The organism is Trinickia dabaoshanensis, assembly GCF_002879885.1.
In the GTDB taxonomy this organism is placed as follows: domain Bacteria; phylum Pseudomonadota; class Gammaproteobacteria; order Burkholderiales; family Burkholderiaceae; genus Trinickia; species Trinickia dabaoshanensis.
Map to the genome: position 1 here is coordinate 1 of NZ_PNYA01000029.1, position 102,054 is coordinate 102,054.

The 102,054-nt window shown below is 61.9% G+C and carries 94 protein-coding genes and 2 riboswitches; of the genes, 31 read left to right on the top strand and 63 right to left on the bottom strand.

The annotated features are described in order from the left end of the window. Positions 1-280: 280 nt before the first annotated feature. Both C0Z18_RS25835 and C0Z18_RS25840 read right to left on the bottom strand, forming a co-directional pair. The gene (locus C0Z18_RS25835) at positions 281-706 is read right to left on the bottom strand and encodes a lipocalin-like domain-containing protein (RefSeq protein ID WP_102648316.1); all 426 of its coding nucleotides are present in this window, start codon (positions 704-706) and stop codon (positions 281-283) included. A 3-nt stretch (positions 707-709) separates the two neighbouring features. Continuing rightward, positions 710-1,246: a DUF2867 domain-containing protein gene (locus tag C0Z18_RS25840; protein WP_102648317.1), complete on the bottom strand. Its 537-nt coding sequence runs from the start codon at positions 1,244-1,246 to the stop codon at positions 710-712. Between the two features lie 194 nt (positions 1,247-1,440). Between C0Z18_RS25840 and C0Z18_RS25845 the strand changes: the two genes are divergently transcribed. The 5 genes from C0Z18_RS25845 (at position 1,441) to C0Z18_RS25865 (ending at position 4,495) form a co-directional block, all read left to right on the top strand. After that, on the top strand, positions 1,441-1,746 hold the full coding sequence (locus C0Z18_RS25845) for a winged helix-turn-helix transcriptional regulator (protein WP_269845332.1): 306 nt from the start codon (positions 1,441-1,443) through the stop codon (positions 1,744-1,746). A gap of 125 nt (positions 1,747-1,871) precedes the next feature. After that, positions 1,872-2,324, top strand: a complete 453-nt coding sequence (locus C0Z18_RS25850) for a MarR family winged helix-turn-helix transcriptional regulator (protein ID WP_102648318.1) — start codon at positions 1,872-1,874, stop codon at positions 2,322-2,324. Positions 2,325-2,349: 25 nt separating this feature from the next. Next, on the top strand, positions 2,350-2,913 hold the full coding sequence (locus C0Z18_RS25855) for a cysteine hydrolase family protein (protein WP_102648319.1): 564 nt from the start codon (positions 2,350-2,352) through the stop codon (positions 2,911-2,913). A 2-nt stretch (positions 2,914-2,915) separates the two neighbouring features. Beyond that, complete coding sequence (locus C0Z18_RS25860) at positions 2,916-3,245, top strand: hypothetical protein (protein ID WP_102648320.1); 330 nt, start codon at positions 2,916-2,918, stop codon at positions 3,243-3,245. After that, positions 3,242-4,495, top strand: a complete 1,254-nt coding sequence (locus C0Z18_RS25865; protein WP_102648321.1) for an MFS transporter — start codon at positions 3,242-3,244, stop codon at positions 4,493-4,495. Before C0Z18_RS25860 ends, C0Z18_RS25865 begins: the two co-directional genes overlap by 4 nt. An 8-nt stretch (positions 4,496-4,503) precedes the next feature. Here C0Z18_RS25865 and C0Z18_RS25870 read toward each other — a convergent pair whose 3' ends face one another. Then, positions 4,504-4,887: an ATP-dependent protease gene (locus tag C0Z18_RS25870; RefSeq protein WP_102648322.1), complete on the bottom strand. Its 384-nt coding sequence runs from the start codon at positions 4,885-4,887 to the stop codon at positions 4,504-4,506. Positions 4,888-5,310: 423 nt separating this feature from the next. Between C0Z18_RS25870 and C0Z18_RS25875 the strand changes: the two genes are divergently transcribed. Continuing rightward, a complete protein-coding gene (locus C0Z18_RS25875; RefSeq protein ID WP_233217489.1) occupies positions 5,311-7,230 on the top strand; it encodes a putative bifunctional diguanylate cyclase/phosphodiesterase in 1,920 nt (639 codons plus the stop codon). A gap of 48 nt (positions 7,231-7,278) precedes the next feature. Here C0Z18_RS25875 and C0Z18_RS25880 read toward each other — a convergent pair whose 3' ends face one another. Beyond that, entirely contained in the window at positions 7,279-8,607 is a 1,329-nt protein-coding gene (locus tag C0Z18_RS25880; RefSeq protein ID WP_102648323.1) for a type II toxin-antitoxin system HipA family toxin, read from the bottom strand. 2 nt (positions 8,608-8,609) lie between these two features. After that, entirely contained in the window at positions 8,610-9,044 is a 435-nt protein-coding gene (locus C0Z18_RS25885) for a helix-turn-helix transcriptional regulator (RefSeq protein ID WP_102648324.1), read from the bottom strand. Positions 9,045-9,328: 284 nt separating this feature from the next. On the opposite strand from C0Z18_RS25885, the gene C0Z18_RS25890 reads away from it, so the two are divergent. Together C0Z18_RS25890 and C0Z18_RS25895 are read left to right on the top strand one after the other, a co-directional pair. Continuing rightward, the gene (locus C0Z18_RS25890) at positions 9,329-10,183 is read left to right on the top strand and encodes a DJ-1/PfpI family protein (RefSeq protein ID WP_102648325.1); all 855 of its coding nucleotides are present in this window, start codon (positions 9,329-9,331) and stop codon (positions 10,181-10,183) included. A 93-nt stretch (positions 10,184-10,276) separates the two neighbouring features. Next, positions 10,277-10,759, top strand: a complete 483-nt coding sequence (locus C0Z18_RS25895; protein ID WP_102648326.1) for a YybH family protein — start codon at positions 10,277-10,279, stop codon at positions 10,757-10,759. A 15-nt stretch (positions 10,760-10,774) separates the two neighbouring features. Here the strand turns inward: C0Z18_RS25895 and C0Z18_RS25900 are convergent, their stop codons facing one another. From C0Z18_RS25900 to C0Z18_RS25930, 7 genes are all read right to left on the bottom strand, one after another. After that, complete coding sequence (locus C0Z18_RS25900) at positions 10,775-11,722, bottom strand: GlxA family transcriptional regulator (protein ID WP_102648327.1); 948 nt, start codon at positions 11,720-11,722, stop codon at positions 10,775-10,777. Between the two features lie 69 nt (positions 11,723-11,791). Continuing rightward, positions 11,792-12,892 (bottom strand): alcohol dehydrogenase catalytic domain-containing protein, encoded by a 1,101-nt coding sequence (locus tag C0Z18_RS25905; protein ID WP_102648328.1) that lies wholly within the window; start codon positions 12,890-12,892, stop codon positions 11,792-11,794. A gap of 42 nt (positions 12,893-12,934) precedes the next feature. Next, positions 12,935-13,690 carry an SDR family oxidoreductase gene (locus C0Z18_RS25910; RefSeq protein ID WP_102648329.1) on the bottom strand — a complete coding sequence of 252 codons (756 nt, stop codon included), beginning with the start codon at positions 13,688-13,690 and terminating at the stop codon, positions 12,935-12,937. Between the two features lie 32 nt (positions 13,691-13,722). Beyond that, the gene (locus C0Z18_RS25915; RefSeq protein WP_102648330.1) at positions 13,723-14,703 is read right to left on the bottom strand and encodes a sugar-binding transcriptional regulator; all 981 of its coding nucleotides are present in this window, start codon (positions 14,701-14,703) and stop codon (positions 13,723-13,725) included. A 49-nt stretch (positions 14,704-14,752) separates the two neighbouring features. After that, on the bottom strand, positions 14,753-15,634 hold the full coding sequence (locus C0Z18_RS25920; RefSeq protein ID WP_102648331.1) for a carbohydrate ABC transporter permease: 882 nt from the start codon (positions 15,632-15,634) through the stop codon (positions 14,753-14,755). Continuing rightward, positions 15,631-16,569: a carbohydrate ABC transporter permease gene (locus C0Z18_RS25925; protein WP_233217490.1), complete on the bottom strand. Its 939-nt coding sequence runs from the start codon at positions 16,567-16,569 to the stop codon at positions 15,631-15,633. The genes C0Z18_RS25920 and C0Z18_RS25925 overlap by 4 nt, the downstream gene beginning before the upstream one ends. Positions 16,570-16,605: 36 nt before the next feature. Continuing rightward, positions 16,606-17,958 carry an ABC transporter substrate-binding protein gene (locus C0Z18_RS25930; RefSeq protein ID WP_102648333.1) on the bottom strand — a complete coding sequence of 451 codons (1,353 nt, stop codon included), beginning with the start codon at positions 17,956-17,958 and terminating at the stop codon, positions 16,606-16,608. 202 nt (positions 17,959-18,160) lie between these two features. Here C0Z18_RS25930 and C0Z18_RS25935 point away from each other — a divergent pair, with 202 nt between their 5' ends. Further along, positions 18,161-19,282 (top strand): ABC transporter ATP-binding protein, encoded by a 1,122-nt coding sequence (locus C0Z18_RS25935; RefSeq protein WP_102648392.1) that lies wholly within the window; start codon positions 18,161-18,163, stop codon positions 19,280-19,282. A 36-nt stretch (positions 19,283-19,318) separates the two neighbouring features. Here the strand turns inward: C0Z18_RS25935 and C0Z18_RS25940 are convergent, their stop codons facing one another. From C0Z18_RS25940 to C0Z18_RS25965, 6 genes are read right to left on the bottom strand one after another with little or no spacing between them, the layout of a single operon-like run. Further along, positions 19,319-20,233 (bottom strand): ABC transporter ATP-binding protein, encoded by a 915-nt coding sequence (locus C0Z18_RS25940; RefSeq protein WP_102648393.1) that lies wholly within the window; start codon positions 20,231-20,233, stop codon positions 19,319-19,321. A 45-nt stretch (positions 20,234-20,278) separates the two neighbouring features. Then, on the bottom strand, positions 20,279-21,253 hold the full coding sequence (locus C0Z18_RS25945) for an ABC transporter permease (protein WP_102648334.1): 975 nt from the start codon (positions 21,251-21,253) through the stop codon (positions 20,279-20,281). Continuing rightward, positions 21,253-23,130 (bottom strand): allophanate hydrolase, encoded by a 1,878-nt coding sequence (atzF, locus tag C0Z18_RS25950; protein ID WP_102648335.1) that lies wholly within the window; start codon positions 23,128-23,130, stop codon positions 21,253-21,255. Before atzF ends, C0Z18_RS25945 begins: the two co-directional genes overlap by 1 nt. Next, entirely contained in the window at positions 23,127-26,741 is a 3,615-nt protein-coding gene (uca, locus tag C0Z18_RS25955; RefSeq protein ID WP_102648336.1) for an urea carboxylase, read from the bottom strand. The genes atzF and uca overlap by 4 nt, the downstream gene beginning before the upstream one ends. Next, positions 26,738-27,394, bottom strand: coding sequence for an urea amidolyase associated protein UAAP2 (locus C0Z18_RS25960; protein WP_102648337.1), 657 nt, complete (start codon positions 27,392-27,394; stop codon positions 26,738-26,740). The genes uca and C0Z18_RS25960 overlap by 4 nt, the downstream gene beginning before the upstream one ends. 10 nt (positions 27,395-27,404) lie before the next feature. Beyond that, a complete protein-coding gene (locus C0Z18_RS25965) occupies positions 27,405-28,172 on the bottom strand; it encodes an urea amidolyase associated protein UAAP1 (protein ID WP_102648338.1) in 768 nt (255 codons plus the stop codon). Positions 28,173-28,229: 57 nt separating this feature from the next. Further along, positions 28,230-28,367, bottom strand: a riboswitch (guanidine-I (ykkC/yxkD leader). 363 nt (positions 28,368-28,730) lie between these two features. Continuing rightward, positions 28,731-28,853, top strand: a riboswitch (guanidine-I (ykkC/yxkD leader). Between the two features lie 134 nt (positions 28,854-28,987). Here C0Z18_RS25965 and C0Z18_RS25970 point away from each other — a divergent pair. Then, positions 28,988-30,010 carry an ABC transporter substrate-binding protein gene (locus C0Z18_RS25970; protein WP_102648339.1) on the top strand — a complete coding sequence of 341 codons (1,023 nt, stop codon included), beginning with the start codon at positions 28,988-28,990 and terminating at the stop codon, positions 30,008-30,010. Positions 30,011-30,092: 82 nt separating this feature from the next. Here the strand turns inward: C0Z18_RS25970 and C0Z18_RS25975 are convergent, their stop codons facing one another. Further along, on the bottom strand, positions 30,093-30,962 hold the full coding sequence (locus tag C0Z18_RS25975; RefSeq protein ID WP_102648340.1) for a LysR family transcriptional regulator: 870 nt from the start codon (positions 30,960-30,962) through the stop codon (positions 30,093-30,095). A 90-nt stretch (positions 30,963-31,052) separates the two neighbouring features. Between C0Z18_RS25975 and C0Z18_RS25980 the strand changes: the two genes are divergently transcribed. Continuing rightward, positions 31,053-32,039, top strand: coding sequence for a zinc-dependent alcohol dehydrogenase family protein (locus C0Z18_RS25980; RefSeq protein WP_102648341.1), 987 nt, complete (start codon positions 31,053-31,055; stop codon positions 32,037-32,039). Positions 32,040-32,338: 299 nt separating this feature from the next. Beyond that, a complete protein-coding gene (locus C0Z18_RS25985) occupies positions 32,339-33,487 on the top strand; it encodes a porin (protein ID WP_102648342.1) in 1,149 nt (382 codons plus the stop codon). A gap of 70 nt (positions 33,488-33,557) precedes the next feature. On the opposite strand, the gene C0Z18_RS25990 is transcribed toward C0Z18_RS25985, so the two are convergent. Continuing rightward, positions 33,558-33,872 (bottom strand): DUF4148 domain-containing protein, encoded by a 315-nt coding sequence (locus tag C0Z18_RS25990; RefSeq protein ID WP_102648343.1) that lies wholly within the window; start codon positions 33,870-33,872, stop codon positions 33,558-33,560. Positions 33,873-34,039: 167 nt separating this feature from the next. Between C0Z18_RS25990 and C0Z18_RS25995 the strand changes: the two genes are divergently transcribed. Then, a complete protein-coding gene (locus tag C0Z18_RS25995; protein ID WP_102648394.1) occupies positions 34,040-34,558 on the top strand; it encodes a DUF2867 domain-containing protein in 519 nt (172 codons plus the stop codon). 110 nt (positions 34,559-34,668) lie between these two features. Here C0Z18_RS25995 and gyrB read toward each other — a convergent pair whose 3' ends face one another. The 9 genes from gyrB to C0Z18_RS26040 form a co-directional block, all read right to left on the bottom strand. Further along, entirely contained in the window at positions 34,669-37,146 is a 2,478-nt protein-coding gene (gene gyrB, locus C0Z18_RS26000; protein WP_102648344.1) for a DNA topoisomerase (ATP-hydrolyzing) subunit B, read from the bottom strand. Positions 37,147-37,153: 7 nt separating this feature from the next. Continuing rightward, positions 37,154-38,644, bottom strand: coding sequence for a SulP family inorganic anion transporter (locus C0Z18_RS26005; protein WP_102648345.1), 1,491 nt, complete (start codon positions 38,642-38,644; stop codon positions 37,154-37,156). Between the two features lie 82 nt (positions 38,645-38,726). Beyond that, positions 38,727-39,707, bottom strand: a complete 981-nt coding sequence (locus tag C0Z18_RS26010; protein ID WP_199189553.1) for a formylglycine-generating enzyme family protein — start codon at positions 39,705-39,707, stop codon at positions 38,727-38,729. Positions 39,708-39,723: 16 nt separating this feature from the next. After that, positions 39,724-41,091, bottom strand: a complete 1,368-nt coding sequence (locus tag C0Z18_RS26015; protein WP_102648346.1) for an arylsulfatase — start codon at positions 41,089-41,091, stop codon at positions 39,724-39,726. 131 nt (positions 41,092-41,222) lie between these two features. Then, positions 41,223-42,083 carry an ABC transporter ATP-binding protein gene (locus C0Z18_RS26020; protein WP_102648347.1) on the bottom strand — a complete coding sequence of 287 codons (861 nt, stop codon included), beginning with the start codon at positions 42,081-42,083 and terminating at the stop codon, positions 41,223-41,225. Then, the gene (locus C0Z18_RS26025) at positions 42,080-42,982 is read right to left on the bottom strand and encodes an ABC transporter permease (protein WP_102648348.1); all 903 of its coding nucleotides are present in this window, start codon (positions 42,980-42,982) and stop codon (positions 42,080-42,082) included. Before C0Z18_RS26025 ends, C0Z18_RS26020 begins: the two co-directional genes overlap by 4 nt. Position 42,983: 1 nt before the next feature. Then, positions 42,984-44,426, bottom strand: coding sequence for an ABC transporter substrate-binding protein (locus tag C0Z18_RS26030; RefSeq protein WP_102648349.1), 1,443 nt, complete (start codon positions 44,424-44,426; stop codon positions 42,984-42,986). A 108-nt stretch (positions 44,427-44,534) separates the two neighbouring features. Continuing rightward, positions 44,535-45,332, bottom strand: a complete 798-nt coding sequence (locus tag C0Z18_RS26035; protein ID WP_102648350.1) for a GntR family transcriptional regulator — start codon at positions 45,330-45,332, stop codon at positions 44,535-44,537. A 182-nt stretch (positions 45,333-45,514) separates the two neighbouring features. Beyond that, a complete protein-coding gene (locus tag C0Z18_RS26040; RefSeq protein ID WP_102648351.1) occupies positions 45,515-46,135 on the bottom strand; it encodes a hypothetical protein in 621 nt (206 codons plus the stop codon). 392 nt (positions 46,136-46,527) lie between these two features. Here C0Z18_RS26040 and C0Z18_RS26045 point away from each other — a divergent pair, with 392 nt between their 5' ends. Then, positions 46,528-47,301 (top strand): GntR family transcriptional regulator, encoded by a 774-nt coding sequence (locus C0Z18_RS26045; protein ID WP_102648352.1) that lies wholly within the window; start codon positions 46,528-46,530, stop codon positions 47,299-47,301. Positions 47,302-47,412: 111 nt separating this feature from the next. On the opposite strand, the gene C0Z18_RS26050 is transcribed toward C0Z18_RS26045, so the two are convergent. From C0Z18_RS26050 to C0Z18_RS26085, 8 genes are all read right to left on the bottom strand, one after another. After that, on the bottom strand, positions 47,413-48,231 hold the full coding sequence (locus C0Z18_RS26050; RefSeq protein ID WP_102648353.1) for a M55 family metallopeptidase: 819 nt from the start codon (positions 48,229-48,231) through the stop codon (positions 47,413-47,415). After that, the gene (locus C0Z18_RS26055; protein ID WP_102648354.1) at positions 48,228-49,367 is read right to left on the bottom strand and encodes a DmpA family aminopeptidase; all 1,140 of its coding nucleotides are present in this window, start codon (positions 49,365-49,367) and stop codon (positions 48,228-48,230) included. Before C0Z18_RS26055 ends, C0Z18_RS26050 begins: the two co-directional genes overlap by 4 nt. A gap of 56 nt (positions 49,368-49,423) precedes the next feature. Continuing rightward, entirely contained in the window at positions 49,424-50,323 is a 900-nt protein-coding gene (gene gsiD, locus C0Z18_RS26060) for a glutathione ABC transporter permease GsiD (protein WP_102648355.1), read from the bottom strand. A gap of 17 nt (positions 50,324-50,340) precedes the next feature. After that, positions 50,341-51,261, bottom strand: a complete 921-nt coding sequence (gene gsiC / locus C0Z18_RS26065) for a glutathione ABC transporter permease GsiC (RefSeq protein WP_102648356.1) — start codon at positions 51,259-51,261, stop codon at positions 50,341-50,343. A 69-nt stretch (positions 51,262-51,330) separates the two neighbouring features. Next, entirely contained in the window at positions 51,331-52,878 is a 1,548-nt protein-coding gene (gene gsiB / locus C0Z18_RS26070; protein ID WP_102648357.1) for a glutathione ABC transporter substrate-binding protein GsiB, read from the bottom strand. A gap of 29 nt (positions 52,879-52,907) precedes the next feature. Next, positions 52,908-54,800: a dipeptide ABC transporter ATP-binding protein gene (locus tag C0Z18_RS26075; protein ID WP_233217496.1), complete on the bottom strand. Its 1,893-nt coding sequence runs from the start codon at positions 54,798-54,800 to the stop codon at positions 52,908-52,910. 57 nt (positions 54,801-54,857) lie between these two features. Next, positions 54,858-55,853: an isoaspartyl peptidase/L-asparaginase family protein gene (locus C0Z18_RS26080; RefSeq protein ID WP_102648358.1), complete on the bottom strand. Its 996-nt coding sequence runs from the start codon at positions 55,851-55,853 to the stop codon at positions 54,858-54,860. Then, on the bottom strand, positions 55,846-56,724 hold the full coding sequence (locus tag C0Z18_RS26085) for a MurR/RpiR family transcriptional regulator (protein WP_102648359.1): 879 nt from the start codon (positions 56,722-56,724) through the stop codon (positions 55,846-55,848). The genes C0Z18_RS26080 and C0Z18_RS26085 overlap by 8 nt, the downstream gene beginning before the upstream one ends. Positions 56,725-56,844: 120 nt before the next feature. On the opposite strand from C0Z18_RS26085, the gene C0Z18_RS26090 reads away from it, so the two are divergent. Continuing rightward, positions 56,845-57,654 (top strand): aspartate/glutamate racemase family protein, encoded by an 810-nt coding sequence (locus C0Z18_RS26090; RefSeq protein ID WP_102648360.1) that lies wholly within the window; start codon positions 56,845-56,847, stop codon positions 57,652-57,654. Between the two features lie 80 nt (positions 57,655-57,734). On the opposite strand, the gene C0Z18_RS26095 is transcribed toward C0Z18_RS26090, so the two are convergent. The 3 genes from C0Z18_RS26095 to C0Z18_RS26105 form a co-directional block, all read right to left on the bottom strand. Further along, positions 57,735-57,953 (bottom strand): pentapeptide MXKDX repeat protein, encoded by a 219-nt coding sequence (locus C0Z18_RS26095; RefSeq protein ID WP_102648361.1) that lies wholly within the window; start codon positions 57,951-57,953, stop codon positions 57,735-57,737. Between the two features lie 124 nt (positions 57,954-58,077). Further along, positions 58,078-58,866, bottom strand: coding sequence for a molybdopterin-dependent oxidoreductase (locus tag C0Z18_RS26100; protein ID WP_102648362.1), 789 nt, complete (start codon positions 58,864-58,866; stop codon positions 58,078-58,080). A gap of 36 nt (positions 58,867-58,902) precedes the next feature. Continuing rightward, positions 58,903-59,541 carry a cytochrome b/b6 domain-containing protein gene (locus C0Z18_RS26105; RefSeq protein WP_102648363.1) on the bottom strand — a complete coding sequence of 213 codons (639 nt, stop codon included), beginning with the start codon at positions 59,539-59,541 and terminating at the stop codon, positions 58,903-58,905. A 516-nt stretch (positions 59,542-60,057) separates the two neighbouring features. Between C0Z18_RS26105 and C0Z18_RS26110 the strand changes: the two genes are divergently transcribed. Next, positions 60,058-61,359, top strand: coding sequence for an NRAMP family divalent metal transporter (locus tag C0Z18_RS26110; RefSeq protein ID WP_102648364.1), 1,302 nt, complete (start codon positions 60,058-60,060; stop codon positions 61,357-61,359). Positions 61,360-61,431: 72 nt separating this feature from the next. On the opposite strand, the gene C0Z18_RS26115 is transcribed toward C0Z18_RS26110, so the two are convergent. The 9 genes from C0Z18_RS26115 to C0Z18_RS26155 form a co-directional block, all read right to left on the bottom strand. After that, positions 61,432-64,059: a hypothetical protein gene (locus C0Z18_RS26115; protein ID WP_158244293.1), complete on the bottom strand. Its 2,628-nt coding sequence runs from the start codon at positions 64,057-64,059 to the stop codon at positions 61,432-61,434. 636 nt (positions 64,060-64,695) lie between these two features. Continuing rightward, on the bottom strand, positions 64,696-65,037 hold the full coding sequence (locus C0Z18_RS26120) for an L-rhamnose mutarotase (protein WP_102648366.1): 342 nt from the start codon (positions 65,035-65,037) through the stop codon (positions 64,696-64,698). Positions 65,038-65,066: 29 nt separating this feature from the next. Next, positions 65,067-66,200: a mannitol dehydrogenase family protein gene (locus C0Z18_RS26125; protein WP_102648367.1), complete on the bottom strand. Its 1,134-nt coding sequence runs from the start codon at positions 66,198-66,200 to the stop codon at positions 65,067-65,069. 31 nt (positions 66,201-66,231) lie between these two features. Continuing rightward, positions 66,232-67,242, bottom strand: coding sequence for a zinc-binding alcohol dehydrogenase family protein (locus C0Z18_RS26130; protein ID WP_102648368.1), 1,011 nt, complete (start codon positions 67,240-67,242; stop codon positions 66,232-66,234). A 21-nt stretch (positions 67,243-67,263) separates the two neighbouring features. Further along, entirely contained in the window at positions 67,264-68,139 is an 876-nt protein-coding gene (locus tag C0Z18_RS26135) for an amidohydrolase family protein (protein WP_102648369.1), read from the bottom strand. Next, positions 68,136-69,152 carry an aldo/keto reductase gene (locus tag C0Z18_RS26140; protein ID WP_102648397.1) on the bottom strand — a complete coding sequence of 339 codons (1,017 nt, stop codon included), beginning with the start codon at positions 69,150-69,152 and terminating at the stop codon, positions 68,136-68,138. Before C0Z18_RS26140 ends, C0Z18_RS26135 begins: the two co-directional genes overlap by 4 nt. Before the next feature lie 98 nt (positions 69,153-69,250). Further along, the gene (locus C0Z18_RS26145) at positions 69,251-70,198 is read right to left on the bottom strand and encodes an ABC transporter substrate-binding protein (protein WP_102648370.1); all 948 of its coding nucleotides are present in this window, start codon (positions 70,196-70,198) and stop codon (positions 69,251-69,253) included. 38 nt (positions 70,199-70,236) lie between these two features. Continuing rightward, the gene (locus C0Z18_RS26150; RefSeq protein ID WP_102648371.1) at positions 70,237-71,268 is read right to left on the bottom strand and encodes an ABC transporter permease; all 1,032 of its coding nucleotides are present in this window, start codon (positions 71,266-71,268) and stop codon (positions 70,237-70,239) included. After that, positions 71,261-72,811 (bottom strand): sugar ABC transporter ATP-binding protein, encoded by a 1,551-nt coding sequence (locus tag C0Z18_RS26155; protein WP_102648398.1) that lies wholly within the window; start codon positions 72,809-72,811, stop codon positions 71,261-71,263. The genes C0Z18_RS26150 and C0Z18_RS26155 overlap by 8 nt, the downstream gene beginning before the upstream one ends. 232 nt (positions 72,812-73,043) lie before the next feature. On the opposite strand from C0Z18_RS26155, the gene C0Z18_RS26160 reads away from it, so the two are divergent. Then, complete coding sequence (locus C0Z18_RS26160) at positions 73,044-73,736, top strand: FadR/GntR family transcriptional regulator (protein ID WP_102648399.1); 693 nt, start codon at positions 73,044-73,046, stop codon at positions 73,734-73,736. Between the two features lie 278 nt (positions 73,737-74,014). After that, positions 74,015-74,890, top strand: coding sequence for a lipid A biosynthesis lauroyl acyltransferase (locus tag C0Z18_RS26165; RefSeq protein ID WP_102648372.1), 876 nt, complete (start codon positions 74,015-74,017; stop codon positions 74,888-74,890). Between the two features lie 210 nt (positions 74,891-75,100). Here C0Z18_RS26165 and treF read toward each other — a convergent pair whose 3' ends face one another. The 4 genes from treF to C0Z18_RS26185 all read right to left on the bottom strand — a co-directional run bounded on the left by treF (position 75,101) and on the right by C0Z18_RS26185 (position 79,667). After that, entirely contained in the window at positions 75,101-76,708 is a 1,608-nt protein-coding gene (gene treF / locus C0Z18_RS26170; protein ID WP_408647126.1) for an alpha,alpha-trehalase TreF, read from the bottom strand. A gap of 2 nt (positions 76,709-76,710) precedes the next feature. After that, positions 76,711-77,490, bottom strand: coding sequence for an SDR family NAD(P)-dependent oxidoreductase (locus C0Z18_RS26175; protein ID WP_233217491.1), 780 nt, complete (start codon positions 77,488-77,490; stop codon positions 76,711-76,713). A 76-nt stretch (positions 77,491-77,566) separates the two neighbouring features. Next, a complete protein-coding gene (locus tag C0Z18_RS26180; RefSeq protein WP_199189557.1) occupies positions 77,567-78,919 on the bottom strand; it encodes a DEAD/DEAH box helicase in 1,353 nt (450 codons plus the stop codon). A 124-nt stretch (positions 78,920-79,043) separates the two neighbouring features. Further along, the gene (locus C0Z18_RS26185) at positions 79,044-79,667 is read right to left on the bottom strand and encodes a glutathione S-transferase family protein (protein ID WP_102648374.1); all 624 of its coding nucleotides are present in this window, start codon (positions 79,665-79,667) and stop codon (positions 79,044-79,046) included. 237 nt (positions 79,668-79,904) lie between these two features. Here C0Z18_RS26185 and C0Z18_RS26190 point away from each other — a divergent pair, with 237 nt between their 5' ends. From C0Z18_RS26190 to C0Z18_RS26200, 3 genes are all read left to right on the top strand, one after another. Further along, the gene (locus C0Z18_RS26190) at positions 79,905-80,705 is read left to right on the top strand and encodes a PhzF family phenazine biosynthesis protein (protein WP_102648375.1); all 801 of its coding nucleotides are present in this window, start codon (positions 79,905-79,907) and stop codon (positions 80,703-80,705) included. A gap of 95 nt (positions 80,706-80,800) precedes the next feature. Further along, positions 80,801-81,331 carry a signal peptidase II gene (lspA, locus tag C0Z18_RS26195; protein WP_233217492.1) on the top strand — a complete coding sequence of 177 codons (531 nt, stop codon included), beginning with the start codon at positions 80,801-80,803 and terminating at the stop codon, positions 81,329-81,331. A 94-nt stretch (positions 81,332-81,425) separates the two neighbouring features. Continuing rightward, the gene (locus tag C0Z18_RS26200) at positions 81,426-81,962 is read left to right on the top strand and encodes a GNAT family N-acetyltransferase (RefSeq protein ID WP_102648376.1); all 537 of its coding nucleotides are present in this window, start codon (positions 81,426-81,428) and stop codon (positions 81,960-81,962) included. Between the two features lie 118 nt (positions 81,963-82,080). On the opposite strand, the gene C0Z18_RS26205 is transcribed toward C0Z18_RS26200, so the two are convergent. Then, the gene (locus C0Z18_RS26205) at positions 82,081-82,680 is read right to left on the bottom strand and encodes a TetR family transcriptional regulator (RefSeq protein WP_233217493.1); all 600 of its coding nucleotides are present in this window, start codon (positions 82,678-82,680) and stop codon (positions 82,081-82,083) included. Between the two features lie 168 nt (positions 82,681-82,848). Here C0Z18_RS26205 and C0Z18_RS26210 point away from each other — a divergent pair, with 168 nt between their 5' ends. Both C0Z18_RS26210 and C0Z18_RS26215 read left to right on the top strand, forming a co-directional pair. Then, on the top strand, positions 82,849-83,736 hold the full coding sequence (locus tag C0Z18_RS26210; RefSeq protein ID WP_199189558.1) for an NADP-dependent oxidoreductase: 888 nt from the start codon (positions 82,849-82,851) through the stop codon (positions 83,734-83,736). 128 nt (positions 83,737-83,864) lie between these two features. After that, positions 83,865-85,067 (top strand): MFS transporter, encoded by a 1,203-nt coding sequence (locus C0Z18_RS26215; protein ID WP_158244294.1) that lies wholly within the window; start codon positions 83,865-83,867, stop codon positions 85,065-85,067. Positions 85,068-85,115: 48 nt separating this feature from the next. On the opposite strand, the gene C0Z18_RS26220 is transcribed toward C0Z18_RS26215, so the two are convergent. From C0Z18_RS26220 to C0Z18_RS26250, 7 genes are all read right to left on the bottom strand, one after another. Further along, positions 85,116-86,768, bottom strand: a complete 1,653-nt coding sequence (locus C0Z18_RS26220) for a long-chain fatty acid--CoA ligase (RefSeq protein ID WP_102648378.1) — start codon at positions 86,766-86,768, stop codon at positions 85,116-85,118. Positions 86,769-86,770: 2 nt separating this feature from the next. After that, positions 86,771-87,349 carry a PaaI family thioesterase gene (locus C0Z18_RS26225; protein ID WP_102648379.1) on the bottom strand — a complete coding sequence of 193 codons (579 nt, stop codon included), beginning with the start codon at positions 87,347-87,349 and terminating at the stop codon, positions 86,771-86,773. Then, complete coding sequence (locus C0Z18_RS26230; RefSeq protein WP_146014100.1) at positions 87,346-88,497, bottom strand: radical SAM protein; 1,152 nt, start codon at positions 88,495-88,497, stop codon at positions 87,346-87,348. The genes C0Z18_RS26225 and C0Z18_RS26230 overlap by 4 nt, the downstream gene beginning before the upstream one ends. Position 88,498: 1 nt before the next feature. Further along, positions 88,499-89,260, bottom strand: coding sequence for a Phenylacetic acid catabolic protein (locus C0Z18_RS26235; RefSeq protein WP_233217494.1), 762 nt, complete (start codon positions 89,258-89,260; stop codon positions 88,499-88,501). Positions 89,261-89,542: 282 nt separating this feature from the next. After that, positions 89,543-90,469, bottom strand: a complete 927-nt coding sequence (locus C0Z18_RS26240) for an AraC family transcriptional regulator (RefSeq protein WP_102648380.1) — start codon at positions 90,467-90,469, stop codon at positions 89,543-89,545. 281 nt (positions 90,470-90,750) lie between these two features. Beyond that, a complete protein-coding gene (locus tag C0Z18_RS26245) occupies positions 90,751-91,779 on the bottom strand; it encodes an alpha/beta hydrolase (protein ID WP_102648381.1) in 1,029 nt (342 codons plus the stop codon). 63 nt (positions 91,780-91,842) lie between these two features. Next, the gene (locus C0Z18_RS26250) at positions 91,843-92,763 is read right to left on the bottom strand and encodes a DMT family transporter (protein WP_158244295.1); all 921 of its coding nucleotides are present in this window, start codon (positions 92,761-92,763) and stop codon (positions 91,843-91,845) included. 154 nt (positions 92,764-92,917) lie between these two features. Here C0Z18_RS26250 and C0Z18_RS26255 point away from each other — a divergent pair, with 154 nt between their 5' ends. Then, positions 92,918-93,880 (top strand): LysR family transcriptional regulator, encoded by a 963-nt coding sequence (locus C0Z18_RS26255; RefSeq protein WP_102648406.1) that lies wholly within the window; start codon positions 92,918-92,920, stop codon positions 93,878-93,880. A 75-nt stretch (positions 93,881-93,955) separates the two neighbouring features. Continuing rightward, positions 93,956-94,801, top strand: a complete 846-nt coding sequence (locus C0Z18_RS26260; protein ID WP_102648383.1) for a GNAT family N-acetyltransferase — start codon at positions 93,956-93,958, stop codon at positions 94,799-94,801. A gap of 401 nt (positions 94,802-95,202) precedes the next feature. Here the strand turns inward: C0Z18_RS26260 and C0Z18_RS26270 are convergent, their stop codons facing one another. Continuing rightward, complete coding sequence (locus C0Z18_RS26270; RefSeq protein ID WP_102648407.1) at positions 95,203-95,775, bottom strand: TetR family transcriptional regulator; 573 nt, start codon at positions 95,773-95,775, stop codon at positions 95,203-95,205. A gap of 132 nt (positions 95,776-95,907) precedes the next feature. Between C0Z18_RS26270 and C0Z18_RS26275 the strand changes: the two genes are divergently transcribed. The 4 genes from C0Z18_RS26275 to C0Z18_RS26290 all read left to right on the top strand — a co-directional run bounded on the left by C0Z18_RS26275 (position 95,908) and on the right by C0Z18_RS26290 (position 99,967). Further along, positions 95,908-96,990 carry an alkene reductase gene (locus C0Z18_RS26275; protein WP_102648384.1) on the top strand — a complete coding sequence of 361 codons (1,083 nt, stop codon included), beginning with the start codon at positions 95,908-95,910 and terminating at the stop codon, positions 96,988-96,990. Between the two features lie 49 nt (positions 96,991-97,039). Beyond that, the gene (locus C0Z18_RS26280; RefSeq protein ID WP_102648385.1) at positions 97,040-97,828 is read left to right on the top strand and encodes an SDR family NAD(P)-dependent oxidoreductase; all 789 of its coding nucleotides are present in this window, start codon (positions 97,040-97,042) and stop codon (positions 97,826-97,828) included. 226 nt (positions 97,829-98,054) lie between these two features. Beyond that, positions 98,055-98,918 (top strand): alpha/beta fold hydrolase, encoded by an 864-nt coding sequence (locus C0Z18_RS26285; protein ID WP_102648408.1) that lies wholly within the window; start codon positions 98,055-98,057, stop codon positions 98,916-98,918. A 47-nt stretch (positions 98,919-98,965) separates the two neighbouring features. Next, positions 98,966-99,967 (top strand): NADP-dependent oxidoreductase, encoded by a 1,002-nt coding sequence (locus C0Z18_RS26290; RefSeq protein WP_102648386.1) that lies wholly within the window; start codon positions 98,966-98,968, stop codon positions 99,965-99,967. A gap of 181 nt (positions 99,968-100,148) precedes the next feature. Here the strand turns inward: C0Z18_RS26290 and C0Z18_RS26295 are convergent, their stop codons facing one another. Continuing rightward, the gene (locus tag C0Z18_RS26295) at positions 100,149-100,775 is read right to left on the bottom strand and encodes a tyrosine-type recombinase/integrase (protein ID WP_102648387.1); all 627 of its coding nucleotides are present in this window, start codon (positions 100,773-100,775) and stop codon (positions 100,149-100,151) included. Positions 100,776-101,003: 228 nt separating this feature from the next. On the opposite strand from C0Z18_RS26295, the gene C0Z18_RS26300 reads away from it, so the two are divergent. Next, positions 101,004-101,282: a type II toxin-antitoxin system RelE/ParE family toxin gene (locus C0Z18_RS26300; protein WP_102648388.1), complete on the top strand. Its 279-nt coding sequence runs from the start codon at positions 101,004-101,006 to the stop codon at positions 101,280-101,282. A 10-nt stretch (positions 101,283-101,292) separates the two neighbouring features. Further along, complete coding sequence (locus C0Z18_RS26305; RefSeq protein ID WP_102648389.1) at positions 101,293-101,580, top strand: HigA family addiction module antitoxin; 288 nt, start codon at positions 101,293-101,295, stop codon at positions 101,578-101,580. The last annotated feature ends 474 nt before the right edge of the window (positions 101,581-102,054 follow it).

Sequence of the window (102,054 nt, forward strand, 5' to 3'; positions counted from 1 at the left end):
ATCGAGGCATTCGGGCAGAAGTGAAACCTGCTTGCGGTCATCGCCTTCAACGAATCGCTTCATGAGTCACCCGGCGGTCGATGCGTTGATTCAGTTTAGGCGATGACTACGTTTTCACACAGCCTCGACCCAAAGGAGCCGGTGGAGGTGGCGAACCGCGGGCCCACAAGCAGACCGAGAAGCAGCCAAATCGGAGCACCCAAAGGTGGTTGCGTGGCCGCCGGACTCATCGTCAAATTGGTAACGTGGAACTAACATTGCGAACCCGGCGTCGCGAAAATTACTCACGCTTAAAGCTGAGAATAGCCCGTCCGATTGAATTCCCGGACACTAACGGATTCGGCATCCAGGCCGTGCTGACCTCAAGCGTGTCTCCATCAAGCTTATAGAAGCGTTCCTGCTCACTGCCGTTCCAGGCTTCATTCCAAGACGAGTCAATCTTTGTAATGAACCTGTCCTCATCTATCCGATACCGTCCTGTATAGGCCATCACGGTACGGAAGAGTGCCACCATCTTTTCATCTGTGTTTCCTGGCTCCCGCGTCTTTGAGGTAACCAATACCATCATTCGCCCATCAGAGCTGAAGATGAGGTACCCGTTCGGGTTTGCGCCCCAAGGTTGCGTGCGCTCGTTTGAATCCTGAAGCTCGGCATAGAAAGAGATCAGCCGCCAGCAGCCGTGGAGTTCCGTATCGTGCTCAGTCATGTTTCAGCCCGTCCTATCGCCAACGCATACACAAGTCCTCATTTCCCTTACTGCTCGTTCCAAATTCGCCCGCACAATAACGCGATGAAACGGCGCAATGGTCGCAAGATAGACACGTCCCAGTCTGTTATGGCAATGCACCACTGTGCCCGCAAGCAGCTCGCGCCTATTTTCCGCATCGGCGAGAAGTTGGATGGTGACGCGAAAGTCCAGATGCCGGTCATCCGCGCCAACGACCAACTCCGTCGCACTCTGTGACAGCATCGGTAAGTAGCCGATAACCGGTCCACGCGCCGCCCCGGCAAGACCGACGGCGCGAGACGATTTGACGCCGACTGTCGCCATCACCACATCCCGGACATATGTGAGCGCACGAATCCATCCCGCCTGCCGCTCGAACGCGGTACGTGCCAGCACCTCGAGATCGTCGCTAGCTTCGGCCGGCAATTGAATTGCGAAGGCGTCCAGCAGGTCCGCACCCGCGTAGAGCGGCACAAGCACACTGTCGCTAGGCATGGGCACGGCGCGCGCTTTGGTCATGAGTTTAGCTACCGGATGCTAGGGAGGGGAGTAGCAACTACCTCGACATGTGCTACGCTTTTAATAGCAAGGAGAATGTAGCTAATTTTCCTGACATGCGCTACTGTTTTGATAGCATCTTTGGAGCAAAAGACTTGGCCGACACACCTCTCCCGGGCAATCCGGTTCGTGGCTCCCGTACAGGCCGGCCCGTTATGGCTCTGTTCGATCTTCTCGGGCGCAACTGGACCATGAGAATATTGTGGGAGTTGTGCCATGACGGACCATGCACGTTTCGAGAATTGCAGGGTCAGTGTGAGTCCGTTTCCCCTGGTGTCCTCAACTCGCGTCTCAAGGAACTCCGCGAGTCGCAACTCGTCGAGCTGGGTGCCGAGGGCTACCAGCCGACGCCCATGGGAAGGAGCTTGTTTGAAGTACTCCTTCCGTTGGATCGGTGGTCGAAACGCTGGGCTACTTCATTGGCGCGCGATCGTTGCGATGAACCTAGAAACCGCAGTTGACCGCTTACCTTCGCGAGAGAAGCCTCGCCCTGATGTTCTTGAGATCGCAACTGTTGCTCAGTCCTGGTCGAAAAAATATACAGCCATTCTGTACAGATAAACTGTATACCTGCTATCATCGTTTCATGATGAAGCAATCAAATACCTCCGACAGTCCCGAATTGGCCGCTCTGGCGGGGGAACTGCGCATTTCTCTGGGCAAGCTGATTCGACGGTTGCGGGAGCAGGCGCATTCGGGCGACTTCACGTCCGCCCAGAAGTCGGTTCTTCTTCGTCTGGATCGCGACGGGCCCACGACCGTCTCCGCCCTCGCCCGCGCGGAAAGCGTGCGTCCGCAGTCCATGCGAATCACGGTAGCCGGTCTGGAGGCGATGGGGGCCATCAGCGGTGAGCCCGACCCGGCCGATGGCCGGCAAACACTGATAAACCTGACGCCCCGTTTCCGGAAACAGCTCAAGGCGAGCCGGGCTGCCAAAGAAGACTGGCTCGTCCGCGCCCTCCAGGCGCAACTTTCTCCCGAGGAACAAGGCGAACTCATGGCCGCGGTCAAACTGCTAGAGCGCGTCGCCGCCTTCTGAGCCATTCCCAGCGGTTGGAACTAACATGCCCCTCACCACACTCGATCCGATGACCGCCCTCGTCGTCGTTGACCTGCAAAATGGCATCGTCGGCTCTTCCTTCGTCCATCCCATCGAGGGGATCGTGAGTCGTTCGCGCGCGCTGCTCGACGCGTTTCGCGAACGCGGCCTGCCGGTCGTCCTCGTCAACGTTGCCGGGGTAGCGCCCGGCCGTACGGAGCGGCAGCGCCGCAGCGAACCGTATCCGGACGGGTGGACCGAGTTCATCCCCGAACTCGATCAGCAACCCGGCGACATCGTTGTAACGAAGCGAACCTGGGGCGCGTTCGCCAGCACCGACCTCGAAGACCGGCTGAAGTCGATGGGCGTCACCCAGGTCGTCATCGCCGGAGTCGCCACCGGAACCGGCGTCGAGTCGACGGCACGCCAGGCGTACGAGCACGGCTTCAACGTCACGCTGGCCCTAGACGCCATGACCGACGCGCGTCCCGAGGCCCACGACTACAGCATCAAGAACGTCTTCCCGAAGCTAGGCGAAACAGGCACGGCTCAGGACATCATCGATCTGCTGGCCACAAGGAGTGCCTGAGAATGGAATGGCTTTATCTCGTGTCGTGGTTCTTTGCGGGTGCCTTTCTCACGAATGCCGTGCCGCACTACGTCAGCGGCGTGATGGGAAAACCGTTCCAAAGTCCATTCGCGAAGCCGCCGGGGCAAGGGCTGTCTTCGTCGACCGTGAACGTGCTCTGGGGTTTCCTCAATCTGGTCATCGGCTACCTGCTCCTTTGCCGTGTCGGGAATTTCAATCCGAGGGATACGAGTGACGCCATCGCGCTCGGGCTCGGGGCCCTGGCACTCGGCCTACCCTCGGCACGACATTTCGGCCGCTTCCACGGCGGCAATACACCGGGGCATCCGTGAGCGAACCGGCAACCGGCGTCTTCCGTTCGCTGAGAAACGTCAACTACCGCATATGGGCGGTAGGCGCGCTGGTCTCCAACGTGGGCACGTGGATGCAACGCACGGCTCAGGACTGGCTGGTACTGACCCAACTCACGCATCACAATGCGGCGGCCGTGGGCACTGTGATGGCCCTCCAGTTCGGGCCACAGCTTCTGCTGTTGCCCTGGACAGGATTCGCCGCCGATCACTACAACCAGCGCAAACTGTTGATGGCAACCCAGGCCGCGTTGGGCGTTCTAGCCTTGGTGCTCGGTTTTCTCACGGTTACCCGCATCGTCCAACTTTGGCACGTCTACGTATTCGCCTTTCTGTCAGGCTGCGCCGCGGCGTTCGATGCGCCCGTGCGTCAAACATTCGTGGCCGAACTTGTCGGCGATGCGGATCTCCCGAACGCGGTCGCGCTCAACTCGACTTCATTCAACGCGGCGCGGATGATCGGGCCGGCGGTGGCCGGTCTGGTCATCGCTTCGATCGGCACAGGCTGGGCATTCGTGGTCAACGGCGCCAGCTTCGTAGCGGTGCTGGTCTCCCTGTTTCTGCTGCGTGTCTCCGCTCTGAAAGCAAACCCACGAGCCCGCCGGACCAAGGGTAGTCTTACGGAGGGATTGCGCTATGTGTGGGCCCGACCGGACCTCAAGGCGATCCTCGTCATGCTGTTCCTGATCGGCACGTTCGGACTGAATTTCCCGATCTTCATCTCGACCATGGCCGTCAGTGTCTTTCACACGGATGCACGTGGCTACGGGCTGCTGTCGTCGATCATGGCCGTCGGCACCATGTCAGGGGCACTGCTTGCAGCCCGCCGCGATCGGCCACGGTTCATGTCCCTGTTGATCGGCGCCGCGATTTTTGGAATCGGCTGCGCGCTGGCCGCCATCGCCCCGGGGTACCGGCTATTCGCCGGCGCGTTAGTCGTCATCGGTGTGGCCGCCTTGACCTTCACCACCGCGACCAACAGCCTGATGCAACTCACCACCGAGCCTGCCATGCGGGGACGCGTGATGGCTCTGCGCGTGGCCATTGCGCTCGGCTGCACGCCGCTCGGAGCGCCGGTCGTGGGTTGGGTGGCCGATCATCTGGGGCCACGCTGGGCGCTCGGCGTCGGCGCGGCGTCGGGCTTTGCCGCGGCGATGGTAGCCATCCACGCCATGACGCAACAGGTTCATCGGCCACGCGCAGGCCGATTCGAACAGCACGACTTGCAGTGATGCGGCGATCAGAGATCGCCGCGCACCTCGCCGGTTCCAAGCGCATTTCGCTGTCTGTTGACCTCGGCCCAAAGCTCGTCGCTATCGTCGTTACGTAGCTGGATCACCCACTCCAATTGATCGCCCGCCACGCCGAAGTAGTCGAGGATTTCCTTCCGAACCGCGCTCATGAACTGCGCGTATTCCGGCGTTTCTTGGGCCTGCGCGTGCAAGGCGTCGTATTCCACATCGTCCACGCCGCCGCCCTGCTCGTCGATATAGCGCGAGATCCATTGGTCCCGTTCGTAGTCGTAGTCAGCTTCGGCGCGCATCGCCTGTGCAGCCGTGTCGAAATCCAGTCGAGCGAACGCGGCGATCGCCGCCGTTGTCGCCTCGTCGAATGTAGTCGTCATCGCATACCTCAAGTTATCCGTGGAACATCATCGCGCCGGCACGTTTCATGCGCGTCACGCGGGTCATGTATGGCTCGGAACGGCCGCAGCGCCGTTGCGAAGTCAATAGGGGCGATATTGTCGGCCAACCCAAGCCAAACCGCCACATGTGGACGTTCTCGATCGATTCGGCCGATCCGCCGATATTTGCTGAAGTTTTCGGGTGGAGAACCGATATACCACTAGGGAGACACGTCGGCTTGCCGATGAGGGTCCCGGCCCTAATCTCCGTGCACGTGGGTAGTGCTGGGCCGGCCTGCGGCTGCGCGCCTCCTCGTTGCCATGCCGCCTTCGATGAACTCTGCTTTGTATTCAAATAATCCGCGATCCGGACAGCGTTGGTGGCAGCCCCGCGCGCCGCGGGGCGCCAGTTTGCCCGCGACGATGGGGCTCGTTCTGCTCGGGCTGGCGCTGTTTGCTGGCGGCCTTGGCTACATCGTGGCATCCCGCGAAGAGGTTACCGCTCGGCGCGTCCACGCGCTCCATGCGCGAAACGACATCGACCTGTTGCAAGAGCTGTATCTGCGTACGAACGCGGACTTCCTTCAAGGCTTCGGGACCACGCGCGTCGCATCTTTCGCGTGGCCCGTGCCGCGAGTGGGCGCGGCGCTCGCCAGCTTTCGGCGGCTCGAGACGAGCTATGCCGGGGCCCCCGGCGCCGCAACGATACAGGTGCTCCGGCAGGAGACCGCACGCTGGGCATGGCTGCTCGCCGACATCACAGTGTCGGCGCAGGTTGCAAATGGCCGCGCATCGGTCGATACGGCCAAATTGCTCGAGGCAAACCGATTGCTCGCCCGAATGGAGGGGCAATTGACGAGTTTGCGAGATGGGCAAACGCACATATTGCGATCGATGGCCGATACGGCCAGTAAACACGAGGCTATCGAAGGCGCGGTGCTAGCCCTTTCCGGGCTGCTCGCGTGTGCGCTCCTCAGCTATGCACTCATCGGGCGCTATCGGGCCCGATTGGAACGTCATAAAGTGCACCTTGCCGCGGCCCGCCGCGACGCCCTCACGGATCTGCCTAACCGCGTCACCCTGCGCGAACTCATGGATCAAGCAGTCTCCCGGAAGGAAGCATTCGCGCTGCTGTTCATCGACCTCGACCGGTTCAAAGACATCAACGACAGTCTCGGCCATGGCGCGGGAGACCGCCTGTTGCGCGAAGTCGCGCAACGCCTCGCACGTTGCGTGGGCGAGCACGGCCTAGTGACGCGATACGGAGGAGACGAGTTCGTGGCGATGCTCCACGGCCCGCATGAGGACGGACGGCTCACCGAACTGCTCTGCCGCATCGCGCGCGCGTTCGAAATGCCGGTGCAAATCGACGACGTGCAGTTGCGCGTTCAGTCGAGCATCGGCGTTGCGTGCTATCCCGATGACGCCTCCGATGCGGAAAGCCTTCTCAAGCATGCAGACCTCGCGATGTATCGGGCCAAGGCGCGGGGACGCGATGCGGTCGAACGGTTCAATCCGTCGTTCGCGCACGCGGCTGACCGGCGTATCAAGCTGTCGCAACGGTTACGAGCGGCACTGGAGTCCAACGCCTTCGAGATTGCCTACCAACCGCAAATCGATGTGCATACCTATGAGGTGACAGGCGTGGAGGCCCTGCTGCGTTGGAATGACTCGGAGATGGGCATCGTCAGTCCGGCCACGTTCATACCGATTGCCGAGGACATCGGCCTGATCGGGCAGTTGGGTGAGTGGGTTCTGCATACCGCGTGCAAACAGGCGAAATACTGGTCGAAGTCCCATCCCGCCTTAAGCGTGTCCGTGAACGTTTCACCGCGTCAGCTCGGTCGCGGCGATTTCTGCGAAGTCGTTCGGCGAGCGCTAGTTGCATCCGGTCTCGCCGCCGACCGGCTCGAACTCGAAATCACCGAAGGCGCGATGCTCGCGCCCGGAGCGGTATCGACCCTACAGGCACTCAAGGAGCTAGGGGTGGCGATCGCCATCGACGATTTCGGAACCGGGTATTCGAGCCTCTCATACTTGCGCACGTTTCACGCGGACCGCTTGAAGATCGATATGTCCTTTATCCGCGGCATTGGGTCGAACCATGCGGACGAAGCGATTATCCGGGCAATTCTGGCGCTTGCGCGCCGCCTGGACTTCGAAGTCGTCGCGGAAGGCGTGGAGCGGCCGGACCAGTTGGCTTTCGTTGCCGCGGACGGTTGCCGCTTCGTCCAGGGCTACCACTTTTGTGCTCCGCTCCCGGCCGACGACATTCCCGGGTATATCGGAAAATTCAAGAGCGGGCAACGCACGCACGCGTCTTTGCATCCGTCCGCGAAGTGACCCTTACCCGCGCGAACGTGTGTTGAGAGCACACCATCGAAAGAGAGACTACTGCGCAGCGAGCTTCCGGCTCTGCCTTCGCATACCGTCGAATATCTTGTCCGAGACGTCCAAGGGGAAACCTCTCGGCAATTGCGCCGCTACGTGCCCGATCACGGCCTCGGTTTTGCCCGTTAGCGTGTCGATCATCTCGTCCACCTCATCCGTCGCCAGCGCAACGCGCTGCCCTTGTGCAACCCAATGACGCCGACGGATCTCGCTAACCAAGTAATGCGCATTTTTGCCGCGCACCGCCATGGCGAGCCTGGCTCGGCGGGAGGATATCTGATTCCGTCCGTTTCCGATGATCGGGTGAGCGGACAGCACGTCATAGAACGGCGTCGCCACGTAGCGGCTCGACCGGAGATGAGCGATGCTGAAATTCTTTGCATGCCCATCGGTCGCCGCGAGAATCCAAAAAACGATCTGCGCCTTGAAGAAGTTGGACCGGTCGGCCCTCGCCTCTTCCGAGCCCGAGAGGATCCCCATGATCTTGTCGATGCCGGGACCACCATCGGATTCGTATTTGCTGTTTGGAGCCATTCCAGTGGCCTGGCACATATCTTCCTGAGGAAGACGCAGGATCCAAGAACCGTCGCTCGCCAATTTGCGGTCGAACCTCGCCACCACGAGCGCTTTTTGATCCTCGAACGCGCCGATTTCGCAGTGAGCGATCGGCAGTCCGTAGGCGGACACGATTTTCGAGCACAGCCATTCGTTCTCGATAGATGAGCGCATATCCGCACGCATGTTTCCGACCAGCCCAAGAGGGAGTTTCAGGATGTGCGTGGTGGGCGTGCTGCCCTCGGGTCGTAACCATTGGTTGCCGTGCCATAAAAGCGCGCTTTTCTCCTGCGCGCCCGCGATCGAGAGCCGGAGATCGCCGAAGGTGTCGTGCTGTCCCAGTGGCGCAGCGGTGACATCGCGCAGCAAGCGAGCCACGTCGGCCTCGCCCATGGGCGTGCCGCGAATCTGCTGAAGGTCGGCTGGCCGCTCGCCGGGCGGGAGCATCTGGATCGCGCCGGCGCAGTCTCGCCCCACCGCGGACAATAGCTCGAACGCAGACGTGCCCCCCGTTTTGTGGCGTACGGCAATACGCTCGCGGATCGCCCTGCTGTCGGGAAGTAGATTGTCGAAATAGTCCGACACGATCTGCCCCCGGTACGGCTGGTTACCGGGAGTGAACGGCATCGAGAGCGAGAGGGGGCGCCCTTGCTCGTCCTCGACCCAGGACTCGAAATAAGTGAGCTTCTCACCGTCGCGCGTGGTCTCCCATGTGCCAACGGGAATACCGTTCATCCACAGATCCAGGCTTTTTGTACGCGCGCTTCTCCTCATCGTTACCAATTCTCCCGCCTTTTGATGACCGGCTCGATAGCGACGGGCTCGCGGTCGCGGGCTTTTGGCGGAGCGTTGACGCGACCGGCCGCTCGTTTAGCACCGCTCCGTGGCGTGCCGGCTTCGACGCCGCGCTTCGTCGCAGCCGGCGGCTTTTCCGGAGCGGCTCCCTTAGCACTTTTGACACGCGTCGCGACATCGCCTTCGACTGTCGTAGACCCTGGCACCTGGGCCAAGACGAGGTTGACGTCGAGCAGCTTCAGAACGGGATAAAGACGATCGAAACTGGCCGACTCGGGTTTAGCTTCCAGTTGCGCGTACGTTTGCTGGGTGACGCCCAAGCGCGCCGCCAGTTGCGCCTGCGTCAAGCCGGCCGCCTTGCGAAAGCCCACTAGGAGCGGGCGGAGCTGCTGAAGTGTCTTGACGGGGTAATCCACGATGAGTATCGCTTTAACAGGCTAACTTCTGTAAGTGGCAAATACAGTATAGCAGCTGTAATGCGGCCGCGTACAGGCTAAAATCTGTAAATGTCAAATACAGATGATTGACTGTTTTTGCGCAACGATTGCCGCCCCCGACGGCGATCGGGTTTTACTTATTCCCCACGGCGATGGCAGTGGTTCTATCGGATGGCGTTTTTTGAGGTTTATACGACCTTTGCGCCATTCACCGCTCGTTTCATACTTCGCGTCGAAGATCCAGCTCTGAAGGAGTATCCATCTTGACCGACAGTAACGAAAACAATGCGGCCGGAAAGCAACTCACGCGAGCGGGCCGTTCGCGCCGCGATGTGCTCAAGCTTGGGAGCGCCGCCACGCTCGGCGCCCTCCTGGGTGGCGGCGCCTTGCTAGGACGTGTCGCGCCTGCGCTAGCGCAGGCAGGCAGCGAGGCGGCACTCGCCCCGAATGATCCCCTCGATATCTTGATCGTCAATTACGACGGAGGAACGCTTCTCGACTTCGCGGGGCCGAGCGAGATTTTTCACCGGCTACCGAATACGAACGTTCGCTACGCGAGCCTCAACGGCGGCAACGTCACCCTCGAATTCGGAGTTGTCTATGGCAAGACCGAACGACTCGCCGATATCGAGAAGACCGACTTGATATTGGTCCCCGGCGGATCGAATTTGGCGGTCCCGATGGGCCCGGCATATCAAGCGCAGATTCGCCGTCTAGCCGAAAGCGCGAAATACGTCACATCCGTCTGCAACGGATCGCTCGTCCTCGCCGCAACCGGCATTCTCAATGGCAAGCGAAGCGCCTGTCACTGGGCCTTCCTCAACAAGCTTTCCGAATACGGCGCGATTCCCGTTTCCGACCGCTTCGTCGAAGACGACCACGGCCGGTTCATGAGCGGCGGCGGCGTAACGGCGGGCATCGACTTCGCGCTTCGCGTCGCGGCGAAGCTGCGCGGTAAGCAGGCCGCCGAATTCACGCAACTGGTGATCGAATACGATCCCGCTCCGCCGTTCCATTCCGGTCACCCTCGGGACGCGCGACCGGAGATTCTCGCGATGGTCGACAAAGAACTACCCGGCGCGTCGAAGGGGCTCGCACGCGTCCCCGGTGTTCGCTAACTTCGTCGCGGGCAATGGGGCCTAGCCATGCTTGCTTCAGCCGCCTAATTTGCGCGGCACTCTCGAACTCAATCCACTAGCGGAATCCATTCAATGCAACAAATCCGTGTTTATACCGCTGCGCTTGCCGCTTGCGTGTCGCTTTTCGCATTCGCGGGGCCGGCCACCGCCGGCGGTTCACAACGTTTGCCGGAAGCAGCCATCAAAGCCGAAAACGCACGATGGGCGGATGCCTTTCGGCGAGGGGACTATGCGGCAATCGGCCGCCTCTATACGGACGACGGCACACTGTTGCCACCCGGGGGCGACAAGGTAACGGGAGGCGGCGCGATTAGCGCATATTTCGCCGAGCGGTACGCGGGATCGAAGCCCGACACCGTGTCGTTCGATCACTACGAGTTCTACGGTAACGATCGGAACGTGACGGAGGTCTCGGATGCCGAAATCCACGATCCCAGTGGGAAGCTCAAATTTCGCGGCAAGCAGATTCTCGTCTTCCTGAAACAGGGCGGCGCCTGGAAACTGCATCGCGATATGTGGAACGCCTACCCTTCTTCGACACCTGACGGCAATTGAGCAGCAGGCGCTCGATCAGCGCGCTCTGTTCAATCTACTCTCGCGCCGGATCGCTTGCGGCGGGTGCCCATGCAGTTTGATGAAGGCTCGCCGCATCCGCTCCGGATCGATGAATCCCACTGCCAGTGCGATCTGCTCGATGGGTTCGCCGCCATCTTGCAGGCGCAGCTTCGCAGCTTCGACTCGCAAGCGCTCGACCGCCTTGGCCGGTGTCTCGCCGGTCTCTCGCCGAAATGCTCGCCCGAACTGCCGCACGCTTAAACTGGCGGCCTCGGCCAGTCGCTCGACCGGCAAGGCTTCGGCCAGGTGTTCCCGGGCGAAATTCAGGGCGATACGGATACGATCCGAGTCCGGCTCCATTTGCGACATGGCCGAAAATTGGGACTGCCCCCCTGGCCGGCGATACGGCACGACCAACAGCCTGGAAACCGCGCGCGCAATCTCCGCGCCCACATCCCTTTCGATCATGCCCAGCGCCAGGTCCACTCCGGACGCGATGCCCGCCGACGTCCAAACACGCCCATCGACGATATAGATGCTATCGCCCTCGACCCGGGTGCCGGGGAAACGCGACTGCAACAGCGCCGCATATCGCCAGTGCGTCGTGGCTCTGAGGCCGTCCAGCAAGCCGGTTTCCGCGAGTAGAAACGCCCCCGTGCATACGCTTGCCACTCGGCCTGCGCGTGCGCCCAACTTCTTCGCGGCCGCGATGTTCTCGGGGGTACGCATCGGATCGATGTCGCCGCCCACGAAAACGACGGTATCGAACGTCCGCCTCGCACTCGCCTTCGTCTCGATGGAAAGGCCCGCATTGCCGGTAACCGCCCCTCCGGACGCCGAAATCACATGGAGCTCGTAGGGCGTACGGCCCGCGGCTGCGGCTACTTGATTAAAGGCCGACAGCGGTCCGCCAAGATCGAGCGCATCGTGGCCACGGCAGACGAAGAATCCAATTCGATGCATGAGGAAGTCGTTATCCGATATCTCCGGGAAGATGCATTGTATGGAGATCTCGAACGGGTCGCACGGGCATTACGTCCTCGCGCGATCGCCCGGCCGCATCAGCACCTTGATCGAATCGAGCGAATTCGCGACTTTGATGGCCTCCTCCCACTCTTCGAGCGGGAAGCCATGCGTGACGATGCCCTTCGACGTGACGAGCCCGCGCGCAAGCAGGTCGATGGCGATGGGGTAGCAATAGGGCCCGAGGTGGGCGCCGCGCACGTCGAGTTCCTTTCTGTCGCCGATGATCGACCAGTCGACAGACGTCTCCGCGCCGAACACCGAAAATTCCACGAACCGCCCAAGCTTGCGAATGAGGTCCAACCCTTGCGGTACACCCGCCGGTACGCCAGTCGTTTCGATGTAGACATCGCAGCCATATTGGTCGGTGAGTGAGCGAACGATTGCGAGCGCGTCGTCCGTCTTCGGATTGATCGTGACGTCGGCACCGTACTCGCGCGCTAGCGCCAGACGCTCGTCCACGAGATCGATGACGACGAGCTTTTTCGGCGTCTTCAAGTGCGCCACCTGCGTCATCATGAGCCCGAGCGGCCCGGCGCCGGCGATCACCACCACGTCGTCGAGTTGAATGTCGCCGCGATTGACGGTGTGAATCGCACAAGAGAGCGGCTCGATGATGGCGGCATCCTCGATCGAAATACCGTCCGGTATCTTGTGCACGATCGCCGTCGGCGGAAAACGCATGTATTCGGCCATGCCGCCGTCTGCCACTTCGCGCTGAAAGCCGAAGATGTTGTGGACTTCGCACATCCAATATTGGCCCGACTTGCAATAGCGGCACTTCCCGCACGGCACGATCTGCTCGGCGATCACGCGTTCGCCCACCTTCACGCCGAAGTGCTCGGCCGCGCCTTCGCCCAGTGCGTCCACGTACCCGAAGAACTCGTGTCCGGGTATCACGGGGGCCTTGACCCAAGGGTTGGGTCCACCCCAAAACATCTTCGCGCCCGAATAACACTTGCAGTCGCTCGCGCAAATTCCGCAGGCCGCGATCCGAATGACGAGCTCGTTCGGACCGGGACTTGGCCGCGCAACGCGCTCGACGCGGTAATCCTTCGGGGCATGGCAGACGACGGCCGTCATTTGCGCCGTCTCGTTCGGTTCACTCATAGTCGACTCGCTTGCAATGAGAGAGGAATTGACGCACGGCGTTCACCGCGCGAGGAAACCGCCATCCACGGCCAGACTCACGCCGTTGATCATGTGCGATTCGGCGCCGAGCAGGTACGCGATCGTCTGCGCCACCTCACCGGGCTCGACGAACCGGTTCAAAGGAATACGCGAAAGCATCTGCGCCGCCTTGCCGGGGTCGCCCCAAGCTTTCTGCGCCATCGGCGTCAACGTCACGGTCGGGTTCACCGTATTGACGCGGATACCGTGCTCCCCCAATTCGACGGCCATCACGCGAGTCAGCGCGTCCAATGCGGCCTTCGACGCGCAATAGGCCGCATGCAGCGGGAAGCCGATCTGGGCGGAAATGCTCGACACGTTGACGATCGCCCCACCCGTGCCGCGCTCGATCATGCTGCGCGCACAGATCTGCCCCACGACCATCGCGGCCCGCACGTTCACTGCCATCGTCTCGTCGAACGCCTCGACGTCGAGGTCGAGGAACGGCTGCAAACGCGCGATGCCCGCGTTGTTCACGAGAAGATCGATCGGCTGCGCGGCGAGTGCCGCGGCGCGCGCGGCCGCCACGTCGGCAAGCTCTACCGCATGCGTCTCGCAGCCGATCTCGCGCTCCAGCGAGCGCAGGTCGTCAGGCGAGCGGCTCAATGCAACGACGCTCGCGCCCCGGGCCGCGAGCAGCAACGCCGTAGCGCGGCCGATACCCTTGCCGGCGCCCGTCACCAGTACGCGCTTGCCGGAGAATTCCTTGCTGCGATCCACCACGCTCGCCGGGATCATATTGAGCTGTCCTTACGTTATGCCTTTGCGACTCACGGCTCCTCGCAAAGCCGCCGGGCGGTGTCCTCATCGGTCACGAGCACCGATACGTAGCCTCCCCGCAGCACGGCGCGCGTCACGAAGAACTTCTTGGCGCCCCCGCTCGCGAGCACCACTTGCTTGATGTCGCGCAAATCGTCGAGTGCGACCGCGACGGTGCGGCGATTCAAAGGGTGATTGATGAGCTTGCCGTTCTCGTCGACGAAATGGCCGAGTACGTCACCCACGGCGCCCGCCTTGCGCAGCGTGCGCAGGTCCTCGGGATCTTTGACGCCGTACGTAATCACGAGCGATTCCGTGAGGTCCCCCGCCGTTACCAAGGCGAGGTCGGCACCGCGTGCGCGATCGTAGGTTTCGCGCACGGCGTCCTCTTGCAAAATGACATCGCGCACCTTCTGGCTGCTCACGTAAATCGGCGCGGCGAATAGATAGCCGTCCGCGTGACACAGATCCGCGAAATCGGACACGATGTCGAACGTATTGATGCTCGGGCAATGCGCGAGCCCGCCCTGCATCGAGACGGCCGAGATCGGTCCATAGGAACGCTGCGGCAACGCGCGCAGTACGGCGCGAATCGTCCGGCCCCAGCCCAGCCCGATCGTATGGCCCGCCGCGATATGCTGCGTCAGATAATTCGCGGTGCCGATACCGAGCGCGGCCATGGTCGCTTCATAGGTCGCCCCGCTCGGCACGACGACGGCCGCTTGCAAGGAAAAACGCTCGACGAGTTGCTCCTCGAGCGCCACGCACGGCGCAATGCGGCTATCGATCGTGATCCGCACGCGCCCCGATTCGCGGCTAGCGGCGAGCAGACGGTTGACGCGCACGCGATTGGTGCCCAGCAGTTGAGCGATCTCCTGCTGCGTCATGTTGCCCACGTAGTAATGCCAGGCGACACGCGTTTGCAGTTCTTCCTCGCGGTCGACGCCCTCTTCGGGCTCGACGCTCTGAATGGATTGGGTGGTCTTACCCATGATGTCAAAAATGTCTCGCGGAGAAAAACCGACAGTTATAGCAAATGACTCATTTGACGGCGCCCATCGTGAGACCTTGCACGAGCCGGCCCGATACGAGCAACGCGAAGATCACCATCGGCAACACGATCAGCGTGCCCGTGGCCATGATCTCGCCCCACGGCAGCTCGTAGCCGCTCATGTAGTTCGTTGCGGCCACGGGCGAGGTAGCGGCGTTGTCGCGCGTCAGCACGAGCGCATAGAGCAAGTCGTTCCACGAAAAGATGAAGGCGAAAATGGCGGACACGACGATGCCCGGCATCGCGAGCGGCAAGTTGATGCGCCAAAACACGCGCCACGGCGAAGCGCCGTCGAGCCGAGCGGCCTCGTCGAGCTCGATCGGCACGTTGCGGAATTGGTCGGTACAGATCCAAACCACGATCGGCAAAGAGAACGTGAGGTAGAGCAGAATCAGCACGATGTGCGTATCGATCAGGTCGAGCTTCGTCGCGATCAGGAAGAACGGCACCGCCAACACGACGGGACTGACCATGCGGTTGGAGATGAACCAGAACCACAGGTCGCGCTTGCCGCGAAACTCGAAACGCGCGAGCGCATAAGCGGCCGGGGTACCGAGCAAGATCGCGAGTACCGTCGTGCTGCCGGCGACGATCAGCGAGTTGACGAGGCTTGCACCCACGTCGTGCCGGAACAGTGCATCGCCGTAGTGCTGCAATGTCGGCGAGAAACGCCATAGCGGCGGATAGGCGAGCGCGTCGGCCTGTGTCTTCAGGCTCGTCGTCACCATCCAATAGAACGGAAACACCGACGACAGGAACACGACGAGCAGCGCTAGACCATGCCAAACGGTTGCCCGCCGCCGTCCGGCGCGCGCGCGATGCGAGCGCGGCGTGGCGCCGATCGCCAACAGACCGAAAATGGATACGCTCATGCGAGCTCCCGGTAGATGTAGCGAATGTATAGGCGCGAGAGGACGATGGTCAGCACCAGCAGCAGCATCGCTTGCGCGGAGGCCAAGCCTTGATCGAACAAGCGAAACCCGATCCGCTCGATATAGACGCTGATGAATTCGGTGGCCGCGCCGGGGCCGCCGCGCGTCATCGTGTAGACGGCATCGAACATCTTGAGCATGTCCGCCGAGCGCAGAATCAAAATCGCCGTCAGTCCCGGCAGCAGATAGGGCCGCTCGATATGCCAGAGGATCGTCAAGCGCTTGCGCGTCTCGAGCCGCGCCGCTTCCTCGGCTTCCTTCGGCACCATCGTCAGCCCGGCAAGCAGGATGAGCGCGCAAAACGGCGTCCATTGCCATACGTCCATGACCATCACCGAGACGTAGGCGAGCGTTGGATCGCCTAGCCAGTCGAGCGGTTGAACGCCGAAGAAGCCGAGCAAATAGTTGGCAACGCCGAACTGCCGATTGAAGATGAGCCGGCCGATGAGCCCGACCACGGCGTAGGTCGTCGCCATCGGCACCACGAGGCCCACGCGTGCGGCGGCCCGCAGCCAAGCGAGGCCGGGCCGGTGCAGCATCAGCGCCGCGAACAGACCGAGCGCGATTTCGATCGGCAGCGCCAAACACAGAAACAACATCGTGCGCCCGAGCGCCTGCCAAAACGTCGAATCGGTCAACGTCGCCACGTAATTGTCGAGCCCGACGAACGGCGTACCCGACTCGAGATCGGCGAGCCGGTACTGATGCACGGAGTTGTAGAGCGCGACCAACAGCGGATAGATCCCGATCACGGCTAACGCGAACACGGCCGGAAACAGAAACCAAAACGCGGGCGAACGCGGCCACAGCCGCCGCCGCATACGCTTGCGTGCGGCTGGCTCTCGTACCGCGTGCGACACGCTACCGTTCAGCATAGAGATCTCCGGTTCACGCTAGCCGAGGCCCATGGCCTACTTGAGCAGCGGCTTCTTGCCGTCGTAGTAGCCGGCCTTTTGCAGGATGCCCTCCATCTTCGAGCCGATCGTCTGCGCTCCGTCCTTGACCGATACCTCGCCGAGCATCATCTTCGTCCCCCACTCGCCGATGATTTCGGAGATCGCGGGCCACTCGGGGAAGCGCGGGCGATAGTCGGGCACGCCGCCTTGCCACGATTCCACCATCGGCTTCACGAACGGATACTTCTGCTCGACGGCCGGGTCCTTGTACACCGCCATCCGAGCGGGCACGCCACCGGCCTCGAGGTAAGGCTTGGCCATCTGTTCGGACGTGATCCACTGAATGAAAAGCCAGGCCGCGGCTTGCTTCTTCGCGCTCGCCTTCGCGTTGACGGCCAACGAGAAACCGCCCAATGCGGGTTTGAGGCCAGCCGGGCCGCGCGGCTCGGTTGCAATACCAAGGCAATTGCCGAGCTTTGACTTCGAGGGATCGGTCAGGGTGGGATAGAACGCCGACCATTCGGTAATCATCGCCACTTGCCCTTGAGCTAGCGCGTTGACGGCCTCCGCATGGTCGTAATCGACGATACCGGGCGGCATGTACTTCATGAGCTTTTGCCGGTACTCGAGCCCCGCCTGCGATTGCGGCGACATCAGGTTCGACTTGAATTTGGCGTCGAGCAACGAACCGCCGTTCGGCCAAAGCATGCGCATGAAGCTATCGGCCGATTGCGTCTCGCCACGCCGCGATTGCAACGCGAACGCATACTGATTCTTGCTCGCGTTCGTGAGTTTGGGTGCGTAGACGTTCAGAAGATCGTCCCAAGTCTTGGGCGGCTCATCGAATCCCGCCTGCTTGAGCGTGCACTTGTTGTAAAACATGAGCCCCGAGTAGTTGTCGAACGGTAGCCCGTACGTGACCTTGTCCCATGTGCCGAACGAATCGAGCAAGATCGGGAAGAAGCCCTTGAGGTTCAGGTTTGGATCGGCAAGCTTCGGATCGTCGGTGAACTTCTTGATCGGCACGAGCCACTTGTTACTCGCGAATTCGCCGATCCACACGACGTCGACGAGAACGATATCCTGCGCGCCGCCGCTGACGAAATTGAGCACCTCCTTTTGTCGCGTGCTCTCGTAGGGCACGACGTCCCACTTGATCGTGATGCCCGTTTCCTTCTCGAATTGCGGGATCAGTTTCTCCGCGGCCGCATAGCCGGGCCGATCGAGGAAGATCGCATGGATGGTCGTGCCCGAGTAGGGCGCGGCTGCCTCCTTCAACGTCCATGCCGAAGCTTGGGCCGCCACCAAAAACGATGCGGCGGCCAACGACGCCATCGCAGTGTTGCGCTGCAAGAACCGTTTGTTCATCGATTGTCTCCTTGTCCAGCGGTACGTGCACGCAACCGGCGGCCTTCCGGGGGTGTGCGTTTCACTTGTAATTTCGTTTTTTCAAATGTATATTTTGGCGCACGATGGTTGTCAAGAAGAAAATGATTAGGAGTCCTTGCGGCACTGCATGATGAAACGGCAGTGCGAAGCACGAAGTGCGACGTTCGTAGGAGACACGAAAGTGAGCGCAGTTCAGTTGCAGCAAATCCGCAAAACGTTCGCCGGCGCCGACGTGCTCAAGGGCGTCGATATCGAAGTGGACGAGCACGAGTTCCTCGTCTTCGTCGGGCCGTCGGGATGCGGCAAGTCCACGCTGCTCCGCACCATTGCCGGTTTGGAGCGCGTCGATTCGGGGCGTGTTTTGATCGGCGGCGAGGACGTCACCGAGGTCGAACCGTCCGAGCGCGGCGTAGCGATGGTTTTTCAGTCGTATGCGCTCTACCCGCATATGTCCGTCTACGAGAACATCGCATTCGGATTGCGCATGCTGAAGCTGCCGCAAAGCGAGATCGACCGGCGCGTGAACGGCGCCGCGCAGATTCTTCAAATCGGCCAGTTGCTCGAGCGTCGTCCGCGTGCGTTGTCAGGCGGCCAACGGCAGCGCGTGGCGATCGGGCGCGCGATCGTGCGCGAGCCCAAGGTGTTCCTCTTCGACGAGCCGCTGTCGAACCTCGATGCCGCGCTGCGCGTGCAGATGCGGCTCGAACTCATCAAACTGCACAAGCAGTTGAACGCGACGATGATCTACGTGACGCACGACCAGACGGAAGCGATGACGATGGCCGATCGCATCGTCGTGCTCAATCACGGCTCGGTCGAGCAGATCGGCTCGCCGCTCGAACTGTATCGCCGCCCACGCAACCGGTTCGTGGCCGGCTTCATCGGCTCGCCGAAGATGAACTTCATCGACGTTGAAGTCAGTACCGCCGATCGCGCCGGTGTGACGATCGCCCTACCTGGTGGCGCGCCGCTCTCGGTCCGGTGCGAGGCCGACGGTGTTCGCGCGGGGGATAAGCTCACGCTCGGCATACGCCCCGAGCATTTCGCGGAGAACGGCGCGGCGGGCTGCGACGCGCGCTTGGCGGGCGAAGTGATCGTGGTCGAGCATCTGGGCGGCGAGACATTGCTGCACGTGGGACTCGCGGGCGGCGCCACGATTCAAGTGAAGGGCTCGGGCGATTCGGCCGCGACGGACGGGCAGCGGATCGAAGTCGGTTTCTCCGCGCGGCATGCACACCTGTTCGGGAGCGATGGTCTTGCGCTCGGCGCGGTACGCGAGGCTGCGCAGGCGAGCACCGCGTAATGCGCCAATACCGCTATGAAGTTAGCCGCCCCGGCTTTACTCCACGTTATCCGTCACGTCGGTCATTCGAATCATATGCGGACGGCCCACGTCGTCGCCGCCGTCGCCCCCGATCGGCTTCGGATGAATGAGCGCTTCAAGCCTCGCCTTCGTCGCCGTGAACTCGCGCGTCGTCAACTGCGCGGCCTCGCGCGGGCGCGGCACCGGCACCTCGATCAATTCCTGCACTTCGCCGGGATTGGCTTTCAACACGAGGATCCGGTCGGCCAGCATGATCGCCTCGTCGAGATCGTGTGTGATGAACAGGATCGTCACGTCGATGTTGCGCCAGATGTCGATCAGATGCGCTTGCATCTTCGCGCGCGTCTGCGCATCGAGTGCGCCGAACGGCTCGTCCATCAGCAAAATGCGAGGGCGATTCGCTAGCGAACGCGCTATCGCCACGCGTTGCTTCATGCCACCCGACAACTGATGCGGATAGACATCGGCGAACGGTGTGAGCCCCACGAGATCCAGCCACTGAAGGGCCTCGCGCTCCGCTTCCCCCGCACTGCTGCCGTTCATCTTCAGGCCGAACATGACATTCTTTTTCACGGTCAGCCACGGAAACAACGTATAGCCCTGGAAGACCATGCCGCGGTCGGCACCGGGGCCACGCACGGGCTTTCCGTCGAGTAGCACTTCGCCGCTCGTATGAGATTCAAGGCCGGCCAGGATGCGGATGAGCGTGGACTTGCCGCAGCCGGACGGCCCGATCACGCAGACGAATTCTCGCCGGTGCGTGCGGAAGCTGACGTCGCTGAGCGCCACCACCTCGCCGCGCGCCGAACGGTAGCGCTTGCCGACATGCCGTACGTCGAGCACCACCTCACGGGCCTTCAGGCGCGCGAAGCGCTCGCGCACCGCCTCCGACTGAATCAAGTATTCGGGAACAGGTTCAGGGTTGCGCATGATCGCCTCTTCGGTACCGATTGGAAAATTCACTGACGTATATCGTCACGCCTTCAGCGTGCGGTCCCATGGAAAGAGTTTGCGGGCGAGCAGTGCGAGCACGATGTCGGTGCCTAGACCGATGATGCCGATCATCAAAATAGCCGCGTAGACGTTATCGAAGTGCTCGTATCGCGCTTGCTGAACGATGTACCACGTGATACCCGAACTGGTCCCGACGAGTTCGGCCACGATCAGGTAAGTCCATGCCCACCCGAGCAAAATGCGCTGGTCGCGGTAGAGGTCCGGCAGCACGCCCGGAATCACGACGTGCGCAATCAATTTGAGCTTCTTCGTGCCTAAGGTCATGGCCGCCTCGAACAAGCCGTATTCGAGCTTGCGCGTGGTGTTGGCGATGATCAACACCTGCTGGAAAACGGTGCCGATGACGATGATCGCGATCTTCGGCGCATCGTAGATGCCGAGGATCGCCACCATGAGCGCGCCGAACGCCGGCGCCGGCAGATAGCGGAAAAATTCGAAGAACGGTTCCTGCAGCCGCGCGATCGCACTGAAGGTCCCCCCGACGATCCCAAGCGGCACGCCGATCGCCGATGAGATCAAAAAGCCCCAAAAGATGATGCGGATGCTGTGCCAAAGGCTTTCATGCAACCAAACGCCGTCCCGAGACGCGGGCGGCGTCGTGAACGCCGTGTAGAACGCGCGCGCCACCTGATGCGGCGCCGGCAGATACACAGGATTCGCGGGCACGCCCTGGGGCAATGCCGCATGCGTCTCACGGGCATGCGCCCATTCGTCGGCGAACACAGCCTTATCTACCTGCATGCCCAACTGAAAATAGTCGACGCCGCCGGGGTTCGTAATCTTCATCTGCGGATGCCAAATGAACGGCACGTAGCTGATCATCGCCCAGAGCACGATCGGGAGCAGGAAGGACGCCGTCCCGAGCATCCATCTCGCACGCGTCGACAATTCACGCCGCACGGCAAACCATTCGGTGATGTTCGCAGTCGTTGACATCAAGACTCTCCGTTATCGCGCACTGAATACCCCATGCCGCTCGCGCGGTAGGCTCGCCAACCGCCGAAGCGCGTGATGTCTCGCGCCTCGGCGAGCGCGGCGTGTTCGCACAAGAATCCCTGTACGCGACTGCCATCGGCAATCGTCACCGTTCCGATCCCGAGCGGTGCATCGATGCCCGCGACGAAACCGCCGTACGCCGCGACAGGGATTTCCCACACTTCGATATCGATCGGCTCGCCGTGCTCGCGCACGCGCACGAGGCCGGGCTTCTCGATGCCGCCCGTTGCCCCAGGATCAAGTGCGTACAGCCGGTAAGCAGGCGCCGTCGTCGTCGTCGCCACCCTTCGCGCGCCTCGCTGCGTCAACTGCCAATTCAAAGGCTCTCCGGTCAGATGCGCGCCGACCACGGCCACACGCACACCGCCGAAAGCGGGCACTACCGGTCGCGCCTCGAACGCGGACGGCGCTGCGTGGCTTTCTCCGGCCCACGCTTGCGCCAGTCCGAGCAATTTGGCGTCGTCGTGCGCGCGGCCGATGAACGTGATGCCGAACGGCAACCCCGCATGACGACCCGGCCCACACACGCCGGCAGGTACCGCGATCGCGGACAGATCGAGCAGATTGACGAAGTTCGTGTAGTACCCGAAACGCGCATTGACGCCTATCGGATCGGCGTTGAGCTCGTCGATGGTCGCGGTCGTTGCCGAGGTAGGCGTCACGAGGGCGTCGACGCTGTCCCAGACACGCTCGGCCTCGACGCGCAACGATGCGAGACGATCGAAGGCGGCGAACGTGTCGGCCGCGCTGAACCGCGCCCCGCCGCCGACGATCTCGCGCACCGTGGGATGCACGGCGCCGGGGTTCCGATCGAAAAAGTCACGTAGCGCCGCGAGCCGCTCGGCCACCCATGGACCCTCGTAAAGCAATCGCGCCGCAGCGAAGTGAGCGGAGAAGTCCAATTCGACGACATGGGCACCGGCCCGGCGCAAGCACTCCAATGCCGCCTCGTAGGCACTTCGATACGACTCGTCTCCGAAAAATTCGAGTTGGCCCGCTCGCGGCGTACCGAACCGAACGCCATCGAGCGCAACGAGCTCCGCCGTGCGCCCGCTCGTGCCTGAGTTCAACAACGGCTGCCATTCCCGGGCATAGGGATCGCCTGTCGTCACGCCGCGCGCGGCATCGAAGACGATCCGCGCGTCGGCCGGCGAATGGGCAAAGATCGAAACACAATCGAGCGATCGACAGGCCGGCACGACGCCGAGCGTACTCAACACGCCCTTCGTCGGCTTCAATCCGACGAGCCCGTGGAACGCGGCCGGAACGCGCCCCGAACCCGCCGTGTCGGTCCCGAGCGAAAATGCCGCGACACCGAGCGCGACCGCGACGGCCGAGCCCGAACTCGAGCCGCCCGACGCATAGCGCGAATCGTACGCGTTGCGGCATGCTCCGTACGGCGAGCGTTGGCCCGACAGCCCCGTCGCGAACTGATCGAGGTTCGTTTTGCCGATCGGGATGGCGCCCGCTGCGATCAATCGTTCCACCACGGGCGCGCTGCGCGACGGGGTATAGGCATACTCCGGACAGCCCGCCGTCGTCGGCACACCGGCCAGATCGACGTTGTCCTTGATCGCGAACGGCACACCGAAGAGCGGCAGCGCGGCCATGTCGCGTCCGGCCAGCGCATCGGCATAGCGGATCATTTCGTCGCGCGTCGATGGACGAATCCACGCGTGCTGCGGATCTCCGGCATCGAAGTACGCGGCGATCTCATCGACGAGCGCCCGCGGTGTCAATTCGCCGGACGCATATCGCGCCCGCAGCCCCGCGATCGAACGGTAATCGGGCATCGTGCCGGGAGTCGGTGCGTTCATGCGGCCTCCTCGGCGGCACCCGCGGTCATGACCATCAAGCGCTGACCGGCCGAAACGGCCGCTCCGGGCGCGCAGTCGATCGATTCGATCACGCCGTCCTCCGTTGCCACGACAGACACCTCCATCTTCATCGATTCGAGGATTGCCAACGCTTGCCCCTCCTTGACACGCTCGCCTGCTTCGACGAGCACCTTCCATACGCTGCCCGATACCTCGGCGGCGATGCCGCGCTGCTCGCTGCCGAGCGCCTGCTCCGCGAGCGCCGCATTCGCGTCGGCGGCCACGGCCTCACCGGCATACTCGGCGTGACCCGCCAGGCGCCAGCGCTCCCGCTCGGCATCGAAGGCGGCTTGCTGCGTGGACTTGAATGCCGCGATCGACTTAGCTTCATCGCGCAAGAAGCGGTTGTATTCGCCGAGATCGAAAACCGATTCCTCGATCCGCAAAGAGGCACGGCCCGCAACGAAGTCGCGGCGCAGCGCGTGCAATTCGCTCTCGTCCACCTCGTAGAAGCGAATTACATCGAAAAACCGCAATAGCCAAGGCTTGCCGGCTTCGAACTCCCGTGTGGTTCGATAGCGATTCCACATCTGAACCGTGCGGCCGACGAACTGATAGCCGCCCGGGCCTTCCATACCGTAGACGCACAGGTACGCGCCGCCGATACCCACCGCGTTTTCCGGCGTCCACGTCCGCGCGGGGTTGTACTTCGTCGTGACCAAACGATGACGCGGGTCGATCGGCGTGGCGACCGGTGCGCCGAGATAGACGTCTCCGAGCCCCATCACGAGGTATTGCGCGCCGTACACGATGCGTTTGACATCGTCGATGGATTCGAGGCCGTTGATGCGCCGAATGAACTCGATATTGCTCGGGCACCACGGCGCATCCGGCCGCACCGACTGCATGTAGCGCTCGATGGCCACGCGCGTCGACGGGTCGTCCCATGACAACGGCAAATGAACGATACGATTGGGGACCCTCATGTCGGCCACGTCGGGCAATTCACGCTCGGCCGCTTGGAGGTGGTGGAGCAGCGCGGCGAGCGGCAGCATCGGTGAGTCGAACTGCACCTGCAGCGAACGAATCCCAGGCGTGAGATCGAACATGCCGGGCAATGGATGCGCCTGCAGCCAGCACATCAACGCATGCACGCGTAGCCGTAGATTCAGATCGAGTACGAGCGGGCCATATTCGACCAAGACGTTGCGATCGCCGGACCGGCGATAGACCACGCCGATTCCGTTGCCGGCCGATGGGTCGCGATACAGCACGCAGTCGTCATCGACCGCGCCGCAGTGGCTCCCCGCTACCGACGAGCCGGCAAGACTTCTTTCATCGACGCCGCGATGCGCAGGCAATGCGCCGGCACGCACGAATTGCACGGTGTCGCCCGGACGTAGTTGACCGAGCTTCCACAGCTCGTCGCGTACCACTGTCACCGGACAGACGAACCCGCCGAGGCTCGGCCCGTCGGGACCGAGAATGACCGGCATATCGCCCGTGAAATCGACGGCGCCGATGGCGTAAGCGTTGTCGTGAATATTCGACGGATGCAGGCCCGCCTCACCACCGTCGGCGCGCGCCCATTGCGGCTTTGGCCCGATCAAGCGCACACCTGTGCGGCTCGAGTTGTAGTGCACCGTCCAGTGCGTGTCATACAGCATCGCGATGTCGTCGCGCGTGAAGAAGTCCGGAGCCCCGTGCGGTCCGTCGAACACGCCGAGCGTCCAAGCGTGCGTCAACGATGGGCACTCGGCCTCGTTCAATCGTGACCCGGCATGGCCGCGGCCCGCGCCCTCGCTCAAATGGAGCACATCCCCCTTGCGCAGCGCCCGCCCCGCGTGACCGCCGAACTGGCCCAGCGTAAACGTCGCCTTACTGCCGAGGTAGTCGGGAACCTGCAGGCCGCCCCGCACGGCCAAATAGGCCCGAACACCGGGGCCCGTCACGCCGCCCAGCTTCAGCACCGCACCGGGTGCCGCACGCAGCACTTGCCAATAGGCAACGGGCTCGCCGTTCAACGTGGCCGCAAACGCGGCACCACCGAGAACGAACAACGTTTCGACGTTGAACCGCAGCGTGGGGCCGACCATCGTGCACTCGAGCCCGGCAGCATCGCCCGGATTGCCCAGCAGCTCGTTCGCGAGCGCGAGCGAGCGTTCGTCCATCGGGCCGGACGGTGGCACGCCGATATCCCAGTAGCCGATGCGCCCCGGCGCCTGCTGCACCGTCGTCTGTACGCCGCCATCGATGACGTCGATCGTATGCGGGGCAAAGGCGAAGCGCGAAAGCAACGCGGTGGTTTGCTCGCCGCGCATGAAGCTGTCGCATCCTGCAATCGCACGAAGATAGTCGAGATTCGTCTCGATGCCGTACAACTGCGTATCGGCCAGCGCGGCCCGCAATGCGGCGAGCGCTTGCACGCGCGTCTCGCCGCTCACGATCAGCTTTGCGAGCAACGGGTCGTAATAGGCGCTGACTTCCGTACCGGCCTCGACCCAACTTTCCACTCGCGCCGACTGCGGGAACGCCACGTGCGTCAACACGCCGGCGCTGGGTTGAAACTCCTTGTTGGGGTCTTCCGCGTAAAGCCGAACCTGAATGCTCGCGCCGCGAGGCTCAACCGCTAGCGAGGCAAGCGGCGGCAAGTCGCCTTCGGCTTGCGCAATCATCCATTCGACGAGATCCAAGCCGGTCACTTCCTCGGTCACGCAGTGCTCCACTTGCAGCCGCGTATTGACTTCGAGGAAATAGAACGCGCGCGTCCTCACGTCGAAGACGAATTCGACCGTGCCCGCCGACGCGTAATCCACCGCGCGCGCGAGGCGAACCGCGCTTTCTTGCATCGCTGCTCGCTCGGCATCGGTCAAATTCGGCGCGGGCGTTTCTTCGATCACTTTTTGATTGCGGCGTTGGACCGAGCAGTCGCGTTCGCCCAACGCGATGACTTCTCCGCGCCCGTCGCCGAAGATCTGCACTTCGATGTGCCGCGCATGCTCGACGAATTTCTCGAGGTAGACGCCGGCGTGAGCGAAGTTCGCGCTGCCTAGGCGAACGACTTGATCGAACGCTGCCGCGAGCTGTCGCGCATCCCTGCACAGCGACATCCCGATCCCGCCGCCGCCGGCCGTGCTCTTGAGCATCACCGGGTAGCCGATCGCCTGGGCTTGCACGAGCGCGGTTTCGGCGTCCGCCAGCAAGTCCGTGCCCGGCAGGAGCGCGACGCCGTGCCGGCTCGCCAATTCGCGGGCCGTGTGCTTGAGGCCGAAGGCGCGCATGTGCGCGCCCTTGGGACCGATGAAGCGCAATCCGGCCGCTTCGCAGGCTTCGGCGAAATCGGGGTTCTCCGACAAAAATCCATACCCGGGATGCACGGCCTGCGCACCGGTGGACCGCGCGGCATCGAGAATGGCGGCCACGTTCAGGTAGCTTTGAAGCGCGGGGGCGGCGCCCACGCACACTGCTTCGTCCGCCAACATTACGTGCCGAGCATCGCGATCGGCGTCCGAGTAGATCGCCACCGAAGCAATGCCAAGCCGCTTCAACGTCCGAATGACTCGGCAAGCGATCTCCCCGCGGTTCGCTACCAACACCTTCGAAAATCTCATTGCGCCTCCCAAATCGCCAATCGAACGGGCGTCGGGTTATAGCCGTTGCAAGGGTTGTTCAGTTGTGGGCAATTGGAGATCAATACGGTGACGTCCATTTCCGCACGCATCTCGACATACTTGCCCGGCGCGGAGATGCCGTCCTCGAATGTGAGGCGGCCGAGCGGCGTGACCGGAACGTTCATGAAGAAGTTGACGTTGCTGACAATATCGCGCTTCGACATCAGGGTGCCCGTACCGCACTTGCAATGCGAGATCGCATTCAAGAAGCTATCGCGGCAGTTGTGCATGTAGCGCTTCTCGAGCGCATAGCGCACCATGTTGCTCTCAGCAGCGCATGCGCCCCCGAGCGTGTCGTGACGGCCGCACGTGTCTGCGACGATCGTCATCATCGGATTGCCGAAGTTCGACATCAGTACGCTGCCCGCCGTCAAATACACGTTGCGCTGCTCGCGTATGGTGTCTTGAGCGCTATAGCGCTCGGCCGGATCGCCCGTGCGATAAACGAGCGTATCGACTGCTTGGTTGCCTTCGAGATCGAGAATCCGAAAAATCTGCCCTTGCTTCACTTCGTGCAGCCACGGTTCGCCCGCGCGCAGCGTGAAGTCATAGATGGCTCGTTGCATGTCGAGCGCGCTTTCGATGATCGGCATGGTGCGCTCCTTAGGCGAACAAGCGGTCGGTATTGACGAAGCCGCGTTCGTTTTCCGGGCAAGCGCGGCGGCACGGATCGTCGGCCGGTACCGTGCCGCCGGCAGCGTAGGCCCGGTAGGCAATCAGCTTCACGGGCTTCGGCGCATACACCGGGTGCGGATCGAGCGGGTGCGGCGCCGTGGAGAACGCCGCCAGCGTATTCATCTCGAAGCGCAGATCGAATGCGCTACCGGGGCGCGAATGCCCCGTTATGAATTCGAGCGATCCATCATCGCCGAGCGCGACCTTGCTGAAGAAATTGACGTTTGCCGTCAAGTCGCGCGCCGACAGGCCGTACTTCGCAAGTTCGAGCGCGAGGCTGTCGCGGCCGTTGCGGATCATGGCGTTGCGGTCGGCTTGATACGACGACTTTCCGTACTTGTCCGCGAACAGTCGCGCATCGCCCACGCCGCCCAGCGCATCGTGCCAGCCGAGCGTATCGCTCGTAATCGAGGCAATCACGCGCCCCATGTCGGTGTAAAGCACGTGCCCGCGCGTCAGATGCGCCGTGTGCTGCGCTTTGAGCGTATCGGCCATGTTGTAACGCTCGAGCGGATCTTCTTGACGATGGAACACGGCGGACAAGTTCGCACCGCCCTCTAGGTCGACGATACGAAGTGCCAGCCCCCGGCGCACGATGCCCGACCAATGCGTGCCGGCGGGAATGACGGCTTCCCATGCGACCGGTGGTAGCGGACTGAGCGGCGGGTTGGATTCGGCTTGCAGGCTTGGCGACATGAGGGCTCCTCGGATCGGTTGATAAAAGGCGTGAGAGGGCGATCGAACGACATCGCGACCTCCCGGGCTTTTATCCCTCCGTGGAGCCTTGCCGTTTCCTCGACGAGAAGGATGAACGGCCAGACCGGATTGCTCTCGGACCAGCCATCGCGCGACCTGACCCGCCGTGCGACCGGAACCCTAGCGATCCTGAAGATGATGCAAATTGCTTCGCACCTCTCGCCAGGCGTTAAAGCGAGGACTGTGCCAGTCGATCGCAAGAGGCGGTACGCCACGGATCGCAATGGTTCACGAGACGTGGGCGTGCTCCGAGCGGGATCCGTTGCCCAACACTCGGGCGGCCGACGCACCACGCGCGGACTCAACGCACCACCGGGGGGCGAGACGGCACGGCCGGCACGCGGCGCTCGTCGAACCGTGCTTCGCTATCACCTACCGGTCATCGACAAGCACGCGTATTGGCTGCGCGCTACATCGCGCCATGCGTTGCAGCGGTTGAAAAGCGGCGTTGGCATACTTCTCGCTCGGCTGGCCGACGAGGGGTGCGGAGCAGCCGCATCTTAGGGGTGCTAGGGTTCCGGTTCGCGAGAACGACTGGTCCGAGAGCAGCCCGGCACCGTCCGGCGCGGTCTCAAGACGCGCTGCAATGGTGCTACACGGCGGGACAAAAGCCCGGGAGATCGGCGATGGCGGCGGCCATCGTGCCTCTCCTTGACCGGCTTTCGTCATCGATTCGCCGGAGCCGGTCATGCCACTGAATCGCGCGCCGCGCGATTCATTCGACAAGCGCATCACCCGGTCTCCTGGAGAAAACGATGACCCGTATCGCGTCCCTGCTCAACCGCCTCTTCTCTCGCGCTTCGTTGCACCGTCCGCTCTGCGCAATGGCGCTCGCCGGTGCCCTTACCGCCGCTCAGGCCGTACAGGCCGCCGCTCCGCTTAAAATCGGCTATAGCGACTGGCCCGGCTGGGTGGCGTTCCAAGTCGCGCTCGACAAAGGTTGGTTCAAAGAAGCAGGCGTTGACGTCGACTTCGAATGGTTCGATTACTCGGCTTCGCTCGACGCTTTCTCGGCGGGCAAGCTCGACGCAGTCGCCGCGACGAACGGCGACGCCCTCGTCACCGGCGCGTCGGGTGCCAAAAACGTCATGATTCTCTTGACCGACTATTCGGCCGGCAACGACATGATCATCGCGAAGCCGCCGCTGCGCACGGTCGAAGCATTGAAGGGCAAGAAGGTGGGCGTCGAGATGGGTCTGGTCGATCATCTCTTGCTGGAAACCGCGCTGCAAAAGCACGGCATGAAGGCTTCCGACATCACGCTCGTGAACGCGAAGACGAACGAATTGCCGCAGGTGCTCGGCTCTTCGAGCGACATCGCGGCCGTGGCCGCTTGGCAACCGAACGCCGGCGAGGCGCTGAAGCGCGCGCCCGGTTCGCGTGCGATTTTCACATCGGCCGATGCGCCGGGGCTGATTTACGACGCGATCACGGTTTCGCCCGCGAGCCTTTCCTCGCGCAAGGCGGACTGGGCGAAGGTGGTCAAGGTTTGGTATCGCTGCGTGGCGTATATCAACGACCCGAAGACGCAAGCCGACGCGGTCAAGATCATGTCGGCGCGCGTGGGCCTTTCGCCGCAACAATACTTACCTTTGCTGAAAGGCACGCACCTGCTCGATGCTCCGGCCGAGAAACAAGCGTTCCGCAAGGGCGACGGGCTGGACTCGATCTACGGGTCCACTCGCAATGCCGATGCGTTCAATGTGCGCAACGCGGTGTATAAGCAGTCGCAACCCGTAGATTCGTATATCGACCCGAGCTTGGTCGACATTCGCTGACGGGGTGGTCTCGGCCGCTCTCAGCGGGTGGTCTTGCGCTCGGCGCGGTACGCGAGGCTGCGCAGGTTAGCCCCGCGTAGACTCAAACATTCGCCAGCGCATCGATCGTTGCATCCAAAAGTGCACGCAACCGAGCGACGCGACGTAAATCGCGGTGATACCCGAGCCAGACACTCCTACCTGGGGGCGCCTCGCCTAAATCGACGCGCCGGATACCTGGCGTCGCATCGCCAAGCGGACACGGCAGCACGGCGAATCCGGACCCTTCCGCACACATCCGTGCCTGCACGCCACGATTATTACTGCCGAATACGATGCTAGCCCGGGGCAGGATGCGCTTGACCCACTCGACATCTGGCAGCGAGCCGAACTCGCTGTTCATGCTGATCAGCGTGTACCCATCGCCGTCGCCGCTCGACGGCGGAACGAGGTCAACGGGCCCATATAACGCATAGTCGATGTGCATGAGTTTGCGCTGGATGACGTCGGGTTCGTCAAACGGCGTGATGCGAAAGAGCAGGTCCGCCTCCCGCCGCGCGAGGTTATAAAGACGCGAATCCGTCATGAGCTCCAACGACACGCCCGGGTGTTGCGCCATGAAGCGAGCGAACACAGGAGTGAGAATGTGTATCCCGAACCAGTCCGACGATGAAACGCGCAGCAGGCCCGTCAATTGAGTCTCTTTGCCGGTGAGCGCACGCATGAAACCATGCGCCTCCTCCTCCATTCGCTCGGCATAGGCGAGCACCGCGGTGCCTTCATCCGTTAAAACGAAGCCATCGCTCGTGCGCTGAAACAAGGTGTGTCCCAGCGCATCTTCTAGTGCCCGCAGCCTGCGCCCCATGGTGGGCTGAGTCTGCCCCACCCGCTTCGCCGCCGCTCCCAACGTGCCGCAACGGGCAATGGCCAAAAAGATCCGGACGTCGCTCCAATCCAGTTTCGATTCATTCATTTTTGCATGGCCTTCGTGCTGAAACGTTGATTTACATGCGTTTTAGCATAACCCATGATGGACACATTCACCCGTCCACAGGAAACCATCATGACCATGCAGGCGCTCGTCCTCAATCGCTACAACGGCCCTCTCGAATTGACCGATATGTCGATTCCCGAGCCCGCATACGGCCAGGTGCGTGTACGAATTGCAGCAAGCGGCCTCAATCCGCTCGACACCAAGATCCGCGCCGGTAGCGCAGCGCACGCGAAGCATCCACTGCCGCTCGTGCTCGGCATCGATATGGCGGGTGTGGTGGACGCGATCGGGCCTGGCGTAACCGGTTTCAAGGTCGGCGACGAGGTTTACGGCATGACCGGCGGGGTTGGTGGTATCCAAGGCTCGCTCGCCCAGTATGCGGCGGTCGATGCCGACCTGCTCGCGATCAAGCCGGCCAATTTATCGATGCGCGAAGCCGCGGCGCTACCTCTCGCATTCATCACCTCTTATTCCGGCATCGTCGACCGGGCCCATCTCCAAGCGGGACAAACTGTGCTGGTGCAAGGCGGCGCAGGCGGCGTCGGCCATGTTTCGGTGCAACTGGCGCGGGCACTCGGCGCAGAGGTGTTCGCCACAGCGAGTTCACGCGACCACGATCTCGTTGTGCGCCTGGGTGCTACGCCTATCGACTACCGGTTGCAATCGGTCGAGCAGTATGTCGCATCGTCGACGCAGGGCATCGGCTTCGATCTCGTGGTCGATACCGTCGGCGGCCCGTCCCTCGACGCCTCGTTCGCGGCAGTCAAGCATTTCGGCCATGTCGTGAGTGCGCTGGGCTGGGGTACGCATGCGCTGGCTCCGCTGTCGTTTCGAGAAGCAACTTACTCCGGCGTCTTTACCCTCTATCCGTTGCTCACGGGTATACATCGCGCGCATCACGGAGCAATCCTGCGCGAAGCCACGCGATTGATCGAGGCCGGCAAGCTCGTGCCGAATCTCGATCCTCGCCAGTTCGACCTGAGCTCAGCGGAACTTGCCTACGACGCGCTAGTAAATGCCACCGCGCGCGGCAAGATCGTCGTCAACGTCGCATGAGTTCGAACGTGCCGGCTACGCCGAACCGATTCGCGACCGTCCCGCGTATCAAGGTCATGCGACAAATGAAATATATCCCTCGCCCAATTCCCACCGGATTCGAAACACACTCTTTCCGGCTACCGTATTGATATCGACTAAGCCGCGACGGGAAGCCCGGGGCGGGGAGTGGACATTGAACAACAGCATCGGCCGAGTCTAGGAATCGAATTTATTGACGGCTATGCTCCGGCCCGATGCTCCTTACTTGAAAGGCAAAGAGCACGCCTCTCGTTCATTCCACATGAGATTTTGATCAAATGAAAGAAGTCGCAATGTCCATCGCCGCGGGTGCGCTTTGCACCGTCGCCGCATCGCCTGCTTTTGCCCAAAGCTCGGTCACGCTCTATGGTCTCATCGATACGGCCATTCGATACCAGACGAATGCCGCTCCGGACGGCAAGGACCTCATCGGGATGACGGTAGGACCGGAAACGCACAGCCGATGGGGCTTGCGAGGAAGCGAAGACTTGGGCGGGGGCGTGTCCGCCATCTTCCGTCTCGAGAACGGTTTCGAAGTGAATACGGGGCAACTTCATCAGGCGAACACGCTGTTCAGCCGGCAAGCGTATGTCGGGCTATCGAGCGATAAGTGGGGGGCACTCACGTTCGGCAACCAATACGCGCCGATGTACGACACGATGGGCGACATATTCGATCCGATGACGGTCGGCGACTATTGGCAAGACAGTTGGGCTTGGAATGGAATCGGCAACTTCCTGACCATTCCGAATGCGGTCAAGTACAAAGGGAGCTACAGGGGCTTGAGTGTCGATGCTGCTTATGGCTTCAGCAACAAGCCCGGTTCGGTCGGCAATGGCAGCACGTATGCCGTGGAATTGACTTATGCGCAAGGTCCCGCGATGCTCGGCGCCGGCTTCCAGCAAACGTCGGTATTGTCCTCGCAGGGCGCCTTGGTCAACGGCGCGAAAATCAACATGCTGCACGTCAGCGCCGCCTACCAGATCACGCCCACGGTACGCTTGCTCGCCGGTTGGCTACATCAGCAAGACCGCAGCGGCACACTCGACAGCGGCATGCAGCAAGCAGGCGCACCCGCGCTTCCCGGCGCCAGCCCGAACCGGATCGACGACACGTACTACCTGGGCGCCAACTGGCAAGCAACGAATCCGCTGCTCTTGACGTTTGCCGCTTACTACGGTCACGCGCGTAACGCCGAAAGGCTCGACGGCTCGCTCGGTTCGGGCATCAACTACTCGGCTACCGTGCTCGCCGAATACTCGCTCACGAAGCGCACGGAGATTTATGGCACAGCGGACTTCGCACGCGGCAACGGTGCATTTTCCGCGGACTACCCGGGTGTGACGAACCGCGCGACCGGGGCAGTGGATTCGGTGGGCCGTACGAACAACGTCGGCGCAGCCATCGGGATGCGGACCACGTTCTGATCATTCGGTTGTCCAAGTAGAAAAGCCGCGCGAAAGCGCGGCTCGATAGGTACCCTAGACGCTAAGCGGGTCAGTGATGGGCGTATACGTCACGATCGTTCGCCGGTAGGAGCGGACGCCCCGCGCCCGACGACGCGCCGGGGACACCGCCTACATCCGTCGCCGCGTTTCGCCCGGCTTTTTGCGCAGCAACCCGAGCTTCAGCCGCCTGAATATCGGCAGGATAGGAGGGATCTTCACCGCCCGGGTGGTAGCCAGCCTGCTCGAGTTCCACCAGCTCGGCGCGTACCTGCGCACGCGTAACCGGTTGGCTCGCTTGCGCAAACACAGCCACCGGTGCGGCAAAAACAGCGGCAACAGCAACAGCTTTAAGCAAAGATTTCATGACGCTTTCCTCTAGACTCCGCTTTGGTCTTGCTGCGAACAGCCCTGTTCGCAAACGACGGCATGAGTCTAGACAGGCAAGCGTCTGCAATTAAGACGATAATCGGGAAAGCATTCTTATCGAATATCGAGTGAGCAGTCCTTCGGAGCACCGCAATGGTGATGAACATGCGCACATTTTCAAGTATCGAGCAGGTCGGTTTGCCGTCCGAGTCCCGGTTGGCCAAGTTGTATGGCCAAGCCGATTTTGCCGACGCGTTTTCGGTGGACTTGCCCGCGGACGACACCCACGACGCAGCGTCGCTTGCCGAGGACCTCTTCGCGCAACAACCGAAGTGGATTGCAAGGCTCCTTCAAGTGCGGGACACACTCGTGCAACCGTTCGGTCTCAAGAGAGCCGCCGATCTGCGATCCATGAGCGCAGATCGGCTCAACATTTTCCGCGTATACGAACGGCACGATGACGAAATCATTCTCGGCGAGGATGACGCGCATCTAGATTTCCGCTTATCGGTTCTCGTGGGGCCCGCGTCGGATGACCATCCGCGCCGGCTGATCGTCACCACGCTCGTTTTCTACAATCGTCTCCTGGGCCGCGCCTACATCGCCCTCATCGCGCCTTTTCATCGAATGGTCGTACGCGCCTCGTTGCGACACCTCACGATCCATCGAGTCCGAGCGCACTAATCGTTGAAATGGGACCGGTAGGAACGAGCATATTCTCGGTGCAGCCCAAAGAACGATAAGCCTCTTGCAGCGATGAGGCGACAGCCACGACGACGCGGCTGTTATCGACGTCAAACATCGAGTTCGAAAACCTCGCTGCCGTAGCGCTCGATATATTCCCGACGCGGCCCAACTTCGTCGCCCATCAGAATCGAAAACAGGCGGTCGGCCGCAATCGCATCTTCCACTTTCACTTGCAGCAAGCTACGCGCGCCGGGGTCCATCGTGGTTTCCCATAGCTGCTGAGGATTCATTTCTCCGAGTCCCTTATAGCGTTGGCGCGCTACCGTCCGGCTTGCGTCCTCGAGCAACCATTCCAGCGCCGCCGGAAAACCGCTCACGGCCCGCTCGCGCCGTCGCTCCCCCTCGCCGCGCGCGACGATGATCGGCCCCGGCAACCGAGCGGCCAACATCGCGCCAACGCCGGCGAGCACTTGAAAATCCGCCCCGAGAACGATGTCCGGATCGATCGTGCAGCGCTTCTCGTTACCCAAATACCGGCGCGTCACATGCAATAAAACGTGATCCGTATCGGGCGCGCGCTCCGCGCGTGCCTGCACATCGCGCGAACGCATCATCAGCAACCGCGCGGTTTCGTCCGCCGCCTGAAGCGAATCGAGCCGAACCGGAATCCCTTGCAGCACCGCATCTAGCACGACCCGATCGACCTTCGCCGTCAAGCGTTGCATGGCGGCCTGCGCGCGCTGGCATTCGCGTGCCAGCGCCGCCAGCGCGTCGCCCACGATTGGCTCGCCATCGTTGCTTGCACGTACGCTCGCCTCGTGCAGCGCGATACCGAGCAACCATGCGGCAAACGCCGCATCGTCCTTCACATAGCGCTCCGTCTTTCCGTGCCGTACCTTATACAGCGGCGGCTGCGCAATGTATACATGGCCCCGCTCGATGAGCTCACGCATCTGCCGATAGAAGAACGTCAACAACAGCGTACGGATATGCGCACCATCCACGTCCGCATCCGTCATCAGGATGATGCGGTGATAACGCAGTTTGTCCGCCCTGAAATCGCTTGGGCCGATACCGCAGCCGAGTGCGGTCACGAGCGTCATGATCTCGCCCGAGGAAAGGACCTTGTCGTAGCGAGCGCGCTCTACGTTGAGGATCTTGCCGCGCAACGGTAAGATCGCCTGAAACGCGCGATCTCGCCCCTGCTTCGCGCTTCCACCGGCCGAATCGCCCTCCACGAGATAGATCTCGGAACGAGCCGGATCACGCGCTTGGCAATCCGCGAGCTTGCCGGGCAGCCCCGCTCCCGTGAACACCGATTTGCGGCGCGTCATTTCACGGGCACGGCGCGCCGCCTCGCGCGAGCGCGCCGCCCCCACGATCTTCTCGCAGATCGCACGCGCTGCGTCCGGTTGCTCCTGCAACCATTGCGCGAGCGCGGTACCGACGACGTCCTCCACCGCACCGCGCGCTTCCACGCTGACGAGTTTGTCCTTGGTCTGATTGCCGAACTTCGGATCGGGCAGTTTGACGTTGATCACGCAAACGAGCCCCTCGCGGAAATCCTCGCCCGTGAAGCTCACCCCGCCCTTTTTCAGCAAGTCGAGCTCTTGCGCGTATTTACCGAGTACGCGGGTGGTAGCCGCGCGCAATCCCGTCAAATGCGTTCCGCCATCGCGCTGCGCGATGTTGTTCGTGAAGCACAAGCTCGTTTCGGCGTAAGCATCGTTCCACTGCATCGCCGCTTCGACGCTCACGTCGACTCCGCCGCTGTTGCGTACACCGCTCGCGTAGAAGACGCACTCGTGGACCGCGCGCTTGCCGTAGTTGGCGTACGCGACGAACCCTTTGACGCCGCCCGCGCAGGCGAAGTCTTCCTGTTTTCCGCTGCGTTCGTCCACCAACCGGATGATCAGACCGTCATTCAGGAAGCTCAGTTCGCGCAGGCGTGCGGCAAGCACATCGAAGCTGAACTGTCCGTGGTGAAACACCTCGGCATCAGGCATAAAATGCACGCGTGTGCCGCGCCGATCCGCCTTGCCCGTCACGCGCGCGGGGCTGACGGCGATGCCGGCCTCCGTGACCGCGATGATCCTGTCCTGCAACATCCCTTGCTCGAACGCGAGCTCGTGCGCGTGGCCACCGCGCCAGACCGTCAGACGCAGCCATGCGCTCAACGCATTCACGCAACTCACACCCACGCCGTGCAGGCCGCCCGATACCTTGTAGCTGTTTTGGTCGAACTTCCCGCCCGCATGCAATTCGGTCAACGCGATCTCGGCTGCTGACCGCTTCGGCTCGTGCCGGTCGTCCAATTTGATGTCGACCGGAATGCCGCGCCCGTTATCTTCCACCGACAGCGAACCGTCGGCATGCACGGTGACGAGCGCGAAATCGCAATGGCCGGCCATGGCTTCATCGACGGCGTTATCGACGACTTCGAATGCCAATTGATGCAGCCCGGACCCGTCCGCCGTATCGCCGATGTACATGCCGGGGCGTTTGCGCACCGCCTCGAGCCCCTCGAGAATCTGGATCTGCGCCGCGCCGTAATCGCCGGCGCCCACGATATCGCTCTCGGCCATAGCCGCTTCATCCGACGTTGAGATTGCCGGTCAGCCGCGCATGAAACGCACGGCTGCGCTCGTCGAGACCCGTGTAATGAACGACTGTATGGCGCTGTCGGTACTTCGACTCGATCGAATCGAGCGCGGCCACGGTCGAGGCGTCCCATATCTGCGAATTCGAGAAGTCGATCGTCACCGCTTGCGGATCGCTCGCATACTCGAAACGCTCGACCAAGTCGTTACTGCTGCCGAAAAACAGCGGACCATGCACCTCGTAGCGCACGCTTTGCCCATCGGCGGACAGGGTGCGCGTCGTGTCGATGACGTGTGCCACGCGCCGCGCGAACAGCAGCGTCGCCAGCAGCACGCCCGCCACTACGCCCACCGCTAGGTTTCCCGTGTACACCGTGAGCGCGATAGACAAGAGCATGACCGACGTTTCCATCCACGGCATACGCTTGAGCGTATCGGGACGCAAGCTGTGCCAGTCGACCGTCTTGAAAGAGACGACTATCATGACCGCGGCGAGCGCCGCCATCGGAATGCGCGCCATGACCGAACTCAAGCCGGTCATCAACAGCAAGAGCGTGACCGCGGCCGCCACTGTCGATAGGCGTGTGCGTGCGCCGCCGATGCCGACGTTCACCACGGTTTGGCCGATCATCGCGCAACCGGCGATGCCGCCGAACATACCGGCGCACAGATTGGCAAGCCCCAGTGCCCACGATTCCCGCGTCTTGTGCGAACGCGTCTGTGTGATTTCGTCCACGAGCTTGGCCGTCAACAAAGTTTCGAGCAAGCCGACGAACGCGATGCTGACGGCCGTCTGCCACACGATCCGAAGCGTGTCGAGACGGAACGGCACCGTCCACGCAGTGATGCCGGGCAAACCCGCTTGCGCCAACTGCTCGGCACCGACGGTCGGGACGTTCCAGTGCAGCGCAAGCGCAAGACCGGTTGCCACGACGATCGCAATGAGCGGCGACGGCACGGCGCGCACGAAGCGCGGACCGGCGACGACGACCGCAAGCGCGATTGCGAAGAGCACGTAGACCTGCGGGGGCTTGCCTATGAGATGCGGCAGTTGCGCGCTAAAGATCAAGATCCCGAGCGCATTCACGAAGCCGAGCATCACCGACCGCGGAATGAATCGCACGACGCGCGCGAGTCCCAGCACGCCGAACGCAATCTGAATCAGTCCAGCCAGCAACACGGCCGGCAGGATGTACCCCGCCCCATGGGCATGCACCATCGGCCCCACGACGAGCGCGACCGATCCGGCCGCCGCCGTCACCATCGCCGGCCGGCCGCCGCACAACGATGTGACCACGAGCAGCACCACCGACGCGAACAGCGCCGAACGCGGATCGACGCCGGAAATAAAGGAAAAGGAGATGACCTCGGGAATCAGCGCAAGGCTCGTGACCACCCCGGCGAGGATTTCGCGCGTCGAATCGGAGCGCGAGAACGCCGACGCCCTAGGCGACGCCTCGATCTTGCTTTCTGCATTTGTCATAACGGTACTCGTATCGTTCCAAAACAAAAACTCAAAGGGCGGCAATGATGGCCGAGCTCCATTGCAAAGGCGCTGTTTCGCCTCACTCGCGCGCGACGCACCGGAAGCCGATATGACTCGTCGACGTATCGAGCGTCTGCCCCTGCCGCGCCGCGGGCCGATAGCGCAGGCAATAGCTCGGGGCGCAAAGATGCGAGCCGCCCTTCACGACATGGCGGACGTTCAAGCTGTCGGCGCCGCCGGACGGGATGCAGCACGACTTCGGCGGCTCGCTTCCAGCCGCACCCTCGCGTGCGCCGCCATAACGCGTGGCGGTCCATTCCCAAACGTTGCCTGCCACGTCGTAGAGTCCATACCCGTTGGGGGGGAACGACTTTACCGGCGATGTGCGCTCGTAACCGTCGAGCGCCGTGTTCTGCCACGGAAACTCGCCTTGCCACGTATTCGCCATCTGAAGGCCGCCGGGGGCGAATTCGTCGCCCCACGAATAGATCGCGCCGTCGAGCCCCCCGCGGGCCGCGAATTCCCATTCGATTTCCGTCGGCAGCGCCTTGCCCGCCCACTCTGCATAGGCGCTTGCGTCGGCGAACGACACATGCACGACCGGATGATCGCCGAGGCCCGTGAGGTCGCTCCCGGGCCCTTGTGGATGCCGCCAGTTCGCTCCGGGCACGTAGGCCCACCACTGGCGATAGTCCCCGAGCGCGACCCGCGACGGCGGCTGCGTGAACACGAGCGATCCCGGGCATAGCAGCGCCGGGGCGGCATCCGGATAGAGCTCGGGGTCGGGCTGCCGCTCGGCCAGCGTGAGAAACCCAGTGGCTTCGACGAACGCGGCAAATTGCGCGTTCGTGACCGGATGCACATCGATCCAAAAGTTCGGTGCCGTGGCGCGCCGCGCCGGACGTTCCTCGCGATAAAAGTCGTTCGAACCCATCGTGAATTCGCCGCCCGCAATGCGTACCATGTCGCCGGTACGCGCGGAGGGCATCAAGGGGGCTTGTGCCGCCGTCTTCGTGGAAGAACAGCAGCATGCACGCTTCGCGGGCTGTGCGTCCGTCATCGGCGCGTCCATGGCGTTACGCGTTGAAGACCGACTTCGGCACGAACTCCAACGCGGAGCCCGGCGGAATCAACTCTTCCTGCTTCACGCTATCTTCGAACTCCCGCACGACGCGGTGCGCGTGTTGCATGACCCACCAGCGCACATAGCGCTGATTGACCGCCTCGCGCTCTTTCGGGTCCTCCTGCAGGTGCGTAATGCGCGCAAAGCCCAGCGGCAGTTCGGGATCGTGGAAATGCTGCTGACGTTTGAAGTTGATCTTGAAATCCTTCCACTTCACGGCGTGCAGTTCGTCCTTGAGCCACACCATGCACGATTCGCGGTTCGACGTCGGCTGTTCGCCGAGGAAGAACCCGGTCTGGTCCTTGCCGTCGATCAAGCGGTCCTTCGGCGTGTCGCTGCCGGCGAACTTGAGCAGCGTCGTGAACAAATCGGTGACGTGCACCATCTCGTTGCTCTCCACGCCGGCAGGAATGCGTCCCGGCCAACGCGCGAGCAGCGGCGTACGGATCCCGCCCTCCGCCGAGCTGAAGTACGAACCATCGAAGAAGCCACCCGTACCCCGTCCGGCCAGATGGTCTTCGGCCCCGTTGTCGCCGCACAGAATGACGATGGTGTCTTGCGCTACGCCCAGTCGGTCGAGTTCGTCGAGCAATACGCCGAAGTCATGGTCGAGCATCAAAAGACAATCGCCCCACTCGCCGTTCGTGCTCTTGCCGACGAATTCGTCGCGCGGCGACATCGGAAAGTGCATCAACGAGTGATTGAAGTACAGAAAGAACGGCTCGTCGTTCTTGACGCAGCGCTGCATGAAGTCGATGCCGCGCTTCTGGTACTCCAGATCGCAGGTTTTCTTCGTCTCCATCGTCAGTTGCTCGTCGAGCAGCGGCCTCGCACCTTTGCCTTTGAATCCCTCGTGCATATGCGAGTAACCGTCGCGCTCGGGAACGTAATGCGGGTCTTCAAGCCACATGCATTCGTCATAAGTGCGCAACGGGCCGTACCATTCGTCGAAGCCGTGATCGGTCGGAAAGCGCCCGTCCTCCGCGCCGATGTGCCATTTGCCGAGACAAGAGGATTTGTAGCCGCCTTGCGCCAGCAATTCCGCAATGGTGATCTCCCATGTCACGAGACCGCCGCCGTTGCCGCCGAGCGCGATCGTATGATTGCCGGAACGAATCGGGTAACGGCCCGTCATCAAAGCGGAGCGCGTGGGCGTGCATTGCGGCTCGACCACGTAGTGCGTGAGCTTGGTGCCTTCCTTGCAGAACGCGTCGATGCGCTTGGTATCGGCGCCGCGCAGCTTGCCGCCGCCGTAGCAGCCGAGTTCGCCCATGCCCAAGTTGTCGACGTGGAAGAACAGGATGTTCGGTTTCTTGCTCATTGCAAAACTCCATCGGATCGAGAACGTTATCCCCCGCTCTCGGTTAGGGACGCGCAGGCGCGTTATGTCGTGGTGTTTCTTTGCTGATTGCTGATTGCCGATTGCCGATTACCGCTTGGCTTTTGGTGGACTCATAGCAACTCCTCCACGCCGTTCGGGCCCATTTCCATGCTGAAGCCCTCCGTGCCTCCCGAACCGAGTTCGGATCCCATCGCTGCGAGCGATTCCTCGCGGATGAGCCCTTTGAGGCGATGGACCAGATCGGCGAACTCGGGCGATTCGAACATTGCCGCCGTTCTCGGCCGAGGCAGAGGGACGCGTATCTCCGCTTTGATGCGCCCGGGCCGCGCCGTCATGACGTAAATGCGGTCGGAAAGAAAGACGGCTTCCTCGATGTCGTGCGTAATGAACAGCACCGAAAGGCGAAACCGCTGCCACATGTTCGTCAGAATTTCCTGCATGACGGCGCGCGTTTGCGTATCGAGCGCGCCGAACGGCTCGTCCATCAGCAACACCTGCGGATTGGCCGCCAGCGCCCGCACGATGCCGATGCGCTGCTTCATCCCGCCCGACAACTGGTCCGGGTAGTGGTTCTCGAAGGCCAGCAGGCCCGCCAGGCCGAGCAGCGTCCGCGCATTGCCCTCACGCTTCGCACGCGAAACGCCGGCCATCTTCAAACCGAACTCGACGTTCTCGCGCACCCGCAGCCACGGAAAGAGCGAATACTGCTGAAACACGACGCCGCGTTCGGCACCGGGTTTTTTGATCGGTACGCCGTCCAGCGTGCTTATGCCGCGCGTCGGCTTCGTAAAGCCGGCGACGATGCTCAGCAAGGAAGACTTGCCGCACCCCGAAGGGCCGATCAGCGATACGAATTCGTTCGGCTCGACCGTCAGCGAGACATCGTTCACCGCCTCCGTGCGGGCATCGCCCGCGCCGAATACGACGCCGATGTTGCGGCAATCGATTCGCCCTTTGTTGGTATGGGTCATTTGCGCGCTCCGTTGACGTAGGCGAGCCATGGCATCGACAACCGGCCCGCCACCCGAATCGCGCCGCTGCACAGCAGACCCAGCGCACCGATGGTGATCATGCCGAGCACGATGGCCGGGTAGTTCACGAGCGAATACGCTTCCCACGTGTAATAGCCCACGCCGTACTGCCCCGAGATCATTTCCGCCGCGATGAGCGACACCCAGGCAACGCCCATCCCCACCGCCAGGCCGGTGAAGATGTTAGGCAACACGCCGGGCAAGATCACATGCCAAAACAGCTGCGCCTCACTGGCCCCGAGGCAGCGTCCCGCGCGCAGCAGCACGCCGTCGAGCGATTGAACGCCGTCCACCGTGTTGAGCAAGATCGGGTAGAACGCGCCGATGAAGGTGATGAACACGATGGACGACTCCGTCGTCGGCCATAGCATGATCGACAGCGGTACCCAGGCAATGGCCGGAATGGGCCGCAAGACCTCGATGGCCGGCATCAAGAGTTGATTGACGATGCGGTAACGCCCTATCACGAGCCCCATCGCGACGCCGGATGCGAGCGCAACCAGGAACCCGAGAAAGATGCGTCGCAAACTATTGACGATGTTCGCGGCGAACGCGTCCGAGCCGGCGACTTGCACCGCCGTATGAAACACCTCCATCGGTGTGGGCACGCTCTGGAATCGGATATAGAACTGCACCCGGTAGCGCGTACCCAAGTACCACAGCAGCAACGGCACACCGATCGACACCACCGTGAAGGCCAATCGGATGCCGAGGCGCCGCACGCCGTCGAGCGGCACCACTGCCGGCTGGCGGCGCTTACGTGGCGCACGAGCGCTCTCGCTCTGACCGGACGGCGCCGGCGTGCCGCGCTTGATTTCCATTTCGAGGGAGCGCTCCATGTCACTTCCCTCCCTTGCCGACGGCGCTCAACGCCTGCGTATAGGTCACCACTTTCCCGCCGGACGCCTTCGCGACCGCGTCCGCGTCGCGTTTCAGTAGGAACGGCTCCAAATCGACCTTGTTGCCCGCGCCATCGGCTACCGTGAAGAACGCGTCGTTCGCGAAAACCTTGATGCCGAGCTTCTTGTCCATCAGATAAACCGCGTCGAGCTTCTTGCCCTCGGCGCGGTACTGATTGACGCCTTCGAGGGTGCATGCGGCCGAACTGAACGAGACGACGCTGCCGCCGTCGACCCAAATCTGGCCCGCACGGGACGGATCGTCGATGGGGGCGTTGCACAGGGTGTCCTCGCCCTCGATTCGGTAGTTGGAAAAGCTTGCGAGTTGAGCGTCGTAGTCTCGGCCCGACTGTTTGAACGCCGCCCGGACGAACGAATCGTTGACCCACTTGTCGACGTCGAGGTCTTTGATCATGTTCAGCTTCTTGAGCACGCCGTAGTCGGTTTTCAAGGCGGCGATCCAGCGCGGCTTGATCGTCGGATCGAGCGTGTCGATGCCGTCCGGGCCTAGAAAAATGTAGGCCACTTCCTTATCGATCTTCGTCCATTCTTGGATTTTCTCCGCGGCCCGCACCGGGTCTTGCCGCACCCAGTCATTGGCGGCCATCAAAGCCTCGATATAGGCAGTCACGATCTCGGGATACTTTTCTCCGAAATCCTTTCGGACCACCACCCCATGGAATGTCGGCACATTCGTTTGCGCACCGTCGAAGATCTTCCGCGCATAGCCCCTGAAAGGCAGCAACTCGGCGAACGGTACGAAATCCGCGTGGGCATCGATCCGCTTTTCTTCAATGCTCGTACTCCCGACCTCGGGCGATTGATTCGTCAAGGAGAAGTAGTCGCTCGGCAAATGACGGCTTTGCAGCGCGGCGAGCAACATGCCATGCGCCGCGGACCCGAACGGCACCGATACGCGCTGGCCCTTCAGATCCTTTAGATCGTAGTAAGGCGAGTCCTTCGGCACGACGATGCCGTTTCCACTTCCGTGCGCGTTATAGGCGATCACTGCGACGAGTTCGCTGTCGTTGTTCGTCGCATGTCCCGTCGCGCCGTTCACGAGCAGCGGGTAATCGCCCATCATGCCGATCTGCAGCTTTCCCGCGATCATGCCGTTGGTGATCGGCGGCCCGGACGTCGCGTTTTGCCAAGTCACGTGATAGGTGACGTCTTTATATTTGCCCGTATGCGGCAGAAATTTGTCGAGCAGGTTCAGCTTCTTGATGACGATCCCGCCCGTTACGGTATTCGTCGTCGTGTCTTGCGTGCCGATGCCGATGTCGATGGTTTCCGCGTGGGCCGTATTCCCGATCGTCTGCAAGCAGCCGAGGGCGACGAATGATGCACCCAACAACGCGTGGCCTACCAAAGCTCTGATTCGCATGATGTAACCCTAAGATGAGTGGCATGAAACGGTTCGCTGATCCGCCCATGTCAGACCATGACAATCTGGACGCCGAACCGGCACCCGCGTTTGCTCCAGAAGGGACCGTCAACGCTTGGCAGCAACCGCCTGCCTCGCGACACGGACCTTGAACTGGAAAGCGTCTCCTCGGTAATACAGCTCTTCGTATTCGATAGGCGCACCGGCGCTCGTATGGATCACCCGCTCGATAAACAGCACGGGGGAGCCCTCGTCCACCGCGAGCGCGTCGCGCAATTCTTCTGTCGCGGGTGTCGCACACATGCGCAAGTCGGCGTGACCCAGCGCAATCTGCAAGTCGTTTTCGAGCACGGCGAACACGTCGCGATTGGCGAGATCGGCTCTCGCGACACGCACGCCGATCGCCGAAGGCAGGTACGAGACGTCGAGCGATATCGGCGCCCGATTCAAGAACCGCAAACGCTTGAGTTCGGTAACGCGATCGCCGCTCTCGATCCGATCCCGCACGTGCTTGGGCGGGGCAATCGTTCGCACCGAAAGCACTTTCGAATGGGCCTCGTAGCCCATTTCCCGCATCGCGCTGCCGAAACCCTGCAAACTGCCGAGGTCCTGAAACGCACGGGGACGAGACACGAAAGTCCCCTTGCCGTGAATGCGGAAGATCAGCCCTTCGCTTTGCAGATTTCCCAATGCCTGCCGCACCGTGATGCGGCTCACGTCGAACGCGCTCATCAGTTCGCTCTCGGAAGGCATCTGCTGATTCGGGCGGTAGACGTGCTGCAAGATGCGTCCACGCAAAATCTCGGCGATCTGCGAATAGAGCGGACTCGGTCCACCGAGCGCAGTTGGCGTCGCACACTCGGGGGCCTCGTTGGCCGCAGGTAAGGAGAGATCGGCTAGATGCATGGCAGTAGATATAACTCGTCATTACAAGTTGTGCTCTTTAAGGCAAGAGGTGTGCCATGCGTTTTTTGGTCTAAACCGTCGTTTTTTCGCTGTTTTTTACGTTCCGTTCGCCTCATCGCCGCACTTGGCTGCGGCGCATGGTGCAAAATCGGTTACGCGTGGTGCATGCGATCGCTCTGTTGTCAGAGCGAGCACAACCAGGGCAACGTATCGAATCGGATCAGCACCGACAGGCCGATTGCCGTCGTCATCAACGGCGAGGTCCGCGCCGCGATGGTTCGCAGCCGGATGAACGCGCCGCTCGAACGCGCCGTCGCATAGGCGGTGAGGCACAACCCCGCGGTCAATACGGCGAATACGCACCCCGTGAAGATCGCGTCGAACAGCGTGCGGCCCATCAGTACGCTCGCGTAGACGAAAATGTTGTCCACCGCACCCGACGTGGCGACGGCGCATACCGTCGCCGCACGCCCGAACCTGCGATGTGCCGATCGCGGCGGCGGCGCCAAGACCGCATCCGTTGCGCCGGCCTCTTTGCGCCATTGCGCGATACGCACGAGGCCCGCGGCGAGAGGCACGATGCCGACGAGACCGATGAGCGGCCCAGCCGTTAGCCGGCCCGATTGCGCGATCGCGATCGAGATCGCCAACTGTACGGTCACGCTCGCGAACTGGCCCGCGACGACTTCTGCCGGTCGGTATCTCGGGTGGCTAACGAAGCCGAGCAGCAGTACGTAGCCGTCGACGTTGGTCGATGCGTACGCCAGCACGGCGGGAACGATCAAAGCGGGGAATGCGTCCAACTAGGCCTCCGTCTCGTTGCATGGCACGCGCTTGTCAATCCCTGCGTGCAGCATATCGCCAACTCGTCATGACAAGATATAACGTGTTTTGCTATGCAAAGAAGATGCCATCTGGAAAGAAGCGCACCGGTGGGAATATGAGCGGGATGCGGGGAGACAAGCCGGTGCGACGCGGCCACAACCTGGTGCGCTTCGTATCCTTGGCGGTGCACTGCGACCTGCATCCGGGCTGGGTCCAAGGCGCAATTCGGCGGACGATCAACATGCCATCTCATGTTATGACGAGATCAAACTCTCTCCGCTTCGCACGCGGGCCGGCGGTATAATCGTTCGCCACATCACGCTGCACGATCGCGTCTTCCGTGCCCGCTCGCCAAGTGAACATGCCGACCATGCAGACTCGCCAGACCACCTTCGAACCCGACGCTCACGTCCCGTTATATCGGCAAATCAAAGAGGCACTGCGCAGCGGCATTCTCGACGGCAGGTATCCGCCGCACAGCCGTATGCCTTCCGAGAGCGAGCTTCAGGGCATGTTCGAGGTGAGTCGAATTACCATTCGGCAGGCGCTTGGCGATCTACAAAAGGAAGGGTTGATCTTCAAGGTGCATGGGAAGGGTTCTTTCGTTTCCCAGCCGAAGGCCGTGCAGAACATCACGTCTTTACAGGGTTTCGCCGAGGCGATGAGCGGCGAAGGGCACGAGGTCGTGAATCGCGTGGTCTCATTCAACTTCGTGCCGGCCGACGCCGAGGTCGCTGCGCGACTCAAGCTGGACGAGGGCACGACGGTGGCAGAGATTCAGCGCGTGCGCCTGCTCAACCGCGAACCGACATCTTATGAAGTCACCTTCCTTCCCGAGGCGCTGGGCAGGAAGCTCGTGCGTGCCGATTTGGCCGCGCGCGACATTTTCCTCATTCTCGAAAACGACTGCGGCATCGCCCTCGGTAGCGCCGATCTGGGCATCGCGGCGGTCCCCGCACGGGCGCCGGTCACGCGTGCGCTCGAGATCAAGCGCGATGCCCCCGTCCTACGTGTCGAACGGTTGACACATGACAGCGACAACCGCCCGGTCGATTTCGAATATTTGTACTTCAAGGGCGATACGTTCCAATACCGGCTGCGCGTGGAGCGCAAGCGGCCTGCCAAGAGCCGCGGCAAAGGTTAGCGGGCGCGCGTCGCGCAAGGCTAATTGAAGGCGAATCGTAGCACCCGAGGAGGCGCAATTCGATTACACCGGCGACATAGACTTCCCCCGGCCGCTCGGAACCCGGCAATCTCAGCGCAGCATGAACGACATGGCGGATAAACAGTTGAGCATCCGCACGAGCGACTGCATACTCTCGGCGCCAAAGCGCAGTGTGCTGCCGTCGACGCGCCGCATATCCGGCCACTGGCAGAATAAATCGGCTTGTCCCGGCGTCTGCGTGGCCAACTCGCATTCCAACGGCCCGTCGACCCTGAACGGCGGCAAGTCCTTCGCCTTGGACACCGCGCGTCGGGCCGCCTCTTCGATCAGGGCGCACGCGCGCGACGGCGCGAGACTCGTGCACACCGCGTTGCCGTATGCACGCTTCGTTTCCACGCCGATCGCCCCCGGAAATATCGGTGCCGTTTCGGCCAGAAAGACATCGTCGCCGGAGAACAGCGCAACCGGCACGCCAAACTCCCCGGCCAACGCACCGTATAGACCGGCCTCGCCCAGTTCGGCACCGTTCACGCGCACGCTTCTGAACGCGAAGCTATTGATCGTATGCGCAAGCACGCCCGTGGTTTGCGACCGTGCGTGATATCCGACCATAAAAACGGCATCGCATCCCTGCTCGACGCCCGCCATCATCCCGAGATAACGCGGTTTGCCGGTAATGGTTTGCGCGCGCGCATCGAGCCGGTCCAGCAGCAGGTTGCGAAAGCCGCCATGCGAATCGTTGACTAGGACCTCGGTCGCGCCGCCCGCGAACGCGCCGCGGATCGCCGCGTTCGCCTCGTCGGTCATCCAAGCTCTCGCCCGCTCGTATTCGGCGTTGCCGCTGCGCGTTTGTTCGACGTGGGTGACACCGGCCACGCCTTCGATGTCGGTGGAAATCAAAATCTTCACGATGATTGCTCGCTTGAATGCGGGTTCGCGAGTAGCGCCCGCCAGTTCGGTACCGCGTCCGCGAAAGCCTCCCGCCGATGTCCCTCTCGCCCTGCCACGGTCGTGGCACGCCACAGCGCATGCACGATCGCCTGCTCGACCGCTTCCGCGCATGCGTCGAAGAGCGGATCGAGCATCGATTCGTGCACCATCCGCACGGCCGGCATCGGCTCGCTCGCAAGATGCGGAACCTGCCACGCCGAACTGAACGCGAGCGCGATATCGCCGCTGCCATGGCCATACACCGAGCCCGTGCGAGCGAGCCCAGCCGCCGAACGCTTCGCCACGCGCTCCAGTTGCCGGACGTCGAGCGGCGCATCGGTTGCGATGATCATGATGATGGAGCCTTTCTCCGGCGCGGCTCGTTCGTCCTCCTCGTTCGGCTCGTTCGGCTCGTTGGACTCCTGTGCCACGATGCGGCGCCCGAGCGGCTGTCCGGACACCGTGAGATTTTCCATACGCCCGAAGTTGGCCAATACCAGGGCGCCCAACACGTATCGTTGGCCGTCCGTCGAAGTGGCGATGCGCGAGGCCGAGCCAATACCGCCCTTGAAGCCGAACATCGACATCCCGCGCCCCGCTCCGACGGAGCCTTGAGCGAACTCGACCGCCGCCTCCCGGCAAGCCTGCGCATAGTGTTCGGCCGACACCGCCATCGCCTGGATGTCGTTCAGGTAGCCGTCGTTACACTCGAACACGAGCGGATTGACGGTAGACCATTGCCGGCCGATCTCCGGGTGGCAACTCACGGCCGCGCGTATCTGCGACGCCGCGATCGCTCCGACGGAAAACGTATTCGTGAGCGCGAGCGGCGTTTCGAGCACGCCGAGCTCCTGCAGTTGCACGAGCCCGATGCTCTTGCCGAAGCCGTTGATGACCGCTGCCGCGGCCGGCACCTTTCGCAGAAACATGTCGCCGTCATGGGGCATGACGACGGTCACGCCGGTTTGGATATCGCCGTCGTCGAGCGTCGCATGGCCCACCGTCACGCCGGGCACGTCGCTAATGAGATCGCGCGGCCCAGACGGTAGAACACCGATCCGTGGAACGCCTTCGGCAGCGACTGCGCCGGGCATACCGGGTTGCTGTACTAGCATTCGATCCCTTGCGTTCAATAGCGATTAACGAGTAGCGGATAGCGTACCGGTTCGCGTCACCGGTCGAGTTTGGGGTCGAGCGCGTCGCGCAGACCATCGCCCAGCAGGTTGAAGGCCAACACCGTCAGAAAGATCGCCACCGCGGGAAAAATCGCCACGTGCGGCGCGAGCATCATGTCCGAGCGCGCATCGTTGAGCATCGCGCCCCACTCCGGCGTCGGCGGCTGCGCGCCCATGCCGAGGAACGACAAGCTCGCCGCCGTGATGATCGATGTGCCGATGCGCATCGTGCCGTACACCACGATCGGCGAGATCGTGCCGGGCAGGATATGCCGGAACAAAATCACGAAGTCCGATGCGCCGATGCTGCGCATCGCCTCGATGTAAAGCATGTGCTTGATCGACAGCGTGCTCGCGCGCACGAGCCGCGCGAACGCCGGCACACTGAATACCGCGACCGCGATGATGACGTTGACCATGCTCGAGCCCAGCACCGCAACCACGCCGATCGCGAGCAGAATGCCGGGAAAGGCGAGCAGCACGTCCGATATCCGCATGGCGATGCGATCCCACCATCCTTCGTAGTACCCCGCCAGCAAGCCCATGACCGTGCCGACGACCGCGCCCAGCGCCACGGAGACGAAGCCCGCGGCCAGCGAAATGCGCGAGCCCATCACGATACGGCTGAATTCGTCGCGTCCGAGCGCATCCACGCCCATCCAATGCAGCCACGACGGACCGGCGTTCAGCGCGTCGTAGTCGAAATAGCTTTCGGGATCGAACGGCACGATCCACGGCGCGGCGATCGCGACGAGTACGAGCAACAGCACGAACACGCCGGCCCACATCGCCAGCTTCTGCTTGCGAAACTTGCGCCAGAACTCGCGGGCCGGCGTACGGACACGGCCCGCCGGCGCCATATTGACGCGCAACGCCGGAGCTTCGATTCGATTCATGGCGGCTGCCCTCGCTCTTACTGATAGTGGATGGTCGGATTGATCAATCCGTACAGCACGTCCACCACGATATTGATCACGATGAACTCGACGGAGAATAGGAGGATCAGCCCCTGGATCACCGGGTAGTCGCGCATGTTCACCGAATCGACGAGCAGGCTGCCCATCCCCGGCCACGCGAACACGGCTTCCACGACGATCGAGCCGCCGAGCAAAAAGCCGAACTGCAGACCCATCATCGTCACGACCGGAATCAACGCGTTGCGGAAGGTGTGCTTGACGACGACGAACCACTCCGACAATCCCTTGGCCCGCGCCGTCCGCACATAGTCTTCCTGCATGACTTCGACGAACGCGGCACGCGTGAAGCGCGCCATGACCGCCGCGACACCGGCGCCGAGCGTAATCGACGGCAGGATGTAGTGCCGCCATGATCCGGCGCCGATCGAAGGCAGCCAGCCGAGCTGAACCGAAAAGATCTGCATCAGCACCATGCCGAGCGCAAACGCCGGGAACGAGATGCCGGAAACCGCTAGCGTCATGCCGACCGCGTCCGGGGCGCGGTTGCGCCAGACCGCCGACACGACGCCCACCACGAGCCCGAATATGACCGACCACACCATGCTGGTGAGCGTCAGGATGAACGTCGGCGTGAAGCGGTCGGCGATCTCGCGCGAGACCGCACGCTTCGTCCGCAGCGACTGGCCCAGATCGCCGTGCAATGCGTGATCGAAGTAACGTACGAACTGTTCCGGCATCGGCAAATCGAGACCGAGCTGGTGGCGCACGAGGGTGACGGTCGCTTCGTCCGCCTCGGGCCCCGCCGCGAGGCGAGCCGGGTCGCCGGGCAACACGTGCACGAACAGAAACACGGCGACCGCGACGAACACGAGAGTCGGGACGGCGCCGAGGAGCCGCTTGGCGATATAGACAAACATGGCAAGTCCGCGTTGACGAGCGCGAGCGGGCGGTCCCTCCCGCGCTCCGATACCGGGTGCGCGATCCGCTTATTGCGTCAGATCGACGTCGCTGAAGTTGAACGAACCGTCAGGCATCACGTAGAAACCGGTCAGGCTCTTGTTCTCGACCGACAAGTTGCGATCCGTGGTGAGGAACGCCCACGGCGCATCCTTCCAGACACGCTGCTGCGCGTCGGCGTACAGCTGCTGCCGCTTCGTCGCATCGGTGATCAGCAACGCGTCGGACACATCCTTGTCGACGTCCTTGTTCGAGTAGTACGCCGTGTTGTAGAACACGGGCGGCCAGGCGTTGGTGGTCAGCAATGGACGCAGCGCCCAGTCGGCCTCTCCCGTCGAAGCCGACCAGCCGCCGTAGTACATGCGTACGGCGGCGGTTTTCGGATCCTTCACCGTCTGGACTCGCTGCACGCGTTGACCGGATTCGAGCATTTCGATCGACGTCTTGATGCCGACCTGCCCGAGTTGCTGCTGCAGAAACTGCACGACCTTCGCCGATGTGCCGTCGTTATAGCCCGACCACAGCGACGTGGAGAAACCCGTCGGGTAGCCCGCCTCCTTCAGGAGTTCGCGCGCCTTGGCGGGATCGTACGGCCACGGCGACATCTTCTCGGCAAACGCCACGCCTTGCGGCACCACACCCTGCGCCGGGAACGCATAGCCGGCGAATGCGACCTTTGCAAGCGCGTCCTTGTTGATCGCATAGTTGACGGCCTCGCGCACCCGCACATCGTCGAACGGCTTTTGCAGCGTGTTCATCGACACATAGCGCGTCGTAATCGACGGCGTCGCGACCAACTCCAGCTTCGGGTTCGCCTTCAGGATGCTCGCTTGCTCGTACGGCACCGGATAAGCGAATTGCGCCTCGCCCGTCTGTACGACCGCCGCGCGGGTGTTGTTGTCGGTCACCGTGCGGAAGGTCAGCGAGTCGATCTTCGGATAGCCTTTACGCCAATAGCCGTCGAACTTCTTCACCTTCAAGTACTCGGCCGGCTTCCATTCGACGAACTCGAACGGACCCGTGCCGACCGGATGCAGCGCAATGTCTTTGCCCCACTTCTTGAGTGCGGTCGGCGAAATCATCATGGCGGACGGATGCGCCAGCGCGTTGATGAGGGCCGAGAACGGCTCGTTCAGTTCGATCTTGACCGTATACGGATCCACCACGGTCACGGACTTGATGCGATTGAACTGGTTGTAGCGCGCGAGCCCGTTGCTCTTGTCGAGCACGCGGTCGAGGTTGACCTTAACCGCTTCGGCGTTGAAGTCCGTCCCATCCTGGAACTTCACGCCGTGACGTAGCTTGAAGGTGTAGCTGAGGCCGTCCGGGCTTGCCGTGTAGCTTTCCGCAAGCAGCGGCTGGACCTTCAGGTTCTTATCGAAGCCGAACAGCCCCTCGTAATACGATTTGCCGACCGCCTGTGCGAGCGTCGAATTCGTGTTGTACGGGTCCAGCGAATCGAGCGAGATCGGCACCGCGACGGTCACGTCCTTCGCGGCCATCGCCAGCGGTGCGGTGAAAACCCCAAAGGCCAGCGCGATGGCCCCAATCCATTGTGTGGCGCGAAACGTTCGCATGGTTCTACTCCTCGTTGCGGGTGGGTACATCAAAACTGCGCGGCAATGGCGTGCTGCGCGACATAGTGGTCTCGGTCGATTTGCTCGAGCGGTGCGACGACAGGCTCGTCACCGACGTCGCGGATCGGGCTCGGAATCTCGCCCGACGACAGCTTGCGGTCGAGGTGGCGCCGCTGCGGGTCCGCTACCGGCACCGCGGCCATCAATCGCTTCGTATAGGGGTGCTGGGGATTCTCGAAGATGTCGCGGCGCGAGCCGATTTCGACGATTTGGCCGAGATACATGACGGCCACGCGGTGGCTGATTCGCTCCACGACGGCCATGTCGTGCGAAATGAACAACAGCGCCATCCCCATCTCGCGCTGAAGATCGATCAGCAGGTTCACGATCTGGGCTTGAATGGATACATCCAATGCGGACACCGATTCGTCGGCGATCACGACCTTCGGGTTCGTGGCTAGCGCCCGCGCGATGCAGATCCGCTGACGCTGGCCGCCCGAGAACTCGTGCGGATAGCGCTGCGCGGCATCGGCGGGCAAGCCGACTCGCTCGAGCAGATAGCGCATGCGCGCTTCCGCCTCGCCCGCCGGGTAAAGCCGATGAATACGCATCGGCTCCATGATTGAGTAGCCGACCGTCAGCCTCGGGTCGAGCGAGGCCAACGGGTCCTGGAACACGAATTGGATATGACGGCGCAGATCGCGCAGCGCATCGCCCCGCAACCGGCTGATGTCCTGGCCGTCGAACAGGATGCGGCCGCTCTGGCTCTTGACGAGTTGCAGTAGCGAGCGGCCCGTCGTCGATTTGCCGCAGCCCGATTCGCCCACGAGCGACAGTGTCTCGCCTCGATGCAGATCGAAGCTGATTTTTTCCACCGCATGGACGCGGCGCGTGACGCGGCTCAGAAGCCCGGTACGGATATCGAAGCGCGTGGTCAGTTCGCGCACGCTCAGGATCGGTTCGCGCTCCTGCGTCTCCGTATCGAGGGCACTCCGAGCGCTCGGCGCGGCCGCCTGAATCGGCGCCACATCCATGCCGGCGAGCAGCGGAAAGCGGGCCGGCAAGTCCGTCCCGCGCATCGATCCGAGCCGCGGCACCGCTGCGAGCAACGCGCGCGTATAGACATGAGACGGCGTATCGAAGATTTGCTGCGACGCGCCCGCCTCGACTGCCTCGCCGCGCAACATCACGAGCACGCGATCGGCGACCTCGGCCACCACGCCCATATCGTGCGTGATGAACATGACGCCCATCTGCATCTCGCGCTGCAGTTCGCGGATCAATTGAAGGATCTGCGCCTGCACCGTCACGTCCAGCGCCGTGGTGGGCTCGTCCGCGATCAGAAGCGCCGGCTTGCAGGCGAGCGCCATCGCGATCATCACGCGCTGACGCATGCCCCCCGAAAGTTGATGCGGATAGCGTCCGAGCACGTTTCGCGCGTCGGGGATGCGCACTTGATCGAGCATGCGCAGCGCTTGCGCGCGTGCCTCGGCTGTGCCGAGCCCTTGGTGCAGGCGGATCGATTCGGCGATTTGCTCGCCCACCGGAAAAACCGGATTGAGCGACGTCATCGGCTCCTGAAAGATCATCGCCAGATCGGCGCCGCGCATCGCGCGCATCTGCTGCCCCGAGCACTGCGCGATGTCGACCGTCTGCCCGCCCCGTCGGCGAAACCCCAGACGGCCGCCGGTAATACGGCCGCCGCCGTACTCGACGAGCCGCATCAGCGCGAGCGACGTAACCGACTTGCCCGAGCCCGATTCGCCGACGATCGCGAGTGTCTCGCCGCGATCGACATGAAACGAAAGATGCTTGACCGCCTCGACCGTGCGCTCCGATCCTCTGAACTCGACGCTCAGATCTTCAACCTGAACGACCCGCTCGGGCGCCATGTCCGCGAAGGCCGCAACTTTCTCGCTCATCATCTTTCTTCCGTCGAAAAGAGCCGGGCCTTCGCACCGCGAACGCCCTTGGCCGACCTACTTGTAAATGGCGACGACCGGGGGTTGTCCCGCACGAATGAAGCCTCGGTACATCCCTTCCGTGTTGAACGGCATGCTCACGTTCCCGTGTGCGTCGACCGCCACTAGACCGCCGCGTCCGTCGATGCGCGGCAATTGCTCGTGGACCACGTGCTGCGCGGCTTCGTCCAGCGACGCGCCCGCGTATCGCATGCGCGCCGCGATGTCGTGCGCCACCACCATGCGGATGAACATCTCGCCGCTGCCGGTGGTCGAGATCGCGCAGGTGCCGTTGTCGGCATAGCATCCCGCGCCGATGATCGGTGCATCGCCGACGCGGCCCGGCTGCTTGTTGGTCATGCCGCCCGTGGACGTAGCAGCGGCCAGGTTGCCGTGCGCGTCGAGCGCCACCGCGCCGACCGTGCCGAGCTTGCGGTCTTCGTCGAGCGGCGCCGCTCCTTGCGTTGTACGGGGAAACGACAGCGGCACCGCGCCGGACGAAGCGGCGTCGTGATCGAGCGTCGTCTGCTGCGCGTCGGTCCGCTGCACGCGTTCGAGCTGTTCGCGGCGCAACGGCGTCGAGAAGAACGACGGATCGACGCATTCGAGCCCTTGCTGCCGGGCGAATGCTTCCGCGCCTTCGCCGACGAACATCACGTGCTGGCTTCGCTCCATGACCGCGCGCGCCGCGAGCACCGGATTGCGCACCGTCCGCAGGTTGGCGACCGCGCCGGCCTGCAGCGTGCTGCCGTCCATGATCGACGCGTCGAGTTCATGCGTGGCGGCGCTCGTGAACACCGCGCCGTGTCCCGCATTGAACAGGGGGCATTCCTCCAGCAAGCGCACGGCTTCGGTCACCGCGTCGAGCGCACTGCCGCCCTGCTCGAGCAGACGTCCGGCGTCTTGCAAGATGCGCGCGAGCGCGCTTTCGTACGCCTCGCGCATTTCGGCGGAGGCTTCCGCACGCGCCATCGCGCCCGCACCGCCGTGAATCGCCAATACAGCGTCAGTCATGGTTGTCATCCTGGTTGCTCAGCCACGGCATCACCGCTTCGGTCAGTTGCGCCACGTCGTCGAGCGAGTTCTCGGAGCGATGCGCCACCGCCGCCGAGAGCGCCTCGATCATGCCGAGCGCCGCTGTTTCCGAGTTCGATAGGTACTGGCGTTCGCTCGATGCATAGAGGCAGACGTCGGCATGCTTGGCGATCGGCGACGTCGGCTTGTCGGTGATGGCGAGCACGTTGGCGCCGGCCTCCCGGGCCGACTTCGTCAGCGTGACGGTGTCGGCGAGATAGCGCGGGAAGCAAATCGAGATCAGCAGATCGCCCTTGCGGATACGCGAGATCTGGCGTGCCGCTTCCGACACGCCACCGAGCGTCGCCAGGCTTTTAACGACGTCGCAGTGGACCGTGAGATTGCGTTGTAGGAATCCCGCGAGGAACCCGCTCGACCCGAAGCCGACGATGAAAATTCGGCGCGCTCCGAGCACGGCCCGCACGGCTTTCTCGCACTCGTCGGTGCTCAGCGACATGCGCGTCAGTTCGAAATTGCGTTGGTCCTCGTACAAGGACGCGGAAAAGATGTCCGCCGCCGATGCCGCTCGCGTGCGTTCGAGGCGCAGGCGCTCGACGGGCGCGAGGGCTTGCTCGAAGCCTTGTGCAAGCAAAGCCCGGAATTGCGGATAACCCGGCAAGCCCAGCTTGCGCACGAAGCGGTTGGCCGTCGCGTTGGACACCTCGCAGGCACTTGCGAATTCGTCGATCGTCATGACCGCGACCTTGAACGGCTTCCCTAGTACGTAATCGGCAAGGCGCCGATGCGCGTCGCTCAGCGACGGCAGCACCTGCGCGATACGGTCGACGACGGACGACTCTGACTTGCTCATTGCGCTCCGGATACGGTTAAGAACTTGGACATGAAAATAATTTTTCGCCACAATAGCCTCGACGAAAATACATTTTCATTAGGGACAACCCTAATCCACCCTCACCGATTCGGCATCTCGATGAACACTGACCCGCTCCAGCCACCCGGCGCGCGCATCGTGTCCGGCCTTTCATCCGCTGAGCCGCGGGAGCGGCTACGGGCCCGCCATCCCGTCGGCATCCTCGGCGGCATGGGACCTGCCGCGGGCGTCGATTTCGTGCGCTTGTTCCTCTCCGCATGCGAGCGCTGTTTGCGCGAGCACGGCACGCCGATCGTCGATCAGGCGTTCCCCGAGCACTGGCTCGCACAGATTCCGGTGGTGGACCGCAGCCGGGCCTTGCTCGATCCGAATGCGCCGCAGCCGCTGGAAGGCATGTCGGTGGCAATCGGGCGGCTCGTTGGCTTAGGCGCACGCACCGTGGCAGTCGCATGCAATACCGCGCATGCGTGGCAGGCGGCGTTGCAGCGCGAACAGCCAGACGTCGAACTGCTGCATATCGCGAGGGAAACGGCCGCGCATCTGCGCGCGTCCGGCGTTATGTCGGCGATGCTGCTGGCGACGGAGGGCACGTATCGGATGGCGCTCTATCAGGATGCGTTCGATGCGTGCGGGATTCGCTGCGTACTGCCCGCGACTCGGGAGCGCGGCGCGCTGATGGAAGGGATTTACGACGGCGTGAAGGCAGGCAGGCTCGATCTCGCGCGCGCGCGATTCGCGGCTGTTGGGCGCGTGTTGTATGAACAGCACGGCGACTTGCCGATGGTGATGGCGTGCACGGAGATTCCGCTCGCGATGCCCTTCATCGACGAAGCACGGGATTGGAGGCTGGTGGACCCGGCTGAGGTGCTGGCGCTGGCATTGGCACGCCGGGCCTATGGGTTGGTTTGATCCCGATCGTTTGAGTTCTGAGGGACGGGCGAGACTCTCGGCGCCGCGGCGAGCACCGCGCCGAGAGCCGTGACCGAGGCTCAGTTGCCCATCGCGCCCGACGCTTCGTGCTTCATGCCCATCGCGTCACTCTTCTTGTGGGGCATGCGCTTCATCTTCTTTTTGCCCATCGGTTGCTGGGACATCGTCCCGCTCGCCATTTCCGTATTGGACATCGCGCCGCTCGCCGCCTGCGCGAATACACCCGATGCGCTAAGCCCAAGCACGGCGGCAAGCATCGCTACGATCGTCTTTTTCATGAAATTCCTCCTTGGTGTTGTGACAGCCGGATAGAGGGTGATGCCGGAATGACGTCACGCAGGCGGCACACTCGTTGTGCCTCCACGCTCGACCTCCGTCGGCGCGCCTTGGGACCGCGTGGCCTCAAGAGCCGCCGAACCAGTTGTACCCCTGATCGCTCCAATAGCCGCCGGGGTACGTATTCGTCACGAATATCTCCATGATGTGCTTCGGATTCTTATAGCCCAGCTTGGTGGGAATCCGCAGCTTCATCGGGAAGCCGTATTTCGGGGGCAACGTCTGGCCGTCGTATTGAAACGTGAGCAACGTCTGCGGGTGCAGCGCGCTGGCCATGTCGATACTCTCGTAGTAATCGTCGGCGCATTTGAAGCCGACGTACTTTGCGCTCGTGTCCGCTCCCACGCGACGAAGAAAATCCGAGAACGGCGTGCCGCCCCAATGTCCGATCGCGCTCCAGCCTTCGACGCAAATATGCCGCGTGATCTGTTCGGCGTGAGGTAGCGCATAGAGCTCCGGCAGCGTCCAGCTACGTTTGCCTTTGATCAGGCCGCTCAATTGCAACATGAAACCGTCCGCGTCCACGTCGGGTACTTCGTCGATGGTGTAGTAGGCGTTGAACGGGAACGGCCGCGTAAGCTGCGCCTCGTCGTAGGTGGGCGCCAGCCGCGTGGGATCGAACAGCCATGCCTGGATGCGATCGTTCATGCGCGACACGCTCAGCAAAAATGCGTTGACGGACTTTTCGTCGGTCAGCGAGCAGCCCGTCAGCATCAACAGGCCGCCCAGCGTCAACACGCGCTTGCCGAACGCGCGACGCGACGGCAATGCCAATTCGCGCTGCGCGTCGGCCAGGATCGTCTGCGTGTCCAGCGAGGGCTTGCGCGCGACAGTACGGTCGTTGGGTTGCGTCATGGCCGGCTCCTTTTCCACGAATCTCGAGACATAGGCCTATCGGCCTCGCAGCATGGCGATCAGCGAGCGCGGCACGAGCACGACCATCACGACGTGGACGACCAAGAACGCTGCCAGGAATGTCATTGCACAAAAATGCACGATCCGCGCCGAGTCGTAGCCGCCCATCAAGGCACGCAGCAATGGAAACTGCACGGACTTCCAAATCGCCAGCCCGGAAAGCACGAGCACGACGAGATCGACGATGACCGCCACGTAGGCCAGCTTTTGCACGGCGTTGTAATGGGACAGGTCGGCATGGGAGAGCTTGCCCGTCAATGCGCGCCATAGATCGAGCCCGACGGCACTCGGCGAAAGCGGGAAAAAACGCGAGAACAAACGCCCGCTCAGGACGCTGAGCACGAGGTACACGATGCCGTTGGCCATCAGCAGCCACATCGCGGCGAAATGCCACTGCAGCGCGCCGGCCAGCCAACCGCCCAGCGTGATCGACATCGGGAACATGAAGCGCGGGAAGATCGGCGAGGCGTCGTAGATCTGCCACCCCGAAAGCATCATGACGATCGCCGCGAGCGCATTGAGCCAGTGCGTCGCGCGTACCCAGCCGGGTTGAATGAGCTCACTCCGGCGCGCCGGAGCGGGGGTTTCGTGCGCGCTCAAGTGTGGAGCAGCCATGGCATACCCTCCCGTCAGTCAGTGTCCGCCGGCAGAGTCGCGCGAGGGCATACCATGTCCTCCCGCCGCCAGCCGCCCGGTGCGAGATCGACGGCCCCAAACACTTCGCCCGAGGTGCCGTCTTCCCCGGACGCCGCCGCACCGAACCGGTCGACCGCGGATGCCGAAGCGGGGGACTTTCGGTGTGTAGATAGTAGGCGATGAACCGCGCGCCGCAAGCTCGCGCCGCGCGATCCGACTCGATCGCACCGGGTTGTCTCCGATATACGCCGAGGAGAGGGAAATGGATGCAGACGCCCACGAGCGCGTCACGCCTCGATGCCTGGGCGGGCTAGACGCGCCCGCATCGCGAATAGGGGGTGCCTATACGGATTTCTTTTTTTGATCTGACGATACCCTGACACGCTACCGCTGCCCTTCGCGCGAGCACTTGATCCGCATCAACGCGCGCACACGGAATGGCGGCTTTAATCGACCGGAGGTGCGCTTATCTCCCATTTCCGTGAGGCCAAGTGAATGGACGTCGACCGAGCGTCGCGCAGCGGCGCGTTTCGGGTGCTCTGGGAGCGCCTGAAAGAGCACCCTCTGTCGCGGCTCGGGCCGGGGCTGATCACCGGCGTGGCCGACGACGATCCAAGCGGCATCGCCACGTATTCGCAGGCAGGCGCTCAATTCGGCTTGAACATGCTTTGGACGATGCCGATCGCCTTCCCGTTGATGGCCGCGATCCAGTCGATGTGCGCGAACCTTGGCCGCGTAACCGGCAAGGGACTTGCCGCGAATATCAAGGCCACTTTCCCGCCCTTCGTACTACGCGGTGTCGTGCTGCTACTGCTCGTCGCGAATACCCTTAACATTGCCGCCGATGTCGCGGCCATGGGGGAGGTCGCGGAACTGGTGAGCGGCATCGATCGACACCTGATGACGTCGATCTTCGTATTCGGCACGCTCTTGCTGCAAATGTTCATCCCGTATCACCGCTACGTCTTCTTTTTGAAGTGGCTGACGGTCTCTCTACTGGCTTACGCGGCGGTGCTATTCACGGTCCACGTTCCGTGGGGCCAGGTGGTATTGCGCACGGTATCGCCCAAGTTCACGCTCGACGCCAGCGCCGCCGCCGTCGTGGTCGCTGTCTTCGGTACGACTATCAGCCCATACCTCTTTTTCTGGCAGGCATCCGAAGAGGTCGAGGACATGGAGCGACACCACGGCACTGTGCCGCTCGTACGGGATGCGCGTGCCGCCGCCGTGGAATTGAGGCGAATTCGGTGGGATACATGGAGCGGGATGCTCTACTCCGACCTCACCGCCTATTTCATCATGCTGGCAACCGCCGTCACGCTTCACGTGGCGGGTATAACGGACGTCGACACCGCGGCGCAGGCCGCCAGCGCCTTGCGGCCGCTCGCCGGCGATCTCGCTTACGTCGTCTTCGCGCTCGGGATTCTCGGTGTGGGCCTGATTGGCGTGCCGGTACTGGCCGGATCCGGGGCCTACGCGCTGTCCGAGGCGATGGGGTGGAAGGAGGGGCTCGAGCGAAAGGTGACCGATGCGCGCGGTTTCTACGGCATCATCGCCGTCAGCGTACTTGCCGCGCTCGCTATCCAATATTCGCCGATCAGCCCGATGAAAGCGCTGTTCTGGAGTGCCGTCATCAACGGCGTCGTCGCCGTGCCGCTGATGGCGGTCATCATCGTGCTCGTTTCAAAGAAGTCAGTAATGGGCGCTTTCGTTGCAAGTCGTCCGCTGATCGTACTCGGATGGATTGCGACGGCTGTCATGGGCGCGGCTGCCATCGCAATGCTGCTACCCGGGTAGCGAGCACCGCGATTGCCGTTGGGGTCGTTGCGACCGTATGGCGGCAATCGCGGCTCAAGTGGGCAGCGCGGGCTAAGGCAGCTCGTTCAAGTATTTGTTGGCCTCATCGGGCGACGAAAACACGCCCGCTTTCGCGGCCGCCTGAATTGCGCTCTTGGCCGCTTCCGGCAATCCGTTGTCGTCCTGGCTGATGGAGCGAACCCAGCGATCGAGATCTTGACTCTGCTGTAGGCGGCTGATGAATTCGGCTTGATAGGCGGCGTCGCTATTGTGCTTCAGCAAACCGCCGATCTGTTGGTCCGAGAACGGCCCCTGAGCTTCCAACTGAGCCTCGAAATCCGCATCCGCTTTGCGCCTCGCATCAGCCTCGGGGCTGACGAGATCCGGATCGATGACTTGCAAGTAAGCTTTGGTGTTCGGGTAGTTCTGACTGATCAGATGAAGAAACTGATTCTTATCGTCGCTCGTCAGCGGAGCCCCACTGGGCCGATCGGCCAAAATGCCGGCGATCCTGGGATTGTCCTTTTCATAGGCGTCCGCGAGACCCGTGACTTCGGCGCCTTGTGTCCCACCGATCTTAGCGAGGTCGACCAAGAAGTCCGACTTCGATGAAGTCTGCAACAGTTCGGGATGCGCCTCGCCCAGCGTTTGGATCTCCGAGGGGCTCATGTTCAACGACTCGAGCGCCTTGATCTGGTCGGGATCGCTGTTGACCAGTGCATCGATGGTTTTGTCATCGAGTCCATCGGTCTGATCCGGCATCCGCGTGCGGTCCAGTCTTCCTTGGTTCTTTCGCTCATCGGCGACAGTCATGTCGTCCGCCTGCAGTAAATATTTCTTCGTCTCGGCCTTCAGCGCGGATTCTTTTTTAGAACTGTCGATTGCGCCACCTATCCACTCGAGCGGCGCGGAAATGACAGCCCCTAGACCGGTCAACGCCTGGCCCAAAACCTCCGTGGGGAGAAACGCGGAGAGCCCGCTTCCAACTAGTGCAATGACGTCGCCGACGACCGCTCCGGCGTAAAGCGGATCGGATACCGCCTTATTGGCGTCGCCCCAAGCCGCACGCGCGTTCATGATCACACCCACACCGGGCATGAACTTGCTCACGCTTGATCCAACCGCCGAGTTCCGGATGTAACTCCCGAAGGTGGCCGCATCGGCCGAAAATCTTAAAGCGCCCGCACTGAGTTCGTCCGTTGCCACGCCCGCGTTGCCCAAGGCTCCTTCCATGCTTTTGATACCGTCCGCGCTGGCGCCGCTGACCGATCTGCCCAAGATCGAAGCAATAGCGAAGCCGCGCCTTCCATTTCCCATCTGCTTAATCCCGTCGGACAACTTTTCGACGTCGGAAGCATTCGCGTCGCCTTTGATCTCGCTTGCTGCTTTGAAACTCTTCTTCAGGTTGTTCCAGCCTCTGGCTTCCTTAAAAATCGGTTCGGCCAATTGCAGCAGTGCGTCGGCTGCCGATGCGGAATCACCGTTTTTCTCCACCAAAAGCTCGCCTTCTGCCGAAGCGATCGTGTCGTCCAGGAAGTTACCGGTATAGCCGGGGAGAGCGCCGAGCGCCTTGCTCGCGGCGGGGTCGTTATTGATCGATCCGATGAAACTCAGCGCGGTCGTACCTTGGCCCGTGTACGTCAAATCCTTCAGGCACTCGTAGAGTTGCTTGGCCGAATCCTGCGTCTGCCCCGCCGCGTAAATCAAATTGTCGCGGTTCGCGTTCATGTAGTCGGCAAGATTCTTCGCGGCTTGGGCTTCGTTTTTGTACACGTCGGCATTGGCGGGTGCCGACATGTAGGCCTTGATGAAGTTCTGTTGCTGTTCCGGGGTGAGCGCGCCGGCTTGCTTAAGTAAGTCGCGCAAGTGAGCGGTGGTTTCCGCCGCTTTTTCCTGTGCGCGGTTATACGCGCCCAAAGGACTCTTGCCGCTTGCCAGGTAATTTTGCAGACCATCGGCGGCAGCATTGCGGATGGGCTGAGCCATGTCGCGCAGCTTGTTGCTGCTCGAACCGTCCAATTGGTCCGCCAAGGAGCGGGCAAATCTCATATCGATCTTTCCACCGTTCCCGTTCGCCGCGTCCACGATCGACTGGGCCAACACCCCTTGGGAACCGTCATGGCCGGCCAAGACGTTAACGGCGCCGTAGTCCTTCGTGTAGTAGCCCGCCACCTCATCGATTATCGATTGGGCTTGGGGGCCGTCTCCGATCGAACTCAAAACGTCCTGCAGTGTCTCGAACGCGGCCTCGCCGGCCGGTAGTTTCACCTTTGCAATATCTTCGATCGTCGGCAAGCTAGCTTGCGTGACGGCGGCCGCCAACTCGGGCGGCAGGCCCGCGATCGACGCTTGTAGCCTTTGGGCCGCATCCCGCGCCCGCTCCGGTTCCTCTGCGATCGACGCCGCGTCGGCTCCTTGGTAGGGTTTGGCGACGTTTTGTGCCGCTTGATTGATCCAGTTCTTGACGCTCGGGTCGGCCAGCAGGGCACGGATGATCGCGGGACGCGCCACAGGATCAGTCGAATAGCGCTGCAAGATGTCTTGGCCCGGTAGGGCATTCCCACTACTTTTGGCGGCTGGGTCACTCAGTTCACTTTCGATGGCTTTATCCAACGCAGCCTCGGCTTCGTCTCCATGCCAAGCAAGAAGGTCCTGCCGAAGTGCTGCATTGCGCGGCGCATTGCGCATGGTGTCGTCCACTCCACTGACGGCCGCGTCATAGGCGGCGATCGCGGCGTCCGTCGCGGTTTGTATTCCCGACCCTGTATCGTTCGGGCTCACCGGTATCGTGCGAGCCGGCATCACAGGTGGATGGAAATCGTAGTCGATGAAACCGCCCGAGGTATCGATGCGTGGCATTTAGTTCTCCAAAACGATTCGCCCCGTCGCGGGCGAACAGGGTCCCCCGCACCGGTGAGCTGGAATGAGCAAGCACTATGGAATTAGCCTTTAATTAGCAGTGGATGACCCACGCCAACGGCCGTTGTTCGCAAACTTATTTATTGATTTGATATCGCCACTCGTTTTGACGATCATTCTCGCCCTAATAAGTGGAAACGTTTACGACTATAGTTTTGGCTATAAACTAATTTGATGCCGCCTCGAATTTCCGTAGTCTCGGCGTAATATCCGGAGGGGCAGGTGTAATGTCTACGGGCGTCGCGGGCCGGGCCTGCTAAAAGTGGTAGCCGCAGGCCCGGATCGACAATGAGGGAGAGAGTGGATGACCCGCAGCACGCGCTTTCTTCTCCACCGTTGATAAGCGCCCGATTATGCTAAATGCGTGAAGCTTGCCATCGCCCAACCAGCGCGACGTTGCAACGCCTCGCGCGAACCCTATCGCTGCTGCTGCAAATCGAATATTCGATCCATCGTCACCCACTTTTGTCCCGTGGGCGTCCAAGGGGTGGGGGCTTGAAACTCCCACATCAACGTTTCCCATTGTCGAACCACGGGATTGCTCGACGCCGCTTGGGCCATTCGATCGGCGTCGTAGACGGCATCGTCCGTCTCCATGATCATAAACAGCCGGGTGCCCAAGCGATAGATTTCCATACTCGAGACGCCGTGCTCTCGTATATGGCCGACGACCTCGGGCCAAACGTCCCGATGAAACACCTCGTAGCGGGAGATGAGTTCGGGATCGTCTTTCAAGTCCAACGCAAGGCAGTAGCGCATGGTCCTCTTCTCGTCCTAATCTTCGATTGTTAGATGAGTTCACGCTTGCCGAGCAAGCCGCGCAAGCGCGGTTGAGCGTTCGTCATCGAGAGTGAGTTCGCGAGTTCGATCAGCGGCAACACTCGCCGTTTGACCTTCGCTATATGGTTTTGCGCGATGTCCGAGATGCGGTGCTCCAGGTAAGGATTGCTAAACCGCTCGCGAACGCTCGATACGTACTCTTCGGCCTGAACACGCATGCCGATCGCCTCGAATACGGGCAGGACTTCTTCTTGCCATACAGCCTCGATATCGGCGCGCATACGCGCATCGTGCATCGCCTCGAGCACCGTTTCCGACATCGACCGCTGCTCGGTAAGCCACTGCTCCGCCAGCCAACTATGGCCGAGGTTCAGGAAAAAGAGTTTCAACCGTTCGTGGCTCCGCAAGTCGTCCGTCAGAACGATGCTCTCGTGCGTGCAGGGCAATTCCATTCCCGTCCGTCGCTCGATGGCCCACAGGGCATAGGGCTCGGCAACCGCGCCGACGGGGTCGATAGGCGCCGACACGATCCGATCCACGAGTGAGTTCACCCAAACACATCGGTGCCGGGCGTATTCGATGAACGAATCGGGCAGCGACCATTGCTTCGCGAGGCCAAGCACGATCTCGCGCAACGTGTCGCCGTTGTTCTCCACTAACTCGCAAGGGAAAATCGATACACCGTCGGCGGGACGTTCTTGCCAGCGCGAATGAAGCAACGCGAGAAGCTTCGCCGGATAGCTGCGCGGCGCGGCGCTATCCTTTGATAGCACATCGATCGAATCCCGCTCGTCGAGGCGGTAGCCGGTGTCGCCGGTGTTCGACACGATCACGCGCACGTCTTCGATCGCCGACCGGCGTATCGTCGCCCAGTCGCGATCGGCAATCCACGCCGAGCGAATGGCATCGCAGACGACCACCCTATCGACGACGGCACCGTGCTCATTCCCGCGGATACGCACCGGATAGCTCGCTTGCCGCGCCAACGCCGCGACGCGCGCATGACTGGCGGCATTGCCGGTGGTCTGCACGACGCTGATGCCGCCGATGGCATCGCCCCGCTCCAGCGCTTGCGAAACGAACAGCGCGACGTGCGCCAGCAGAAACCGGCTCGTGCCGAACTGAAGTATGGGTTCACTCATGGCCGCTTTCCCGTACGTCCCATGACATGGCTCAGCACTCCACCAACGCCTTGACCACCGTTTGCCCAGTCTCCAGCAAACGCGGAAACGCTTCCGGAACATCGGCAAGCCGCATTCGATGCGTGTTCAACGCTTGATCCGGAATACGGCCCGCACGCATCGCTTCGAGCACGGTCTCGAAATCGGCGGTGGTCGCGTTCCGGCTCGCAAGCAAAGTCGTCTCGCGCTTATGAAACTCCGGATCGGAGAACGTCACCTGCCCGGGCACGATAGAGATCAACGTATATTTTCCGCCGTGCGCCACGAAGGCGAACCCGCGGTTCATTGCGTCGATATTGCCCGTCGCGTCGAAAACGGCATCGAAAAACTCATTGTTCGTGAGCGATGCGAGCTGCTCGGCGTCGTTGGGACCGACACTGACGGCCGCATCGACGTTCAATTGCGATGTGCAAAATTCGAGGCGATCGGCGCGCGTATCGAGACACGTCACATTGGCGCCCCGAAGCTTCGCAAAGATCATGGCGGCCATGCCGATCGGACCGGCCCCGACTACCAACACGCGTTGACCGGCCGACACCTCCGCGCGCCGTACCGCGTGCGCCCCGATCGCCAAAAACTCCAGCATCGCCGCTTGATCGAGCGTGACGCCTTCAGCCTTGTGAACGAACTGCGCGGGTACGCTGAGGTACTCGGCGAGCGCGCCGTCACGATGCACGCCCAGCACCTTGATCTCGACGCAGCAGTTGGTCTTACCTTGTCTGCATGCGACGCAACGTCCGCATGACAAATACGGCATCACATAGACACCGTCGCCCGGAGCGAATCCCGAGTTCTGTTCCGCCTCGACGACCAGGCCCGAAAACTCATGCCCCATCACACGAGGGTACTGAAGATAGGGTTGGTTGCCCGTAAAGATGTGCAAGTCGGTACCGCAAATTCCAACTCGCGATACCCGCAGCAATACTTCGCCTTCACCTCGAACAGGCATATCGGACTGCTGCGCACGCAACACTCCGGGTGATTCGCAAATCACGCTAAGCATAGGGATTTCCTCTTGATCAAATCATGCGTGGCGAAGGGTGTCGCCGACGCGATAAAACGTGTATGCGTTGCCGCCGAAAACGTCGGAGACGGCGTCCGCGCCCAAAAACCGCGTGCAATCGTCCTCGCATGCGGCCAGCCATGCGCCATAACCGTCGGAGCCAGGGGCGAGACGCAACACGGGCCAGTCGCTGCCCCACATCAATCGCCGCGCGCCGAATAGCTCAGTCACCGCTCGGACATAGGGCCGAACACGGCTTCTGAGCGCGTCGTCATCGGCCGCGTCGCCGGCCTCGGTCCAAAGCCCGGAGAGCTTGCAATGCACGTTGGGCAGGAGCGCGAGCCTAGTCATCGCGGACAGCCACGGCTCGACCTGCTTTGTCGCTATGTGCGGCTTCGCGCCGTGATCGACGACGATCCGCAGGTCCGGATAGCGCCGGGCAAATTCGTATAGCGCATCGAGATGGCGCGGCATCACCAGTGCATCGAAGCGCAAATCATGGTCGATCATGGCCGCCACGGCGCCATCCAAAATCGGATCGTCGATCCACGCGTCGTCCGGTAGGTCTTGAAGCATCGGCCGTAGCCCACGCGCCTTCGGTTGCGCGGCGAATGCCGCGATTTTGGTTGCCGCATCCGCAGCCTTCATATCGACCCACCCGACGACAGCGCACACGGTCGGCGTTCGCTCCGCGAGTTCGAGCAAAAAGCGCGTGTCATTCTCGGTAGGTAGCGACTGCACGAGAACCGTTCCGCTGATTCGGGCCGCGTCCAACTCGGGCGCAATATCCGCCGGACCGAAATCGCGATGGATCGCATTCAACTCGGGAGGCGGCCAGTAGCCGGCACGATCGCCGATTTGCCAGTAGTGCTGGTGCGCATCGATACGCGGCGTCATGCTTGCCCCTCCGGAACCGGTACATTGGCGGCGATCAATCCCTCATCGCGCAACGCCTGCCAATACTGCGGGGGTATCGGCCGCTCGAGCCATGCGATGTTCTGCTCCAATTGCGCGGCCGTGCGCGCGCCGACGACGCATGAAACGACAGCCCGATGGGCAAAGGGGAATTGCAGCGCAGCCGCCGGAAGCGGTACGTCGAAGCGCGCGCTGACATCGGCTAGGCGCCGCACCTTTTCAACGACCGAGGCTGGCGCATCCGCATAATTGAACTTGCCGTTACCGGCGAGTACGCCTGAATTGAATACGCCTGCGGCAACGACAGCCGTTTCAGCACGGATGCACGCGTCGAGCAGCGGCTCGAGCGCGGTCTGTTCAAGTAGCGTGTACCGTCCGGCGAGCATGACCACATCGAGCGGCACTTCGTTCATCGCATCGACGACGACCTCCCACTCGTTGACACCGAGGCCGATCGCCCGCACCGCGCCGCTCTCGCGCAACTGCGTCAAGGCGCGGAAACCGCCGCCTTCCGTAAGCTGAGCCCAGTAGTGCGCGTGGCGATCGGCATGCGTCACCGTTCCGATATCGTGCACGTAGAGGATGTCGATGCGTGTCATCCCAAGCCGCTGCAAGCTATCCTCGTACGAGCGCATGATGCCGCCGTAGGTATAGTCGAAGATCGGCCGAAAAGGCAGCGGCTCGGCCCAGCCGTCTTCGCCGGGCTGCACGCCGGCATCGGGACACATCAAGCGGCCCACCTTCGTGCTCAGTGAAAAGGTTTCCCTCGCGCGGTTCGAAAGCGCCTGCCCAATGCGTCGCTCGGAAAGCGTAAAGCCGTAGTACGGTGCCGTATCGAAGTAGCGTAGGCCGGCCGACCACGCGGCCTCGACGAGCGCCTGCGCATCGGCCGACGACATCGGACGATAGAGGCCGCCGAGTTGAGAGCACCCGAACCCCAGGGCAGTCAGTTCGAGTCCACTGCGCGGCAAGGTATGTATTTCGCGAGCGTTGATCATCGAGGGACGCAATCGAGAAAGGGTCAATCGTTATGGATACCGAACGAGGCACTGCGCCGATCAGGCACCGGCATCGGCGCAGGCCATCCGCACGGTTAGTAAAGAACGTTCTTCGCCGCAGGCGAGTCGAGGTTTTTTTTGTCGACCATCACGACGCCCGTATCGATATCCTTCGCGACAGGCTTGTGTTCGATCACGTTGACGACCGTCTGAATGCCCTTGTATCCCATCTGATAGGAGCCTTGAACGGCAATGCCTTGGATCGTCCCGTCGCGTACGAAATTTTGCAGATCCTGATTGCCGTCGAACCCGATCGCCACGACTTTGCCGGCCTTGCCCGACTGCTTGAGCGCCCGGCCGACTCCGATCGCGGTCGGCTCGTTCGCACCGAAAATCCCTTTCAGGTCAGGGTTCGCGGAGAGCACGTCGGTGGTCTGATTCAGCGCCGTCGCCATCTGCGATTGCGAGTAGTACGGGCCGACGATCTGCAGCTTCGAATGTGCGGCGAGATACTTCTTGAAGCCGCCGACACGCCCGATCTCGGATCCCGCGCCCGGCACGTAGGACATGAGCGCGATCTTTCCCGTCTGGCCGACTCGGTCGATCAGCGCCTGCGCGCAAAGCTCACCGGCCTTCTCGTTATCGGTCGACAAGAACGACTGGTAGTACTGCTTGCCGGCGTCGGACAGCGCGGAGTCGATCAGCACGACGGGAATGTGCGCTTCCCACGCCTTCTTGATCGCAGGGACGAGCGCGTCGGGATCGGACGGTGCGAGCACGATGCCCGCGACGTGCCGGTTGACCGCGTTCTCGACCATATTCACTTCATCCGTGATATCGGATTCGGCGGCCGGGCCTTGGAAGGTCATCGTGAAACCCTTCGCGTCATCGAGTGCGGCCTTCGCGCCTTTCTGCACGTTCTGCCAGTAATTCGAATTGACCGTCTTGACGATCACCGCGATCTCGCCGCCGGCCGCATAAGCGCCGGTGCTGAATGCCGCGCACAACAATGCCGATACGGCAAAAATCGAAAGCCTCTGCATGTCTCGCTCCTCTATTTTCATGGTTGAACTACGCTTGATTACCGCTTCCTGCTTCGCAATTGATCGATCCAAACGGTGCCTAGAATCACGACGCCGATGATGATCTGCTGGATGAAGCTGGATACCCCGTTCATGTTCAGGCCGTTGCGCAGCACGCCGATCACGAACGCGCCGATGGCCGTGCCCGAGATCGTGCCCACGCCGCCCATCAACGACGTTCCGCCGATCACCGCACTGGCGATCGCATCGAGCTCGTACATGACGCCTTCATTGGGTTGTCCGGTCACGAGACGCGACATCAACACGCAACCGGTGACGCCGGCCAACGCGCCGGAGAGCACGTAGGTGAACATCGTCACGCCGCGAACGTTGACGCCGGAGAGACGGGCCGCTTCGGGGTTGGACCCGACGGCGTAGATGTGGCGCCCTAGCGAAGTCTTCGACAAAAGAATGGCACCGGCGATGAAGAGCACGACCATGATGACGACCGGATACGGAATCCCCGGAAACGTCGTGTCCGGAAATCCGTCGGCGCCGATATGCGAGATCCGGAACAGCGCGCCGTTACCGAGCGCCCCGAACGCATTGCCGAGATCCGAGACCGGCCGCGCGCCGGTAATCTGCAACGCGAGACCTCTTGCGACGAGCATCATGCCGAGTGTCGCGATGAACGGCGGCAACCCCATCCGTGTGACGCAGGTGCCGTTGACGTATCCGCACAGCGCCCCCACGAGCACGCCGCAAAGCATCGCGACGGGCACCGGTATGCCCGACTTGGCGAGCAACGCGGCGGAAACGCCGGCAAGCGCGAGCACCGAGCCGACCGACAGGTCGATGCCGCCTGTGATGATGACGCAGGTTGCGGCCACGCCCAGATAGGCGATTGACGTCACTTGCAAGCTGACCGTCATCATGTTGCCGACGGAAAAGAACGCCGAGCTCGTGACCGAAAACGCAATGACCAATGCAACGAGACTACCCAGCGCCGCGAACTTTTGAATCAGGTCGCGGCGTCGCTGCCTTGCCGAGCGCTCGGCGGGCTGACTACGATCGGATGTCATTTCAAGCATGTGTACGCCCCGAAGCAAAGTGCATGATCTCCTCCTGACCGGTTTTTTTCGTATCGAGAACGGCCGTTATGCGGCCTTCGTGAAAGACGGCGATCCGATCCGTCATTCCAAGCAGCTCGGGCAACTCCGAACTGATCAGCACGACACCGACGCCGTCCGCGGCGAGCCGATCCATCAGCCCGTAAATGGCAAACTTGGCGCCCACGTCGATCCCGCGCGTGGGCTCATCGAAGAATAAGATCTTCGATCCTCGGTACAGCCATTTACCGATGACGACCTTCTGCTGGTTGCCGCCCGATAAATTGCGAACGATCTGTTCGACCGACGGCGTGCGAATGGCCAGGTCTTGCACGTAACGGCGTGCGATCGCGGCTTCTTCATCGAAGCGTAAGAAGCCCGTGCGCGACGAAATGCCGTCGACGTTCGTAAGCGTGATATTCGCGGCGACGGACATTCCGAGCGCGAGGCCCTCTTGTTTGCGGTCTTCCGACAAGTAAGCGATGCCATGACGAATCGCTTCGCGCGGCGAGCGAATCGCCACGCGGCCGCCGTTCAACTCGACCTCGCCTTCGTCCAAGCGGTCCGCGCCGAAAATCGCTCGGGCGACCTCGGTGCGGCCGGCGCCCATGAGACCCGCAAAGCCGAGGATTTCGCCTTTGCGCAATTCGAACGACACGGGACCGAACACGCCGTTGCGGCGCAAATTGCGCGCGTTGAGCAGCACCTCTTGCGTCGGTACGGATTGCCGCGCCGGGTACGCATCGTCGAGCGACCGTCCGACCATGCGCGCGACGATGTCGTTCACCGTCAACGCCGAGAAATCGTCCGTCGAGATATGCCTGCCATCGCGCATGACCGTCACGCGATCGACGATCTGAGCCATCTCGTCGAGGCGATGCGAGATGTAAAGAATCGCCACGCCGGCCGCACGCAGTTCTTGAATGATCCGAAAGAGCTGCCCGGTTTCCGATTCGGTCAAGGAAGACGTTGGTTCGTCCATGATCAACACGGTCGAATCGAACGAAAGCGCCTTCGCGATTTCCACCATCTGCTGCTGCGCGATCGACAGCGTGCCCACTTGCGTCGTGGGTGCCACGTCCAAGCCGATCCGCTGCAAGCAGCGCACCGCGTCGGCGTTCAGCTTGCGGGTATCGACGAACGGTCCGCGCTTCGGCTCGCGTGCGAGATAGAGATTCTCCGCGACGCTCAAATGCGGTACGAGATTCAGCTCCTGGTGAATGATCGCGATGCCCGCGGCCTGTGCCTCCGACGTCGAACCGAACCGCACCGGCTGGCCGCGGTAATGGATGGTGCCTTCATCGGGTTGATACTGGCCGCTGATGATTTTCATCAGCGTCGATTTGCCGGCGCCGTTCTCGCCGCAGACCGCGTGCACCTCTCCCGCGCGAAGGTCCAGACGAATGCCGTCGAGCGCGACTACACCGGGAAATCGCTTCACGACGCCTTCGAGGCGAAGGATCTCCCGGCCCGGGACGTCCGGATCGGCAACGGCGAGACTGGGTGAACTGCTGGGCACTGTCATCACGTCTCCATGTGCGGCCAACCTGGCTTGCGGCCGGTCAGTCCAATTTAGATGGATTAGAGCCAAATTTTTTGTCATGGTCAAGCCAATGTTTATTTATCTGCACCGCTCTTACCAATAGTAGAAACCCTGGTATCGCCACCAATCACCTGCCAGGTAAAGGTTCTGAGCCACCGTGCTAGACTTCGCCCCAGGCAGCGCGCGCCTCCCTCGCGTCCCTTTCACTCGCATGATGAAATCAACAGAACCCAAGCGGCTTTACCAATCCGTCGCCACGCAGATCCTCGCGCTGATCCGCCAAGGCGAATTTCCGCCCGGCGAACGCTTGCCGCCGGAACGTGAACTCGCGCTGAAACTGGGCGTGTCGCGACCGTCGCTGCGCGAAGCGTTGATCGCGCTCGAGATAGGCGGTCAGGTCGAGATTCGAATGGGATCGGGCGTTTATGTCTGCGAGCCGAGCGAGGACGCCGCGGGCACGGTGGGAGCGCTAGGGGACAGCCCTTCGGAATTGATGCAGGCACGCGCCGCGATCGAAGGCAGTGTGGTCATGCTGGCGGCGGCGCATATGACCGCCGCGATGTTGGATCGGTTACGTCGTACAGTCGAACGGATGCGTCGGCTCGCGGCGGCAGGTAAATCACCGGTCGAAGCAGACCGGCAATTCCATATGTTGATTGCGGAAGCCGCCGGCAACTCGGTACTCAGCCGCTACGTGGGAGAGTTGTTCGACAGTCGCCACGATCCGATTGCGGCCGCGATGCGAGGTCATGCGGAAAGCGCCCAAACGTGGACGGCGGCCGTGCAAGAACACGAGGCCGTGCTCAAGGGTTTGCAGGCCGGCGACCCCATCGCCGCGCAAACGGCGATGCGCGCGCATCTCATGGCTTCGGAGGAGCGATGGATGAGCGGTGCGTTGAAATCGTAATCCGATGACTTGAGAAACCCACGCTGTGGCCGCGCGGCATCGATACCGGCATCGATATCGCGTAATCGGAATCGTCGCAATAGGTCCGAACAAATCCGCCTGTTACACTCGCAACATTCGCGAGTCGTCCCCTTGATCCGGTCATCCGGCTTGGGCTGTGCAGTCCATGACCGGCAACTCGAGCGAAACCATTCTTGTGAAGCGGCGGCGAACGGAAAGTTGGCCTGCCTGGCGTTTCACGGCACTTTCCACACTTCACGATCCAGAAGGGACACGCATTGAAGCGCCTCAGCCTTGTGCTCATCGTAGCGTTGCTACGCGTACTTTCCGTACTCCCTTATAAGTTCGTCGCAAGGCTCGGGATGGTTGTCGGCACGGTGTTGTTCGCGCTGCCGAGCCGCCGCAAACGTATCGTCCTCGTGAACTTGGGCCTTTGCTTCCCCGAGAAGACCAGCCAAGAACGTCAGACGCTCGCGAGAGAGCACTTTCGCCACGTCGTTCGCAGCTATCTCGAGCGAGGCATTCAGTGGTTCGGCCGTGCGCAGGCGATCCGGGACATCGTCCAGATCGAAAGCAAGATCGATCTCGACGACGAGGCAGCCCCGCCCACCATCTTCATGGGGTTTCACTTCGTGGCCATCGAAGTCGGGTGCATGCTGTACTCGACGCATCTGCCTGTCGCCTCCCTGTACACGCGGATGTCGAATACAGCCCTATGCGACTTGGCCAAGCGGCAACGCGGACGATTCGGCGCGGAGATGATCGAGCGCGCGACCAGCGCCAGAAAGATCGTGGGATTGTTGCGGTCGGGCAAACCCGTCATGCTCGCGGCGGATATGGACCACGGCATCGACAACTCTGTTTTCGTTCCTTTCTTCGGCATTCCCGCCTGCACACTCACAGCCGTTTCGCGTCTCGCGAGACTGGGACGTGCGCGGGTCGTTCCGTTCGTGACCGAGGTGCTTCCGAATTACGAAGGGTATAAGTTGACGATTTTCGAGCCGCTCGTGGACTTCCCATCGGAATGCGATACGGTGGACGCACGCCGCATGAATGCGTTTCTCGAGGAACAGATCGTCAAGTTTCCCGAGCAGTACTACTGGGTGCATCGACGCTTCAAGCACCGGCCGCCGGGGATGGCATCGGTGTATTGAAGCGTTCGGGCGCCGGTCGATGCGAGCCTCAACGCAAAGACGCCGGATCGGCGCTGCCTGGAGGCATTCGAGCTGCAAAAACGTATCGGCCGCAACGTCGAAGCAACCGCGCTCCCCCGGATGACCGCGGTCGTGCGAATGTAGGGCGCGACAGGCTGCGCGGCCGCGAGTATGTCTTCCTGAGTGCCCGCACGTAGCACCGGCCTTCGATCAACTCCCGGCACGACTGCTGTTCGCTTCGTGTTCGGGATGCTCGTCGAGCAGCTTGCGCACGACGCCGTTGGTCCATCCGAAACCATCTTGCAGCGGGTATTCGCCGCCGCCACCGCCACTCGCCGCATCGATGTCCCGATGCAGCGAGTATTTTTCCACGAGCTTGAACTCGCGTTCATAGACGGCCGCAACCGTGGCAAGCCAGCGGTGCGCGATCTCGCGCCCGAGCGCCTGCTCCCCGTAGCGGATCAACCCGCGCGTCGCCATCCATTGCAACGGGGCCCATCCATTGGGTTGGTCCCATTGCTGCCGGCTGGCTTGCTCGGTCGTTCGCACACCGCCCGCCGCCAACAGTCGAGATTCGAGCGCACGCGCAGCGCGATGCGCTTGCTCATGTGACGCCAGCCCGACATACAGCGGCACCGCGAGCGCGGCGCTCAATCCTTCGCGCTGGACGCCGAGCCGCCAATCGTAGTCGACGAACGCTCCGTCCTTTTCGCTCCACAGGTAGCGATCGATGGCGCGACGGCGGGACGCGGCGCGACTCGCGAACGCGTCGGCCGTCGCCGCATCGCCGTGAGCACGTGCAAGCTTTTCGATCTGCGTCTCGAGCTTGTAAAGGAAGCTGTTCAAATCGATGGGTAAGATCGACGTGGTGCGGATCGTCGATAGATCGCTCGGATCGGCGAGCCAACGCGAGCTGAAGTCCCAGCCCGACTCGGCCCCTGCCCGAAGGTCTCGATACACCTCGCCGCGCTCCCTCGCGCTGCGCGCCGCTGTATCGACGTCCTCCAGATAGCCCTCGTCACGCGGCGTATCGCGTTCGTCCCAATAGCGGTTCAATAGCGCGCCGTCGGGTAACCGCACGACATGCCGCGCCGCCTCGCCCGGCGCCAGGTCCTCGGCGCATTCCATCCAGTAAGCGTACTCGCGCTTCAGTTGCGGCAGATACCGAATGGCGGGCTGGACGCCGTGCGTCTCGAACAGGTCGACCATCATCGCAAACACGGGCGGCTGCGAGCGGCTCAGGTAATACGTTCGATTGCCGTTCGGGATATGCCCGTAGTGATCGACCAGGAAGGCGAAGTTGTCGGCCATGCTGGTCAGCAGATGGCGCCGCCCGCTTTCCGCCAGGCCGAGCATCGTGAAGTAGGAGTCCCAGTAGTACATCTCGCTGAAACGTCCTCCGGGCACGACGTAGTCGTACGGGAGCGGCAATAGCGAGCTGTTCGCCGGATGGTGGCGCGGCTCGCGCCTGAGCACCGGCCATAGCGAGTCGATGTGCGCGGCGAGCGACTGCTGCGTATCCGCGACGTAGTGCTCGGCCGGCACGCTCTCGCGCGCGAAATGCCGCGTCACGAAATTCTTCAGATCGAAACCGGGCAGCCTATGATCGGCGCGATAGCGCCGCATGATTTCGACGGGGTCCACGCAAGGCACGCAATCCGGAAACGATTTGCTGTCGTCGAACACGCGCCCCATCTGCACGGCGACGAACAACTCCTGATAGCGGTCGGCCGGCGTCAGTACGTCGGATGGCGCGACGTGTGCGACATCCGGCGCCGCGCCGCCGGTGGCCAACATGTTATCCGCGGCTATCGTCATACTCATTGCTCCGCGTAATTCCACAGCAATCCACCGTCGACGTAGAGCGTCGAACCGGTGACATAGTCGGCCTCGTCCGAAGCCAAGAACAGTACGGCGTTAGCGACATCGAGCGGCTTGCCCAATCGCTTGAGGGGAATGTTGCCGAGCAGCGCGGTCAGTTGTGCCGGATCATGGAGCAAGCGGTCGTTGATCGACGTGCCGATCGCGCCCGGCGCAACGTTATTGACGGTAATGCCGAGCGGAGCAAGCTCGATCGCGAGATTGCGCATCATCATTTTCATACCGCCTTTGCTGGCGCAGTAACTCGTGAAATGGGGAAACGGCAATTCTTCGTGCACCGAGCTGATGTTGACGATACGTCCACCGCGCTGCGCATCGCGCAAATGACTCACGAATGCTTGCGTAACGAAAAACGCGCCTTTCAAATTGATGTCGAGGACACGATCGTAGTCCTCTTCGGTCACATCGAGGAACGATGCATTGTGCTCTATGCCCGCATTGTTGACCAACACATCGAGCGAGCCCATCTGCTTGACCGCTTCTTCGATCAGCCGGGGGCCCGCCTGCGTAGCACTGATATCGGCGGCCACGATGCACCCGTCGCTTCCCGCGGCGCGCACGTCGGCCAACGTCTGCCGGGCACGGTCGTCGTCACGCAGGTCGTTGACGACGATCTTCGCGCCCTCCTGCGCCAAACGCACGGCAACAGCTCGACCGATGCCCCGCCCCGCGCCGGTCACGAGCACGGTCTTGCCTTGCAATCTCATCACTTGTTCCATGCAAACTCCTTTGATTGCGCAATGGGCGAATATCTTGCTTACGCAATAAAGCAATTCGCACGCCCGGGGTCACAGATCACGATTGGCGTTTTCCGCGACCACCGGTGTGTTTGCCAACCGGCTTACGTGCAGACGCAGTTGGTTGGCCAATGCGTTTGCTTTCATTGCGCTGCGGGCGCGGTTTTTTGCCGGGCGCCTGCACGGTGCTCGACGCAGCTTGCGGCACTTTCTGCTTCTTCGGTTTTTTGGGCTTCTTGATGATGTCGCCCGTCGCGCTCGTTTGCGGCACGCGGTGTTCGGCTTCAAAACCCGGCTCTTCTTTACGGGGCAGCGTTTGCCGAATCAGTGCCTCGATCGCGGCCAGTTGCGGCGCTTCATCGGCACATACGAGCGAGACCGCCACGCCGCTGGCGCCCGCGCGGCCTGTACGACCGATACGATGCACATAATCTTGCGCGACGATCGGCAGATCGACGTTGATTACCAGCGGCAGATCGTCGATATCGAGCCCGCGCGCGGCGACGTCGGTGGCTACCAGCATCTGTACCTCGCCCGTCTTGAATCGCTCGAGCGCACGCAGGCGCGCCGGTTGAGGTTTATCGCCGTGGATGGTGTCGACCGCGTAACCCGCTTCATCCAACATGGCCGCTAGGTAATCGACGCCATTGCGAGTTTTGACGAACACCAGCGCGTGCTCCCAGCGGTTCTCGGCAACGAGATGCATGAAGAGATCGGGCTTGTTCCGCTTATCCACTGGAACGACCCACTGCTCGATCTTGCTGGCCGTGGCATTGGGCGGGCTGACACTGATATTGACCGGGCCGCGCAGAATGCGCGCCGCGATGGCGCGGATATCGTCGGTAAACGTCGCGGAGAACAGCAAGGTTTGCCGCTTCGCGGGCAAGGCGGCAAAGACGGCATCGAGTTCGCGCGCGAAGCCTAAATCCAGCATCCGGTCGGCTTCATCGAGCACCAGCGTTTGCACTTGATCGAACTGCACTGCGTTCTGACGATTGAGATCCAGCAAACGACCCGGCGTAGCGACGAGGACATCCACGCCTTTGCGCAGCTTCATCATCTGCGGGTTGATACTCACGCCGCCGTAAGCGGCCAGAAATCGCAAGTCGAGCCCGCTGCCGTACTCGATGAAACTTTGCAGCAGTTGTTCGGCCAGTTCACGCGTGGGCACCAGCACCAAAACGCGCGCGCGGTTGCTCGACACGGCCGGGCCATGCTGCACGAGCCGTTGCAACAGCGGCAGCGCAAAACCCGCCGTCTTGCCCGTGCCGGTCTGCGCGGCGGCCATGACGTCCTTGCCACTCAGCACGGCGGGAATCGCCTTGGCCTGCACCGGCGTAGGTGTCTTGTATTTGAGGCGCTGCACATTACGCAGCAAAGGTTCGATCAGGCCAAGCGACGCAAAAGACATCGGCGTATTCCGGGCTAAAGCCGCAATTCTACCGCTAGCGCTGGGTGCTAACCCCCTGCTCTTCGGCAACGCTTCGGGATCTACGCCTGTGGCGTGCACGTTCGCCCCGGCGATTGGCGACCACTTACGGCAAGCCGTTTCGGCAATAAGTCGCAAAGCCGGGCCGGTCGCTCAATCGATCGAAATATTCGGATACCGCGGGGAGATGGGGATGCTCGAACGGCGTGCCGAACCAGCGGTTGACCGACAATCCCACGACGATATCGGCGAGCGAGAACTGCTTTCCGGCAACGTATGCGTTCGTGGCGAGCAGCCGTGCGTTTAGTATGCGCATGTGCTTGGTCCAGCTCTCTATCGATCGCGCCGTCTCGTCCTCCGCCTGATGTTCTTCCGATTGCCGAACGAGGCGGAGGAATACATAGCTCCACGACCGATTGAGATCCGTCGCCTGCCAGTCCATCCATTGATCGACCGGGGCACGTGCGATCGGATCGGCCGGATAAAGATGCGCGCCGTCGTAGCGCGAGGCAAGGTAGCGAATGATGGAGTTGGACTCCCAGAGCACCAAGTCGTCGTCCTTCAGGACCGGCACCAGACCGTTCGGGTTCAAGGAAAGAAACTCGGGCGTCTGCGTGGATCGGAATCCCGTCCCCCAATCTTCCCGCTCGAAGCGCAGATTCAGTTCGGCGCAAGTCCACAGTACCTTGCGCACGTTGATGGACGATGCCTTTCCCAAGATTTTGAGCATACGAGGATCGTATAGATTCGGATGTCCGAAGTCTAAGCTTCAATCGGCATCGACTGCTATGTACATTTCGATAGATCGAAGCCATGACAGTACCGCCCGCCCATTGACGTTAAACCCGCGATAGCCGAATCAAATAGACCGGTTCAATTCTTCGCATTTGAGTGAGAAACTGTACCTGTGCGGGTTTCGACCGGCTCGATAACATGCGCGAACACGCTTTTTAAGGGACCACATGCGATGAAGCTACCGATCTACCAAGTCGATGCATTCACCGGAGAAGTCTTCAAAGGCAACTACGCCGCGGTCGTACCGCTCGAGCAGTGGCTGCCTGACGAACTGATGCAATCGATCGCCACCGAGAACAACGTATCCGAAACCGCATTCTTCGTTCGGAACCCGGAAGGTGTCTACGATATACGTTGGTTCTCGCCGCTCACGGAAATCGCCTTTTGCGGTCACGCAACCCTTGCCGCGGCCTACGTGATCTTCCGGCAGCATTCCGTGGAATCGATAACATTCGCCGCAAAGTCGGTCGGCACGCTGACCATCTGGCGCGATTCCGGCGATCGCATCAAGATGCGTTTCCCGCTTCGGCGTTCGGAACCCGTGAACGCCGTGCCGCAAGCGCTTCTACTCGGTCTATCGATTGCGCCGAAAGAAGTGCTGCTCAACCAACAGGCGTACGTCGCGGTCTATGAGCGCGAGCAAGACGTTCGCGCGCTCGTTTCCGATTCCGGTCGCCTGAAGGCGTTGGGCCCACTCGACGTCGTCGCGACAGCACCCGGCGATCGGCACGATTTCGTTTCGCGTTACTTCTGGCCCGCGAACGGCGGCGACGAAGATCCGGTGACGGGTTCGATCCACGCCGCGCTTGCCCCGCTATGGGCAGAGCGTCTCGGCAAGCGAGAACTCATAGCACTGCAGGCATCGCATCGAAGTGGATTGCTGCATTGCCGCGTGGAAGCCGATTACGTCTTCGTGAGCGGCCAGGCCGTGCAGTATCTCGAGGGAACGATCGAAGTTCCGAGTGGTGGCTAGGCCCTCACTCACGATCGAACTTTCCGACTGAGGAGTTCGATGCCGCGGGTAGATCGACGATAATTGCCGCTTCACGACAAGGAGCATCGAGAGCAATGGCGCAGCTTACCGGCATCGGGACCAAACAGAGGCTCATCACCACGCTGCTTTTTGCGGCACTATGGATCATCGCCGACCAACTGACCAAGATCGTATTCAAACACGTACTGACGCCCGGAGAAGTGGTGTCGTTCTTCGCGGGGAGTGTTCTCGTTTTCCCGATCTATAACCACGGAGCCTTCCTCAGCGTGGGGGCCGAAATGTCCGATGCGACCCGTAACATTGTGTTCACTTACGGGGTGTTGGCGATTCTCATCGGCATGGTTGCATGGGTGCTGCGCTCGTCCCGGCTTAGCCGCGGGGAAGTCATCGCGATCGGTTGCATCCTCGGTGGGGGATTCAGCAATGTGCTCGATCGTTTCGTCTATGGTGGCCGCGTTTTCGATTTCTTGAACGTCGGCATCGGGCAGTTGCGGACGGGGGTGTTCAACGTCGCGGATATGGGAATCATGCTCGGCGTCGCACTGCTCTTGCTCCGCGCCGGGAAACGGGGGGATGCCTCGCCGGGGGCTGCAAAGACTCCGTGAGGCACGGCGTTATCGATGATGTGATCGGTGGGCGATGCGCGGCGCCGCCGGAAGTTGAAGTGGTGTTCCTGCGTCCGCCACCGTGGAAACAGCAATGAAAATTTTGAGCGCCCCTCCATCAGGCTACCCCGGTGTCACGCTTCGCCAGCTCGAACGCAGTGATGCGCCATCGTGGTATGCCTATCTGTCGAAACCCGAGGTTGTTCGACACACTAGCTGGAACCTGCAATCAGACAGCGACCTTCTGCTAATGTTCGATGCGCTTGACTCGGAATTGCCATCATCGATTAGACGGTTGGCAATCGTCGACGATGATGCCGGACAACTGATCGGCACGATAGGGTTTCACACCGTCTCCGACGTCAACCGTACCGCCGAGATCGCGTACGACCTCGCGCCGGAACATTGGGGCAGAGGCATTGCGAGCGCCGTATGCGCGTCGGTAACTGCATGGTCGTTCTCAGCTTTTGGCTTCATTCGAGTTCAAGCAACGGTGCTTGAGACGAACTTACGTTCGGCACGAGTTCTGGAGAAGTGCCGGTACCGGCATGAGGGCTTGCTTCGCTCATATCGCATGATCCGCGGCGTACCGGGTAATTTTCAGCTATATGCACGCTTGAACGACGACTAGCCGCAGGCAGCTAGAACGCAGGCCATCCGTCGGCCATTTGCTGCCATTCGCCGAGATTGTAAGACGGCACCTTCGCTCGCCACCGGGTCAGCCCGGACTTGTGTCTCGCTCGCTAAACCTATTTTCTTTTGCCCCGTTGTACGAGCGCTCTCGCAGGCTGCGTCAATTCACGCAGCTGCGTAAAGGCGTGGTCCAAGTGACTGTTCAACCCTGCCGATGGATCGGCGTGCCACTTTCTGGTCGCGTAGCCAAATGCGGCGATACCAGCTTGCGCGGCCAGCATAGCGAGAACGGGCTCGATCCCACGCTCAACGAGGGCCGCCGATAGCCGCTCCGTCACCAATGCGTTTTTCGCCAAGGCCCGCTCTTGAAGGCCGGGAGTGGCAGCGATCACTTTCTGCCTCGGCTCAAGAAAGGGCCGATTCGCTTCCACTAACGGCGCGACTGCATGGAAGGCGCACAACAGCAATTCCATTGGCGCCGCGGTGTCGGGCGCGCCGCGCATTCCGTTGCAGAGCTCGGCGATCAACGCCTGCTCGCCTTCGAAAAAAACCTCTCGTTTATCGGCGAAATGCCTGAAAAACGTACGTTCGGTCACACCGGCCTGCGCGGCAATCTCGGCAGTCGTCGTCTCGTCAAATCCTTTCAGTGTGTACAACTCGAGCGCCGCTTCTTGCAAACGACGTCGTACCTCTTCACCGTTCTTTGGCAAGTTCACCCCCTCTATCTGTCAGTCACTGACATTCTATGCTATGGTGATGTGTCAGTGACTGACACATCGTCGTATGTCAAATCGGAGGTAAATATGAACGTTCGGGTAGCGTCGGCCGAAACGATGAGAGCGGTGCGTTTTCATCGATTTGGAGAGCCTTCTGAGGTATTGCGGATGGAGCATGTCCCGGTGCCTCACCCGGAGCAAGGCCGAATTCGCGTACGCGTGACGGCGTGTGCGTTGAATCCAGCGGACTGGGCTTTATGTCGTGGTTTGTTCCCGGGCGATATGCCACGCGGCATCGGACTGGATGTGTCCGGCATTGTCGATGCCGTCGGAAATGGAGTTCATGGCGTGGAAGTAGGCGATGCGGTTTTCGGTCCTACCGATTACGCGCGCTGTGCCAGCGCTGGCGCGGCTGACCGGGCTGTCCTCGCGCATTGGACCTTGGTGCCTGAAAATTTGTCTCTGGATCAGGCTACCGCCATTACGCTGTCGGCCGAAACCGCTTTCCGTAGTCTTGAAAGCCTCGAGGTCGATTACGGACATACCGTTCTGATTAACGGAGCGGGCACGACTGTAGGCTTTGCTGCCGTTCAGCTTGCACTGAGCAGGGGTGCTCGCGTCATTGCAACGGCTGGCGCGACGCACTCGCGCAAACTGGCGGAACTTGGCGCGCTCGTTACCAATTACGGCCAAGGTATGGTGGAGCGGGTCAATGGGCTGGCGAAGGGCGATGTCGACCTTGTACTGGACACTGCGCCGCCCAGCGGTGTGCTGGCGGACCTCGTGACGATTGCAGGCGGTGATCCCAAACGGGTGCTCACGATTACGGACTTCACCGCAGCGGATGCATTGGGCGTCCGGCATTCCTTTTCAGAGGGGCACCCTCCCCGATGGGACAAGTTGGGCGAGTTTGCGCACCTCGCATCCCGAGGAAAGCTGTATGTCCCAATCGCCGGAGTCTTTCCTCTCGATTCATGGCGTCAAGCAATGGAAGTGAGCCTGAGCGGACACGCGCGCGGCAAGTTGCTGCTTAAGCCCGGCATGCGACAGAGTTGAAACGTAGGCGTCGCTGATCGAACCGGACACGGCCGCTCGGTAATTACATTGAAAAGCAAGGAACAGGAGGCACCGAGCGTCGATAGATCTGACCATGGCATCCATACGCAACCAAAATGGATACAGACATGGATGTCTCTCCGGTCAACACCCGCAGTGACCGTAATCCGGCTAATACATCGACCCGCGGCTGGTTTTCAGTCGCGGCGGTTTCGTTCGGTACGTTCGCTCTTGTCACGAGCGAGTTGATGCCGATCGGGCTTCTACCGAAGATCGCGGCCGGCGTGAGTGCGGCCGAGGGTAACGCGGGCCTGACGATCACGATTCCGGGTCTGGTGGCAGCGTTCGCTGCACCCGCATTGCTCGTTGCTTCGCGGCGTCTCGACCGGCGTTGGCTGCTTTGGCTGACGAGCGCGCTGTTGATCGCTTCGAATCTGATTGTCGCCTCGGCCGCTACGCTTTCTACGTTGCTGGCCGGGCGTGTTCTGCTTGGAATCGGCATTGGCGGCTTTTGGGCCATTGGCGCAGCTGTGGCCAGGCGACTGGTACCACCAGAATCGGTGGGTCGCGCAACCGCACTGGTGTTCTCCGGAGTCTCCGCAGGCACGGTGATCGGGTTACCCGCGGGGACGTTGCTCGGAGAGTTGTTTGGTTGGCGCCTCGCGTTCACCGGAGCCGCTATCCTCGGCGGCATCGCGCTCGCGGCACAACTTTATCTGCTGCCGAAATTGGCCGCAACGGACGCCGTCGGCCTGTGGCAACTGCCGGCGGTTGCCCGAACACCCAAGGCGAGGATAGCGCTCGTCGCAGTCGCATTGGCCATAGGCGGTCAGTTCATGGCCTACACGTATCTCGCGTCTTTCCTCGAGGGGCATGCCTCGATCTCGCCGAGTATGGTTTCCGCCGTTTTGTTGGCGTACGGCGTGGCCGGGCTGGCCGGCAATACCATTGCGGGCGAACTGGTCCAGCGCGACGTGCGAAAGGTCCTAGCGGGCTCCGGATTGCTGGTCGCGGCGACGATTCTTAGTCTTCCGCTGACCGGCTCCCACCCGCTAATCGCTATCGCCCTGGTCGTAATCTGGGGAGCCGGCTTCGGCGCGGTGCCCGTTTCGCTGCAAACGGCGATGTTCATGGCCGCCCCCAAGCTCCCGGAGGGCGGTAGCGCGCTATTCGTTTCGACATTCCAGTTGGCGCTCGCGAGCGGAGCGTTCCTCGGCGGCGTGGCCGTGAATTCGAGCAGTATTACTTTGGCCATGCTGCTGGGAGGGGCCGCCGTTCTTACGATGGCCGGCACGATCTGGATCTTCGACAAATCCGGCTCGCCTCGGTGAGATCGTGAGCGTGCAGCGCGGCCGGTCGATCGCCGCTTTCGACTGCCGTCAAGCAAGTTCGGGCTTCGCCCTCAACGTCGCGGCGATCTCTCTCAGCACAGTCTTTTGAATTTTCCCCGTCGATGTCTTCGGGATTTCGTCGACGAACTCGACGGCGTCGGGAAGCCACCAGCGCGGAAACCGCGACGCCAAGTGGCCGATCAGGTCTTCCCCGGTCGCATGACGCCCGTCGCGCAGCTTCACGAAGGCGAGCGGACGCTCCTGCCACTTCGGATCGGGCGCGGCCACCACAGCCGCCTCCTGCACGCATTCGTGCCCCGCTAGCGCGTTCTCCAGCGCGACCGAGCTAATCCACTCCCCGCCCGACTTGATGAGATCCTTCAGCCGATCCGTGATTTGGATATAGCCCTCGCCGTCGATATGCGCGACGTCGCCCGTCCGCAGCCAGCGATCGTCGGTCCATGATTGGGCGGAAACGCCGCCGTGGTAACTCGCCGCCACCCACGGACCGCGAACCTGCAGCTCGCCCACGCTGGCGCCGTCCCACTGCGCAACGCCGCTATCGGTCATCACGCGCGTCTGAACGAACGGCAGCGGCAAACCCTGCTTCAATCGATAGCGCAGCGCTTCATCGTCGCGCTCCGCGGTTCCACCCGCCAAATGCGGCTTGAGCGAGGAAAACGCACCGACGGGCGACAGCTCCGTCATCCCCCACGCGTGCGTCGATCGGATGCCGAGTTCGTCGAGGGCAACCATCATGGCTTCGGGACACGCCGAGCCCGCAACGATCAAGTGCAGCGCGGGCGACAGGCGCGCACGCATGTCCGGAGCCGAACGCAGCATGTCGATGAAACCGCACCACAGCGAAGGCACGCCGGCGGACAACGTCACCTGCTCTTGCTCGAACCAGTCGACGAGGCTGCGCGCATCGAGGCGCGGCCCCGGCAGGGCTAGCCGAACGCCGGTCAACAAGGCGGCGAACGGCAAGCACCAGCCGTTCACATGAAACATCGGCACGACCGGCGCCAAGGTCTGCCGCATGGAAAGATCGAAGCAGTCGGGCAGCGAAATGCAAAGCGCGTGCAGCACGATCGAACGATGGCTATAGACAACGCCCTTCGGACGCCCAGTGGTACCCGACGTGTAGCAAATGCTGGCCGGCGCGTTTTCGTCGATGTCGATGCCGCCCGCGAACGGCTCCAACCGCTCAAACGGCTCGCCGGCGGCCAGCAAAGCCTCGTAGTCGACGTAGGCGTCGTCGGTCGCCGCGCCGTCTTGCGCCACGACGATCACACGCTCGAATTCGATCGACGCGCGAATCCGTTCGAACAGCGGGAGGAGGATGTCGTCGACGATCAAAAAGCGCGCGCCCGCATCGCGGGCGATATAGGCGATGTCATCGGGCGCCATCCGCAGATTCAGCGTATTGAGGACGCCGCCCACGGCCGGCACCGCGAAGTACGCCTCGAGATGCGCATAGTGATTCCACATCAACGTCGCCACGCGATCGCCGGGTTGCAGCCCTAGGCCGCGCAGGGCGCCGGCGAGACGTGCGACGCGCGCGGCGAAATCCGCGACACGATAGCGGTGCGTACCCCCGTCCGGCAAACGAGAGGCGATTTCGACGCCGCCGTGAATGCTCGCCGCATGCGTGAGGATGCCGCCGATCGTCAGCGGAAAATGCATCATCGTGTGCCGCATGGTCACATCGCCCCTTCCATCGCAAGCTGAGGGCTGTCCTCACCGCTGACATCCGGGCTCGTTCGACTCATGCCGGCAGGCGACGCCCAGTTCTGTGTACCGTCACCCGAGCCTTGCCGGTTCGCCACGCGGGCCACGCCGACCATGCCCGTGGCCATGACGGCGCAACGTCCGTCGGCCTCGATGAGCCGCGCCTCCACGAAAGCGACGGCGGTCGTGCGACGCACCACCCGGCATTCGACGGTCACTTGCTTACACTTGACCGGCTTCATGAATTGAATCGACAACTGCATGGTGCCGCTCGTGCGTCCGCCGAATTGCAAAATGCCGGCGATCGACATCGCGCAATCGACCATACCCGCGATCATCGCGCCGTTCAGCCGCTCGGTGCCGAGCCCGCCCACATGGGCCGGCGTGCAGCGTTCGAGCACCAGACGCACGGCGTCGTCCCCGCTCAAATCGAGCCGCACGCCGAGATGCTCGAGAATCGCCATTTTCGATAAACGATCCTGCCACTCGCCGCGCTGCTGCGCCGACAGAGGGATACCGATCGCGCCCTCGCGTCGAGACCGTGCCGTCATGCAAGCGCTCCTTCCAACATCTGCGTCGCCGGCGGCTGCGCATCGGCGCTCCGCGCCACGGTGCGATACGGGGACCAGATGAATTGGCGCCAGTAGCTTTCGGCCACTTCCACCCACATGCGCAGCGTATCGACGCTCTCCAGCGAACTTGCAAGGTTCACCATCAGCCAGCTATAGACGGCCTGACTGTCCCGGCAGTCCTCGCAATGACCCGAGGTGCAGCACCGCTCGAGCGTCTCCAGATCCGCTTTCCACGTGTTGAAGAACGGCAGCGTGGGGTGACCGTTGGCCATGCGCTGAGCGTTGCCCGGATGGTCTTGACTCACGCTCGGGCAGGTGTCGTTGCCGAACGTGCCGCACCACGCGGCGCCCGTCACCATCGCCCGAATGTGCGCCGGATGATTGAGCACGACGTCCGGATACGCGTCCCGCACGCGCAGCATTTCCGCTAGCAGCCGCTCTTGGTTGAGCATCTTGAGCGGGTGGCCCGTGTTGTACTTGCTGTAGAAGTTGAAGCTGACGACATTGCCGTTATCGCGAATGCGGGCGACGGTGGGCTCGATGTGCGCGATTCCATCCTCCGTCACAGCGTAGACGAACGTCGCGCGCGGATCGTTGCGGTAGTTCTCCAGCGCGGTATCGAACAGGCCGGTAAACGGTGTTCCGCTCGGCTTGATCGCGCGCAATTCGTCGTCGAGCGGGCCGCCGCCGAACAAGGAGATGAACACCGTCACATCCTTGAACGGCTCGATATTGGGCAACGGCTTGAGCCCATTGGTCGAAATCGACACGAAGCGCATGGCGTCGACGAACGCTTCGATGCGCTCGGGGAACATCGTCGGCTCCCCGCCGATCAAGAGTGCCGCATTGACGCGCCGCTTACGCTGGGCCAGAGCGAACGCGCGCCATTGCTCGATGTCCTTTGCTTCCTTCGCGCTTTTGTCATGCCCGAACTCGAAGAACCAGCATCCTTTGCAGCGGATATTGCAGGCGTTCGTGAGGTGGTATTCGCATGCTCGGACTAGGGCCGAAAAGCCACGGACGTCGTTGAATCGCTGCGCGAGGGCGGGATCCTGGGCCAGTAGCGCCGGCAACCGCTGCGCGATCTCCGTCTTGCGGCGCGCATGCATTTCGTTGCGCTGGGTCATGTCAGCTCTCCTCGGCTGCCGCCGTTGCCGTTTCCATTTCGGGCACCGACAGATGCAACGCGGCGAGCTTGGGCAGCGTCTTCTTCACGAAGCTTTCGCGCAACTCGCCGTTGGTCGTGCTGCGCAGCCCCCACTTCACATACTCGCGCGTGCGCCGGGAATCGTCGCGGCCGAACAGGGCGAGTACGTGCGGCCACAGCCGGTCAAGGGCGGCTTGCGCCGCAACGAGACCTTCGGGCGAACGGCATGCGTCACGCACGATCCGGAACCCGTGGGCGACGTGCACGTGTTCGTCCTTGATGATCTGCTTGATGAAAATATCGCTGAACGGCGCATAGCTGCAGTGCTCGAATTCGAGCAAGTGTTCGAGTACGACCGATTCGCCGAGGAACGAGAAAATCCCTCGCTCCATCCAGTTGGTCACGCCGCGAACGAGTTCATTGGCGTAATAAGGCCGTTCCTGAAAATGCTGCGCCAGCATGCCGGTGGTATCGACGCCGATATCGGCCAAAACCGCCGCGCTCAACTGATAATGCTGGACCTCTTCGGCCGCGCGCTCACAGCATACGAGCTTTTCATAGGCGGTCGGCGCGAGGTTATAGAAAATCTGAGTGTAATCGTCGGCCCCGGTCAACTCTCCTTCCGTATGAACGAGCATCAAGTGCGACAGCAAATCCTGGTATTCGCGCGGCATGTTCCGAAAATCTTCCGGCGTCTTGACCGCGCGTTCGCCGACCAGGCGTTCGATCATTGTCGATTGCATATCCGTTTGCATTTTTGTCGTCGTGGAATGTTGAAGAGACACCTGCACCTACCCGCACCCCACATTAGTCGCAACCCAAAATGCATGCCTAGTCATTACCTGCCCACCTAGGCATTTCACGAAACCCGATTTTCGATTGCACAGATGAAGCGCATCGGTGCCGGTGCACCGCCGCGCGACGAGAGGCGGCCGCCACTACGCAGCCGCCAAATCACGTGGCGAGAATGGAGTGGCTTATAGGTGAATGGGTGAATGGGTGAGCGGGCGAACGAAACCGCCGCCTCAGGCGACGGCGCTGAACGCGCGCCCCTTGGCCGCGTGCTGAGCGCGATACGCCGTGGGCGTCATGCCGTGAGCGCGTCGAAACTGCTTCGAGAATTGAACCGGATCGCCGAAACCGCTAGCGAACGCGACGTCTTGTATCGACATGTCATGCCGGCGCAGGCAAGCACACGCGTGTTCCATGCGTTTTTTCAGCACGTACTGATACGGCGACATGCCAGTGGCGAGCCTGAAGCAACGACAAAAGTAGTATTCGCTGAGCTCCACTTGGCGTGCTAGATCGGCGAGGCTGATGGGCGCCGAGATATTCGCCTCGACGAATTGATCGAGCCGGCGCATTCTTCCTTCGCTCAGTGCGGGAGCCTTTCCGCATGTGTCGGTGCGGCTCCGGTAGCGGGTCAAGATATGCGCCGCCAGCGTATGGGCAAAAGTTTCCGCGAACATATATCCGTGCGGATTGCCCGCGGCCAATTCCGCGTCGATTGCCTCGGCCATGGCGAGCACGAAGCGGTCTTCCTCGTTAGCGAATCGCGGCGCCAGGTCGACGCGTTGCACGCCCATTTCCGCTGCGACCGCGTCAAGCATCGATGGCGGCAATGCCATCAGATGCAGACGCCCGAGCGGGCTGCCATAAGACACCCGGTGGGAACACCCGCTAGGAATATACGCGGTGCTTCCGCGACGTTGGATTTCGGCACGCGTTACGCCGTCCAGTACCCGATTGGCTCTGGAAATCGGGTTGAGCTTCACCATTAAGTAGTGATCTTGAATGACGTGCTCGACCGTTTCGAACACGTCACCCTCTCTATACTCGAAATAGAGCGACTTCCATCCAAACTCCGCGCTCGTGCGCACCGGATCGGTGCGCAAAACGGACCTGCGGCTTTCAGCGTCGCGAAAGTCGAGTTGCAAGAGCTTCTTATCCATGAAGATGTCGATCCCCGGAAGTTATTGTTTTGGATGAAGCTTGATGCACGGCCATGACGAGCCATATCAGCCACGATCGACGTTTGTCGCGTAGGCCGATAAATACTATTTGAATGAGCTTCAATACCCGCTAATACGCACAGATAGCGTCCGTAGCGGTGCGGTTGATGGTAGCACACCCCATATTTTCGTAGGAATACATACCGGCCGGTCTCTGAGCCGGATTATTTTTATTTTTCTACGCGATAGCTTGCAAGCGGGACGCGCGGCTTCTCGCTGTATTAAAGAAGATCTTTGCTTCGAAGCCAAGTGCGGATAGCTTCGATGTGTTGCGCCTTACATTCCAGCGGCAACCAGTGCCCTGCCGGCATCGATGTCACCGTCAGGTCAATACACGCCGCGCGCATGGGGTCGCCCTGGCGATTTCCGGTAATGCTGCAAATCTGATCGAATTCACCGTTGATGAATAGCACCGGTTGCGAGAGCCGACCGCCGTTGGGCGCCCTGCGTGCGTAAGCGATGTTGGCCTCATCGTTCAAATACCACGCGCAGGCGGACCGGAAGCCACGCATCCGGAACGTCCGCACCAACACGTCGAAGTCCGCCTGCGGCCAAATAGCCGGGTCAGGCTGAGTCGGCGGCGCACGATGAGCGGCACCGAAGCGCCCTCCGTTGCGCGTCACCAGCGCGTTCGGCGAAACCTTGCCGATGCCATCAGGGTTTCCCGATCGAAAAATCGACGCCAGCGATGCCGCGTGGTCCGCGTCGAGGTCGGCTAAGGCCGCGTCGAAATGGGTCATGTAGTAGCGGTAGTAATCCCATTGACCGTCGGGATACAGGTCGGCCGGATAAATGGCCCGGTCGATCAGCGGAACGACCGTACGCAGGGCATGCCCGCCAGGTTGATAGGCCAGTGAGGTCAGCACGACGCCACGACTGCGCTCGGGCTCGTGCGCGGACACCTCGGCGGCCACGACGCTACCCCAATCGTGCCCGACCCATATCGCGGGTTGGCCACCCAGTCGGTCGTGGAGTTCGGTCATATCCGTCACCGCCGCCTCGATGGTGTAGGCGTCGTTGGCTTCGGGCGCAAAGGAATCGCCATAGCCACGCAGATCCGGGGCGACGCAGTGCCAACCCTCGGCGGCGAAGGCATCCATCTGGGCTCGCCACATCAAACCGATGCTCGGCCAACCGTGAAGGAAAATCATCAACGGTCCGTCGGCCGGCCCGCTCTCCAAGTAATGAGTTCGCTGACGCGCCGTGCTGAACATGCGCGATTCCAGCGCGGGTCGAGTAGTGTCCGTCATGGTCGAAGACTCCGGTTGAACTCAAAGGTTTGCGACAGTGTTGGTGGCGCGCCGTTCGCAGGACTACTTCCGGTCGATCATCAGCGCGACACCCACCAGAGCGATGCCGCCGGAAATCAGCTTCACGAGCGTCAATGGCTCATGTAGCAGCAACGCGGAGAGAAACAGCGCGATCACAGGCGCCGCATAGTTGAATGTGTTGGCGAGTGTCGTTGAAACGTGCGCGTTGAGCGTCAGAAATACGGCGTAACCGATCAAGGTGCTCGCCACGACGAGAAACGCGAGTGCGGCCCATGCCGACGGCGCGACACTTGCGGGCCGCGTCGTAGCGGCGATGCCGGACACGGCGACGATCGAACCGAGTACCGCTCCGGCTGCGGTCAGTTGCGTCGCCAGGCTGATCAAAGGATCGCGAGGCAGCGCCAGTCGCGGCGCAAGCAGCGAGCCCGCCGCCCAGGATGCGGTCCCAATAAGCGTAAGCACGACGCCCACCGGCCGGAAGTCGCCGCCGGTAGCGGACGTCCAGCCCATCAGCACCAGACCGGCCATGCCGACGGCGACACCGGCGATTTGGCGTCCCGTCATCGGCTGACGGAGCACAGCCCATGCGAACAGCGCCAGAAAGAGCGGCGCCGACGAGCCGAACACTGCGGCCACGCCGGCGGGCAAGAAATGCGTACCCCAGATCGCGAGCGCCTGACTCGCCACCAGCATCGTGACGCCGATGAGCGCTGCCCCACCCAACTCGGGGACCGATGCGGGCGAGTGCCGCCAGCGTCGCAGCGCGAAGGGAAGAACGACCAATGCCGCGAGCGAGAAACGCAGGGTTGCCACCATGAGCGGATGCAAGGCGTTTCCAGCGATCTTGAATGCCAGGAAATTGGCACCGTTGTAGAACCATTGATAACCGACGGCGAGCGCGACCCATCCGCGATGCGTGCTCCAACTCGTGTTCGTCGTGTTCCTCGTGGTCGTTGCGGTCACTGTCTGTCCCTCGTGGGTGATTCCTTCGATGGTAATGAGCGCGCCGTTATTCCGATAATGCGCAATCTCTATGGCTCTTATCCGGATATTGCATAACGGCGTTATGCTTGCGTGACTTACGCAATGGACCAAACGCCAACTTACCGAGGCGCCAGTGGACTCCCGGCTCATAGAGTATTTCTTGCGTGTTGCCGAACTCGGCAGTATCAACAGGGCTGCGACTGACTTACGCCTCTCGCAGCCGGCGCTGTCGCGCCATATCGCGTTGCTGGAGCATCAACTTCGCGCGAAGCTTTTTACGCGGACCCGTGGCGGCGTACAGTTAACCGAAGCCGGGACGCTCCTGGTGGAGCGTGCGAGACCGATCCTTCGCCAGTTGACGTCTCTGATCGAACAGGTCGGCGACCGGGCGGCCGGCCAGCTATCGATAGGCATTGCGCCGTCCTGGCGCGATACGTTCACGTCGAACTTTGTTGCGCGGATGGTCGCCGAATATCCCGGCGTGCGCCTTCGCGTTCACGAGGGCGTGAGCCACGAGCTGCGGGAAGTCATGCACTCCGGCATGCTCGATCTCGCCATCGTTCCGTTCGAGGGTTCGCCGCCTCAGGGATATGTCTATACGCCGCTGGTTCGAGAACCGCTCATTCTCGTGAGCGCGAGGAAGGAAGGATTGCGGCCTGACAAGCCGGTGGCACTATCGCGTCTCCAACATCGCAAACTCGCTCTGGCGGGGAAGCAGAATGTCATCCGCTCGACCATCGAGCATTCGATGGCCCGCCGCAATCTCGAGTTCAAGGTCCTGTTCGAACTCGATGCGATGCATCTCTCGATGGAACTCGCGCGCCGCGGAATCGCGGATACCGTGACACCGTGCTGTGCGGTCAGCGGTAACACGTATTGGGAAGAAGCGCTCTCGTGGAGCCCGATCCGCGGCGCTTACATGACTTGGGCACTCTGTGAAAATGCGGCGCGCTCGCATTCGCAAGCGGTACGCGAAGGGCAGCGGGTAGTGCTCGAACTGGTCCACGAAATCATCGACAGCAGAATCTGGCGCGGTGCCGAGCGCCTGAACGCGAACATCGCCCCGCCTGTCGTCGAGCGTACCTTGGGACTATGATGAATCGATCGGCCCCAACGGGTCAAACTACCGAAACACGATGCGGCAATTTCAAGAGCCGCGACTGAGCGAACCATGGATCAAAGCGGAGACTTCATCGTGCGCACGATGTCGCCCGACGAGGTGGCCATGTCGGTCGAATGGGCGGCTGCGGAAGGGTGGAACCCGGGCCGGCATGACGCGCACTGTTTCAGAGAAGTAGACCCTGGCGGGTTTTTCGTCGGCGTTTGGCGGGGCGAGCCGATCGCGTGCCTCGCCGCCGTCGCCTATGACGAGCGCTTTGGCTTCATCGGCCTGTACATCGTGAAACCGGGGTTTCGCGGCAAAGGTTTCGGCATGCAAGTCTGGCAGCATGGCATGCGCTACTTGGGAGACCGGAACGTCGGTCTCGATGGTGTGGTTGCCCAGCAGGCAAACTACAGGAAGTCCGGGTTCCGGCTCGCGTACCGCAACATCCGCTATCAGGGGCGGGTGGACGGCATTGGGTGCGCCCATGTGACAGCAGCGGCCAACGTGCCGTTCGAGCAGTTGCTTGCCTACGATCGCCAGTGTTTTCCGGCGGCGCGCGAGGGTTTCGTCGCTGCCTGGATCGCGCAGCCCGATGCCGTTGCGCTCGCTTCAGTCGACGATGGCCGACTCACGGGATACGGTGTCGTGCGCCGCTGCAAGGCGGGCTGCAAGATAGGCCCGCTCTTCGCCGATGACGCGGGCGTTGCGACTGGGCTATTTCGCGCGCTGGCGGCGAGCATGCCCGGCGAAGTCATCGTGCTGGATGTGCCGGAAGTGAATCCAGCGGCCGTCGCTTTGGCGGAACGGCACGGCATGACGAGTGTCTTCGAAACCGCGCGGATGTACACGAAAGACGCACCTGCGATTGCGATCGATCGCGTGTTTGGCGTGACGTCGTTTGAATTGGGGTGATAGTTGCGGAGATGGCAACGTCCGGTCTTGCGTCACTTGTGCCGTACCCCCGCGGGGCACATCGGCCATTGGGATATGCAGACGGCGTCCGCAAAATTTGATCAAGCGGTCACGGGATGTAGAACGCACGCATCTGTGCCAGCCGAAACAGCGCCCGAACCACTGCGACAAGTCGGTGCCCAGTCGCCGTATCAGCGCATCGCCGTACGCCGCTCGCCCTTTTCCTTTTTGTTCAGGGTGCCGGCAGGTGCCGAGCGAGAGGAGCCGACCCGGAGCGGACGGTTCTAGCGCCGGGGACACAGCGGCGGCTTTGCGTTGCGGAGCGGCCTTTCAGTCGGGCTTACTTGCTTACTTGAGGAAACCGCCGAGCGTGCCGCTATTGCGCCCAGGTTCGCCCACGGTCACCGCGGGCTCATTGACGCGAGAATCGCGTCGCGGCAAACGGCAAGGATTTCATCGGCCAGCGGCGAATCGTCTGGGCAGGCGCGCGACATGACAATGGCACCGACCGCGTGCGCCAGAATGTCAAGTGACCTGGCTCGCGCCTGGCCTGCGTCCACACCGTCCAACGCACTGCCTTCAGGGCATAGCGCAGCCAGCAGGCTCTCAATGCCGGCCGCAAACGTGGCCCGAACCGCTTCCGGCTGACGGGCGGCATCCCCGCCCAGTGCGGCCATCGTGCAACCGGTCGCGCGGGTGTCGCGGTGCTCGCGGGAAAGGTAATAGCGCACAAACTCAGGCGCGCGTACGCCCGCGCTCAGCGCCACGGTCTGCGCGATGCCGCAGGCCGCCGATTCCGCCATCAGGTCGGCCTTGGAGCGGAACTGCTTGTAGAAGCCGCCGTGGGTAAAGCCGGCGGCGGCCATCAGATCGGCAACGCCAACCCCGTCGTAGCCACGCTCCCGAAACAGCTTCGACGCCGTCTCGACGACGTGTTCCCGGTTGGCCTGCGCCTGTGCCTTGGTGATCTTCATTTCCTGACCACTGTGAGTGCATGTCTGCGAAGGCTTCATTATACATTGATGTCGATCATCATCAAAAACCTTGACAGCTTAGATTATGAGCATCATTATTGATCTCACTCCTAACCCCGAAGCTGACGCAACATGACCGACAAGACGCTTTTCGAGCCCTACACCCTTGGTCGCATGACACTCTCAAATCGCTTTGTCATGGCACCGCTGACCCGGAATCGCGCAGGCGCGGGGCTGGTACCCAGCGAACTGGCAACGACCTACTACGCCCAGCGCGCCTCGGCCGGCCTCATCATCACGGAGGCCACCCAGGTGTCGGCCCAGGCCCAGGGCTATCAGGACACTCCGGGCCTGTACACGCCCGAGCAGATCGCCGGATGGCGCAAGGTCACAGAGGCTGTGCACGCCAAGGGTGGGCGCATCTTCGCGCAGCTCTGGCACGTCGGCCGTGTTTCGCACGTCGATGTCCAGCCAGGCGGCGCTGCGCCTGTCGCGCCTTCGGCCATTCGCGCGGAGACGAAAACCTTCGTCAACAACGGATTTGTGGACGTGTCCCAGCCGCGTGCGTTGGCGCTTGTTGAGTTGCCGGGCATCGTGAACGATTTCCGCCAGGCTGCGGCTAACGCTATTGCGGCCGGCTTCGACGGCGTGGAGATCCACGGTGCCAACGGCTATTTGCTGGAGCAGTTCATCAAGGACGGGGCCAACCAGCGCACTGACGCCTACGGCGGCTCAATCGAGAACCGTGCGCGCCTGTTGCTCGAAGTCGTCGCTGCGGTGATGGAAGAAATCGGCGCCGACCGCACCGGTGTGCGCATCTCGCCCGTGTCGCCGGCTAACGGCATCTGGAGCAGCGACCCGCAGTCGCAATACAACTACATCGCCGGGCAGCTCAGCGCGCTGGGCATCGTCTACCTTCACGTGGTCGAGGGTGCGACCGGCGGTCCGCGCGACGTCGCACCGTTCGACTACGACGCGCTCCGCAGCCGGTTCAGACAAACCTACCTGGCCAACAACGGCTACGACCTGGAACTCGCCACTGCCAGGCTCAACGAGGGCAAGGCGGACCTGTTCGCCTTCGGCCGTGCATTCATCAGCAACCCCGATCTGGTCGAACGCCTGAAGACCGGCGCACCGCTGGCGCAGCCCAACTTCGCCACGCTCTATGGTGGCGGTGCTGCGGGTTACACCGACTACCCGACCGTCGCCGTCTGAGGTGCTGCTTGCGCGTGCGCCCAAACCGCTCTTTCAAAGGAATTAACACATGACCACGCTCCCGACTGTTCTCATCACCGGCGCCTCCTCAGGCATCGGCTCCATCTACGCCGAACGCTTCGCCGGCCGCGGCCACGATCTCGTTCTGGTCGCCCGCGACAAGGTACGCCTCGATACGCTAGCCGCGCGCCTGCGTGAGGAAAGCGGTGTGGCCGTCGACGTACTGCAGGCCGATCTGACCCAGCCTGGGGATCTGGCCGCGGTTGAGACTCGCCTGTGCGACGACACACGCATAGGCATCCTTATTAATAACGCCGGCATGGGTCAGGCTGGTAGCTTCGTGCAGCAGACCGCTGAGTTCATCGAACGACTGATCAAGCTGAACACCACGGCGCTGACGCGGCTTGCCGCCGCGGTCGCTCCGCGCTTCGTACAGTCGGGGACTGGCGCGATCGTCAACATCGGCTCTGTGGTGGGCTTCGCGCCTGAGCTCGGCATGTCGATTTATGGCGCCACCAAGGCCTTCGTGCTGTTCCTGTCGCAGGGATTGAACCTGGAGTTGTCGCCCAGCGGCGTCTACGTGCAGGCGGTACTGCCGGCAGCGACCCGTACGGAAATCTGGGAGCGGGCCGGCATCGACATCAACGCGCTTAACGAGGTGATGGAGGTCGGCGAACTGGTTGATGCTGCGCTGGTCGGCTTCGATCGCCGCGAACTCGTCACCATCCCGCCGCTGCACGTAGCCGGGCGCTGGGACGCACTGGATGGCGCGCGTCAAGGGCTCATGTCGGACATTCGACAAGCGCACGCGGCCGATCGCTATCGGCCAGAAGCCTGAGCACCGCGGCTTCTGTCTTACCCGAAAGCCAGCAATGCCTCATCGTGCGGCTCGAAGCGTGAGCACGTCCGGGCCGCCGGCCTGCACCCAGGAAAGCTTACACGAGCTACCCGGGAAGTCGGCTTCGCCGAAGTGCATGGCGTCGCATATGCGGTACTCCAGGGCCTGGCGCGCGGCGCACCGTCAAGGACGTCAACGCGTTAAGGCCACCACCAGGGAAGCGATGATGAACAGTTTGAACCCGGATAGCCACTCGGCAACGGCCTATGCGCACGCTCAGAACAAGCAGGTCAGCGCTGGTGGAACCACGTTCGCGTACCGCGAACTGGGCCGGCACGGTGGCATTCCGCTGATCCTGCTTAACCATTGGGGCGCCGTGCTGGACAACTTCGACCCGCGCATTGTCGATGGCCTGGCCCGCAAGCATCGCGTGATTGCGATCGACTATCGGGGAATCGGTTCGTCTGGCGGCATTGCGCCCGTGACCGTAGACGCGATGGCGCGCGACACTATCGCGTTGATCCATGCAATGGCTTTCGAACAGGTCGATCTGCTCGGCTTTTCGCTCGGCGGCTTCGTGGCGCAGGACGTGGCGCTCAAGGCGCCGGACTTGGTGCGCAGGCTCATCCTCACAGGCACGGGGCCCGCGGGCGGCCAGGGCATCGATCGCGTGGGGGCGATGTCCTGGCCTCTGATGCTCAAGGGCCTGGTGACATTGCGCGATCCCAAAACCTATATGTTCTTCACCTCTACCGCCAACGGCCGGCAGGCAGGCAGCGCATTCTTGAAGAGGCTCAAGGAACGCAAGGCGGGGCGCGACCAGGGGCCGACACCCCGCGCCTTGCTTCGCCAGCTCAAGGCGATCAAGGGGTGGGGCCAGCAAGCGCCGCAGGATCTCACCTGCCTGCACATGCCTGTCCTGATCGCCAATGGAGACAACGACATCATGGTGCCCACCGCGTTGAGCCATGAAATGGCGCGCCGCATTCCCAACGCGCAGCTCGTGATTTACCAGGACGCCGGGCACGGAGGCATCTTTCAGTACCACACCGACTTCGTGATCAAAGCACTGGAGTTTCTGGCGCAATGAATCCTTCGCGGACGGCGGCAGGTACCCAACATCGAATTTAGAACACCATGAAAGCACTCACGTTCAAACGCTATGGCAAATCACCCGAGATCGCGTTCGCCGAAGTGCCTCGCCCCACGCTAAAGCCTGACGAACTGTTGGTCCAGGTCCACGCGGCGGGGTTGAACCCAATCGACAACATGATTCCGGCGGGAACGTTCAAGCCCGTCCTCAAATTCGAGTTGCCGGCCACGCTCGGCAGCGATATTTCTGGTGTGGTGACCGAGGTCGGCAGCAGTGTGACGCGTTTCAAGCCGGGTGATGCCGTCTTTGCCAGCCTCTTCGATCTCGGTAGGGGCTCGATCGCCGAATTCGCGGCGGTGCCGGAGCGCGTTGCGGCGTCGAAGCCGGTCAATCTGGACTTCGTGCAGGCTGCCGCCGTTCCGATGGTCGCGCTTACCTCCTGGCAGGCGTTGAAAGAGCGCGCCAATATTCGAGCTGGTCAGAAGGTGTTCATTCCTGCCGGGTCCGGCGGTATCGGCACGTTTGCGATCCAGTTGGCAAAGCACTTCGGCGCCAGGGTCGGAACGACCACCAGTACAGGCAACGTCCAACTGGTAACCAATCTGGGCGCCGACGAGATCGTCGACTACAAAAAGCAGGAATTCGAAAAAGTGCTGTGCGACTACGACGTAGTGCTTGGCACTATTAGAGGCGATGCGATTGAAAAATCCATAGGCATCCTCAACCCGGGGAGCAAGATTGTGTCTCTCATCGGGCCGCTGGACGCGGCGTTCGCCCGTGCTCGCAGGCTGAACTTTATCCTGAGGTTGATATTCGGGCTAATGAGTCGCAAGATCATGCGGCTTGCGAAAACGCGGGATGTGTCGTATTCATTTCTCTTCGTACGTCCCGATGGAAACCAGCTCGCCGAAATTGGCGAACTCCTAGAGTCGGAACAGGTTCGTCCGGTGATTGACAAGGTGTTTCCGTTTGACCAGGCGAAAGACGCGCTGGAATATCTGGCCCAGGGACGCGCCAAAGGCAAGGTCGTCGTGAAGATAAAGTGAGGTTGACGGCTGACAGTGGTTCTTGCCCCTGCTTTTGAAGAGGCGGCGCAGCACCTAGGTCCAGACTCAATAGACAACTGGATGGCCGCTCAGGAATGTCCATCCGACGCCCCAATGTCAGAGCGAGAAAGCAAGCGAATGACGCTTGTTGGCAAGCGACCGCTCGCCGGCCGCCATGCCATCAAACCTCGGTCTGCTCCGCCATCTCGAGGGCATCGTCAACCTCGATTCCCAGGTAGCGAACCGTGCTTTCCAGCTTTGTGTGTCCGAGCAGCAACTGCACCGCCCGAAGGTTTTTCGTCCGCCGGTCGATCAGCGAAGCTTTCGTGCGGCACATCGTGTGGGCACCGTATGCGGTATCGTCTAGGCCAATCGATGCGACCCAGCGGTGTACCAGCCGGGCATATTGCCGCGTCGACAGGTGCGGTGACGCATGAATCCGGCTCGGGAACAGAAAATCCGCCGCCTTCGGTCCCCAGGTTTCGATCCACGCTTCGAGGCTCTCACGAGTCTGCTCCGTGATCTCAAATTGCACCGGCCGCTGGGTCTTCTGCTGCATGACTGTCGCTCTCGACGCCACTTGGCTTCTGTGACGGACATCCTGGACCCGTAACCGCGTGAGGTCGCACGCCCGCAGCTTGATATCAATCGCGAGATTGAACATCGCGAGCTCACGAACGTTCGACGCCATCTGAAGCCTCGTCCGGATCGCCCAGATTTCCCGAAGCTTTAACGGCGGCTTCTGTCCGGTAAGCGTGCCCTTGTTCCACGGCACGCGGTGGACAACCAAGACATTCTCGGATTCCATGACAATCTCCTTTCAAGCGAATGGAGATTGAGTGTGCGCCGCGTCGGGCGGTCGCAGCAGGCCGACCCGGAGGCGTCACTCCACCCCGCGACGCTTCGACGGCACCTACCCGACTACAACGGCCACTCGGCGATAGGCATATCTGACGACGGGCCCTCCGAGCTTTCGGAACGACCAATGCGAAGGGAGCCATTGTAGTGTGTTGCATTACAGGCTACAATAGCGTTCATGATCAAAACCTTCCGACATAAAGGGCTCGAACGGTTTTTCACGAAAGGCAGCAAGGCTGGAATCCAACCGCATCACGCGACGCGCCTTCGTATCCAGCTAACGGCTCTGAATTCAGCCACAAAGCCGGACGACATGAACGCTCCGGGCTGGAAATTGCATTCGCTCGAAGACGATCTGAAAGGGCATTGGTCGATTTGGGTCAACGGAAACTGGCGGCTGACCTTCACGTTCGAAGGTACGGACGCAATCCTGGTCGATTACCAGGACTATCATTAGGGTGATTGTTATGACGATGATGCACAATCCTGCGCACCCGGGCGAGGTGCTGCGGGAATGGATCCCTGAGGACATGACCGTGGGGCAGGCGGCGCAGGCGTTGCAGATCAACCGCGTTACGCTGTCCAACGTGCTGAACGGCAAGTCGGGCGTGACGGCCAGTTTCGCGCTTAGGCTTGCCGCGTGGCTCGGCACGTCGCCCGAAATGTGGGTCGGCATGCAGGCGCAATGGGATTTGTGGCAGGCGCGGCAGCAGCCTACCCCGAAGATTAAACCGCTTCCTCGGCACGCGGCTTGATGCAATGATCCCGCACCTTGTCGGCATCATGCCGAATGCAGTGTTCTGCCGAGGCGTGTTCCCTCGCGCAGCCATTGTTCGCCTGACCGGAGGCGCGCCCGCGTAAGCGCGCCTCCGATCTCGAGGAATGGGTTATCGATCTACGGCAGATCGATTTATGTGGCAATGTCAGTGACGCCCCATCTTGACCAGCGAAAACGAGTTCTACGCGGTGTTTTCGGAAGGACGCTGCCGACCGAGGCTGTGTGGAAACTCCATTTTTGCGGTAGAAGGCTGGACTACCCCCGCGAGGTCGAATGACTTCAGTCGATCGACCGGGCGCAAATCGAGAATTGTGGCGGCAGAAGGCCCTTCCGGGCTCTAGCTTCGCGCCAACCTCATGCTCTTCATCGCTCTCAAGACGCCAAGTATATTGATGACCCGCTTGATGTTGTACGCAAGCACCTGAAGGCTCATTTCCGTGCTCACTCGCCT

Coding starts and splice junctions, on each gene's coding strand:
- C0Z18_RS25835 (WP_102648316.1), bottom strand. CDS start 706: ATGACTGAGCACGATACGGAACTCCACGGCTGCTGGCGGCTGATCTCT.
- C0Z18_RS25840 (WP_102648317.1), bottom strand. CDS start 1,246: ATGACCAAAGCGCGCGCCGTGCCCATGCCTAGCGACAGTGTGCTTGTG.
- C0Z18_RS25845 (WP_269845332.1), top strand. CDS start 1,441: ATGGCTCTGTTCGATCTTCTCGGGCGCAACTGGACCATGAGAATATTG.
- C0Z18_RS25850 (WP_102648318.1), top strand. CDS start 1,872: ATGATGAAGCAATCAAATACCTCCGACAGTCCCGAATTGGCCGCTCTG.
- C0Z18_RS25855 (WP_102648319.1), top strand. CDS start 2,350: ATGCCCCTCACCACACTCGATCCGATGACCGCCCTCGTCGTCGTTGAC.
- C0Z18_RS25860 (WP_102648320.1), top strand. CDS start 2,916: ATGGAATGGCTTTATCTCGTGTCGTGGTTCTTTGCGGGTGCCTTTCTC.
- C0Z18_RS25870 (WP_102648322.1), bottom strand. CDS start 4,887: ATGACGACTACATTCGACGAGGCGACAACGGCGGCGATCGCCGCGTTC.
- C0Z18_RS25875 (WP_233217489.1), top strand. CDS start 5,311: ATGGGGCTCGTTCTGCTCGGGCTGGCGCTGTTTGCTGGCGGCCTTGGC.
- C0Z18_RS25880 (WP_102648323.1), bottom strand. CDS start 8,607: ATGAGGAGAAGCGCGCGTACAAAAAGCCTGGATCTGTGGATGAACGGT.
- C0Z18_RS25895 (WP_102648326.1), top strand. CDS start 10,277: ATGCAACAAATCCGTGTTTATACCGCTGCGCTTGCCGCTTGCGTGTCG.
- C0Z18_RS25900 (WP_102648327.1), bottom strand. CDS start 11,722: ATGCATCGAATTGGATTCTTCGTCTGCCGTGGCCACGATGCGCTCGAT.
- C0Z18_RS25905 (WP_102648328.1), bottom strand. CDS start 12,892: ATGAGTGAACCGAACGAGACGGCGCAAATGACGGCCGTCGTCTGCCAT.
- C0Z18_RS25910 (WP_102648329.1), bottom strand. CDS start 13,690: ATGATCCCGGCGAGCGTGGTGGATCGCAGCAAGGAATTCTCCGGCAAG.
- C0Z18_RS25915 (WP_102648330.1), bottom strand. CDS start 14,703: ATGGGTAAGACCACCCAATCCATTCAGAGCGTCGAGCCCGAAGAGGGC.
- C0Z18_RS25920 (WP_102648331.1), bottom strand. CDS start 15,634: ATGAGCGTATCCATTTTCGGTCTGTTGGCGATCGGCGCCACGCCGCGC.
- C0Z18_RS25925 (WP_233217490.1), bottom strand. CDS start 16,569: ATGCTGAACGGTAGCGTGTCGCACGCGGTACGAGAGCCAGCCGCACGC.
- C0Z18_RS25930 (WP_102648333.1), bottom strand. CDS start 17,958: ATGAACAAACGGTTCTTGCAGCGCAACACTGCGATGGCGTCGTTGGCC.
- C0Z18_RS25940 (WP_102648393.1), bottom strand. CDS start 20,233: ATGCGCAACCCTGAACCTGTTCCCGAATACTTGATTCAGTCGGAGGCG.
- C0Z18_RS25945 (WP_102648334.1), bottom strand. CDS start 21,253: ATGTCAACGACTGCGAACATCACCGAATGGTTTGCCGTGCGGCGTGAA.
- atzF (WP_102648335.1), bottom strand. CDS start 23,130: ATGAACGCACCGACTCCCGGCACGATGCCCGATTACCGTTCGATCGCG.
- uca (WP_102648336.1), bottom strand. CDS start 26,741: ATGAGATTTTCGAAGGTGTTGGTAGCGAACCGCGGGGAGATCGCTTGC.
- C0Z18_RS25960 (WP_102648337.1), bottom strand. CDS start 27,394: ATGCCGATCATCGAAAGCGCGCTCGACATGCAACGAGCCATCTATGAC.
- C0Z18_RS25965 (WP_102648338.1), bottom strand. CDS start 28,172: ATGTCGCCAAGCCTGCAAGCCGAATCCAACCCGCCGCTCAGTCCGCTA.
- C0Z18_RS25970 (WP_102648339.1), top strand. CDS start 28,988: ATGACCCGTATCGCGTCCCTGCTCAACCGCCTCTTCTCTCGCGCTTCG.
- C0Z18_RS25975 (WP_102648340.1), bottom strand. CDS start 30,962: ATGAATGAATCGAAACTGGATTGGAGCGACGTCCGGATCTTTTTGGCC.
- C0Z18_RS25980 (WP_102648341.1), top strand. CDS start 31,053: ATGACCATGCAGGCGCTCGTCCTCAATCGCTACAACGGCCCTCTCGAA.
- C0Z18_RS25985 (WP_102648342.1), top strand. CDS start 32,339: ATGAAAGAAGTCGCAATGTCCATCGCCGCGGGTGCGCTTTGCACCGTC.
- C0Z18_RS25990 (WP_102648343.1), bottom strand. CDS start 33,872: ATGAAATCTTTGCTTAAAGCTGTTGCTGTTGCCGCTGTTTTTGCCGCA.
- C0Z18_RS25995 (WP_102648394.1), top strand. CDS start 34,040: ATGCGCACATTTTCAAGTATCGAGCAGGTCGGTTTGCCGTCCGAGTCC.
- gyrB (WP_102648344.1), bottom strand. CDS start 37,146: ATGGCCGAGAGCGATATCGTGGGCGCCGGCGATTACGGCGCGGCGCAG.
- C0Z18_RS26005 (WP_102648345.1), bottom strand. CDS start 38,644: ATGACAAATGCAGAAAGCAAGATCGAGGCGTCGCCTAGGGCGTCGGCG.
- C0Z18_RS26010 (WP_199189553.1), bottom strand. CDS start 39,707: ATGACGGACGCACAGCCCGCGAAGCGTGCATGCTGCTGTTCTTCCACG.
- C0Z18_RS26015 (WP_102648346.1), bottom strand. CDS start 41,091: ATGAGCAAGAAACCGAACATCCTGTTCTTCCACGTCGACAACTTGGGC.
- C0Z18_RS26020 (WP_102648347.1), bottom strand. CDS start 42,083: ATGACCCATACCAACAAAGGGCGAATCGATTGCCGCAACATCGGCGTC.
- C0Z18_RS26025 (WP_102648348.1), bottom strand. CDS start 42,982: ATGGAGCGCTCCCTCGAAATGGAAATCAAGCGCGGCACGCCGGCGCCG.
- C0Z18_RS26030 (WP_102648349.1), bottom strand. CDS start 44,426: ATGCGAATCAGAGCTTTGGTAGGCCACGCGTTGTTGGGTGCATCATTC.
- C0Z18_RS26035 (WP_102648350.1), bottom strand. CDS start 45,332: ATGCATCTAGCCGATCTCTCCTTACCTGCGGCCAACGAGGCCCCCGAG.
- C0Z18_RS26045 (WP_102648352.1), top strand. CDS start 46,528: ATGCAGACTCGCCAGACCACCTTCGAACCCGACGCTCACGTCCCGTTA.
- C0Z18_RS26055 (WP_102648354.1), bottom strand. CDS start 49,367: ATGCTAGTACAGCAACCCGGTATGCCCGGCGCAGTCGCTGCCGAAGGC.
- gsiD (WP_102648355.1), bottom strand. CDS start 50,323: ATGAATCGAATCGAAGCTCCGGCGTTGCGCGTCAATATGGCGCCGGCG.
- gsiC (WP_102648356.1), bottom strand. CDS start 51,261: ATGTTTGTCTATATCGCCAAGCGGCTCCTCGGCGCCGTCCCGACTCTC.
- gsiB (WP_102648357.1), bottom strand. CDS start 52,878: ATGCGAACGTTTCGCGCCACACAATGGATTGGGGCCATCGCGCTGGCC.
- C0Z18_RS26075 (WP_233217496.1), bottom strand. CDS start 54,800: ATGAGCGAGAAAGTTGCGGCCTTCGCGGACATGGCGCCCGAGCGGGTC.
- C0Z18_RS26080 (WP_102648358.1), bottom strand. CDS start 55,853: ATGACTGACGCTGTATTGGCGATTCACGGCGGTGCGGGCGCGATGGCG.
- C0Z18_RS26085 (WP_102648359.1), bottom strand. CDS start 56,724: ATGAGCAAGTCAGAGTCGTCCGTCGTCGACCGTATCGCGCAGGTGCTG.
- C0Z18_RS26090 (WP_102648360.1), top strand. CDS start 56,845: ATGAACACTGACCCGCTCCAGCCACCCGGCGCGCGCATCGTGTCCGGC.
- C0Z18_RS26095 (WP_102648361.1), bottom strand. CDS start 57,953: ATGAAAAAGACGATCGTAGCGATGCTTGCCGCCGTGCTTGGGCTTAGC.
- C0Z18_RS26100 (WP_102648362.1), bottom strand. CDS start 58,866: ATGACGCAACCCAACGACCGTACTGTCGCGCGCAAGCCCTCGCTGGAC.
- C0Z18_RS26105 (WP_102648363.1), bottom strand. CDS start 59,541: ATGGCTGCTCCACACTTGAGCGCGCACGAAACCCCCGCTCCGGCGCGC.
- C0Z18_RS26110 (WP_102648364.1), top strand. CDS start 60,058: ATGGACGTCGACCGAGCGTCGCGCAGCGGCGCGTTTCGGGTGCTCTGG.
- C0Z18_RS26120 (WP_102648366.1), bottom strand. CDS start 65,037: ATGCGCTACTGCCTTGCGTTGGACTTGAAAGACGATCCCGAACTCATC.
- C0Z18_RS26125 (WP_102648367.1), bottom strand. CDS start 66,200: ATGAGTGAACCCATACTTCAGTTCGGCACGAGCCGGTTTCTGCTGGCG.
- C0Z18_RS26130 (WP_102648368.1), bottom strand. CDS start 67,242: ATGCTTAGCGTGATTTGCGAATCACCCGGAGTGTTGCGTGCGCAGCAG.
- C0Z18_RS26135 (WP_102648369.1), bottom strand. CDS start 68,139: ATGACGCCGCGTATCGATGCGCACCAGCACTACTGGCAAATCGGCGAT.
- C0Z18_RS26145 (WP_102648370.1), bottom strand. CDS start 70,198: ATGCAGAGGCTTTCGATTTTTGCCGTATCGGCATTGTTGTGCGCGGCA.
- C0Z18_RS26150 (WP_102648371.1), bottom strand. CDS start 71,268: ATGCTTGAAATGACATCCGATCGTAGTCAGCCCGCCGAGCGCTCGGCA.
- C0Z18_RS26155 (WP_102648398.1), bottom strand. CDS start 72,811: ATGACAGTGCCCAGCAGTTCACCCAGTCTCGCCGTTGCCGATCCGGAC.
- C0Z18_RS26160 (WP_102648399.1), top strand. CDS start 73,044: ATGAAATCAACAGAACCCAAGCGGCTTTACCAATCCGTCGCCACGCAG.
- treF (WP_408647126.1), bottom strand. CDS start 76,708: ATGACGATAGCCGCGGATAACATGTTGGCCACCGGCGGCGCGGCGCCG.
- C0Z18_RS26175 (WP_233217491.1), bottom strand. CDS start 77,490: ATGGAACAAGTGATGAGATTGCAAGGCAAGACCGTGCTCGTGACCGGC.
- C0Z18_RS26180 (WP_199189557.1), bottom strand. CDS start 78,919: ATGTCTTTTGCGTCGCTTGGCCTGATCGAACCTTTGCTGCGTAATGTG.
- C0Z18_RS26185 (WP_102648374.1), bottom strand. CDS start 79,667: ATGCTCAAAATCTTGGGAAAGGCATCGTCCATCAACGTGCGCAAGGTA.
- C0Z18_RS26190 (WP_102648375.1), top strand. CDS start 79,905: ATGAAGCTACCGATCTACCAAGTCGATGCATTCACCGGAGAAGTCTTC.
- lspA (WP_233217492.1), top strand. CDS start 80,801: ATGGCGCAGCTTACCGGCATCGGGACCAAACAGAGGCTCATCACCACG.
- C0Z18_RS26200 (WP_102648376.1), top strand. CDS start 81,426: ATGAAAATTTTGAGCGCCCCTCCATCAGGCTACCCCGGTGTCACGCTT.
- C0Z18_RS26210 (WP_199189558.1), top strand. CDS start 82,849: ATGGAGCATGTCCCGGTGCCTCACCCGGAGCAAGGCCGAATTCGCGTA.
- C0Z18_RS26215 (WP_158244294.1), top strand. CDS start 83,865: ATGGATGTCTCTCCGGTCAACACCCGCAGTGACCGTAATCCGGCTAAT.
- C0Z18_RS26220 (WP_102648378.1), bottom strand. CDS start 86,768: ATGCGGCACACGATGATGCATTTTCCGCTGACGATCGGCGGCATCCTC.
- C0Z18_RS26225 (WP_102648379.1), bottom strand. CDS start 87,349: ATGACGGCACGGTCTCGACGCGAGGGCGCGATCGGTATCCCTCTGTCG.
- C0Z18_RS26230 (WP_146014100.1), bottom strand. CDS start 88,497: ATGACCCAGCGCAACGAAATGCATGCGCGCCGCAAGACGGAGATCGCG.
- C0Z18_RS26235 (WP_233217494.1), bottom strand. CDS start 89,260: ATGCAATCGACAATGATCGAACGCCTGGTCGGCGAACGCGCGGTCAAG.
- C0Z18_RS26240 (WP_102648380.1), bottom strand. CDS start 90,469: ATGGATAAGAAGCTCTTGCAACTCGACTTTCGCGACGCTGAAAGCCGC.
- C0Z18_RS26245 (WP_102648381.1), bottom strand. CDS start 91,779: ATGACGGACACTACTCGACCCGCGCTGGAATCGCGCATGTTCAGCACG.
- C0Z18_RS26260 (WP_102648383.1), top strand. CDS start 93,956: ATGGATCAAAGCGGAGACTTCATCGTGCGCACGATGTCGCCCGACGAG.
- C0Z18_RS26270 (WP_102648407.1), bottom strand. CDS start 95,775: ATGAAGATCACCAAGGCACAGGCGCAGGCCAACCGGGAACACGTCGTC.
- C0Z18_RS26275 (WP_102648384.1), top strand. CDS start 95,908: ATGACCGACAAGACGCTTTTCGAGCCCTACACCCTTGGTCGCATGACA.
- C0Z18_RS26280 (WP_102648385.1), top strand. CDS start 97,040: ATGACCACGCTCCCGACTGTTCTCATCACCGGCGCCTCCTCAGGCATC.
- C0Z18_RS26285 (WP_102648408.1), top strand. CDS start 98,055: ATGAACAGTTTGAACCCGGATAGCCACTCGGCAACGGCCTATGCGCAC.
- C0Z18_RS26290 (WP_102648386.1), top strand. CDS start 98,966: ATGAAAGCACTCACGTTCAAACGCTATGGCAAATCACCCGAGATCGCG.
- C0Z18_RS26295 (WP_102648387.1), bottom strand. CDS start 100,775: ATGGAATCCGAGAATGTCTTGGTTGTCCACCGCGTGCCGTGGAACAAG.
- C0Z18_RS26300 (WP_102648388.1), top strand. CDS start 101,004: ATGATCAAAACCTTCCGACATAAAGGGCTCGAACGGTTTTTCACGAAA.
- C0Z18_RS26305 (WP_102648389.1), top strand. CDS start 101,293: ATGACGATGATGCACAATCCTGCGCACCCGGGCGAGGTGCTGCGGGAA.